Genomic DNA, 115343 nt, shown 5'->3' on the forward strand with positions numbered 1-115343 from the left:
TACCGGAGATTCCCCCATCCATCCGGCAGGAAATTACGCAACAATATGAGCAAGAAGGCATTGCCTGGTTGCGGGAAGCCATCCAAAACAGCGATCCGCTGTTTGCCACAGCGGGTGAAATGCAGAATCCCCGAAGGATGATGCGGGCCCTGGAAGTGGTCCGTGCGACTGGCACTTCGATCATCAGCTACAGGAATACCGGTAAAGCCACCCGACCATTCCGAATCCTTCGGATCGCACTGGAACTGCCCCGACTCCAACTCTATGAAAGGATCAACCTTCGGGTGGTACAAATGGTGGACGCCGGCCTCGAAGCTGAAGTACGGCGTCTGGAGCCACTCCGAAACCTCCATCCCCTTCAAACTGTGGGCTACCAGGAATTCTTTACCTATTTTGACGGTGGTTGCAGCCGCGAAGAGGCGATCGCAGCGATTCAGCAAAATACCCGCCACTATGCCAAAAGACAGCTGACCTGGTTTAAGAAACAGGAGGGATTCGACTGGTTGGATGCCGGTGACCCTGATGGGGCGCTGGACCAGATCCTGCGGCGCCTGCCCCGGTAACTTTTTTTGCAATCGGCCAGGAAATGAAATGGCAGTTGCTTTCCGGATTCGAAGGGAATAGCAGTATATTTGCAGTTTCATATGCAGCAGGAACAAGAGCAGAAGGAGTCCCGGATCTTTCATCCCCCCGATCCCCAAGATCTCACAATCATACAGATAAGCAGATGGGTTAAACTCATTGCCAGCATCGGATTCGCCCTGGGTGGTATCGTCGTTTTTACGATGCTTTTTCAGGGCGCAGCGATATTACAGCAGACAGCGGGCATTCTGCCAGTGCAGATCAGTGGGATTTACAGTATTCTGGTTATTACTTTTTTTATCATTTTTTTTATTACTGCGCTATTATTATTTTATCTCCACCGCAGTGCGACCCTGCTGATTCAGGGCATCCGGGAAAAAAACAAGACCCTGCAGGCAGAAGGCTTTAATTATCTGAAAAAATTCTTTACCCTTACGGCGGTTATCAGCATACTGCAGTTGATTGCCAATATTTCTACCTTATGGAACTAAACCCCCTACCCGAAGACCGGCCCGAGGAAACCGGTGCATCACTGCTGCGGCAGCGCATTGGGGCCACCGCAAAAACAGCGGGCATTGCCGCCTGCATTTCCCTGGCCGGGACGCTTTGCGGTGTGGTAGCTTTTTTTCTGAAATCCGGACAGCAATTACCAGAAATTCCCAAAGAGGGGTTCACCGCTTCGGAAACCGAAATGAACGCCTTTGGAAATCTTATAATGATCGGAGGCTCACTGATTGTCAGCCTGATTGCCTTTTATTATCTTTTTGGCTTCTCCAGAAAGGCCCGGGCTGCGGAGCGTCAGCAACACCCGGGGTTGCTGACCGGCGCTTTGCAGCGGCTGGAAGGTTATTTTAAGTTATGGGCTGTACTACTGATTATTTTTATTGCATTTATGATCCTGTCCCTGATCAGCGGGATCCTGTTTTCGGGCGCCGGTGCTTAATAAGTGCTGATGCTTATTCGATGGTTAGCGGGAGGACAGATAATTATAGTCTTTCAGCAGTTGATCCAGAAAGGCTTCATCTGAGAGCGGCGTTTCAATCTTCAGGTATTGTCTGACTTTTGCGGCCGCCATGGCACGCGTTGCCCGATTATTGGAACCGCGTCCATCCAGCAAGCTTTTGATAACATTCAGGTCTTTATCACTAATACGCATTACCTGGGGAAACATGGGCCGGTAATCGGCTTCTACCTCCCTGAAAATTGTACTGCTCAGGTTCTCGACTTTCCCGGTCCGGATCAGAATGGTTTGTGCCAGCATATCGCCGATACGTTGTGCTTTTGACGTTGCTGCCACCAATATAATATCCGTTAGCAGGAATCCCATACCAAAAAAGATCAGCAGCAATGCATCATTTACCTCAACGCCTGCCATCACATAAATGATAATTAGCAATAATAAAAAGACCCAGAGATCCGATACCCGCAACAGCCAGCGAATCAGCAACTGACTCAGTGAAGGGCGACCGCCGTTGGTACTGACGACCCGGATTCCCATGATCTTTTTGCCGGTACTCTGGCCATTGGTCGCGACTTCCAACACAATATGATAAAGAAACACCGGTACCAAAATGATCAGGCCCCAGGCCCAGTCGTTGAACCCCGAATCTGCATCAAATCGCAATCCTTTCAAAGAATTCAAAATTCTGGAAGCCAGCAGGAAATAAATAAACTGAACCGTCATATCAATAGCCAGGGCCACCAGTCTTCTTCCGAATCCGGGCACTTCGAAATCCAGGCTGATATTAAAACTTGTGGGAATACTAACCGCAGGCATTTGTAATGTCTTTTGGTAAAGTTAGGTTTTTAGAAAAAATTGTATGCCGGACAGGGACGATTAAGGTTAAATAATATTGGTCCCGCTTAAAATGTTGTATTTTAGACGCAAACGATTAGCGGATTGAGAGAAGCACTGTTTATAAAGAAAAATAAAGATCGTTGGCTCAAATACCAGACCGAGCCACCTCAGACACCGGATGAAATGGCTAAAGCCTTTACCCAAACGGTGGATGATCTGGCTTATGCAAAAACTTTTTATGCCCATAGTAAAACGGAACAGTTCCTGAATAAGGAAGCGGCTAAAATGTATCTGGACATTTATAAGAACCGCAAAGAAGCCAGTAACCGTCTCTGGCAGTTTTGGAAGAAAGAGTTACCGTTGACCATCTACCGGCACCATCGGGTACTTTTGTTTTCCTTTGTCCTGTTTACGCTCTTTTTTCTGTTGGGGTATTTTATTTCGAAGCAGGATCCGCAAGTGGCCCGCGATTTTTTCGGCGATGCCTATGTAGATAAGACTATTGATAATATTCAAACGGATAATCCCTTCGGCATATATGAAACGGGCAATCCGGTGCTGAGCTGGCTGGGTATCATGATTAATAATATTAAAGTTGCTTTTTTATTTTTTGTTTCCGGACTGTTTTGTGGCATCCCTACGATGTACAAATTGGGGGAAACAGGGGTCATGCTGGGCATATTTGATGAACTCTTTTCCGCCTATGGTTACGGCCTGCAGTTTTGGCTGGTGGTATTTGTGCATGGCATGCTGGAAATCACGGCCATCATTGTGGCAGCCGCAGCAGGATTAGTGCTGGGCAAAAGTTTTTTATTCCCCGGGACCCGCAAACGTATCGACGCTTTGAGACAGGGGGCCCGCGATGGAATTAAAATGATGGTGGGAATCGTACCGGTCTTTGTATTGGCGGCCTTTTTTGAAGGACTGATCACCCGGCTTTATAATGATGCACTCTGGTTTACGACGCTGATCACTACAATATCCGCTGTTTTTGTAGTCTGGTATTTTATTATCTATCCAATTCGTATGGCGCAACGCATTAAGAAAAAAGCACTTAATGCGGTCCGGGATCAATGAAGAACCCGATCTTACATATAGTCAGGGGTCTGCAATTGATGACCGGCATCCTGTTGCTACAGAGTAGCTTCGGGCAATCCGATAACCCTGAATCTGAGCGGCTGATACCGCAGGAACCGACCGTCTACGAAGACGCAATCACTTACCAGGATGAGGCAACCACCCAGGAAACCGTGTATGAATTCGTTTTCGATAGCCTGCGTACCAACCCGCCGGCGGAAATGACACACCGTGCGCTGCCTGCCAAAAAAGTGAAGGCGCTTAAGGAAGATCCCCGATTTTTCTATGTTAAAGAAGGTGTACCCAAAGCGACCCGGTCGGAAGGTTTTCGCATCCATCGGTTTTGGCTCTATTTGATTTTTATCCTGTTTATTGGCCTGCTTTTATGGTACCTTAAAGTCAACGGGCTGGTAATTTTTCGGAAGAAATCCAGCCGTCTGGGTTCCGAAGATGGCGATCAGGCCCCGGAGGATCTTTTTTCAATTGACTATTCGTCGGCAGTACAGGAGGCTTTAAAATCGGGCAACTACCGGCAGGCCGTAAGACTGAAATACCTGGAATTGTTAAAGGAAATGACGCACCGAAATATTATTCAATACCAACCTGAAAAGACCAATTTCGACTACCTCCAGCAATTGCGGTCCGGCTCCTACTATGACGCTTTTTTTACGGTTACCAGAAATTACGAATACGCCTGGTATGGACTTTTTGATATTGATGCGCACCAATACCATCAGATAGAATCTGCCTTTACCCGAATGAAAAATTTATTCCATTGAAAACTTGAGAAAAACCATCCCCCATATTATCACTATCCTGATATGCACCGGCCTGTTGCTGTTGGTGGGCAGCTGCCGGAACTCCAGGCAGGTCAGCATTTTTATCAGCCTCAGCCGCTATGATAAAAATCCTTATGGTGCATTTGTATTTCACGAATACCTTACAAGTTTCTTTCCCGAAGCGCGGGTGCGCACCAATAACCTGCCGCCGGGCAGCAGCGAGGTATTGAACCGGCCGGACAGCAATATGCTCTATATCATTTTGACGCCCGATTTCAATCCAATGGCATATGAAATGGAAGAGCTGTTTTACCTGCTGGACCGGGGCAACACGATCTTTATCAGCAGTTTTCATTTTAATAAAACCGCTGAAGACTATCTGAAAACGGTAGTATCCAGTAATAGCAGTGTTTTCTATCCTTTACCGGCAGCTGCCGAAGACAGTATGCGGGTCAGCCTGAACCGCCGGCTTTATTCCGGGAATTCCCAATTCAGTTATCCGGGTAAGAGCGTGGAAGGCTATTTTCTTAAAACGGATCCGCATCACGCATTGACGCTGGGTTATGCTGCCAATGACAAACCCAACCTGATAGCAATCAGAAAAGGACCCGGCACCCTGCTGGTGCATACCGCACCGCTGGCGCTGAGTAATTATTTTCTGCTTTCCGATCGGAACGAAGCCTATTTTGAAAAGATATTCTCGCAGTTTTCCGACCAGACCCGGGTAATTATATGGGACCAATATTTCGGAAAACCCCACCGCAACCCGAAATCAGGCTGGTTCAGCGCCATTATGAAAAATAATTATTTCAGGACGGGCATCCTTACCGCACTATTTTTTTTAATACTCTTCGCCATCACCGAATTCAGGAGAAAGCAAAGACTGATTCCGGTGGTTGAACCACCAGTTAATGACTCGCTGGAATTTGTAAAAACAATGGGATTGCTGTATTATGAAAAAGGTGATCATCAGGACCTGGCCCGTAAAATGAGTACTTTTTTTCTGGAGCATGTGCGCAGTCGTTACCAGATATTTACTGCCGTATTGGATGACAAATTTGTGCAGGAGCTCAGCGATAAATCCGGTGTTACACAGCCCCTGGTGGCGGAAATTGTAGCATTGATCAAAGCGCCTGGTCCGGTCACCCAACCTGCTTTGATACGGCTGCAACAGAAAATGGAAGATTTTTATAACAACGAATAAAATACAAAAAAATGCAAGATCCTGTTTTTGAAAACAGAATGGACCTGAGTCGGTTCAGTGAGGCAGTACAGAATATTTCCGATGCCATTAAAAAGGTCATAGTAGGTCAGGAAGAAATGGTAAGGCTGATCATTACGGCTTTGCTGGCCGATGGTCATGTTTTGATTGAAGGGGTGCCCGGCGTGGCCAAGACTTTGACCGCCAAACTGGTCGCCCGTGCCGTAAGGGCAGATTTTACCCGTATCCAGTTCACACCCGATCTTATGCCCTCAGACGTCATCGGTACACCGGTATTCCATCCGACAGACGCCCGCTTTGAATTTCGTAAAGGGCCCGTATTCGGAAATATTGTACTGGTCGATGAGATCAACCGGGCACCAGCCAAGACCCAGGCTGCGTTATTGGAAGTCATGGAGGAAAGACAGATTTCAGTCGACGGCACCACCTACCAGATGGAACGCCCTTTTATAGTGCTGGCCACCCAGAACCCTGTTGAGCAGGAAGGCACTTATCGCTTGCCGGAAGCACAGCTGGATCGTTTCCTTTTCAAAATTCAGGTACCTTATCCGAGTCAGGAGGAAGAGTTGGAAATTCTGCGTCTTTTCCACCAAATGGGTAACCAGTCTGCTACCGATCAGATTACCGGGGTACTGAATGGTGAGGTCATCCGGGATCTGCAGCAACAGGTGAAAGGTATCCTCATCGAAGAAAAGTTACTGGCCTTTGTAGCGAACTTGGTGCATCAGACCCGAAACCATAAATCGATCTATCTGGGCGCTTCACCGCGGGCTTCCCTATCCATCATGAATGCGGCCAAAGCAACGGCCGCCATCCAGGGCCGCGATTTTGTAATCCCTGACGATATCCTCCTGATTGCGCCGTCAGTGCTGCGCCACCGGATCATACTGTCACCCGAAAAAGAAATGGAAGGTGTCAGTGAAAATGAAATTATCAAACAGCTGATCGATGGTCTTGAAATACCCCGTTAGTTTCGATGCCGGTGACCGGCAACCAGATTTATGAAATCTATATTTTTCCATAAAACAGTTTACTATACCGGTGGCGTCTGTGCGGCATTATTTATGGCGGGCTATTTTGTTCCGGTCCTTTTTCAGTTGGCGCAGATTGGGCTGTTCCTGTTACTGCTCAGTACCGGCATCGATCTGCTGCTATTGTATCGGATACGTCAGGGCATTGTGGCTTCCCGGCAGTTGCCTGACAAATTGAGTATTGGCGATGAGAATACCATTCGCTTGTTTATCAGCAACCGGTACCCTTATGCCCTTTCGGTGCAGGTCATTGATGAATTGCCCATCATCCTGCAGGTCCGGGACTGGCAACGCCGCCTTCGGTTACCAGCCAAAGCCTCAGATACCATTATCTATCAAATCCGGCCCCTGAGCCGAGGACTGTATTTTTTTGACCAGATCAATGTTATAGTCGACGGCCCCCTGCATCTGGTTAAAAGAAGATATATCATTAAAGCCAGGCAGGAAATCAAAGTCTATCCGTCTTTTCTGCAGATGCGCAAATTCCATCTCATGGCCATCAGTAACCGGCTGCAGGAGGCTGGTATCAAACGACTGCGTAAACTGGGTCATAGTTCTGAATTCGAACAAATCCGGGACTATGTGAGAGGCGATGATTACCGGATCATCAACTGGAAGGCCACCAGCCGCAAGGGCAGTCTGATGATCAACAATTATACGGATGAGAAAAGTCAGCAGGTTTATTCCGTGATCAATATAGGTAGGGTAATGAAAATGCCGTTCGAAGGAATGACACTGCTGGATTATGCCATCAATGCTTCCCTGGTACTTTCCAATGTGGCCCTTCTCAGACAGGACAAGGCCGGCCTGATCAGTTTTGCCGAAAAGGTCGGCAATTTCGTGACTGCCGATAAAAGACCCGGTCAAATGAATCGTCTGATGGAAACCCTGTACAACCAGAATACACGATTTCTGGAAGCCGATTATGAGCGGCTTTATGCGACGATCCGCAACCGGATGACCAGTCGGGGATTGATCGTGCTGTTCACTAATTTTGAATCCCTGGAAGCCCTGCAAAGGGAACTTCCGGCGCTTAAAAGAATCGCACATTATCACCTGCTCTTGGTCGTCTTTTTTGAAAATACGGCCATCAGCGGCCTCTTGGAAGACCCTGCCCGTGATCTGGAGCAGGTATATATTAAAACCATTGCAGAAAAATTTGCATTTGAAAAAAAACAAATGGTCAGGGAACTGCGCCAAAACGGGATCATGAGCGTACTGACCCGCCCCCAGGACCTGACCGTCCATACCATCAATAAATACCTGGAGCTCAAAAACAGAAATTTCATCTAAAATAGGGCCGTTGCGTGAACCGGCGGTGTTTGCCCAATTGCACAATTATACTAACTTGCTCTTATGTCTTTTTCAAAACAACAACAACAGGAATTTTTTGAAGCAATTTACAAGCAGCTGAATCCCAAACAGCAGGAAGCAGTTAATCAGCTGGAAGGACCTGTAATGGTGATTGCGGGACCCGGGACGGGCAAGACCCAGATTCTGGCGGCCCGGATCGGTAAAATACTGCTGGAGACCGACGCCGGCCCACAGAATATACTCTGCCTGACCTATACCGACGCGGGTGTTGTGGCCATGCGCAAACGGCTCCAACAATTTATTGGTGCAGACGCCTATAAAGTGGGCATCTACACTTTCCACGCTTTTTGTAATGAAGTCATACAGGACAATCTGTCATTTTTTGAGAAGCCGGCCCTGGATCCCATTTCAGATTTGGAAAAGGCTTCCTTTTTTAAAGAGCTGATCGATGGATTTGATAAACATCATCCATTGAAAAGATACAGTGGCGATGCTTATTATGAATCGGTCCGGCTGTCAGCACTGTTTTCCACCATGAAACGGGAGGGCTGGACACCTGCCTATCTGGATGAAATGATTCAAAATCATATCCGGGACATGGCAACTGACGATCAGTATCTCTATCAGAAAGCAATTAAGGGCAAAAAGAAAGGTGACCTGAAACCTGATTATTACACGGATCTCGATCGCATGGAAAAACTTCGGGCGGCCGTGGGTGAATTTGATCGCTACCAGCAACTCATGTATGCACATCACCGCTATGACTTTGATGACATGATCAACTGGGTCATCCGTGCATTTGAACAGCATCCGAACCTGCTGGCGGATTACCAGGAACGATATCAGTATATCCTGATAGATGAATTTCAGGATACCAGTGGTTCCCAGAACCAGATAATACAGCTCCTGATTAGTTACTGGGACCAGCCCAATGTATTTGTGGTGGGTGATGACGATCAGAGTATTTACCGTTTTCAGGGCGCCAATCTGGAGAATATGCTGGAGTTTGCCCAACAATATGTCAGCGACCTGAAGACGGTTGTACTCACCGACAATTACCGCAGTATACAACCCATACTGGATTATTCCAGGACCCTGATCAGCAAAAATGAGGAACGACTGATACGAAAAATCCCCGGGCTGAGCAAAGACCTTCGGTCCGCCAACAAGGAGATCAATACGCTGAAAATACCACCGCGACTACTGCGCTACAACAGCATGAAGGAAGAAATGATCGGCATCACCCTGCAGGTAGAAGCCCTTCTGGCCAGTGGCATTGCTCCCGGAAAGATTGCTGTTATCTACCGGGAAAACCGGTATGGAGAAGAATTGGCAGACTATTTCGGGATCCGGAAAATACCCTTTTTTAGTAAACGCAGTCTTAATCTGCTGGATCAACCCTTTATCAGAAAGATTCTCAAATTGATGGAATACCTGGATGCCGAACTGGATATCCCTTATAGCGGTGACGAACTCCTCTTTGAGATCCTTCATTTTGATTTCTATAAGAATCCACCCATCACCATCGCCAAACTCACAGTAGAAACGAATCAGCGCCGGTATAAAGACAAAACCGCCTCCCTGCGGCTGCTCCTCCAGGAAAAAGCCAATGGTCCCGCAGCCGACTTATTTGATCCCGGCCTTCCCGAAAGCATGAGGTACTGTGCCGCTATGCTGGAAGACCTGATCGCTGCAGTTCCCAATACTACCATTCAGCAACTAATGGACCTGCTGATTCGTAATGCCGGCATCCTGCCCTATATCATGAACAGTCCCCTGAAAGTGGAACTCATGCAGCAGCTGACAGGTTTCTATGATTTCATCAAGGAAGAGAACCGACGCAATCCCACTCTGGATCTTACCAGGCTGATGGAAATGCTGCGGCTGATGAAAAAGGAAAATATTGTCCTGCCCCTGATCCGTGTGAACGGTAGTGATACCGGCGTTAACCTGTTGACGGCTCACGGCAGCAAGGGCCTGGAATTTGACTATGTTTTTATGGCCGGCACCCATGCGAGTGTCTGGGAGAAAAAAAGAAAATACAATCCGGGCTATAAATTGCCACCCAATGTTTTCACCTCAGGCGCCCAGGCCAAAGACACCGAAGAGTTGCGTCGATTATTCTATGTGGCCATGACCCGTGCCGAGCGGTATTTAACGATGTCTTTTGCCCAGACAGATGGCGCTGGTAAACAGCTGGAAAATTCGATGTTCATTGCCGAAATACAGGAGCAGCATACCCTGGAAATTCAGAACGAACAATTGGACGACGAAACCATACTGGCATTTCAGGAATTGACATTTTCCGGCGAAAGACCGGTTATTGGCATGCTGGAAGCCGACTTTGTCGACAGTCTGCTCAGTCGTTTTGAAATGAATGTCACGGCATTAAACAATTACCTTGCCTGTCCGTTACAGTTTTACTACCAGAACCTGCTGCGGATTCCCTCGGCTAAAAATGAAGCGCTGGCTTTTGGTTCTGCTGTCCATTTTGCACTGGAAAAGCTCTTTACCCGTATGCAACAGGATCCGCAGCAGCAATTCCCGCCGGTGGATCTGGTCCTGGGAGACTTCAACTGGTCCATGCAACGGAACCGCGAATGTTTTACCCGGGAGTCCTATGAACGCCGGATGGAACAGGGAAGCATTATCATTCCCGATTATTATCGAAAATATGTCAGCAGCTGGCATAAGATTGTAAAAACTGAAATCATGGTCCACAGTGTAATTGACGGTGTGCCACTGAAAGGAAAGGTCGATAAATTGGAATTCCATGGGAAGGAAGTAAATGTGGTAGATTATAAAACAGGCAGCTATAAAAAAGCTTCTCCCAAACTGAAAGGGCCAGACCAAAAACAACCTGATGGCGGCGATTACTGGCGTCAGGCCGTCTTCTATAAATTATTGATCGATCATTTTGATCGCAAGGACTGGAAAGTAACCAGTGCAGCATTTGATTTTATCGAGCCGGATGAAAAAAATGAGTTTAAAAAAAGCAGTATCGTCATTGGCCCTGCAGACCTGACAACAGTAAAACAGCAGATTGTCACTGTCTGGAATAAAATACAGTCGAAGGATTTTTATACAGGCTGCGGAAAAGAGGATTGTGGCTGGTGCAATTTTGTAAAAAATAATTATTTGTATACAGGTCTGCTGGCCCCTGAGGAATCATTGGAATCCGATCTGTCCTAACGGGATTATTTCATAATAATCATAGAGACTACCGGCATGCCCGGGTACATTTGTCGAATGTCATCGAAGTATTAGCCCTTCTTTAAAATTCTTCGGGCAGCATCCGAAGCACAGATCAAACCAGCCGCCATCATGATGACATCTTTTATTACCAGGCGTCCCGCACCGGATAAATAAGGGAAGCCGAATCGCGGCGTAGGAAAGTCCCCGCCCAAATTCGGGACATACACCTCAGGTGTTGTGATCAAAAAAGTCAGGGTTACTAAAGACATACCGAATGTCAACAGTCCTCCGACCAGACCGATTTTAGCATACCAAATGCCAAGCAAGGTCACCACACCGATAAGGATAATCACCATACCCAGTCCGTAGGAGAAAATATAGGTTCCGTTTGCCTTATGCCAGTCTATATTCTTCTGAACCGTTTTGCCTTCCGGATTTTTATAGGCTTTATACTCCGGCGCTTCCTTATGGTGAACTACCCATTGGCTAAAGACCAATGGGCTTCGGACTTCATCGCCCTGTGCTCCTTTTCAGAAGTCTTATTTAAGGCTCTGCCCGTGTAATCGGAGAGTTCCGCCCCGATGATTCTTATTCCTTCTTCAAGGATATTTTTACTTGCATTGTAGTCCCTGTCCAAAATATGTCCATTCGGACAAGTCCACTGTCTTTCCGAAAGATGTAGGTTCTGATGGATATAGCCACATTCGTTACAGGTTTTTGAAGATGGATAGAAGCGGTTGATTTTAATTATTCGCTTATCGTTCCAACTTGCTTTATATTCAAGTAACCTGACGAATGATCCCCAACTTGCATCTGCTATATGTTTTGCAAGTTTATGATTTGTCATCATTCCTTTTACGTTCAAATCTTCCAGACATATGATATCGTACGCATTGATTATCTGTGTAGATACCTTATGTAACAGGTCAAGTCTGGTATTGGCAACTTTTTCGTGTATTGCCGCAACTTTAAGCCTTTGCCTGTTTCGGCTACTTGAGCCTTTTACCTTTCTTGAAAGGTGTTTTTGTGCTTTTGCTAACTGATTTTCATATCTCTTTAAATGACAGTTGTTTGTAAACCTTATGCCATCGGAAGTAACAGCAAAATCTTTAATTCCTAAGTCAATGCCCACCTGTTTTTTTGTTGGCTTCAATGGTTGATGCTGCACTTCACAAACTATGGATACAAAGTATTTACCTGTTGGTGTTTTAGATACAGTACAATGTTTCACTTCACCCTTTAATTCACGATGTTCAATTATTTTAATGCCCTCTTTAAATTTTGGGAAAAACAATTTCCCATTACTCACTTCAACAAATTGCGGAACTGTGAAACTGTTCTTTTTGCGTTTACTTTTAAATCGGGGGAACTTAGCATTACCTCTAAAAAAGTTCACAAAGGCGGTGTCTAAATTTCGCAAGGCGGTTTGTAATGTTTGACTGTTAACTTCCTTTAACCATTCAGTTTCTTCTTTCTTTTTTAACTGGGTCAAAGCACCGGCCTGTTTAAGATAATTATCTGATTTTTTATTCTCCTTATACTGCTCAATTCTTTCGTTCAAAAAATGATTGAACACAAAACGCACACACCCGAAATGCTTACTCAAAAGCAGTTCCTGTTGCTTTGCAGGCAACAATGCAAAACGGTATGTCTTATGTATTGTTTTCAATTATAGTCTTAATGTTAAGTAATATGTATTGAATATACTAACAATAAATATTATATATATAATCAAAAATAGATATTAATGCACAAAAACATTGTTAAAAGATCTTTAAAGACGTTATACTACCACAAATATTCAAAATCTATTCAAAATGCCATCTCATTTTCGTTTGTAAGTACCGTAAAAAGCTGCTTGTAGGAGATTTGGACAATGACATGAAGTCTATTATGCGGTCAATTATTGCCAAATACGATTTTCAAATTGAAGTATTTGAAAGCGATATTGACCACATCCATTTTCTTATTCGATACATTCCACATTTTTCGGTTACTTCCATTGCGGGCAAGTTAAAGCAGGAAAGCACTATTGCAATTTGGCAAAAGCACAAAAACATATTATCAAAGAACTTTTGGAAAGAACATGCTTTCTGGTCAGATGGTTACTTTGTTTGCTCTATTGGAGAAGCAAGTCCTGAAACTGTCCGTCAGTATATTCTTTCACAAGGCTAAATTTTTCTTGTGCCTTACATCCCAAAAGCTAAAGACTTTGGGTTTTGCGGCACGTTTTATAAATATCACGCAACAGGCGGCTAACAGGAAATTATCCGGCAGGGTAGGATAGGAGAGCTCCGGGGTCGTAAACGCTACGGCTACTATGGCAAGTACCAGAAAGTGCAGGAGCTGATCAACAATAAACAAATAGGCCTCCCTGAACCTTCCTCGATAGTAGAGTTTGCCAACATCAATAAGATAGTGTGTTATGCAGATTACAAGAACGCACCACCAATACTGTAGATCGAATCCGAGCAGCAGACATAATACAAGGGCATGTACCCCGATATGAAGATATAAGTATTTCGACCTTGCTTTTGAGTGGTTTTTATGCTGAACCCATTTTGTCGGCTGGAGTCATTAGTGTCCGGTTAAATTAGATTGATTTTCAACTGAGTATAATTTTGTTCTTTGACATCTTGGGATAAAGGGTTTTCAAAAAGCTGCCGCAAAGGCGTTTTGTCTAACAGAGATACATTTAATANTATCCATTTTCTTATCCGATACATTCCACATCTTTCGGTTACTTCCATTGCTGGCAAGTTGAAGCAGAAGCAGGAAACCATTATTGCCTTTGGCAAAAGCACAAAACATATTGTCAAAGAACTTTTGGAAAGAACATGCTTTCTGGTCAGATGGTTGCTTCGTTTGCTCTATTGGAGAAGCAAGCCCTGAAACTGTCCGTCAGTATATTCTTTCACAAGGCTAAATTTTTCTTGTGCCTTACATCCCAAAAGCTAAAGACTTTTGGGTTTTGCGGCACGTTTTATAAAAATTGAAATTCTTGCCAGGTTGATCAACTTGGGTTGACTGTTGGCCAGAATGGATATTAGGTTGTTCATAACGATAGTTTTTTGATTCAGCTCTTCAATCGTGTGGGATGACGTATAATGTATGCCAGTCCGGAGCGAAATTAAGTAAAATACAATCCCCTATATCCACGACCCACTAAAAACAGGCATTACATTGCCCGATTATCCTGTATTGTTATTCAGCCATTTAGCCAGGGTAGCGGCAACCCGCACCGGCTCAGATACCGTGCTGATCGATCAGATAAATTAAAGCAGCCATATTGACGGCGCCCAGTTCCAGCTCCCGTTTATTGACGATTTCGAATACATCATTGGTGCTGTGGTGCATGTCAAAATAACGTTGGGAATCCGGCAGCAATTCGCCCATCGGTGTCTTCAACAGACGATGAAGAGGTGTTATATCGGCACCGCCACCACCGGAACTGATTTCACCACCACCATAAGGTTGCAGCAGGGGCGCCCAGGATTGTAATTTGGCCAGTTGTGCATCCGTACCGGTACATCCAAACCCTCTGGGCGTGAATCCACCGGCATCAGACTCCAGGGCGAATATATGCTGTTCATTTCGGGACTGGGCCTGCTCCGCATAATGGGTACCGCCACGCAGGCCATTTTCTTCGTTGGCAAAAAAGACAAACCGTATCGTATGGCGTGGCCGATAGCCCAGGGCCCTGAATGCCCGCAGGATTTCTGCAGTTTGCACGATACCGGCCCCGTCATCATGGGCGCCTTCGCAATTATCCCAGCTGTCGAGGTGGCCGCCCACGGTAATATACTGTTCCGGATGTTCCGTTCCACGGAGTTCCCCGATAATATTATGTCCAGGTACTTCGGGCAGGAACGCTCCATAGCTTTTCATCTGGACCCGGATTGTCTTGCCATCGGTCAACTGCTCCGCCAGCCGGTCGGCATCTTGCAGACCCAATGCCAGCGCGGGTATTTTGGGGTAATTTTCGTCATAATACATGCCGCCGGTATGGGGCACATTGTCGGTGCTCCCGCTCATGCTTCTGATGAGTACGCCGACGGCGCCGTATTTGGCGGCACGGGAAGCGCCGCGGGTACGGTAGGTGACGGCATCTCCATAAGCCTCAAATACCCTTACCAGCCGGGGATTGAAATGATAATTATAAAATACAATCTTCCCTTTGAGCTGGTCCTTTTTTTGTTCTAGTTCTTCAAAACTACGGACCAGGACCAGCTGCCCGCTTACGCCTTCCGGGCCGGACCCGAGTGAATTTCCCAGGGCAATCACCTGGAGCGGACGGCTGTCTCCTCCGGGCAGCAGCACCTGCGCCTCATCTTTGCCACCACGTACCCAGTGCGGCACCAGGGTTTCCTGCTTAAAAGTGTGCTCACTGCCGTTGCTGTCCAGCAGGCGGTAGCCCCAGTCTTCGGCCTGATACATCTGCGGGGAACCGGCCAGCCGGCCGCCGATTTCCTTGGTCAGTACCCGGAGGTGCGCATAGGCCGTACTATGCTGCAGTATTTCATCCGCCAGTTTGCGGATGAAGAGGGTATCATTCTGCTGTCCGTAAACACTGGTTCCCAAAAACATTAAGAGCCCGACAAACAATTTGGAGTAAAGGGTGTTATTAATTGCCATACGGTAAAGATAGAAAGTCCGGCGGATGAAATGAAATACGAAGGAATAAGGACCCTCCCTTTCCGACACTGAAGAACGCAAAAACCATTAATTTTATTAGATGCGAATAGGAATAGTTTGTTACCCCACGTTCGGCGGCAGCGGTGTACTGGCGACAGAACTGGGTAAAGCCCTGGCCCAGAAAGGGCACCAGGTGCATTTCATCACGTACCAGCAACCCGTACGATTGAATGGATTTGTTCCTAATATTTATTATCACGAAGTTCAGGTTCCCACTTATCCTTTATTTGATTTTCCACCCTATGAGACCGCACTGGCCAGCACGATGGTCAATGTCATTAAAAACTATAACCTGGACCTGTTGCACGTGCATTATGCCATTCCGCACGCTTCGGCCGCCTATATGGCCAAAAAAATCCTGCAGGAAGAAGGGAGTAATATTCCGGTCATCACGACACTACACGGGACAGATATCACCCTGGTGGGTAAGGACAAAATGTATGCGCCCGTTGTAGCATTTTCGATTAACGAAAGCGATATCATCACTGCGGTGTCCCGTAACCTGAGGGAAGAAACCTATGCCAGCTTCCCGATTAAGAAAGAAATTGAAGTCGTTTATAATTTCATCGATGTCAATCGCTTTAACCGCAAGCCCCTGGATGCGTTTAAAAAAGTTCTGGCGCCCAACGGCGAGCGCATCCTGTTACATGCCTCTAATTTCCGGCAGGTGAAAAGGGTCACCGATGTGGTCAATATATTCAGCCAGGTGGAAAAAGAGTTGCCCGCCAAACTGCTTTTCGTAGGTGATGGTCCTGAGCGTCAGCCGGCAGAAGAACTGGGACACAAACTGGGCATTTTTGATAAAATGGTATTCGTAGGCAAGCAGGAACAGATTGAAGATATTTTTGCGGTGGCGGATCTGTTTTTACTGCCTTCCGAATATGAAAGTTTCGGGCTGGCAGCCCTGGAAGCCATGGCCTCCAAAGTGCCGGTAGTTTCCAGTAATGCGGGTGGTCTGGAGGAAATCAATATCAACGGAGTCACCGGTTATACCGCAGCGGTGGGTGATGTAGACACCATGAGTGCCAGAAGCCTGGAAATCCTGAAAGATGCTACAACACATGAGGCTTTCCGGGAGCGTGCTTTTTCACATGCACAGCAATACAATATCGATAATATCATTCCCCAGTATGAAGCCCTTTACCGTCAGTTCTGTAAAGACTGCTAATTTAATTCACAAAAAAACACCCCAAAATTGAGGTGCTTGAATATCGGGCTGCCTTCCTCTAAGGACAGGGCCTAACGAATATTGTAAATAAAATCGTTATTTCTGAACTGCTTAGCTATTTCACGCAGGTCATAGGCAATACTGGCGTCCACCATTTTATCGCCCATCACCAGCACAAATCCACCGATCAGATCCGGGTCAACTTTCTCCTCCAGTTCGATCTTCTCCACGCCCGCAGACTGCTTCACCTGATTCACAATATGATCCCTGACGGACGCGCTTACAGGTACCGCCGTTGTCAAATTAACCGTGTGGATATTATTCGTTTGTTTATACTGCTTTACGAAAGCAGGTAATACTTCCGGCAGGTTGGCTTCCCGACCCTTGTTGATCAGCAGTCTGATAAAAGACTGGCTGATTTCACCAATCTGATTCCGGGTAATAGCATCTACAATCTTCTGCTTCTTATCCGCTTTGATGATCGGACTGCGCAAGAGACTCACAAAATCCGGATTGCTTTTACAAACAGCCTGCAGCCAAAGCATATCGGCATAAACAGGATCCAGTTGCCCCTTTTCCGTGGCAATATCCACCAATGCTTTTGCGTATCTGGATGCTAAACGTGGGTTTTGCATTTTGTATGAATGATTAAAATGTCACAGTTGACGGGTAGGCATCCCTGCCCTGGTCAACCTATTAATTAAGTTTTACGCTGTCCACCAGACTGTTGATATGGGCTTCCTGACGGTTGTCGCCACTCAGTTCCTGCTTCAATACCTTTTCACTTACTTCAATCACCAGCTTACCCACTTCATTCTTCACTTCCGTAAGTGCGGCCATTTTCTGGGCATTAATGGCTTGTTGTGCATCGGCAACAATTTTAGCCGCTTCAGACTTGGCCTGTTCCTTCGCCTCATTGATCATGCGATCCCTGGTTTCACGGGCTTCTTTGAGTAACTGGGAACGTTCTTCCCGGGCTTTGTTCAGCAGTGCTTCGTTTTCGTTTTGCAACTGGGCCATTTCTGCCTTCACTTTCTCAGCAGCAGCAATGGCTCCCGCAATATTCTGTTCGCGTTCGGTCAGCGATTTGATAATAGGTTTCCAGGCAAATTTCTTCAACACCAGGTATACCACGATAAACGCGACCAGTGCCCAGACAAAATAACCCAGATCAGGAGTAAGTAATCCCATTTTTTTGCTTTTTTATTTTTCCGAAACAGCCCCTTCCGGGAGACTGTCGGGATAATTCTGATAATGAATGTTATCCTGTACCCTTAGTGGAGACAGCATAATAAATACTGCACCCGCCGCCCTTTGCTTGAGGTGCAGTAAATTTTCTACGGGCTATTACTTCAATACTGCCAGCAGGCCTGCGATTACCGCAAAAAGGGCCACACCTTCGATCAAGGCAGCAGATAAGATCATAGCACCACGAATGTCGTTAGCTGCTTCCGGCTGGCGGGCAATACCTTCTGTAGCGCCTTTACCAATCTGGCCGATACCGATACCGGCACCGATAGCTGCCAGGCCTGCGCCTACAGCACCACCAAAGTGAGACCAGCTTCCGCTTACTTCCAACAAAGTGTTCATTAAACTCATGACTCTGATTTTATGTGTATTAAAAAAAAACGTTATTAATGATGGGTCGGATGAATATCTTCTTCAAAGTGATGATCCCCAATCGCTTCCCCGATAAAGATAGCTGTCAGGTTGGCAAAAATATAAGCCTGTATGAATGCCACCAATATTTCTATCAGATAAATGAACACGGCAAAGGCTATAGAAATGGGTGAGAATGCCCAACCGGCCACCTGTGTCATTTCCCCAAAAATAAATATCAGACTGATAAAACTTAAAATTACGATATGGCCCGCCGTCATATTGGCGAAAAGACGCACAATCAGGGCGAAAGGCTTGGTAAACACGCCCATTAGTTCTACCGGAATCATCAGCAGTTTCACCGGCAGGGGAACACCGGGAAACCAGAGAATATGCTGCCAGTAATGCCAGTTGGTGCTGAACATAATCACCACAAACGCGATCACCCCGAGTACGGCAGTAAACGCAATATTGCCGGTAACATTGGCTGCACCGGGCAGCATACCCAGCAGGGCATTAATTAATATAAAAAAGAATATTGTTAGGATATAAGGCAGGTATTTCTGGTATTTTGGTCCCAGATTGGGTTTGGCTATATCATCTCTTACAAAGGTAATGACCGGCTCAATAGCATTCTGCAGTCCCTTGGGTGCGGAGCTTACCCCCTGCCCGGAACGGTATTTTTTCGCCATCGTCGTCATCAGCCAGATCAGAATCGCCAGGGAAAGCAGCATCTGAATGACATTCTTGGTCAGTGAAAAATCAAAAACTTTTACGGCGGGGTCCGGATTGCCGGCAACATCCACTGCTACAATTTTATCGTGCTCCAACCGGTATCCATTATAATCCTGGGTTCCATGATGAAATTTGGAGGACATAAAAACGCTGATGCCGCGGCCGGAACCGTATACCATTATCGGCAGCGGCAGTGTGGCGTGCATCTTGGAACCATCTGCTTTATTCAGGGAAAAGAAATGCCATTCATGGGAATCTGCAATATGATGGAGAATGGCTTCTCCGGGATTAAATTTTTCAGCAGTGGCTGCTTCACCGTGGCCTGCCGGCGCAGTGCCGGCAACGCCATGTTCCTCCTGGGCATTGCCCACCAGTGCAAAAGCTGTTAAAAAAAGGCTGAAAGCCGCCACCATAAAGGATTTGAAGCCGTTAGAACGCATAGTATCCTGAAATTTGCGGCAAAGATAAGGCTGAAACTGATAAAAAAGGAGATTTGCAGGTGGGTATTTAAAGTTTTTTGGCTGACCGAACCGCCTTTTTCACCCTATATCTATAATGAAACAAAGCCGCCTTCCTTTATTCAGAAGACGGCTCCTATCAACCCCTCAAACCTCCATCTTTGAATCAGGGAGCAGCACTGACCCGGCTTTTTACCACTACCGGCCATTTCGGGTAGGCGACAGACACGCCCTTATTGAGGCCCATAACCATATTATCCTGAACGTAGTAGTAAAGCGGCCAGCCATTATATGCCAGCTGTTTTTTCCCTGAAGGGTGGGTAATAACGGTGAATTTGGCTTTATCTAAATAAGAGGGAACCGCTATTTTTTCCGTTTCATAAACGGGCCAAACATCCGCACAACCTCCGGTACAATTACTGGTGTTCAATTTATCGTTGGTAAACGCATACAAAGTAATACCCCGCCCATCGGTCAGGTAACGGGTTTTACTGTTCCCGGTAATAACCTGAAGGCTGGAATCGTATTTTTTACCGTCGGCGCCCACCAGCTGGGCATTGGTAAGCATAATCGTATAATCGGGTTTGGCCACAAACCAGTTGTTGCCAAAACCATCACCCCCGATATCGCCTGCGGCTTCGGGCGTATTGGTACCCCCAACACTAGGGGCATAGTAATATAAAGGTCGCCCTTTATAGGCCAGCTGCATAGACCCGTCGCTGCTAATGGTATCGAAGTCGTTGATATCCAGATCATTACCGATAGTCTGTGGCGTAATTCCTACAAAAAATGCCGGCCAAAGCGCCTTACATCCGCCTGATACACAGGTGCTTATAGTGGCAGAGTCGTTGGCAAAAAAGTAGAGCGTTCTGCCATCCTTATCCACCAGGTAAGCGCCATGTTGGGCACTGGTGGCCAGTTTTACCTGCATTTCCGCGTCCGGGGGGGTATAGCTGTCATCGCTGGAGCAGCTTACTACAGCCAATAGTAAGGCCAAAGCGCCCATATAATGCAACAAAGGTTTTTGCAGATTCATTAACGCTGCGAATAAATACGGTGTCATAATTTTTAGTTTAAGCTTTTAAGAAAAAGAATACGGTTTTATCGAATCAGGAACCAGGCACTGTTTGGCTTTTTCTTTTGCCAATCGTAAAAACTCTTGAAAGATTGAAGCCAAAACGGATCTCCCCGCTACCCCAGCTGTCTGTGGTATTTGTTATAAAAGCCTTTTCATTCATACCGGTGGCATTGGAAAAATGGAGCTGAAATACGTGGCCGCCGGTCTCAATATCGAATCCAAGGGAAAGCGGATTTCTATAAATATCTTTATCTAGGCCGGAGACCACATAATGATAGTCTGCAACGAAGGCGACCCGTTTGGATAATTTTAACCGGCCGCCAATTCCCAGTGCGTAGGTGTCGTTATCGTCGGTCTGGTCCGGCACCAGGTTCCGGTGCACATAGGTGGGTGACAACTGCAGGCTGAAAGCCTCGTTAAATTTCCGGCCTACAATAATGGAGCTGTAATAAGCCAGGCGGTGTCTGGTGTCGGTAAATTTGGCATCGCTGGCAAACTTCGCCGTGGTAAGCGTACTGCCGCCCACCAATACTACCGTAACCGGTGAGGTTCCCGGGGCCCCGGAGGCCTGGCGGATCAGCCGGTATTTGATAAATCCGTCGAGCTCCTTGCCTTCGGTACTACGGCCGACGCCAATCGTAAGATCCTTCCCCAGGCCGTAATCAAAGCCCAGCCGCATGCTGGCCTGATCCAGCCCAAACAGTTCCCCCACACCATCGCTGACCCGGCCAAAACGATGTAGGATGCGCACGTCCAGTACGTTTTTGCCAATGAATTCGATAGATTGGCCGTTGATGACCCGGCTCGATTTAAAAGCGCCTGTCACATATTCTTTTTGTCCGGTTCCTGCCGGGTCGATCAGGTCCAGGAGGTCTTTTTCCTGCGCCCGGATAACCGGGACTATTAAAAAAAGAAAGATGGCTGTTACTAAATATTTCATATTGGGTTTGGTTTATGATTGATGGGTTATTTTAAAACGGCGTAGTTGCAACGTACATCCACTGTTGCGGTTGTTGATATCTTGTCCCGGACAACACCAGGTATGGAAATCTTATAATCACTGATCGTCACAACAAACCTGGCCCTGGCCTCCACAGTGGCACCCGATACTTTAATACTGCCTTCGGTCTGCATTTCCTTTTTTACGCCATGGATTTCCAAGGTTCCTTTTATCGTAACCGGATACGAGCCCGGCTTTTGGAAGGATACACTCCGGATATTAATAATCTTTCCTTTGAACGAGGCCCGGGGGTATTTGCTGCTTTCCATATAATTTTCGTTAAAATGCTCCTGCATAAGGGCCCGGCGGAATTCAAATCCTTTGATCAGGGCAGCAAATTCGATCTGACCGGTGGCTGCATCCAGCACGCTGGCAGCGGTTTTATTGGTAGCTACGATGTCTTCGAGGGCGGTACCTGCCTCAAACGAAATGGTTCCATTTTTGGTAAAGTATTTTTGTGCGGTCCCTGTTGATATATGCAAAAGAAAGAGACAAAGAATTACGAGGTTTTTTTTCATAATAATACGTTTAAGGAACAATGCTGCATTTGTTTAAAACCACATCCATTAGCTTACCGGTGCAGATTCCTTTGATGGTTACTTGCTGGCCGGCCGCCAGGTCCTTTGCTGCTCCTGCCTCGGTATCGTAAAAGCTGCAAATGACCGAAGCCATGGGATCACCGGTTTCCAGAACAACCGTCGCCTGCCCTGTCGGGTCAACCGTTATATCCGCTATCTTGCCGGTAACCGAAAGGATTTTATCCACGTACATTTTATTGGCTGCGGCCTCATCGCGGTTAAACGAGGCTGCCAGTTCCCCTGCATCCATATTTATTTCGGGTGCTGCCGCTTTTACATCAGGTGGCCGCCGGTTGTATTGAAAGTAGCCGTAGCCGGCACCCAGCAGGACCACAACCAGCAGGAGAAGCAGTATCTTTTTTCCTTTTGCCATAATATTAATTGTTTAAGGCGCCGCCATCGATCCAGCAACCCAGTGTTTTTTTCTCCGCTGCGGTAAGTGGTGGGCCGCCTTTGGGCATTCGGCTGTTGACAACCGCCTCGGCTTTTATTCCGCTTGCCCTGGCTTTTATCTGTTCGTAGGTTTCCAGCGCAAAAGGCGCGATACCACCGGTTTTATGACAGCCCTGACATCTGTTTTGGATTAGTGGTAGCACATTGGCTGCAAATTTTGCATTGACACCATCGCAGGCGTTTTGCGGCGGATCCGGTTTGTCGATGGCATTGTCTTTATCGCCGCCGCAGCGGATAAGGGCAAGGGAAATGAAGGCAAATAGAATCCCTGTAGAAAAAAATTTCATTTTTTTCATGATGACAGATTTAAGTTAATAAGAGGATTATATGTTAATAGGTCACTGCTGCATTACAAATCTTTTTTGATGGAGATCTGCGTGCCCACTCCACCCAGGTTCAGATTCCCATACCCGATCTCACCCATCGGGATCTTTACATACGGGGCTATCTGTACAGATATATGTTCCCATTTTTGCTCGTAGCCTATGGAAAGATTGGCAACGGCGTAAACATTTTTACCTTTTCCGGATACATCCCGGTTTATCAGCTCCGGACCATCGCCTGCATCATAATCGTAGACATAGCTTTGCTTTACGATCACCGTGGGCGAAACGCCGGTGCTTACAAAGGCTTTTTTCTTTTTAGATGCTAGGACATCATAACGGACATTTACCGGGACATCGATCATCGTACAGGCGCCCTCGATATTGGACACCCTTGACGACACCGGCTGTCCGTTGGGTGTAAAATCGGCATTGTTTACATCGTAGGTCATGGATTCATAAAGAACACCGGATTCTAGAGAGAAACGGGACAGCCCCAGTTTCTTTTGTACCAGCACGCCGGCATTCAGGCCCGGCTTTTTCGAAATATCACCACGAACCATTCCCAGGTTAGCACCTGCCAGTAATCCAACCTGCCAGCCGGACGAAGTTCCCCTGCGGGTCCTGGTTTCCGTCTGAGGAAACCGATAGTTATCCGGAATTGCCGGTTGTACAGGAGATGCTTCTGAGGCAGGTCTCCGGCGCAGCGAAAGATCGATTTTAGCATGTTCCGCTGTACTGTCTGCAGGAGTGGCCTTCAGCACCGGCTTTTGCGAAAGATCAAATACACCCGGCTTCGAAGGCCTTGCCGCAAGAACGGCAACCCTATTCTCAGCAAGAATATCTAATGAAGGCTGTTCTCCAGGATACCACCCGGCCTTGTTCTGGGTGTCGCCCGGGCTGTCGGCATCGGAAAATTCCTGACCACCTTCGGCGGCCACAGGGGGGGCATTATCGGTAGCAGGCTGTTGCCGCGCCAGTTCTTTGACCGGCAGTCTGTCAACATTCCCGGAGGGCGGATTTGTATGAAGTAACAGCCATCCGCCGATTAATGCCAGCACACAAGTGGTTGCAAACTGCCAGGAAAGTCTCGGCACAAAAAATTGCCCCATCATGGCTGCGATCCCCGCCCACCTGCTGCGCTTTACTACCTTATTGCTGCCAGGAAACATTTTTGTTTTATAAAACATATCCCATGCGTCATCCGGAGCGTCCGGCGGTTGAAAACGATTGGCTGCGTCACGAAAGAGTTTGTCTAACTCTTCATCATTAATATTTGATAACTTTTTATTCATTTAATTGCCCCAGCATTTTCCTGAGATTTTTGCGGGCTTTTACCAGGTTCGATTTGGACGCGCCCACGGATATACCTAATGTTTTTGCTATTTCTTCATGACTGAAACCGTCGATTGCAAACAGACTAAAGGTGTTTCTATATGCCGGGCTTAATTTTTGAACCAGTTTCACCAGCTCGGTATAGGCCATGTTATCAATCGGGCTATTTGCAGCGGTTTCCTCCGCCTGCCCGGCCGGCATACCCGATCGCTCCGCTGTCCTTTTAGCAGCTTTGTAATGGTTGATGCCCGTGTGGATCATTATTCTTTTAAGCCAGCTCATAAAAATCTTCGATAAGAGATCCGGATCATCCGGTTCCTGGAAATGGGCGATCCCTCTGAATACCCGAACAAACCCGTCATTCACCACTTCCGCTGCATCTTCCTTCGAAGAGGTGTACCTAAAGCAGACGGAAAGCGCAAAACCAAAATACCGTTCATACAACCGCTTCTGCCAAGAGGGTATGCCCATCTTACAGCCACCTACTATACTAGACAGGCTATACTCGGTCTTAAGAGGTACTGACAAACAATATGAATGAGGTTATGAAAAGGTTTATTTTTAAATACATACAGCAATTCTGAGGATCGGGTTGCCTGCCAATGAAAATATTTTCGCGGACAAGGAATCCTGGGAGGAAGCGGATGCTAAAATGGGGAAGGCAATGTTCAGTAAGGTGCTACACAATCTGCCGGCTGGGTTGCTGCTCAAATTGCATTTTATGCAGACGTGCATAAAACCCGTTCTCCTGCATCAGGTCCTCATGTGTACCCATTTCAACCAGAACGCCTTTATCCAGCACCATTATCTTATCTGCTTTGCGTATGGTACTTAAGCGATGAGCGATCACAATGGAAGTACGCCCCTTTACAAGTGTATCCGTTGCCTTTTGGATGCGCAGCTCACTTTCAGTATCTATGGAAGAAGTCGCTTCATCCAGCACCAGAATGGAAGGATTGTAGAGCAGCGCCCGGATAAAGGAGAGCAGCTGTCGCTGGCCCAGGGACAGGGTGGCACCCCGCTCCTTCACATCATAGTCATACCCCCCGGGCAGTCGCATGATAAAATCATGCATATCAATCATTTTTGCCGCTTCTATGACCTGCTCGCGGCTGATCGCCGGGTTGCGGAGGGTTATATTATCCATTACGGAGCCTGAAAACAGAAAAACATCCTGCAACACCACACCGATCTGACCGCGGATATAATCCGCAGACAGTTGGCGTATATCAGTTCCATCCATTTTAATACTGCCTTTCTGGATATCATAAAATCGATTCAAAAGGCTGATAATAGTCGTTTTACCGCTACCGGTATGACCTACAATGGCGACAGTTTCGCCGGGCGCAATGGTAAAACTCAGGTCCCGGATGACCCACTGGTCCGGGACATAGCCAAACCAGACCTGCTCGAAGCTTACCGCCCCCGCCAGTTTTCTTTCATCAGGTAATCCATTGCTGATCGGGCCGGATTCCTCCACCGCAGGGTCGTCCAGGATGGTAAATACCCGTTGTGCCGCAATCACACCCATCTGTACCGTATTGAATTTGTCTGCGATCATCCGCAGGGGTCGGAATAACAGGTTCAGGCAGAGAATGAAGGCAACGATAACGCCCTGCTGGCTCTGATGGAGCTGGAGGGCTTCCCGCGCTGTATACCATACAACCAGACCAATCGACAGGGCCAAAACGATTTCAATGACCGGAAAAAATACAGAATAGGCAAAAATCGCTTTGATATTGGCATTCCGGTGTTGCTTGTTAATGGTTCGGAATTTTCCGAATTCCCGATTCTGCGCGTCAAAAGCCTGGACGATGCCCATACCGGTAATATGTTCCTGAACAAAGGCATTCAGGGCAGCTACCGCATTCCTGACCTTGAAAAAAGACTTGTTGATGGTTTCCTTAAAGTAATAGGTAGCGACCAGCATAATCGGAAAAGGAGTCAGCGAAATCAGGGTGAGGCGCCAGTCCACCCAGAACATATAGCCCAGTATACAAAGGATGGAAAGCAGATCCGCTATGATAGGAATCAGACCGTCGGAGAAAATTTCATTGATAGATTCAATATCATTGATCGTTCGGGTGGTCAGGGTACCAATCGGTGTCTGATCGAATTTCCTCAACCGGAACCGGAGAATTTTCTCATATACCCGCATCCGTATATCCCGAACGACTGCCTGCCCCAGCCAGGCTGTGGTAAAACTGAACAGAAAACGCAGGAAAGTTTCTATCAGAATCAATCCTATCTGGATCAGGGTAATATTGATGACCATCCGTGGGAGGGAGCCTGTAATATACTTATCAACCGTAAGCTGAATAAGCATGGGTCTGACGGGCGTAAAGACGGCCAGCAGGACCGCCAGCACCACCGAACCCCAGAAACGGGTCCGATAGGGTGCAGCAAAGGAAAAGACCCGTCGGAGTCCCGAAACATGAAAATTTCCTTTTGAATCCTGCATAACTGAACTGCTAAAAATGAGGGGGTGGCCCGCACCGAAGTTCTATGAAACCTCGCCCGTCGCTGTCGCAATATAATGGAAAATGTCCAGCCCGCCCGCAATCCAGGACATCTCCCGCTTATCCCAATTTAAATATTTTCCTCGCCGGTTTCCTTCTTATAGGCCTTGATGAACAGGGCGCCCAGATTCTTATAAGGCGGTATATAATCCTCCATACCGGTGACATGGGCAGCTTCCCGGAACTTCTGCCAGAAAGGAATCCAGTCTACGTCATGATGTTCCCGCAGGTTCTCGAGAAAAATCCGGATAAATGGCAGGTTGATATCCCGGTACCCTGTTTGTTTGGAAGAAATAATATGGGCATCACTGGATTTTTTAAGGATCGAATCAATGAGAAAAAAGCCGCCACAGGAGCCCATAAAGACCACTTTAGAAGTCGGCGTAAGATAACTTACACTGGTGGGGGCATGATAACTATGGCCCCGGTGAAACGTCACCGTCGGTGACAGGTTATTGTCCTGCAGATAAGCCTCCATGGCATTCTGGGCTACATAGTCTTCATCATTGGTATTGGGCAGCGGCCGGTTGGCATACACATAGACTGGTACACCGGTCGTGCTTTTGGCCACCACGAACTTGGAATTACTTTGGTCCACTTTCCACTTGGGATCATTATTGAAGGTCCGCACGAAAATGTCGAAATCCATCATGCCGTCCTCGTCTCCGTAAAAGAACATCTGGGTAATGATTTCGCCTTTCTCGTTGGTGAAACTGTTAAAAGGAATCTGATAGACCGGAGGGATGCCCAGTTCCCGGGTCAGGTCAATATTATTTGACGGGTCTGCAGAACGGAATAATTTGTCCAGAATATTGTAAATAGCCATGCCCCGCGCATTGCGGTTCTTGACACTGCGTTCATAATTTGACCGGATGTTCCGGAGCATCTGTTCCGCCAGATCGGGCAGGCTTTCATAAACGCTGGCATAAGAATCCGCCACGTCTACCCCGTCTTCCAGTCCCTTGGATTTTTCCAGACCACTAACGAAAGTGGTCATCAGATTTGTGGCATCCTGTTTATTAGGAAAAGTGGTGAAAAAATCCCTTAATTTATTATAACCGGCTGCCATACTGATAAACTTCCGATAGTGGTCAAAATAGACACTCAGTAATAGGGAATCTCCGCGGTTATTGATCTTCTGCATCATCAGCGGATATACACCTGAAACATAACTACTGGTATAAATCAAGCCATCCGTCATGACCGCGAGGTAATAAAGTTCCTGGGCATTCAGGTCCTGAAGGCAACGGAATCGGACCGCATTCGGCGATTCATGCAGGGCATTGATCTCATTGACGAAATCATCACTGGCCTTTTTCTTCAGTCGGGAAGTCAATTCTGCAAAACCCACTGCCGTATCTCCGTTGATCGCACGGTGACTGTAATCGATCTGGGTATTGACCAGCAACCGGAAATATTTGTACCGGTCATCTTTGGCCGCATCCAGGTCGGCAATGCTGATCTTACCTTTTACCAGATTGTCCAGAAAAGGAAAATAGATCTGACCGCTTTTCATTTCCGAAAGCGACACTACGGTCTTTACAAAATGATCATCCTTGATGCTTCGAATCTTGTATCCCAGTTTGTTACCGGCCTGAGCATAGGAATAAAGCTGTTCCGGAAAACGCTTGCCATATTCTTTGATCATGGCATCCGACTGGGCAGATTCCGGAAACTTACTCAGGGCAAAAAAGGTCTTCTCTGGATAGAGCGCACAATATTTCGACAGCAGGAGCTCTTTCAGGTTACCCGCTCCGGGATTTTCCTCAAATATCCGGGGTAAGGTTGCGGTATAGGCGATATCATAGGGGAACTGCTCCACATAGGGAATAATGGACTCCCCGGCGGTATGCACGTCAATCAGTTTTTTATACAGGGAGAATATCTGGGCAAAATGAGCCGGAGAAACTTCCTTTTTCAACCAGCCCGTCCGCATGTGCTTGAGGATATTGGAAAGACCGAGCAGGTATCCGGATTTCAGACGCTGATCCGTTTTGGCATCTGCTTCAATAGCAAACCGGATGGCGTCCACCTGACGGTTGATGGCATCCGTAGCGATCTTGGCCGCATCCGGCTTGTCATCCATGGTAAAAACATCGTCCATTTTACCATCACTACCCAATAGCTGTTTCTTGTCTTTGACAATATTGTCATGGAATAATTGCCGGCGAATGGGAATGGACACGCCGGTGTCTGTCTGAGCCTGCAGATTTGCAGAGAAAATTAAAGCTGCCAATCCCGGTAACAAAGCCTTTCCTGTCATATCTTTCAATTATGCTGATGCTGCGAAATTAAACTCAATTCGCTGATATAGTTAAACGAAAAACGTTAAAAGAAGTTCGGTCAGAACTTTTCTGAACGACTGTCTGAAACTAGACAGACAGCCCAACCAGCGTAATGGTTGCAAAAAAGCGGCCAGGAGCCGCTTCTGAAGTAATCCCGTTATGTTCTTAAGCCTTAGAGTAGCGCAAAGCAGGTAACTGCTTTTGGGCTATGGCGAATATACCGAATAAAATGCTTGAATAAAACAAATCACCTAAAAATGTCCCCAGGAATAACTGTGTACTCATGGTATTATAAAAAGGCAGGGCCCTGATATAGGTCGCGGCCAAAGTCAGGCCGGGTTCATGAGTGAGGGTGCCGGCAGCAAAATAGTTTCCCACCCAGACACCCAGGTTCGAAAGGATCCAGAAAATGGTCGAACCACCAAGCGAAAAGCCCAGGATGCGCCGCGCAGATCCGCCATTGAGGCGGGTGCCCATCAGGGTCACGAGTATCATCGACAAATAGACAAATGCCTGGGAGATCAGTACAAAAGGCTGGCTAAAATGATAGCCGCCCATCAGTCCGCTCCATTGCAGGATGATGTCTGAAACCAGATACGCTGCCAGCGGCACTAAAAATGCCAACCATTTTTGCTGCAATTTTGCCCCGCCAAACAGCGCCATGGCAACCAGGGGGGAGAAATTATAGGGATGCGGCAATACCCTGCTCAGCGCCGCCAGTAGAATCATAATTATTACAACACGTAATCGAATGGTCATTTTTTGCATAACACCGTAGTTTAACTGCAAAAATATATACTTTTACAAAAACCGGGATCCGCTGGGTTATTTGGCGGCATATATCCCGAAAAAATAAATCCATAAACGGAACGGAATCGGGCATCCGATCTGAAAACATAAAAAAATCTAACATGAGACTTTTTCTTTGTATTTCATTTATATTATTGACAACCAGTCTGATACAGGCACAGCCACCTGTAGGACCGGCAGATCCAGGTGATCAGTACGGTGCCGCTACTACTGCGGCCGGCACCCTGAGTACACCCCAGCTCCTCAAAGAATTGAAGCAAAAGGACAGTATTACGGCCAAAATTGAAGGCCGGGTCCTTTCCTCCTGCCCAAAAAAGGGCTGCTGGATGGAGATGGAACTGGCAGATAAGTCAAAAATGTTCGTCCGTTTCAAGGATTATGGCTTTTTTGTACCCAAGGCGATTGCCGGCAAGACGGTGGTCGTTGACGGAATAGCCTTTACAAAGACCACCAGTGTACAGGAATTGAAGCACTATGCCCAGGATGCCAAAAAATCCCAGGCAGAGATCGACGCCATTACCCAACCCAGGAAAGAAACCCGTTTTTTGGCAGACGGCGTCCTGGTAATTAAATAATCCCCTGCAGGACCCTGCATTCCTACGATCGTAAACTTTTAGACATTTTTTGTTATAAAAGGGGGATGTCCTACTTTTGCAGCCTGAAAAACAGGGCTGCTTAAAATCAGCCCCCATAAAACCCAATTTTAAAAATATTTTGATATGCCAGAAATTAAACCCGACGAAATCAGTGCCATACTGCGGGAACAATTAAGCAACTTTAACGCACAAGCGGATTTAGAGGAAATAGGTACCGTATTACAGGTAGGTGATGGTATCGCCCGGGTGTACGGTCTGGGCAATGTACGTTACGGGGAACTGGTAGAATTTGAAAACGGCGTCAGGGCAATTGCACTTAACCTGGAAGAAGACAATGTAGGTGTGGTTCTGATGGGTGAGGGCACCGAAATCAAGGAAGGTTCCAAGGTACGACGGACCGGCCAGATTGCCTCTATCAAAGTAGGTGACGGCATGGTTGGTCGTGTGGTCAATACCCTGGGACATCCCATTGATGGTAAAGGTCCCATTGCCGGCGAATTATATGAAATGCCGCTGGAGCGCAAAGCACCCGGGGTAATTTTCCGGGAACCAGTGAAAGAACCGCTGCAAACTGGTATTAAGGCCATCGATGCCATGATTCCGATTGGCCGTGGTCAGCGGGAGCTGATCATCGGAGACCGTCAAACAGGTAAAACCGCCATTGCGGTGGATACCATTATCAATCAGAAAGAATTTTTCGAAGCCGGCAAACCGGTATATTGTATTTATGTAGCCATCGGACAGAAAGCCTCCACTATTGCCGGTGTTATGAAAACACTGGAAGATAATGGCGCAATGGCCTTTACGACTATTGTTGCAGCTTCTGCCTCAGATCCGGCGCCGCTGCAGTTCTATGCTCCCTTTGCCGGTGCCGCCATCGGAGAGTTTTTCCGGGATACCGGAAGACCTGCGCTGATCATCTATGATGATCTTTCCAAACAGGCTGTTGCCTATCGGGAAGTATCGCTGCTGTTACGTCGTCCGCCGGGCCGTGAAGCTTATCCGGGTGATGTATTCTACCTGCACAGCCGTCTGCTGGAAAGAGCTGCCAAAGTTATTTCCAATGATGAAATCGTTAAAAACATGAACGACCTGCCGGATTCCATCAAACACCTGGTGAAAGGCGGTGGTTCGCTCACAGCACTGCCCATCATTGAAACCCAGGCCGGCGACGTATCTGCTTATATCCCGACCAACGTGATCTCGATTACTGATGGTCAGATATTTCTGGAATCCAGTCTCTTCCTTTCCGGTATCCGGCCTGCGATTAACGTAGGTATCTCGGTAAGCCGTGTAGGAGGTAACGCCCAGATCAAGTCCATGAAAAAAGTAGCCGGTACCCTGAAACTGGATCAGGCACTTTATCGCGAATTGGAGGCTTTCTCTAAATTCGGGGGTGACCTGGATGCTGCTACCAAAAATGTAATCGACAAAGGTGCCCGTAACGTTGAAATTCTGAAACAGCCCCAGTATTCACCCATGCCGGTGGAAAAGCAAGTGGCGATTATTTATTTGGGTACCAATGGTTTAATCAAGGATGTTCCGGTCAGCAAAGTCAAAGAGTTCGAAGAACAATTCCTGCTGGAAATGGAAAACCAGTTACCCGATATACTGGCAGAATTTAAAAAAGGCGCTTTACCGGAAGAAGGTTTGAAAAAGATGGTCGAGCTGGCCAATGGGTTGATTCCGCAATTTAAAACCGCGTAAGTGAATCCATCTGATATTTGAAAAAGCCCCGCCGAAACGCGGGGCTTTTCGTCGGGATTTAGGCAGTTATGCTTATATTAGCTATATATTTTATTTTAGTGTATGGAGCATCCGTTTACTTGCCTGATTGTTGATGATAACAAAGTTGCCCGTCTGCTGTTACGACAGATTCTGGAGAAACTCAATGGTGTTACGGTTGCCGGTGAATGTGAAAATGCGGTGGCAGCCAAACAGTTTATTGAGGCCCATGAAGTAGACATCCTTTTTCTCGATATAGAAATGCCGGGCATGAATGGCCTGGAATTATTACGCATGTTACCGCAAAGACCGCTGACCATTTTGACCACCGGCAAACAGGGCTATGCGGTGGAGGCTTTTGAACTCAATGTGGTAGACTACATCGTAAAACCTTTTTCACTTGCCAGGGTAATGCTTTCGATTGAAAGGGCCAAGGAACTGATCAGTGCGAAAAATGTGCAGATGGCACCCGATATCACCAGTGATTTTCTTTTTGTCAAAGACAATAAGGTCATTCGCAAACTGGACATAAACAGTCTCCTTTGGATGGAAGCCAAAGGAGACTATGTGAAGATTCATATTCCGGAGAAAAGTTATGTAGTCCATGGCAGTTTAAAAGCCATTGAAGATAAATTCCCTTCTCAAAAATTTATCCGGGTGCACCGGAGTTATATTATCGCGATCAATAAAATCGATTATATTGAAGACAGAGTCGTCTATATCCATAATCAGGCGATTCCCATATCCGAATCCTATAAAGATGCGCTTTTAAAAAGCCTGCAGTTGTTTTAGACGACGGTTACCGAGATTATGAAGCAGAAAGGTATAGCATTTCTTTCGATGGTCATTCTGTCATTGGCATTAATGGCACTGATCGTGGTTACGCAATTCTTTACCAATAAATCTACCCGGGCGCTGAATAATGGGAACAAACAGGCGGTACAGACTTTCCGAACCAATTACAGCATTCAGGAGCTGGTCAACCTTTCCTTCGACCTGCAGTCGAAACTGCGGGACCGCTACAGCAGTTTTGACAGTACCCGTATGCGTCAGCTAACGGATTCCCTGATCATGCTCGGCTATAATACCAATATCCTGGCAGCGGCCACTTTTGACAGCACCCGCCTGCATCAGCTCACGGATTCTTTAATCATGCTGGGTTATAATACCAATGTCCTGGCATCCGCCAACAAGGTGGAAAGTGACTCGCTGGCCAGCAAAATTGACAGCCTGGTCATCCGGCAGGTCAGTCTTTCTGAGTCCATATTAAAGGCCCACCAGGAAGGTCGGACCGGCCTGAAAAACCGGCTGATTGATTCCCTGGAGTCCCTGAAACCCGGGGATCAGGTATATGCCAACTGTATTGCCATGCAGGCCCTGTTGAAGACCAATTTGCAGGAAACCCTGGTTACCAATAATGAACAGTCGGCCAAACTGTCGCGTTACAACCGGGCCCTTGCATTGCTGGCTATCGTGGCGATCCTGATCATGGCCACCATCATTATACGCAGGCAGGCCCAGCAAATGCGGCTGATAGAAGAATTAAAGGCTGCTGAAGCTGCCGCACTGAAAAGCCGGAATGCCAAAGATGAATTCCTGGCCAATATGAGTCATGAACTCCGGACACCACTGAATGCGCTGATCGGATTCGGTAACCTGCTGAGTGAAACGACGCTGGACAGCAAACAGAAAGAATACGTGGAGATTGTCCGCTCCAGCAGCCATAACCTGCTCAATATCGTCAACGACGTACTGGACCTCTCCAAAATTGAAGCAGGTAAGTTGAAAATCAACAACAAACCTTTTAACCTCTACGAACTGTTCCGCGGCCTGGAAAAAATGTTCTCCAGGGCCGTTACAGAGAAAGACCTGCTGTACAGCTACCGGATTGACGAAAATATCCCCCGCTATGTCGTCGGTGATCCTGAAAGACTCAAGCAGATTTTCGTGAACCTGATCGGCAATGCCATTAAATTCACCAATGCAGGCGGTATCCATGTCAGTGCGAATATTGTCTGGATAGACGATAATTATTATAAACTGGGATTCACGGTCAAAGACACCGGAAGTGGTATTCCCCGGGAAAAAATTGAAACCATTTTTGAGCGTTTTGAACAATTGGAGCACGGCAGTCAGCGCCAACATGGAGGTACCGGCCTGGGCCTTACGATCGTGAAGAATCTGGTGGAGCGTATGGGTGGTTCCATTTCCGTATTCAGCGAACTGGGCCAGGGTTCTGAGTTTAATTTTACCTGCATACTGGAAAATGCCGGTCCGGTCGAAATGGAAAACGATGCGGTTCAGACGCCGGCGCTGGTTTTCAATGCTTCCAATGTCCTGATTGTCGAAGATAATAAGGCCAACCAGACACTCCTCTTACATGTATTGCATAAATACGGGCTGCAGCCCAGGATCGCCGACAACGGGCAGGATGCGGTGCGGATGCTGAACCAGGAAATGTACGACCTCTGCTTTATGGACATCCAAATGCCCAATATGGATGGCTATACCGCTATTGAACTGATACGCAATAAGTTAAATTTAAAACTCCCTGTTATAGCCATGACCGCCTATGTTTCCAGGGAAGAAATTGAAAAATGCTACCAGATGGGATTCGACGATTACCTGGCAAAACCACTGGATGAAAAATTATTGGTGGAAAAAACCTCGAAATATCTGCAATGTGAGATGGTGGAGCAAGCCGGGACTACGCAGAAACTCAGCTTCCTGGAGCATTTGGTAGGCGGGGACGCCCGTATGGTTGAAGAAATTCTGCTGGAGATGAAACAACAATGGCAAACCGATAAGGCAGATTTATTAAATGCGGGCAAAGCGGCCGATATAAACAAAATGAATAGTATCTTGCATCGTATAAAGTCAACATTTTCGCCCCTGGGCCCCAACCATGAAGTCTATAGGATCGTCCAGCATCAGGCTACCATGCTCAACCAGATGCCGGAAAAAGTATCCCCATTAAATTGCGAAGGGTTCATAAAACAGATTGAAAATGCCCTAACGGAAGTTTTTTAGACATGAATCGTGCCGCCGTTACATATCGTAAAACCACCAGGATTTCGCTGCTATTGCTATGGACAGGCGCCCTGCTGGCCCTGGCTTTTATGCTGTCCACCTGGCGTTCTGATGCAGAGCAATCGGGTTTTTTGTCCAAAAGTATTCTTGTGGACCAGCTCTTGTTGTCTTCCCAGGACATGGATCTGGGCAAATCAAATGCCCTGATCAATATCGGTTTGAACCGTGTTATGGCCGCCGCTGCGGCAGATACCGATACACATTCCAGTGTTGCTGAAGAGAAACTGGCGAAAAAAGAAGTTTACCGAAGAATTTTACAGCAAAAAATTAACACCTTACCAAATAACGCCGAGGAATCGGAAAACGAGGGTTTTATAATAAAACCATTGCCTCAGTAATAGACTATGTTGAAACAACCTATATCCTTCACACTGCTGGCTTTGTTACTACTGACCGGCTCCTGTGGGCTGCAAAAACGTCTGACGGCAGCTAAAGCGACTACCGCAACCGCAAAATCCCTGTTGGCCGGGGAAAATGCCAGCCTGGACAAGGTCAGCGCAACAGCGATGTCCAAACTTGACAGCGCCCATCTGGATAGTAATATTGCCGGCAATATGAAAAGGGTAATCAACGTTTTACACCGGGATCTCAATCAGATCAGCCAGGTCGTAGAAGCAGTGGAGCTTTTCGCTAAGGACAAATCTAATTTTAATGAAAAGAACTACTACCCTACGACCCGTAATTATATCGCCCGGCTGGATTCCTTTAATGCTACCGTAAAGACCCGGGAACGAATTTACCAACTGATTAAAGAGGCTGTTCATATCGATGCTTTTAAACGTAATGAACTGGGCACCTTCTTTGAGCCCGGTGCATACAGAATCCCTATAAAAGCGATGGGGACTTTTGAAGACGCTTTCCAGCCAACCATCGATACCATTACGCTGATAGCCAACCAATTCAGTGATATTCCGCGCAGTATCTATCTGGTGCTGGTCGGCTATGCTGACGAAACGCCTTTTAATAAAGAGGGCCCCCTATACCGCGAACTCCGGTCCTATCTTCCTGACAATCAACATCCGGACCGCCAGCAATTGAATCTACTGCTTTCCAATCTGCGGGCCAGGGAACTGGAACGTTCCATGCTAATGGCCCTGACCAATAATGCCGAAAAATTTACTGATTTCAACAAATTGCGGGTACACCATATGGGCTATGGCAGGGGCGAAGAGTATCCTTTCAGCTATATCAGGAATTACAACGCACAGGATGAAAGACGCCGTGTTGTCGTTTTCTATTGGTCCATTTTGCCGGATATTCATTAGGTCTTTTTGGATTATCCTGAAAATCCGGGCACTCATCTTAAAAATCGAGTACTTCATCGAATATGGATTGCAGTTGCTGCAAATCCGACTTACTTTTACAGTGGTTTAGAGGGCTTAAGAGTGGGCTGCGGCGTCTTTCCAGGCAATACGTGAGCCCCTCTTTTTTTAATATATATCTGAATGTACGTGACTTCGGAGCCCGTTAAAACTAAAAAACTTTGGAGCTGCGATGGATTTAAAACATTATATTCAATTTCAGTTGAACGGAACCGGCAATTTCTCTGATTCCGCAGCCCGCTTTTATAAAGAAGACCGTACAAAAATCGACATAGCCACCGACCTGATTATTGATCATACCATCAATGCGATGAGCTTCCAATGTTACCAGAATAACAAAACAGAAGAACTTATTAAAATGGCCAGGGACTGTGCGGGACTGAACCTGAATGCCTTTTTCATGTCAGGACACGAAAAAATCCTTGCCAAAGGTAAAAGTGTCATTTCTGAGATCTTTGGTGTCAAACATGTTAACATTGTAGATTCAATCGCTTCAAGAAGCCTGCTGAAAAACAAAACCGTTAATGCACTTACTGCCCTGGTAACACCTGTGGCCCTGGCAACCCTCAATCAGATCAATCATCAGAAAGACTACGGCGCGGATGATATGTGCCGGTATCTGAAAAAAGAGGTAGTGGCGGAAACAGAGACCCTAAAACAGCTCATGCCGCCGGAATCCACACCCCATCGTCGTCCGGGATACCGGCTGTTATCGAATGCGAAGCCCTTTAATTTGTTGTTTCAGTTGCAGGCATTATTTAAAAGGGCCGTCTGACACCCTTATCGGGCTCCACCACAACGCCGCCGCATTTCCGCGCACAGGACTGCTTATTCATCGATTTTTTCGTCCGCAAGTCTGGCAGTTACTTCCGGCATCCGTTTTTTCATGGGATTGGAACGGGCCTCATCATATTCGAACCTGTGACCAATAATATCGATACATAAATACAGGGAAGTCATAAAGGAATGATGGTCTGCCCTGCCCCGGCCGGAAATATCAAAAGCCGTCCCATGATCCGGAGAAGTCCTTACAATATTGAGTCCTGCGGTGTAATTGACCCCCTCACCCTGAGCCAGGGACTTAAAAGGTATCAGTCCCTGATCATGGTACATCGCCAGCACTGCATCAAAACTTCCGTACTGGGCTCTGGCAAAAAAAGCGTCAGCGCTATATGGGCCATAGGCCATGATATTATTGTCTTTGGCCTGCCGGATGGCAGGTTTGATGATTTCAAGTTCTTCGCGGCCAACCAGCCCTTCATCACCCGCGTGCGGATTCAGGCCCAAAACGGCTATTCTGGGCTTGTCAATGCCAAAATCACGCTGTAAACTGGCTTGCATGACCTGGAGCTTCCGGAAAATAAGGTCCTGACTGATATGGGAAGCCACTTCGCTGACAGGCAGGTGTTCGGTCACCAGGGCCACCCGCATATTGGTAGCACACATCATCATAACTGCGTCAGCGCCTTCAAATTGCTGTCTCAGATAAGGCGTATGTCCGGTATAGGTAAATTCCGCAGACTGCACATTGCTTTTATGAAATGGAGCCGTCACCAAGCCTTGGATCTGATCGGCTTTCAACGCGGCCACAGCAGCCTCCAGTGAACGAACGGCATAGAGACCGCCGGATTCATTCAGGGTTCCGGGAGTGATATTTACGTCCTCTTCCCAGACATTGAAAATATTCACCTGTTTGGGATTGATCCGTTCGAATTCCCTGGTATAGAAAAAATTAAAATTGATGTCCGGAATCGTCTTGCGATAAAAATTGATGACTTTATTATTGGCAAAAATCACCGGCGTACACATTTCAACGATACGGGCATCCGCAAAAGTCTTTATGATCAGCTCAGGACCGATACCATTCAGATCGCCACAGGTAATACCGATGACTGGTTTTTGTTTACTACTCATAATTTGTCAAATGGCTGTAAAAATAAAGATAAATGCGCGAAGGAAAACAGATTACCCGGCCACTGCAATGGCGATCGCCCACCAGCCAGCAGTCCGTACAACAGCCTCCCGGCTATTTTTTTACCAGCGCCAACAGCTTCTTAAGTATAGTCACCAGCAAAACAGCCAGTATGCCGCCGGCAATGCCATAAATAAATTCCCGCAGCATAGAAGGCCAGTTGCTCAGGTAATGGTGCAGGGGCTCAATATTATGGGCAAAGATGCCTCCTGAAACCAGAACCAGGGCCAGGGTTCCAACGACTGCGAGCAATTTAATTATCAGGGGCAGGGCCTTCACCAGCCCATGACCCAGTCCGGCAAGAAAACCCCGATCTCCTGCACGTTTGATCAGTTTAAAACCGGCATCATCCATGCGAACAATCAGTGCCACGATCCCATAAACCCCGATCGTCGCCAAAATAGCAACGACGGATACCGTCAGTATTTGCGTGGTCAGCGATTGGTGCATGACTGTAGAAAGGGCAATAATTACGATTTCGATGGAAAGTATAAAATCCGTGGATATCGCAGATTTAACCTTAGTCCGCTCTGCATCGGAATCGTTTTGGGTCTCTTCCTCGATAACTTCATGACCTTTTTTAGACCGGTGAAAAAGAAATTCAATGATTTTTTCCATTCCTTCGTAGGCCAGATAAAATCCCCCGAAAATCAGAATGATGGTAATCGCCGCCGGTAAATAGACCTGCAACAAAAAAACGACTGGAATAATCACCAGCTTATTCAGTAAGGACCCTTTAGTGATTTTCCACAGAACAGGCAGTTCCCGTGAAGATAAAAATCCCGTGGCCTTTTCCGCATTTACCGCAAGGTCATCCCCCAGAATCCCTGCAGTTTTCTGTGTAGCAATCTTGCTTGCCACTGCTACGTCGTCCATCAGCGCTGCTATATCATCCAGAATTGCAAATATGCCCGAAGCCATTCTTAAAGTTTTGTTGAGGGCGTAAAATTATTGATTTGAAACCAAGCATTGTCAAAAAGATGCCATTTGCGCTAAAATCCGGCCACAGGGCGCCGAGCGATACCTTTCCTAATCCCTGCCGTTACCGGATTTGCTAAAAAACCACAAAAAGTTTAAACAGCTTTTAAGTACCTTTCAGACAATTAAATTTGCCATATATTATAATACTTCAGCCCATGCGCATCCAACAATTGCTGACGCTCCTTCTGCCCCTTCTATTTCATCAGATCGGGTTTTCCCAAACCGCAAATACCGAACAGCGGCTGCAGGAATTGATGCAGACGACTCCGGTAATGGGACTGAGTGTAGCGGTCGTCAAAGACGGGCGCCTGATATATACGCATGCATTCGGCCTGAAAGACCAGGCATCCGGCCAGCCGCTTCAGACCACGGATCTGTTCCGGATTGCGTCAATTTCCAAATCTTTTTCGGCAACCTCAATCATGCAACTGGTACAGCAAAAGAAACTTCATCTATCCGATGATGTCAGCCGTCTGATGGGCTTTAAAATACGCAATCCGCGATTCCCTGAAACTGTGATCACCCTCAAAATGCTGCTCAGCCATACTTCCAGTCTCAACGACAGCCAGGGATATTTTACGCTGGACGTCGCCAATCCGGATAAAAATCCGGACTGGGCCAAGGCTTATAACGCATACGAACCGGGACGGGGTTATGAGTATTGTAACCTGAATTTCAATATGGTAGGCACCATCATAGAAAAATATTCGGGGCAGCGTTTTGACCACTATGTAAAAACGCATATCCTGGATCCCCTGGGACTCTATGGCGGTTATAATGTCAATGAACTGGATAGCACCCGGTTTGCCACCCTCTATGAATATAATCCGGAACAAAAATCTTTTAGCCCCTCCCCTGCCGCCTACGCGCCCCGGAAAGCAGAAATCGCCGCCTATACGATGGGTTACAGCACTCCGGTATTCTCACCGACCGGCGGGATGAAAATATCGGCCCCCGATCTGGCCCGATATATGGTAATGCACATGAATTTTGGCAAATCCGGAAGCCGCCGTATCATCAAAAAGAAATATGCCCGCCTCATGCAAACGCCCTTAGATCAAAAAGCCCGTTACGGACTGGCACTAAGGCGTACCGACCGGCTGATTCCGGGCGAAGCGCTGGTGGGCCACACCGGCTCGGCCTATGGACTTTATAGTGCCATGTTTTTCGAACCGCAAAAGAAATTTGGCATTGTGGCCATTACCAACGGCTGTCCCGCCGATGAGACCGATGGCTATATCGCGACTTTAAAAACAGCGATTAATATTCTGTATGAAGAACTGGTGAAAAAATAACAACGGCTTGCCCGGGATGGCCTAATATTGCAGTCCTTAACAGCAATATATGCAGTCTTCCGCAATTTCACATATTCAGGCACTGACGGTGCATAGAGTCGGCAATAAAAATGAAGGCGAACCGCTGACCATCGGTCAGTCGCCGGTTAAAATCGATGAAAGTATTGGTGCCCTGCTTTCCACTTATTTTCTTTCGGCGTTCAAATCGGAAGAATATTATCAGTTCTGGCACCATGACGGATTACACCTGCACGAAGTGCATACCTATGTAAGTGCCATTTTCGCCGATCCCGATTCCCTCCAGCAACAATCGGTTCGACTGGCGGAACAATTGTATGCCCAGAGCACCCATCCCAGAATTAAAGGCGGTGAATTTTATGTCGTCTATTTTAAAGGCATTATGGCCGCAGGTGAACCACTGGATGGCGTCGGATTATTCAAATCAGAAAATAAGGATACATTTCTAAATGTCTACCCGGCCGATGATCATTTTGAAATTGAAAGCCGGCAGGGCATCAATATCAACAAACTGGACAAAGGCTGCCTCATATTCAATACCGAGAAAGAATCGGGCTATCTGGTTTCGGTAGTGGACAATACCAACAAAGGGGCGGAAGCCCGTTATTGGATCGATGATTTCCTGCAATTAAGGCAGCGGGCAGATAAATATTTTAATACCGAAGCCACCCTGACTATATACAAGGATTATATTACCCAACAGCTTCCGGAATCTTATGATATATCCCGGGCGGACCAGGCCGATATGCTGAACAGGAGTCTGCATTTTTTCAAGGACCGTGACAGTTTCGAACTGGAAACATTCAATCAGGAAGTGTTGCATTATCCGGAGTATATAAACGGCTTCAATGATTATAAAAAACAATATGAGTCACAAAGAGAGCTGCAAATCGCGAATAGTTTCGATATTTCTGATGCAGCGGTAAAGCGTCAGCAACGTCATTATAAGTCAGTTATCAAGCTGGATAAAAACTTTCATATTTATATCCACGGCGACCGCAGTCAGATCGAAGAGGGTCAGGACGAACGCGGCCGCTATTATAAATTGTATTTCACCAATGAAACATAACAGCAGCGCGTCGGTATTACAATTCAATCCCCCTGGTCGTCTTGTATAGTTTCAGGGCGTAAACATCCGTCATCCCCGAAATAAAATCCAGTACATGCATTACTTTTTCGTAGGCTGATTCCTGGGGATCAAACATAAACTGCCGCGGAATCAGTTTCAGAATCTTTCGATCTTCGGTTTGTCGCTTTTCATCGGGAATTAATGCCACTGTCACAAAATCTTCTACCAGCCCGCTCATAATCCGGAAGCCGGCTATTTCCAGTTCAATTACCTGACGGGCATTGTATATTCTTTCAACCGACACTTTTTTAATCGTACCGAGCACGCCCTGCATTTCGGGAATCGCATCCAACAGGCTGCTGTTGAAATCACCCGCCAGAATAGCGGCACTGTTCTCCTGAAAAACCCGGGCGCATTTGGCAATCAGCACCCCTATGGCCTTAGTGCGCAAATAAGCAATGGATTCATTGGCGTCTGCGCTCAGACCGGCGGCAATATTTTTCACTCTTTCAAGATCCCTGGTATGATACTGTATGATACTGAGAAAATGATGCTTTACTTCCTCGTAACTCAGAAGATGCAGCCGATGCGCATCTTCCAGATCAATAATATTATAACAAATATCATCGGCGGCTTCCACAATATATACAAATGGGTGCCGACGGTAAACCGGTTGGAGCGCATCCTGGTCTGCCACCATATGCAATTCTTCAGCAATATCCTGAAATACCGATTCGTCGATGTTAAAATAGCCGTATTTCTTCCGGTGGACATTCCCTTTCGCCGTCGCCGTGGAAGGGCAGGGATATTTGATAAACGAACCCAGGGTACTATAGGTCAATCTGAAACCGCCCTTCACCCGTCCTTTCTGTTGCATGGTCAGAATCCGCAATGCGTTGGCATTTCCTTCAAACCGAATCAGATCTTCCCATTCCTTTTTACTGAACAGCGCTTTAAACGCCCTGTCTTCCGCGGTATCCGTATCCCTGTTTTTGAAATACTTGGAAATCGCCTCTTCCCCCGAATGGCCGAAGGCGGGATTGCCGAGATCATGCGCCAGACAGGCGGCGGCAACCACGTATTTGAGATCATTGTTATAAAATCGCAACGCAGCAGGATCTGCCTGTACCTTTGGCAGGGTCGCTATCTGTTCGCCGATCAGACCGCCTAAAGAACGGCCGACACTGGCCACTTCCAGCGAATGGGTCAGTCGGTTATGCACGAAAACTTCTTCCGGTAAGGGAAATACCTGGGTTTTATTTTGCAGACGGCGAAACGGACTGGAAAACACGATCCGGTCCCAGTCCCGTTCAAAATCACTACGCTCATCCATGGATGTCGCTTCAATGCCATATCTTTTGGAGGAAAAACAGTTTTCCCAGGTCATCGCCATAAATAGTCCTTTTATCTGCCGGCAAATATCGGTTTTAACCCGTCATTTCATTTTCTAAGACAGGAAAATCTGTCGTGAAAGGTAACTGACCTGCCGGTAATATCAGGGTAAAAGTAGTGCCCTGCCCCTCTTCACTGATAAAGCTCAGCCGGCCGCCCATCAGATCTGTAAAATCCCGACAGAGGCGAAGACCCAGCCCGGCACCCTTTTCAGCAGCCGTACCCCATCTGGTGGAACTGGCAGTAAGGGAAAACAAGCCGCGTTGTAATTCCCGGGGAATCCCGATCCCATTGTCTTTGACAGTGATAACTGACTGTCCTCTTTCGGTAACCGCCTTGAGTTCGATCGCACCGCCTCTGGAAGTAAATTTCAGCGCATTCATTAACAGATTGCGGACAACAAGTTCGAACATATGCCGGTCGGCGTGAACTACCGCGTCGGCTTCGAGGGCATTGAGTATACTGATCTGCTTTCTGGTGGCGATACCACCAGCAACCTCGAGCAGATTGGCCAGCGCTGGTGCCACCTGAAAATCAGTCTGCTGCACTTGAAATCGGTTGCCCTGCGTCGTTGTCCATGCAAGGATATTGGATAACATCGCCGAAGTATTGCGGGTCATGGACAACAGGATGCCGTTCATTTCCTTTCTTTCGGTTTCATTCAGGTCTTCGCTTTGCAGGAGTTCCAGATAACTCTGAAGTGAAGCCAGGGGACCATTCAGGTCATGACTGACAACAGATAATAATTTATTCTTTGTCTCGATAGCGGCTTCCAGTGCTGATTTCTGTGCGGTGAGGTCATTCCGCTTTTTATTGTAAGCTTTTCTGACGAAAAGGGCAATTATAAAAACAAAAGCGGCCATGACCAGGTAAGAAGTAATCAAATCCAGATAACGGGCCGGATTGGATTTATAGGTTATGGGTATAGCGTTCAAATAGAATCGTTCATAAGTCAGCAAGCCGATGATCAGTACCAGGTTCAGTACCAACCACAAATAATGCTGTTTTCGGGGGGTCATAACGACTGACAGGAGCAGATTTAAAAGGAACAGCGTGTAGGTGGGTCCCTCCGATCCTGAATTATAATAATAATTCATCACCAGTGAAGCATTCACGTAGATCTGGAACACCAATACGCTGATATGGTATAACCCCTTGAACCGGGAAATATAAAACAGGATAAATCCAAGGCAGGTAACTGCCAGAAAGAGCAGGTACAGCGGCCCGTCACTCAGCAGGTAATTAATGGGTACGCAAATGGTGCCGGATAAGGTTAAGATAATGGCTACAAGATGATACACCCTGGCCTCCAGCTCAAACTTTTTTGAACTGCCAATTAACCATTTGAAGTAAGCACGAATACGAGACATGACTGAGGAACAGATGACTCCTTTTTTTTCGGTGCAGGGGAGTCGGACTGGTCTTTATTTAGCTAACAAAAAACGAATGCATAAAGATAAAGAATTTGTCGTACTCCGACTGGCATGCCTTTCAATTTTAAAAATCAGGCAACTCAAGGCGATCCACTTTGCAACGACCGTTTGTAATTATTTAAAAATCAATAATTTTACCGTTATGAAATCTATGATATTTCTTGTTCCTGCGGTCAGTTTACTGTTCATTTCCGGATGTATGGAGGCACAAACCCAGACCAGTTACCTGCTGGATGTAGCAGCATTTTCAGTAAAGCTAGAGCAGCTCCCTGATGGCGTGATTCTGGATGTCCGTACACCGGAGGAATATGCCGGAGAACATCTTGATAAGGCGGTCAATTTTAACTGGCAGGACCCGGCTTTCGCCGACAATGTGGCAAAAATGGACAAAAAGGCGCCGGTTTTTGTTTATTGTCTGAGTGGTGGTCGAAGTGCGGCTGCCGCCAAAAAATTACGGGAAAAAGGATTTCAGGAGGTCTATGAAATGCAGGGGGGTATGCTGAAATGGAAAGCATCGGAGCTGCCACTTGTTCAAGGCAGTCCCTCCGATACTACCCGTGAAGGGATGAACCGGGCAGATTTCAAAGCTGCATTACAAACGGACAAACTGGTCCTGGTGGATTTCTATGCGCCCTGGTGTGCTCCCTGTAAAAAAATGAAACCTTTTTTAGAGGAAATTGCGAAAACCCGTGCGGAAACACTCCAACTGATCCGAATTGATATTGATGCCAACCCCCAACTGGCCGAAGCCTTACATATTCAGGAATTACCCCTGTTGCATCTGTACAAAAAACAGGAGCGGGTCTGGGTACAAAAAGGCTATATCGATAAAAAAGGGCTGCTGGAAAAATTGCCCCAATGACGGAATGTCTATAAATGTTGCTGCTCTTTCAATAGTCGGGCGGCACCAATAATTTCCACTTCCGCAGTGACTTGCAGGCCATATCGGAGCATCAGTCGGGCAAGCCGGTCCACGGCTAAAGGCGCCATGTTTTTGAATAAGCCCAGCCTGTTGAGAAATTTCAGCACCCCTTCAATTCTTTTTTCCATGATGCGGTCGGTACCGGGCCTGGAAAGCATCCCTGGTCGGAAAATGATCAGGTGTTTAAATGACAGAGCCCGGATACCAAGCTCCAGCTCGCCTTTAATCCGGGAGTAAAATACCGGAGATTGGGGACTGGCAGCGGCGGCGGACACGAGTACAAAACGGGGGATCGAAGCTGCAGCAGCCGCCTGAGCAAAGGCATATTGGTATTCATAATCCACCTTATACTGGCCCTCTTTACTACCTGCAGCCTTTAGCGTCGTACCCATACAGGAGAATGCCAGATCACCCTGCACCAGAGGTGCCCATTGTTCCGGATGATCGAAATCTACCAGGATTGATTCCAGTTTCCGATGGATCAGCTCCGGATTCCGTCGTACCAGGGCCGTTACAGTGGTAATCGCCGGGTCCTGAATTAATTGCTCCAGCAATGCCTTGCCGGTGGCGCCGGTGGCGCCTATAATTACCGCTCTCATTTTCCTGAATTTAAATATCCGTCCCGAAGCCGGCCCTGCCACAGTAAAATCAGTGCAAACCATTGCACAGCTTCGGGATTTAAAGTTTTACTATTTTGTCTCAAATTTATCGTCAAAAAATTAATAATGAAGTTTTTCATCAGCCGTCATTGCTTTCTGATCCTACTGCTTCTGCTAATTATGCCCGCCCTTCAGGCACAGCGCAGTCCGGTAATTCCCCAACCCTTGCATTACAGCGAAAAAGGTGGCCATTTTCTGCTGGACCGGACCACTACCATTTTTGCAAATTCGGATGTGATCAACGAAGCCCGGATACTGGCCCGGCTGATTCGGACCGCTACCGGGTATCCGGTTAAAATCCGGGCAGCCGGAACAACCCCTACAAAAAAAGGCATTCACCTGTTGACAGAAAAAGGTTTTAGGCCAGCCACCAAAGGCGCTTACCGGCTGGAAGTTGCTGAACGCACCATAACGGCGCGGGCCGCCGATGCCACCGGAGTATTCTATGCGATACAATCCCTGCGGCAATTGCTCGATGTGGCTATCGAAAGCCCGGTAGCAGTAAAAAAAGCGAACTGGCCGGTACCTGCCGTACTTATCGAAGATGCGCCCCGTTTTCAGTGGCGGGGCTATATGCAGGACGTGAGCCGCACATTCTATTCCGTGGAAGTGATCAAGAAGTACCTGGATCTGATGGCACTTTATAAGATGAATACCTTTCATTTCCACCTTACGGATGATCAGGGCTGGCGGGTAGAAATCAAAAAATACCCCGAACTGACTTCAAAGAAAACCACGGTATTCGGTGAAAGCAGCCGCCAACCTGATTACAGAAACGGCTATTATACCCAGGAACAGATTAAAGATATTGTCGCCTATGCGAGCGCGCGGCATATTACCGTAGTGCCGGAAATCGATGTTCCCGGCCATTGCTGGCCCATCGTCATCACTCATCCGGAACTGGCCACCAATACCAACCTGCATCCCGACTATGTCATCTCCTTTATGGATTCTTATCATTACTGGGGATTTCAATATACGCCCAATCCGCTGGATCCTACCAAGGAAGCCGTTTACGGTTTTCTGGACGATGTTTTTACGGAGCTGGCGCAATTGTTCCCGGGTAAATACATACATTTTGGAGGGGATGAAGTCCGACATGAATTCTGGGAAAAACCCGCCGCTATCCGGGAATTTATGAAAGAACAGAACATGAACAGCGTTACTGATCTTCAGAACTATTTTGTCAGCCGTGTCAGCAAGATCATTGAAGAAAAGGGCAAAACCCCCATCGGCTGGAATGATATCCTGGCGCATAAGGCAGAAAAGCTTCCCAAGAATACCGTTATCATGTCCTGGATCGGCAGTGAAGCGGTTCGTGAGGCAGCCCGCTATGGTTTCCCGGTAATTGCGACACCCGCCGGCCCTTTGTATTTTGATATTTCCCAGGACGATGTCAACGACGGAACAATGGTTGATTGGAATTATGGGGGTGGTGACGGCAAAAACGGCAAAGGCAATACCCTGCGAAAAGTATATGCGTATGACCCTGGAGCGGGCCTCACGCCTTCCCAGCAACAGTTACTGCTGGGCGTCCAGGCCAATATGTGGACAGCGGTGCCGCAGGAAGTCAAGGACATGAATGTACAGAACTTCCCCAGATTGCTGGCGGTTGCAGAAATAGGCTGGACGATGCCGGGCCGGAAAAATTATGAAGACTTTTTGGGGCGACTGGACCGACACTATCCACGACTGGACCGGCTAAAAGTGGATTACTTTAAAAAAGGTGGTTATATCGTCAATACCTGGACGCCGTCCGGACTCAGTACGGATTTCAAGACACGAAGCTGGGATGTAACGGATCAGGTCTATGCTTCTGGCAGCGCGCAGGCAGGTTTCCTCTATACATCGGGCAGCTCCTTCCTAAAGGTTAAAAACGTCAAATTACTGGAAAATGGCCGCCCTGTTGCCGAGGACCTGCACGAATCGCTGGCCGATAAATTCAGGGGCACGCCTTTTAAGAAAAATATGTTTTTCTATATCCTGGAACTCAAAACCTATCGTCCGGAAGCTCGTTATGAACTGCAGGCGGAGATTGCCGGCATGGAAAGTACTGATTCCTACGGAAATATTACGTTTAGCCTGAGTCCATACCGGCCATTCAGTGCTGTTCCCACAGATAAATAGAGATCAACATTCTCTGCCAATGGCAGTCTGTGTAAAACAGTCCATCAGTCGAAGTGTTTCCACGCCCAGGTCCGCACTGCAGGGATTCGGTGCCCTGTCCAGAAAATAATCCACGACCTGGCGGATCATTGGTTCCTGGACATGGCGGGGCATTTCAAAGCTGAAATCCTCGCTGGAACCCATTTGGTTCAGCGACAGCCGGTCGCCAAAAAAACCGAATGACAGGGAACCTCTTTCGCCGTAGATCGTACAATGATCTGTCGTGTTCGAGGGGTCCACATGGAAAGCCCAGAGGCCATTAAAGACGATGCCGTTTTCAAAAACCAGACGGCCGCTTACCAGGTCATCAGCGTCATGAATCTGCGCCTGATTGGCACTAAAGCCATTGCAGGATGCCACAGGACCAAACAGATACAACATCATATCCAGCTGGTGGGGGGCCAGATCATGAAACAAGCCACCTCCCGAAATCTGGGGCTGGGTGCGCCAGTTTTCTACATTGGAAGCCACCAATTCTGCTGCAGGACTTTGCATTAATTTCAAGTCCACCAAACGAATGCGACCAATCACCCCGTTATCGATCAAGTCCTTTATTTTTAAAAACAAAGGCAGTTGCCTTCTGTAGTGTGCGATGGTCATTTTCAAGCCGGTACGCATGGCCGCAGCTTCCAGTTGCCGGGCTTCAGCAGCATTCAGGGCCATGGGCTTCTCCATATAAACCTGTTTACCTGCTTCGAGGGCGGCCAAGCCGTAACTGAGATGGTAAGCCGGTGGCGTAGCAATATAAATAGCATTGATCGCTGGATCAGCCAACAGATCCTCCGCCCGCTCATACCACCTGGGTACATTATGACGACGGGCATAGTCTGCTGCTTTAACACCGTTGCGACGCATGACCGCTGCAAGCTTTGACTGCGGTATCCGGTTGAATGCCGGCCCGCTTTTCAGTTCGGTTACGTCTCCGCATCCAATGATGCCCCAGTTAATCTCTTTCATCTGCCTGATATTTGATTACCCAATATAATATTTTTAGACTGCCAACCTGCAAAATAAACCGAATTGTAACATTTTAGGATTTCAGGCGATTCTAGGATATATGAGATTCGGAAACCTGCCCCTGCCAGTATTTCTAAAATTTTTACTTATCAGCGTCAGCCTGTCTGCGACGCTTGTGGTCTCCGGTCAGGGGGCTGCAACTGGCCGGCTGCAGAACAGCGAAACGGGCGAGCCGCTGTATATGGCCACGGTAACTTTATTTAAAGCAGCAGACACATCAATGGTCAATTACCGGCTGAGCGGACAGGACGGCCGTTTCCGGATTCCCGGAATAGAAGCGGGGATTGCCTACCGGCTGATTGTATCCTATGCCGGTTACAGTGTCATTAGAAAATCCTTTACACTCTCTGCCGACAGCCTCCAATATGATTTCGGAACGCTTACCCTGAGACCCGATACCAATTCGCTTGACGAAGTGCTGGTGCTGGCTGAAAGACCGCCCATGATCGTCCGGAATGATACGGTAGAATTTAATGCCAGCTCCTTTAAGACCCTGCCCAATGCCCTGGTAGAAGACCTGTTGAAAAAATTGCCGGGTGTACAGGTGGACCGACAGGGTAATATCAGGGTCAACGGTAAAAGGGTAAACCGGATCCAGGTCGACGGAAAGAATTTTTTCGGAAGTGACCCCAAGATGGCCTCCCGGAACCTGCCTTCCAATGTGATCGACAAAATACAGGTCACCGACGATAAGGAAGAAATGCTGGAGCGGGGTGAAGACAACCTCAACAATGTCGGCAAAGTGATCAACCTCAGTTTTAAAAAAGGTGTAAAAAAGGGCCTGTTTGGCAAAGCTTACGCCGGTGGCGGGAGCGGTGCAAATGATGGTCGTTTCGAAGCGGGTGCCATTGCAAATATTTTCAGAGATACACTGCAGTTAAGCCTGCTTGGATACAGTAATAACCTGAACCGCCCTGGATTCAGCCGGACCGACCTGATGCAAACCGGTGGTATGGAACGTAGCCGTGAAGTCACAGGGGAAGGCAATAACAATACCAGTAGCGGAAATTTCGGCTCCAGTATGACACTCAATGGTATCAATTTTGGGGGGTTGTCCCAACTGGGTGGTGTAACAACCAGCAGTGGACTGGGTATCAACCTCAACCATGCACCGAATGACAAAAAAGCCTTTTTTGCGCAGTACTATTTTGGGCGGGTGCATACCGACGTACGGACAGATAACAGAACGGAGATTTTCAATGCCGATACCGTCATCACCAATAAGTCCATAAAGAATACGCTGCTAAAAGGCGGCACCCATACATTTGGTGCCGGCGTGAACCTCAAACCCGATACACTGACTTCCATCAAGGCTTACGCAAATTATATTATAGCAGATCAGGACGATAACAGTCATAATTTTCAGGAAGGTTTCAATAACCTTACGGGACCTTTAAATACAGGCAATGTGCAGATCAATACCGGAACAGGCAACCATATCCTGCGGGAAAATTTCTCCCTGGTCAAACGATCTAAAGCCAAACCCGGACGGCAATTTACTTTCACACAGGGTCTGGCCTGGAATAAAAAGCAGACCGATGCATTTACCGATGCCAGCATCAGTTATTATTATCCACAGCTCCTGGATAGTATCATGCGCCAACTCCGTCAGGAGACCGTTCCCAACTGGTATCTCTTTACGGGTGCAGGCTACCGCGAACCGTTAAGTAAAATATTTTTTCTTCGTACCGGCATGCGGTATGAATTCGAACGGCTGGAAAACAGCGTAGCCACCTTTGATCGATCCCAGAACACCGGCGACCTGCAGGATGCAGACCTGAGCCGCAGTTTCAAACGGAACAGCAGTCGATATCTGACGAACGCCGGCATTGAACTGAAAATCCACGGTCTGAGCATTACGCCCGGGCTGAAATACCAATACCTGCGATTTGAAAATCTGTTATCGGATCATCCAAATCCGGTAAAGCAGGAATTTAATAAACTGCTGCCCTATCTGGAACTGAATTATAAAAAGCTTTCAGTCACCTATAGCCGTGATTTGCTGCTACCTGATTATGCGTATATGAATCCGGTCATTAACAATACCGACCCCTACGCCATCCGGATGGGCAACACCAATCTGCTACCTTCTACGCGCGACCGGATATATGTCAGTCTGAATACCTTCAATCCTAAAAACAACCTGAATGTCTGGAGTTGGTTTGACGCCTGGACCGCAGATAACGATGTCGTATATAATATCCAGATGGACGAAGCGGGTGTGCAAACGCTGACGCCGGTAAACGTACCGAAAAGTAAAAGAATCGCGACCAACTTTGGTTTAAACCAGGATATTAAATACCAGAACCAGTTCACCTTTTCATGGAATTTCGGGACCTGGTCTGAATATCGAGAGATTCCATTCCTATACAATGAAAACCAAAGCACCCAGAAACGGCTATTCAGCAATGTCTGGGGTTTTCTGGGATTCAACTGGGACGATAAACTGGAATTGATTCCCAGCTATGCGTTATCCTATATCAATGTCAGCAATACCAATCCGCTGTTTGCTTCCAACAGCAGTTTTGAGCAGACCCTGGCTTTGGAAGGCGTATTACGCAAAATCAAACATGTCATCTTCGAAACTGATATCCGATATATCAATAATAATGCTTTTACCGATCCGGCCTACAAAAGGATGATCATGTGGAATGCAGGGGTGAATTTCACATTTTTTCCGGATGAACGCGCGGTACTCCGCCTGTTTGCCAACGATATCCTGAAACAAACCCGCAACACAGAAATAGTTCCCAATCAAAACACCCTGCAGACCAACTACAGCAATGTACTGGGCCGGTATTTTATGGCAACATTTACTTATAACCTACGCCCTTCCGGCGCTAAATCCAAGGTTGGCGGCTGGTCACTCTGGTAATTCGGAAAACAAATCTGCCAGTGAGCTGTTCTATTAGTGAAAATTCTTATTTTCACCTGAACCATTCAGACGTGAAATTCTATGTGAAAAATATGGTATGTGACCGGTGTAAACTGGTAGTGCGGGACACCCTTCTGGATTTGGGTATCCGTCCGGTCTCCCTGGAACTGGGTGCAATTGAGATCGAAGGCCACCTGACACCGACAACATCCCGACAACTTGCAGATAAGCTGGAGCCGCTGGGTTTTGCTATACTGGACGATCAGCAGCAACAGCTGATTGAAAAAATTAAGACCTTGCTGATTCAAGAGGTTCAAAGCGGGAATTTGCAGGAACATTTCAGTCTGAGCCAGTTTCTGGGCAAATCACTCCACCGGGATTATGCAGCCCTGTCCAGGTTGTTTTCCCAGGTAGAAGGCATCACCATCGAACAGTTTTTCATTCTGCAAAAGCTGGAAAAAGTAAAAGAATGGCTGTCCTATGGGGAACTGACCCTGTCTGAAATTGCTTGGAAGCTTGGTTACAGTAGTGTGTCCCATCTCTCCGCGCAGTTTAAAAAATATACCGGTATGACGCCCACCGCCATGAAATCTATGACCGAAATCCACCGCAGGTCATTGGATAAAACAATTAAACACAAACTTTAACCAACAGGATATAACAACGGTCCAGCGATTTGGCCGGAACTTTGTGCCTAAATCTTACAGGCATGAAGCATATATACCAAATCGCAGGCATGAGTTGCCAGGGCTGTCGCAGCCGGGTGGAAACCGCTCTTAACCAAGTGCCTGGCGTAGACGCGACGGTCAGCCTGGAACCACCTCAGGCGACTATCGTCATGTCAGAACATATACCCACAGCCACCCTGCAGGCAGCCATCAGTCCGTTGGGGCACTATAGCATCCACCCACAGGAGGAAAACCACAACCATCCGCATCAAGATAATCAGCCTACGGTATTGCAACATGCTGCCGGTACACATGGGCATGCCCATCCAACCCCCGCTGCAGAACCGCATCGTCCGGGGGATATCTACTACTGTCCCATGCACTGTGAGGGCGAAAAAACCTATGACCAACCCGGTAATTGTCCGGTTTGCGGAATGAACCTCGTTAAGGCACCCTCGCTGCGTCCAACACAAACAGCAGGAGGTTATACCTGCCCCATGCACCCCGAAGTATTCAGCCAGACACCCGGAACCTGTCCCCGTTGTGGTATGGATCTGGTGGCCATTGAACCGGAGGATGGGGAAGACCAGCAATACCTTGCGCTTAAAAGAAAATTCATCCTTTCAGTCCTATTCACCCTACCGGTCTTTGTCCTTGCCATGGCGCCAATGCTCGCCCCCGAGCTGTTCCAAAATCTATTGACTAACCGCAGTTCCAACTGGATCCAGTTATTCCTGACCCTTCCTGTTGTTTTTTATAGCGGCTGGATGTTCTTTCAGCGGGCCTGGTCTTCGGTAAAGTCACGGCACCTGAATATGTTTACACTGATCGGCTTAGGGACAGCAGCGGCATTTTTGTTCAGCATAGCAGGTATTTTGTTTCCAGGATTATTCCCGCAGCAATTTAAGGCCGGCGACGGATCGGTACATCTGTATTTTGAAGCCGTTGCCGTCATTCTGACCCTCGCGCTGCTCGGCCAGCTGATGGAGGCCCGGGCCCATGCCCGGACCAGTAAAGCCATCAGCCAACTGCTGGAGCTCGCACCTGCCACGACTATCAGGATTACAGGTAACAGGGAGGAGGAAGTGCGCCTGGAAGACATTCATCCCGGCGATATTCTGAAAATAAAACCAGGTGCAAAAATCCCGGTTGACGGCATCATCACAGAAGGTTACAGTGTCGTTGATGAGAGTATGATTACCGGCGAACCGATTCCTGTAGAAAAATCCCTGCGGGATCAGGTCAGCTCAGGAACGATAAACGGTAACCACAGTTTTCTGATGAAAGCGGTGAAAGTGGGTGCCGATACCCTATTGGCTCGAATTATCGATATGGTCCATCAGGCCAGTCGTAGCAAGGCACCTATTCAGAAACTGGCGGATAAGATTTCAGGCTGGTTCGTTCCGGTAGTAATTCTTATTGCTATCGCCACTGCGATCATCTGGACCGTCTGGGGCGGCCCCCAAGGCTATGTGTATGCCCTGGTGAATGCCGTCGCGGTACTGATCGTCGCCTGCCCCTGTGCGCTGGGTCTGGCGACGCCCATGTCGGTGATGGTCGGGGTGGGCAAAGGCGCCCAGTTAGGGGTATTGATTAAAAATGCTGCGGCCCTGGAAACAATGAACCGGGTAGATCTGCTAATCACGGACAAGACCGGTACGTTAACAGAAGGCCAACCGTCTTTGCAGGAGATTATCAGTGTGGGACAATATGATCCACAGCAATTACTGGGTTGGGCGGCTTCTGTCAACCAGGAAAGTGAGCACCCGCTCGCTGCTGCTATCACCCGGACCGCCCATCAGCAAAATCTGCCGGCGGAAACCGTCACCGCATTTGAAAATCTTCCTGGAAAGGGTGTCCGTGGCCGAGTCGGTGACCGCAATATCTATATTGGCAATGCAGCATTGATGGAATCGCTGAATATACTGCCCGCATCTTCGGTGCAAGCACAGGTAACCAGCTACCAGCGGCAAGGCAGTACCGTTTCATATATTGCTGTTGATCAGCGCCTGGAAGGACTTTTGCTCATCACCGATGCGATTAAAGAGAGCAGCATTCAGGCGATCCGCAGCTTGCAGGCTGCAGGTCTGGAACTCATGATGGTTACCGGTGACCACGCAAATACTGCCGCTCATATCGCTGCTAAACTGGGTATTCAAAAATACCAGGCACAGGCACTCCCCCAGGACAAACTGGAAGCGGTCAGGAATTTGCAGGCATCGGGTCGAATTGTAGCCATGGCGGGAGACGGCATCAACGATGCACCGGCGCTGGCCCAAAGTGATGTGGGGATCGCTATGGGCACAGGAACCGATATAGCCATAGAAAGTGCGGGTATTACCCTGGTCAAAGGGAACCTGAATGGCATTGTCAAAGCCCGGAAATTGAGTCATGCCGTGATGCGCAACATCCGGCAAAATCTGTTTTTTGCCTTTTTTTATAATGCCCTAGGCGTGCCGATCGCAGCCGGTATTCTCTATCCCGCATTCAATATTCTGATGTCGCCGATGATCGCCGCCGCCGCCATGAGCTTCAGTTCAGTTTCAGTGATCTTTAATGCACTTCGGCTTCGTCATAAAAAAATCTAAATTCCGGCAGGGCAACTAAAAGGCCTCCTCCACCATAATCTGCAATGAAAAAGAAGAATAAAATACTGATCCTGCTTTTGTTCAGTTTCTCATTGACGGTATTGAAAGCACAACAATATCCGGTTGATTCCAGCCTCATTTATACCTGTCCCATGCATCCCGAAATCCGGAATATGCATCCGGGGAACTGTCCCAAATGCGACATGAAGCTAGTAGCCGATACGAAAGTAACCACTACCAGCAGCAGCTCCGACACCATAGATTTCGAACGGGGACATAATGACAGTTACCAACCCTTCACCCGGTTCCTGCTACCTGTTGCCCAACCCACACCCGGCGACAGTCTAATACCCGTACACCGGCTGTCCAATCTGCAAAAGGATATTGCCGCCGCGTCTGTAGAAGCCGCCCGGGCCGGTATTCATTTCACTGCCAAAACAGCCGGGGCGAAGACCTTGCGGTATGATCTGAATATCTCCGACTCTCAGGTAAACTATACGGGTAAGCAACGGCGCGCCATTGCTGTTAACGGTCGTTTACCTGCACCTACCCTGGTTTTTACTGTAGGCGATACGGCACTGATCTACGTACATAACAATACCCATCATCCAACAGCGGTACATTGGCATGGCGTGCAATTACCCAATCGTATGGATGGCGTACCTTATCTGACCCAGGAACCGATCCCGGCCCACACCACCTATATATATAAATTTCCTGTGGTGCAAACCGGGACCTATTGGTACCATAGTCATTTTCACCTACAGGAACAGATAGGCCTTTATGGTGCACTGATTTTCAACAAGCGTACAGAACCGGATATCCCTACGATTCCCGTAGTGCTCAGCGATTGGTCCGACCTCAATCCCCGTACGATCAATCGGTACCTGCACAATGCCAATGATTGGTTTGCTGTTAAGAAGAATGCGGTACAGAGTTATGGTCAAGCCATCCGTAAAAAAGCCCTGGGGACCAAACTGAAGAATGAATGGCTCCGTATGCATGCTATGGATATCAGTGATGTATACTATGAGAAAATGTTGCTGAATGGTAAAATCAGCAGCCGAATAGAGCAATTGAAGGCCGGAGACCGGGTGCGACTACGTGTCGTCAATGGAAGTTCCTCTACCTATTTCTGGCTCCGCTATAGTGGTGGCCCCATGACCGTCATTGCCAATGACGGCAATGAGGTGACGGCAGTCAGTACCGACCGTTTGATTATCGGCGTATCGGAAACCTATGACATTCTGGTCACCCTTCCGGAGAACAAAACCTATGAATTTCAGGCAACGGCAGAAGACCGTTCCGCTAGCAGCTCGCTCTGGCTGGGGCAGGGTCCGCAGGTTCGTGCACCCGCACTCGGTCCCCTTCAGTATTTTAAGGGTATGAAAATGATGAATGACATGATGAAAATGTCGGGCGACATGAAACCCATGGGCCATGGCATGTCACTGCAACAGATGGACATGAATGCTGTCATGTATCCCGAACTGGATTCCGGTAAATCTTTGCAACAGCAAGGGCATAACCATCCCAGCGACATGAAATCTGATCAATCAAAAGTAATTTACAGTTGTCCCATGCATCCGGAAGTCCAGTCCACCCAGGCTGGTCGTTGCCCTAAATGCAACATGGATCTGGTACGATCCCATCCAACAGTTACCAGTAATACCCCAGGTTCAGCCATCCGGACATTGAACTATAACCAGCTCCAGGCGACAGAAAGAACCACCCTTCCCGAAGCGCACTGGCGGGAACTAAAATTTACACTGGAAGGAAATATGAACCGCTATGTATGGAGTCTGAACAACCGGACCGTTTCTGAATCCGATAAAATTCACATCCGTCAGGGAGAGAACCTGCGAATCATCCTCCACAACAATTCCATGATGCGGCATCCCATGCATTTACATGGACATGATTTTCGGCTCCTCAATCAATACGGTGATCGCGCCCCGATGAAAAATGTCGTGGACATACTGCCCATGGAAACTGACACCCTGGAATTTCATGCCAGTGAATCCGGTGACTGGTTCTTCCACTGCCATATACTTTATCACATGATGAGTGGTATGGGCCGCATATTTAATTATTCGGATAGTCCTGCCAATCCTGAAAACCCACAGGCAGTAAAAGCTTACCGGCTCTTGAAAAGGGACGACCGCCGTTTTTACTTTATGGCGCAGAATGATTTTTCCACCAACGGCAATGACGGGCAGTTCAGTCTGTCCAATACCAGATGGGCCCTGCAGACCGAATGGCGGCTGGGTTATCAGGCGCGTCACGGCTATGAACTGGAAACCCATTTCGGGAGGTACCTGGGTAAAATGCAATGGGCCTTTCCCTATATCGGCCTTGACCTGCGGTACCGGAACCATGGTCCTGCCCCTTCCAATATTTTTGGACAGCGGCTGACCAAAGATCAGCGATTTGTGGTACATGCCGGTCTTCAGTACACATTGCCCTGGCTGATCCTTGCCGACGCTTCCTTGGACCATACCGGTAATTTCCGATTGCAGTTCAGCCGGGAAGATATTGCGCTCACCCGTCGGGCGCGGGCCCGGTTTATGGTCAACTCTGACCGGGAGTTTATGGTAGGCACCAGTTATATTGTCACCCGCCATCTGGCGCCTTCCCTGCATTATGACAGTGATATGGGATGGGGTCTGGGACTGATCCTTCGTTATTAGATCAATGGCTATATTTACTGAAAATATTGTATGATCGCACCCGGGCATTTTCTAAAAAGCAATAGTCAGGATCCGTCAGATTATTTCCGGGAGGCCCTGGTGTATATCACGGAATCCGGGCAGGATGGTTGTATCGGATATATTTTTAACCGGTCTTTCCCCAGGAATTTTAACGAACTCCAAGAATTCTCTGACAGTCCGCCATTCCCGCTTTTTGAAGGCGGGCCGATGGAACAGGAAAAGCTTTTCTTTATACACCGGCGACCTGATCTCATTGAAGAAGGTCGCTTCATTGGAAATGAAACCTGGCTGAATGGCGATTTCAAAGCAGTGGTTGCCTATCTGAATATCGGCATGCTGGATCAGACTGACATGAAATTTTTCATCGGCTATTGTGGTTGGGATTCCGGACAACTCGAAGCGGAGATCCAATCTGGAGAATGGACGGTCATTGATGACCCCGGACTTTTTGAAGTCGGGTAAGTTGCAGGGGCGGAACTGTCTTCTCCTGTTGCGCCCGGGATGCTTGCCGCGTCCTACTTTAAACAAGCCAATGAATATCAATGTCCGTCACTTTGCCATCTTTATAATCTGTCTTTCGCTGGTATACTTATCCTGTAGTAAACAGCATGATGATCGTGCCTATGAAAAAAGCTATAGAAGCTGGCTGGCATTTAAGGACAGTTCAGACAATCATTACCAGTATACCAAAACTTACAGTTCGTGGACGGGATATTCCAGCACATATACCATCGAAGTGAAGAACGACAGGATCATAAAACAGGTATATCAGGCCTATCGGATCAATGACACCACGCACCAGCGGGAATTAATTGACGCCTGGACTGAAGCGTCAGGAGCCATTGATAGTCACAGTTCTTATAATCCGGCACAAACGCTGGACGAAATCTATGCCATCGCTAAAAATGAATGGCTGAAAGCAGATCCGAAGAAAAACACCGTCATATTCGAAACCCGGAATCGGGGGATGATTTCCCAGTGTGGTTATATACCCAACGACTGCGCCGACGACTGCCTGAACGGTATCACCATCAGCGAGATCCGCGGCCTACCTTAAAGTGGAACTGGTTTCCGAAAGCATTGCTTACTTTCGCAGTGGCACTAAGAAACTTTAGCAATGGAAATGATTATTTATCTTTTGACAGGAGCTGTCCTGGGAGGCCTTATCAGCTGGCTGATGGCGCATAACAGGCAACGTGGCCAAAACGAACAAATACGAACTGCCCTTAGGGAAGAAAAACAAGAACTAGAGCGGCAATATGTACAGAAACAGGCGGTTGCAGAAGCACAATTACAAAACGCCAGGGATACCATCAGCCTTAAACAAAACGATTTCAACGAGCTAAAACAGGAACGGGACCGCATCGTAGCAGATATGGATGAACTGCGCGGACAATATGCTACTGTAAAAGCACAGTTTGATACGGCCCGCTTAAACCTGATTGAGAAGAACAATGATTACCTGAGAACCCGTTCCCAGTTGGAACAGTTGCAACAAACAGCACAAGCCACCCACCGGGAACTGTCCGCGGCAAGGGCCCAACATCAGGCGGCAGAAGAAAAACTGCAAGTACAGAAAGAAGAAATAGCCGCCCTGGGTCAGAAATTCAATACCGAATTTGAAAATATTGCCAACAAAATTCTGGAGACAAAAACCGGGCATTTCACCGAGCTGAATAAAACCAACCTGAAGCAGATTCTGGAACCATTGGGAGAAAATATCCGGGAGTTTAAAAAACAGGTTCAGGAAAGTTATGGAAAGGAAAGCAATGAAAGATTCGCGTTGCAAAATGAAGTAAAAAACCTGATCATCCTCAACCAACAGCTCAGTCGCGAAGCACAGAGCCTCACCAGAGCACTTAAATCAGAATCCAAAACGCAGGGACGCTGGGGAGAAATAATATTGGAAAAGATCCTGGACAAATCGGGGCTTCGGAAAAATGAAGAATTTTTTATGGAGCATCAGCTTTTTGATGCGGATGGCAGACCCCTTTTAAATGCAGTCACTGGCAGGAAACTACGGCCGGATGCCCTTGTGGTTTATCCAGATAACCGACATCTGATTATTGACGCCAAAGTCTCGCTGACGGCTTTTATCCGTTACGCGGACGCCGAGGAAGAATCCCTGCAGGAGGCAGAGTTGATGGGTCATGTGCGTTCGGTAAAAAATCATATCAATGAATTGCATGCGAAAGCTTATGAAGATTACGACAAAGCCATGGATTTTGTGATGATGTTCATTCCAAATGAAGCGGCCTATTTTGCGGCCCTGAAGGGCGACCCCCAGTTATGGGAATATGCTTATGAAAGGCGTATCCTCCTGATTAGTCCTACCAACCTGATTGCAGCCCTTAAACTCATGGCAGATCTCTGGAAAAGAGAACGCAATGACCGCAACAGTATGGAAATTGCGGGCAGGGCCCTGAAAATGTATGAAAAACTGGTGGGCTTTGTTGAAAATCTGGATGCAGTAGGAAAGCACCTGGATACCGCCCGGGATAAATACGAAGACGCGATAAAACAGCTGCATACCGGAAGAGATAATTTCTTTTCGCAAGCGGGAAAAATGAAAAATCTGATTCATTACGATAAACCCAGGGATTTCTCTGCGGCCCGGCTGGACCTGGGCGCTGATAATGACGCAAAGGAATATACCAATCCTTAAGTCTTATTTCAAGGCAGCCTCGAGACCCTGACGATAAGCCGGAAAATCGGAAAGGTTATTATGGTCGCCTCCCGGAATTGTTACCAGTTTTTTAGGTGGGTTGGCTAGCCCGTATAGTTTTTTACCCAATGCATAGGGAACCACGCTATCTGCCGTACCGTGAAAAATTATAACAGGACAGGATACCCTGGAAATCTGACGGGTATTGTCCAGCGGAAACCGCAGCAGCATTTTCACCGGTACCAGAGGCAAATATCCGCTGGCGACTTCGGTAATACTGGTAAACGGTGTTTCCAGTATCAACATCCGGGGATGATACTCGCTGGCAATAAGGCTGGCAAAATGCGTACCGAGGGATCGGCCATAAACAATTATCTGATCCTCAGGAACTTTACGGATCAGGTCCCGATAACAATGACGCGCATCCTGTTCCAGGGTTTGTTGACTTCGCTCGCCAGTAGATTTACCGTAACCACGATAATCCATTACCAACACATTGTAGCCATAATGCCTCAGCGTAGCAGCAATGGCGCCCCATCGATCCAGGCTCCCCGCGTTGCCATGAAAATAGAGAATGGTCCCTTTGGCAGCTGAGGCGGGAAAATACAGAAGATTCAGCCGGGCACCGTCCGCCGTCTCAAGCCACCTTTCTTCAAAGGGTTCGGAAAAAGAAAACGAATATGTTTCCGGCAGTTTTTCGGGATGAAAAATAAACCGCTGTTGCAACAACCCGACGGCTGTCAGGATGATCAGATAACCGATGATCAGCCATACAACCGCTCTGCCTAAGCGTCGGAAGCCAAAAGTTTTACTCATGGCGGTCCGCCTCCTGCACGACACCATCAGTGTTAAAATGAATAATTTCCGATAAAATCTGATGATAGGTCGGAAAAGCATTCAGATTTTTATGGCCGCCGCCAATGACGGTATAAAGTCTGGTCTTGTCGGGATTAATTTTGGACAACTTCACGGCGCTGCTATAGGGTATCAACCGATCCTGATTGCCGTGAATGATAAAAATGGGACACTGTACATAACGGATCCACTTAAAAGTAGGCAGGGGGAAGCGCAGGGCCAGCGACAAAGGCATAAACGGTACAAATCGGGCAGCAACCTGTTTGAGGCTGTAATAAGGCGATTCAAGTATCAACATACGGGGCCGGTTTACGGAAGCCAGCTTGGTGGCAAAACCTGAACCAAGCGACCGGCCATATAACAGAATATACTTTTCCTTTACTCTTTCCCGGAGCCGGTCGTAAATCATCTGTAAATCCTGTTGTATGCCCTTTTGGGTTCGACGTCCGGTACTCTTGCCAAATCCACGGTAGTCAAACATCAGTACATCATATCCATATCGGGTAAAATCCACCGCAAATTTACCCCAGCCTTTTATACTCTTGGAATTCCCTTTCAGGTACAGCACCACGCCCTTCGGCTGGTCAGTTTTGAAATGCAGGCCATTGATTACCGCGCCGTCATGAGTGGGGAGATTGTATTCATCTACCTGTTGCTGTTCATAATAAAACTGAAAATCCTTAGGCAGTTTTTCGGCTTTAAAAATAAAGAACTCCTGCAAATAATAAATGGCCACGCTGACAATCAGATAAACAGCCAACAGGATTAATATAATAGTGACCCAGACAGGCATTGCTACATTGTTCTTACAATATACAATTTTTTTCCGGCTTTGCATACCGGACCCGGAGAAGGAGTGATCCATGATTGGCTTTTCTCCTTTTATTCGGCGTCCCGGCGCGAAATTTTACTGATTCCGGATGAAAAAATTCTAAGAATGGATTTTTCGAATTCAGGATTTCTTAAATTTGAAAGAGCAGAATTACCCATATATGTCAGAACAATTAATCGATAAAGAAGAAATCAGCAATTATCATATTATTCCTGCTGAATTGGACAAAACCGAATACTGGAACGATAAATTAAAATATTATGTGCGGCTAGGCAATGCCTATAAAGGCAAAACAACACTGACTTTTAATACCACGGAAGGTGAAAGAACCGTATATACTACCGTCTGGTCACTTACCGATAATTATCTGGAATTAAAGGCCGGCATTGTCATCCCGTTGAACAGTCTGACGGATGTGCACCTGTGAAGACTTTAACCCGAAAGGATTGCTTTAGAACCAGGACTTTTTCTTGCGGCTACCAGTTCCGATCCCTATAGCACCCAACAGTGATCGGACGATCGTATTACCGGCTGTCCGGGCGACACTTTTAACAATAGGATTGTCAAAAAAACCTTTTTCTTCCTTCTTTGACCTGGAAGTTGCTTTTTCCCTGGCTGCCTCTTCCTGCGCCTCAGCCGCAGCTTCGAGTTTTTTGGCAAGCAATTCATAAGCGCTTTCATTATCGATCACTTCATTGTAATGACCGGCTATATCGGAGCCACTGACTATCTGATTAATCTCGGATTCGGAAAGTATATCCATCCGGCTTTGGGGCGCCCGCAACATACAATGAACCAATGGCGTGGGGATCCCCTTTTCATTCAACAGCGATACCAGGGCTTCTCCGATCCCAACCTGGGTCAGTAGTTCATCGGTTTCATAAAAATCGGATTCCGGATAGTTCTCAGCTGTTTTCTTGATAACTTTCCGGTCAGCAGCCGTAAATGCCCGCAGCGCATGCTGGATCTTGAGACCCAGCTGGGATAAAACTGATGCCGGTACATCCATGGGATTCTGGGTACAGAAATAGATGCCGATTCCCTTGGATCGAATCAGCTTAACTATTGTTTCTATCTGACTGAGCAGCGCCTCGCTGGCTTCTTTAAAAATCAGATGCGCTTCGTCAATAAACATGACCAGTTTGGGCTTTTCTGAATCACCCAGTTCGGGGCTGGAAGCATAGAGTTCGGCCAGAAGCTGCAACATAAACGTGGAAAAAAGTTTCGGACGATCCTGCAAATCCGTAACCCGAACTATCGATACCATACCCTGTCCCGCCCCGGTAGTACGCATCAGGTCTTCCACATCAAAGCTCCGTTCACCAAAGAACAAATCTGCTCCCTGTTGCTGAAGTTCTATTACTTTTCTCAGTATGGTACCTGTGGAACTCGTGGATACTTTGCCATAATCTTTTTCCAGTTCCGATTTGCCCTCATCACTGACGAACTGTAAGACCTTGATAAAATCTTTTAGATCTACCAGTGGTAATTTAGTATCGTCACAATACTTAAATATCATAGCCACCAATCCACCCTGGGTATCATTCAGATCCAGAATCTTCGACAGTAAAATCGGACCGAACTCCGTTACGGTAGCCCGCATCCTCGTACCCTTTTCTTCACTCAGGGTCAGCAATTCAATGGGATAGGCTTTAGGCTGAAAATTGATTCCCAGCAACTGACTCCGATCCGCAATTTTATCATTGGGTACTGCCGCAGCACCGAGGCCACTCAAGTCACCCTTGATATCCATGACGACCACTGGTATGCCGGCATCACTCAGACCTTCTGCCAGTAACTGCAGGGTCTTCGTTTTTCCTGTTCCGGTAGCCCCGGCAATCAATCCGTGGCGGTTCAGGGTCTTGAAGGGCAGGAATACATCGGCTCCTTCCACCACCTTACCATCGAGCATCGCCCTGCCCAACTGATAAGCATCACCCTTAAAACTATAGCCTGCCTTGACAGTCTCCAAAAATTTTGCTGCATCTCCCATTGAACAATAAATTTTGACTAAGTTAAGTTTTCACCGGTAATATTCTGCATTTTTCAAAACCGCCAGCCCACGGATCCTGCCGGCAGTTCCTGAACTTTCGGTAAACTATATCCTTACAAAGTACTTCCAGGAATTCAATGTGATAAAGCATCCGGACACGATACCGGATTTTACCTCAGCGACGGATATTATTCCGTCGCCGGTCTTGTTAACCTTGTAGTAAGGGTACTGTAAACGAACCATTTAGAGTCGAAGCGCTACCGCCCGGACGATTGCTTCTGTGTAATGCCATGTGGTCCGCTACGGATATTTCATTGAGACACTATTCTTCTTTCATTTAATTATCCGGACTTTTAACAAAAAATTGCTTTCCAATTGCCAGACTATTAAAATGCTTTATCTTTATTTGTATACAGTGTATTGACAAATAACAGTTTAAAACATGGAAAATAAGAAACCACGAATATTATTATGTGAAGACGATCCCAATCTGGGTAATGTGCTGAAGAATTATCTGGAATTGAATGATTATGATGTCACCCTGGAAAGAGACGGCCGTCTGGGGCTGGCGGCTTTCCAAAGGGAAAAATTTGATCTCTGTTTGCTGGATGTGATGATGCCGCATATGGATGGATTTACGCTCGCCGAGGAAATCAGGGATATTGACGCCGATGTTCCTTTGTTCTTTCTGAGTGCCAAAACCATGAAAGAAGATATTATACAGGGGTATAAGCTGGGAGCGGATGATTATATCACTAAACCTTTTGACAGTGAAGTATTGCTGTTAAAAATAAAAGCGATACTGAAGCGCAACGAAGAGCTGAACAAGGAGACAGAAAATAAAGAATATCAGTTATCCAGTTACCATTTCAATCCCAAACTGCGCCAGTTAACCCATAGCGGTAATACCCAGACCCTGTCACCCAAGGAAAATGAACTGCTGAAAATGCTGGCCGAACATTTGAACGACCTGCTGCCAAGGGAACAGGCCCTGAAGAAAATATGGGGCAGCGATACCTACTTTAACGGCCGCAGTATGGACGTCTATATTGCCAAGCTCCGGAAATATTTAAAAGATGATGAAAAAATTGAAATCGTCAACATACACGGCAACGGCTTCCGGCTGGTAGTGCAGGATTAAAATATTTGCAAAAGATATCCGGCCTCTTTTATTGTGAAAATAAAAGGGGCCTTTTAATTTATTCACCAATCAATCTGTTATTATGAAAAAAATAGTTTGCATTCCTTTTCTACTGCTTTTAATTGCGGCTTGCAATAACGCTACCCATACCAGTTCTCCGGCTGGAGAAACTGATACAGGCCGTAGTGAAAAAGCGATCGGTGGACAAAAGGATGCCCATGGATGTCTGACAGCAGCCGGGGAAACCTGGAGCGAATTACAACAGGGCTGCATCCAGGTATTTAACAGTGGTACAAGGTTGAATCCGGTAACCAAGACCCGTGATGGCGCCATATTAAGCGCCTTTATCCTAGCAAGTAACGATGGCTCCAGGCTGGAATTGTTCCTGCCGGACAGCAGCAGCACCGTCCTGTTGGAAAAATCTGCAGAAGATATTTTTCAGAACGGTCGGTATAGTTTCCATACTGTCGATTCCGCCTTATATATCGACAAAGTAAAACAGTACCAGTCTAAGACAGACTAATTTTTAAACTACCACTTATCACTTTTTAGACCTGGACTTACCGCCGGACCAGAATGCAATAATCCTGACAGGACCGGGTCTTGTCAGGATTATTAATATTAACTCATTTTCCCGAAACTAATAGCAGCTACACTTGATCTGCTGCTAAGCCGGATCAGGAGACATGATAATTGGTCTTACCGGGAATGGCGATCGGATAAGTACCATCCGCATTGGGTACCACCGGTGGTGTAGCATCAAAACTATAGGTCTCGGGCATAATACTGATGCCACTGTTCAATGCCTTTTCAAAATCAATCACCTGGCCACTATAAGTCGCCATCCGGCCTATGATACCTGTCAACGTGCTTTTCGCACCGTGCTCAGTGTCTGCAAATTTATATTCCCCTTTGGCAATGGCGGCAAATAAGGCATCATGTTCGGCTTGATAGGGGTTGTTATCAGCATTCTTGTCATAAGCATAAAGGGTATTGCCCGCATGGTCTTTGATCACTGCAGTGTCACCATATATTACGCCTTTGGTACCGACCAGTAATTCGTCTACTTTCGTTTTGGTACCGCGGATATGGCGACACTGGCTGTTCATAATGCTGCCGTCAGCATAGTGAAATTCCACAAAATGATGATCAAAAATCTCTCCGTACTTTTTATCCGTTCTGACCTGCCGGCCTCCCATGCCCTGCGCTTTGACAGGATAGCCGCCCTTGAACCAGTTGACGACGTCAATATTATGTACATGCTGCTCTACTATATGATCTCCGCAAAGCCAGTTGAAATAGTACCAATTACGCATCTGGTATTCCATTTCAGTCTGTTGGGGTTGCCTTTCCCGCACCCATACGCCATCACTGTTCCACCATGCCTGCGCTGATGTAATATCCCCGATCAGGTCTTTCTTCTTGTACAATTCCGTATAGGAGTTCTGGTAACGTCTTTGCAGTCCGACAACGACATTCAGCTTTTTCTGTTTGGCAATTTCGCCGATTTCCAAAACTTTTTTGATACCAGCCGGGTCTGTCGCGACCGGCTTTTCCATAAACACATGCTTGTTCAGTTTTACGGCTTCTTCAAAATGAATGGGCCGGAATCCCGGAGACGTGGTCAATATGACGACATCTGCCAGAGGAATAGCTTGTTTGTAAGCATCGAAGCCGACAAATTTCCTGTCTTCAGGCACATTGACCCGATTTTTGTCGATACCGGACTCCGCAAGAGTATCGGTGATGGCTTTATAACAGCCGTCCAAGCGGTCTTTGAACGCATCCGCCATGGCCACTAATTGCACATTGTCTTTGGTGCTCAGGGCCTGGATCGCCGCGCCAGTTCCCCGGCCGCCGCAACCGATCAGGGCGACTTTAATCACCCCCGCCGATCCGGAGAAAAAATTTGTTGCATTACCCAGGAATGGCGCCGCCACAATGCCGCCCGCCAGTAACGAAGTTTGTTGTACAAACTTTCTACGTGTTGTTTTATGATCCATTTTTTGACAATTAAACAGTAAGTGAATATTTACAATGGTTAAAATCAGTATTTATCAATGCCATCTGCTTCTGCTTGAATCCGGCACGATCGGCTTAAAGTCCCAGATAAGTTTCAAAGAATTTTCGGGCCTCTGCTTCGGACGGCTGCTTCAATGGCCTGACAATCCTGAATCCCACAAATGGCGCATCTGCATTCCACCATTTACTTTTGGGGATCTGGGGATCCCTGCGATTCCAGATCAATTCTGAGACCTGCCTGTTGGCGGATCGGAGGGCCACTGCATCGTCGTTATAATTACCACCACGAAGCACCAACGGATGTTTGGTGCTGGGCGTGTTTACGGGATCAGCGGACTGTTTGGCCGATTTTGAATAATAATCTTCCTGGTACTGGTCCAGCACCCACTCCTGCAGATTGCCCAACATGTCGTATAGCCCCCATTCATTCGGTTTCTTTTGGCCGACTTTGTGATATTTTTGATCGCTGTTGGCACTGTACCACGCATATTCGGTCAGGTTGGCACTATCCTTTCCAAAAGGATAAACTGTATTGGAGCCGGCCCTGCAGGCATACTCCCATTCCGCCTCCGTGGGGAGCCTGTAAAAGACGCCGGTTTTTTCGAACAGCCATTTACAATACATTATGGCTGCGTGCTGCTTCATACTATTGGCGGGAAAGCCACCTTCTTTTCCCATACCCAGCGTTAAATCTATATAAGGGCGGGAAGGGCGTGTGATGGCATCTACCTGGTTATTCTCGGAAAAATTCTCATCATTCAGGAAAAGCGCATAGGCGTCATAAGTCAGTTCGGTCGCGCCCATCCAAAAGGCACCAATATGGACTTCATGCGCCGGACGTTCATCGGCTTCAGCTCCTTTATTATCGCCCATGAGGAATTGTCCGGCTTTTATGGGTACCATTTGTTGTTTTACCGTTCCTCCTGGAATGGTGAGTTCATATTTCTTAAAGGACGTATCCTGGGCATTCAGCCCGACAACAGCAGCCATACTCAGGGCCAGCAGCATGCACTTAACCATAGCGCTAAAGATATAAAACAATTATTAAAATAGGTTTCAAAAAACCTATTGCAAATATTTTTCCAACCTTTGACCAAGATTTACTATTTTCCATCTCATTTATTGCTCATACTGAAAAAAATACAGATGTATCGTCGTTCCTTTTTAAAAAATACCCTTCTGGCCACCGGCACGATGGCAATCAGTTCGCGGGCCTTCGGTCAAAATCCGTCCGTCAAAGACCAGCCTTTTCAACTGGATTACGCACCCCATGACGGCATGTTTACCAATCTGGCAGGAAAGGATTTTATTGACCAGATAAAATATATGTATGATCGGGGATTCCGTTCAATTGAAGATAACGGCATGACGGGAAGAACTCCGGAAATGCAATCCAGGATTGGGGAGACGCTCGCTAAACTGGGGATGCGCATGGGGGTTTTTGTCGTTCCTAAGGGTGGTAACGGCGCCAATACCCTGGCTGCTGGCAAAAAAGAACATATTGATATATTTCTGGATGGATGTCGCAAATCCGTCGAAGTAGCCAAGCGTTGTAATGCCAAATGGGTGACGGTGGTTCCCGGCGATTATGCGCGGCATCTGCCCCTGCCGGTGCAGACAGCCCATGTAATTGAAGCGCTGCGACGGGGCGCGGAAATTCTGGAACCGCATGGCTTGATCATGGTGCTGGAACCGCTGAGTGACAGCCCCGATCTGTTTTTGAGGTATGCTACACAGACATATGAGATTTGTAAGGCCGTGGACAGCCCCAGCTGTAAAATTCTTTATGACATCTATCATATGCAGAAGAATGAAGGCAACCTTATAAAAAATATGGAACTCTGCTGGGAGGAAATTCCTTATATCCAGGTCGGAGATAATCCCGGACGAAAGGAACCTGGCACGGGAGAAATCAATTACAGGAATGTTTTCAAATTCCTCCACGAGAAAGGTTATAAAGGCGTAGTCGGCATGGAACATGGCCTCTCTGAAACCGGCAAGGCAGGGGAAGAAAAACTTATCCGTGCTTATCGGGACGCAGATTCCTTTTAGAACCTGAAACCAATCCCCAAATAGGGATACGGAAATACATCATTGGGGGTACTGGGACCCAGAAAGAAATCAGCACCGGCTTTTAGAAAAAGTTTTTCATTTTTAGTATAATACCGGTATCCGATATTGGGCACCGGTATCAACCCCTCCGAATCCACCCATTCTTCCTTATCCGTCACATAAGCGACATTCATACCCGCTTCAAGCGCATGTCTTTTGAGGAAGTACAGATAACTCAGACCACCGTGAAATCCGGTTGCTTCACGCCAGATCATTCCTCCTCCGTTGATTACCAGTCCATGCTTCCCCTGTGCCATCAGTGCCCGCTCGTAACCCAGTGAATAGATTATTGTTGGACCCATCAGGTGAACAAACCCCGCGTTTTTTCGATGTAACAGGGGATTTTCATCCTGCTGGGCTGCCGCCGGTCCTGTGAAGATGACGACAAATAGTATCCAAATGCAAATGGCTTTCATATGCTTTTGTTTATCACAAAAAAACAAATAATTAACCGGCTTGGCAATCCCGAAAATGGGGATTTTTAAAAATCATTATAATTGGGTATGCCGCCTCATTTACTGTCGCGTGAGACAGGAACTCAGGCGGGAAGCCGAACACTTGTGATTATTTAATATTACCCATCCATCGCCGGATCAGGGGTGAGATACCCAGAATCAACAGCCCGGTCAATGCAGAAGCCATGGCAATCTGTTTCAGGATCGTAGCATAATAGGGCAGGGAGGCGATGGCATTTTGCTGTACTGCTTCGGGTACGCTCATCATTTTACCAATCTTGCCCGCCAGAAATTCTCCCCCCGCACTGGCAAAAAACCAGATGCCCATGATGACGGCAACCATTCGTGCCGGTGAGAGCTTGGTTACCATGGAAAGGCCGATCGGAGACAAACAAAGCTCCCCGGCAATGATAAACATGTAGCCCATTGCGAAGGGCAGCAAACTGATTCTGCCCTGATCAGCATTCAGACAGGCGATATAAAAGACGAAAAAGCCCAGCGCAATAAACAAAAACGAAAATCCGAATTTGACCGGCGTATTTGGCTCGGCATTGCGTTTGGCCAGCCAGGTCCAGAGCCAGGCAAAGAAAAAACTAAGTATGACGACCCATCCGGGTGGCAGGAAATTATTTACCGCTAATGCCGGAAGTTCTGTTCCCATCACATTCATGTCGACATTGCGCATTGCAAATAAATTCAGGGAGCCGGCATTTTGCTCATAAAAGGCCCAGAAAAGAATAGAAAAAATGATCATAAACAGGGCCGCCAGCAATTTATTGCGACCGGCTCTTTCCATTCGAAATGCTTCCCAGAGTACATATACAATGGCAATAATACCCAGTATGCCCATCAAATAATCCATAATCTCATGGCGATTGAATAAAGCAACGACCAGGGGAATAATGACCAGGGCACCCAGGTATATCAAATACTCTGAAGAGATACCCATGGTTTTCCTTTTCAACAGCTCGGTTTGGGGTGGCAGTCCCCGGTGCCCCAGGGATTTCTGCCCAATTGCGAATACGACCAGACCCAGGATCATAAAGATGCCCGCCAGCCCGAATCCATAATGCCAGTTGATTCGTTGCCCCACGTAACCGCAAAGCAACCCGCCCAGCGCGGCGCCAATATTAATCCCCATATAAAACAGCGAAAAACCACTGTCACGACGCGGATCATTTTCAGTATACAATGTTCCCACCAGACTCGATATATTGGGCTTGAAAAAGCCATTTCCGCAAATGATAAAAGCCATCCCATAGAAAAAACTCCAATCCTGCGGCAGGGCCAGTACCAGATGGCCGATACTCATCAATATTCCGCCATAAATTACCGCTTTTCGGTATCCAAGTATCCGGTCGGCCAGCATTCCGCCCAGCATGGGCACCGTATAGACCAATGCTGAATAAGCGCCCAGAATACCATAAGACCTGGGTTCATCAAATTTCAGTTCGGTAACCATATAAGCAATCAGCAGGGCCTTCATCCCATAAAAGGAAAAACGCTCCCACATTTCGGCGAAAAACAGGAGATAAAGTTGCCGCGGTTGTTTGGTCGAAATAGACTGTTCCATAAGCTCTTTTAATATTAAAAGCCCTAATCCTTCAGATCCAGGGCTTTTAGAATTGTTGTTCCCATTTTACCGAACACCATGCATCAGTTTTCGGATGACAGGCGTTAAGAGTATAATCAGCACACCCAGCGCAGCCGGGATGATCGTGAAAATCAGGAAAAAGGTCTGCATATCGTACCTGGCTGTAATCTTATCGATTTCCCCGCCGATACTGCCCGCCAGTTTATTACCGATAGCAATGGCCAGATACCAGATCCCGAACATAATGCCGATCATTCTTCCCGGCACCAGTTTACTTACATAGGATAGACCTACCGGAGAAATAAACAGTTCTCCAAGGGTATGGAACAGATAGGCCAGTACCAGCCAGATCAGGCTTACCTGAGCAACTTTTGCTCCCTGGGGAATCGAAGAAGCGCCGATAGCCAAAGCAGCAAACCCGATGCCCAACAGGATCATACCAATCCCGTTTTTTACCGTTGCCGGCGGATTGAATTTACTTTCCCAGATTTTGGAAATCAGGGGCGCCAGACTGATGATAAACAATGAGTTCAGCATCCCGAACCAGGAAGCAGGAATCTCGGATTTATCTTCGATATATTGCTGAGAGAGCATGTAGATAACCAGCCCCCAGATCAATAAAAAGCCCAGGGCCAGAATAATATTACCCAGGGCGTGATTCTTAAAAGTCTGTCCGAATAATTTGAGCAGCACAAAGGAAATGATCACCATAGGTACCACGGTAATCAGGGTATTCACAATATTGAAAGCAATTTTACCACTACCCTCCAGTATTCTGTCAGTATAGTCATTGGCAAAAATGGTCATGGAGCCTCCGGCCTGCTCAAAAGAAGCCCAGAAGAAAATAGTGATAAAGGCCAGAACGACGATAGCAATCATCCGGTCCCTTAAAATAGGACCGTAGCCTGCAATTCTTTTAATCAGTAATAACAGAAACAGTCCCAGTGCGATGAGGATTACGGCATTACTTCCATCCATACCACCCAGGGTAAAATTAAACAGGTTGAAAGACGATATCTTAGAAACCGGATCATTGATAATCCAGGTAAGCCCCATAATTGAAACCACCCCTATGATGGCCAGATCGAATACCGAAAATGGATTTTTAGGTGCATTATCTATATCATTCAGAACATCCTGACGATCCGCCACTTTTCCGTCGGTGGATTCCGCCACTTCTGTTAAAGCCAGATCTGCTACAGGCTTTTTCCCGATATTACCGAAAATTCCCTGTGTAAAATAAAATTGCAACATGCCTACCAGCATAAACACACCCGCCAGTCCAAAACCCCAGCTCCATCCTACCCTTTCCCCCAGGTAGCCGCAAAGCAGCATGCCCAGAAAAGCACCGGAGTTGACACCCATATAAAAAATAGTATACGCGCCGTCTTTCTTCTCGGGGTGTTTTTTATACATCTCGGACAGAATAGAAGTCATATTCGGTTTAAAAAAGCCATTGCCCAGGACCAGTAGGGCCAAACCGATATACAGGTAAATATGATTTGACTCCATGGCCATAGAAGCATGCCCCAGGGTCATCAAACTGGCGCCAATGACCACAGCCCATCGATAACCCAGAATTTTATCCGCAAAATAACCGCCCATAATCGGGGTCAGATAAGCGAGTGAAGTATAAGTTCCATATAAGGCCAGCGCATGCGCCCGGGGCCATTCCCAACCCGGGTTTGGATCTATCAGAGAGGTAGTCAGGAACAAAACCAGGAGGGCACGCATTCCATAGTAGGAAAACCGTTCCCACATCTCCGTAAAAAATAACACAAATAAACCGGATGGATGGCCCAATACACGGCTCTTAAAAAAGTCGTTTTCGGTTGCAGACATATTAAATTATTTTATGACAAGATTCGTAAAATTATGGATAAGTTGCTCCCATCGGCCAGAAATAACAAAATTTGATTATATAAGAACAATTTTTGACGCCCAAATACATCGCTAATAGCTTGACTTCCCTGTAGTTTTTACTAACTTCACCGCCCATTAAAAAAATTTAAGGATGAAGATACTCCTTCTTGGTAGTGGCGGTAGAGAGCATGCACTCGCCTGGAATATCAAACTGCGTGGTAATGATGCGCATGAGTTATTTATTGCCCCCGGCAATCCAGGTACAGCCCAATGCGGCACTAATATAGCGCTGGCAATTACTGATTTTGAGGCGATTGGAGATTTTTGTCTGAAAAATGGAATAGAAATGGTAATCGCCGGACCGGAAGAGCCATTGGTGAAAGGCGCCTGGGACCATTTTCAACAGGATAGCCTGAAGCATATCCACTTTATCGGTCCCTCGCAATACGGCGCCCAGCTGGAAGGCAGTAAATCATTTGCCAAAGCTTTTATGCAGCGCCATCAGATCCCCACGGCCGCTTACCGGGAATTTACCAGTGAGCAGTTCGAAGAAGGACTTCAATACCTGCAACAACACAGCCTGCCGATCGTCCTGAAAGCAGACGGACTGGCCGCAGGCAAAGGAGTGGTCATCTGCAATTCGGCCGACGAAGCCATTATTGAATTTGAAGAAATGCTGGTAAATGCCAAATTCGGAGAAGCCAGTAAGACTGTAGTCGTGGAGCAATTTCTTTCTGGTATTGAACTCAGTGTTTTCGTGCTGACAGACGGGAGAGATTATCTCATCCTTCCGGAAGCCAAAGATTATAAACGTATCGGCGAAAAAGATACCGGTTTGAATACCGGTGGTATGGGTGCGGTGAGCCCGGTACCTTTTGCAGACAGTACTTTTATGCAGCAGGTGGAAGAACAGATCATTCAACCGACTGTAAATGGATTGAACACCGAAGGAATAGATTATACAGGGTTCATATTTATCGGCCTGATTAAAGTCAATGACGCGCCCTATGTCATTGAGTACAATTGCCGTATGGGCGATCCTGAAACTGAAGTAGTCATGCCCCGACTTCTGAATAATATTGCAGACCTCTGTCTGGCAGCGGCAAAAAATGATTTGAAAAGCCAGCAAATCGCAACCGATCCGCTTGCGGCGGCTACAGTCGTTGCAGTAAGTGGCGGTTATCCAGGCGCTTTTGAAAAAGGATTTAAAATCCTGCTGCCCGAGCCCGCCCCCGACGAAAAATCTACCATCATCTTTCAGGCCGGTACACGCCAGGACGGCGCGGCACTTTTAACGAATGGCGGGCGGGTCCTCTGTGTCAGTTCCTACGGCACTAGTATTCAGCAGGCTGTAACCCAGTCCAGGTCCATTCTGAATTCGATCCAATTTGATGAAATGTATTACAGGAAGGATATCGGCTGGGAATTTCCGGATTAACTCAGGATCTCCGATAGCGTAACTTTTTCTTCCGACAGGCCGATTGCTGTATGCCTTCACCGCAGGTTTCGGGAAACGATTCGTAAATTTAGGCTTAAATACACGTTTATGAAGCCTCCATTTATAGTTTGCTGTACGTTGTTTTTGTGCCTACCGCTGTTAATCCTCGCCCAGGCCCGGGAACCCGACCAGGCGGCAAAGGAAAAACTGGCCGCAGGGCCCGACGTTACCGTTCAGACGACGGTGGGCCCACTGACACTGCCGCCTCCATATAAAACCACTGTAGCCCGTAAAAATAGCCGGGTTATTGGCTGGCCGGACACAAAGGCGCCAAAAGCTCCCGAGGGATTTACCGTCAGCAGTTTCGCAGAAGGTCTCAGTAATCCGCGTTGGACTTATATTGGCAATAACGGCGATTATTTCGTAGCCGAGTCGGGGACCCGAAAATCTGCCAATCAAATCAAATTACTAAGAGACCGGAATGGCGACGGCATCATTGATGAGCAACATATTTTTATCAAAGACCTGAATCGTCCTTTTGGAATGCTGATATTAGATGGCTATTTTTTTATCGGCAATACCGACGGCATCTACCGCTATCCCTATAAAAAAGGCATGACAGCATTGGAAGGTAGCGGTGAGAAAATTATTACCCTGTATGCAGGCGGCTATAACAATCACTGGACCCGCAATATCATCAGCAGTGAAAAAGGGGATAAAATATACGTCACAGTAGGCTCCGCCAGTAATGCAGGGGAGCACGACATGGAAGCAGAAAAAGGCAGGGCATTAATTTTTGAAGCCAACCCGGACGGCAGCGATCTGAAGATTTATGCCAGCGGCCTGCGAAATCCCGTGGGACTGGCATTCAACCCGGTCACCCATGAGTTGTGGACTGCCGTGAACGAAAGAGATAATATTGGCGACGAACTGGTCCCCGACTACGCGACCAGCGTCAAAAGAGACGGATGGTATGGCTGGCCATTCAGCTATTATGGCGCAAATAAAGATCCCAGGTGGCAAGCCGATCCCCATGAAGACCTGGTTAAAAAAGCGATCGTACCTGATGTACCGCTGGGACCGCACACCGCCTCCCTGGGGCTTTGCTTCTATACCGGAGATCATTTTGGTTCCGAATATAAGAATGGGGCTTTCGTCGGGCAGCACGGTTCCTGGAACCGGTCAGAACTATCCGGCTATAAAGTGGTTTTTATCCCTTTTAAGAATGGCCGGCCCCAGGCTGCCAGAGATTTTCTAACCGGATTTATTGCTGATGAGCCTGCAGCAGAAGTATACGGTAGACCTGTAGGAGTAACGGTAACGACCGATGGCGCCTTACTGGTCAATGATGACGCTGGAGGAATTATCTGGAAAGTGACAGCTGATCGATAAAAGTTATTAAGTGTTTAAATTTCTGACTTTGGAAGTCAGCAAAAAACATCCTTCATAAGAGAAGAATAATCCGAAATACGGGTAATGTTAACGCCCGGTAAATGGATTGCGTTCTCCTTCTTCAATAGCAATGAATTAAAACAAAAAGAGTCCCTCAGGACTCAATAAAATTCGGGATGTAGTAAAACTCTGGAATTTGTAAGTTTCGAAATTGATACTCTTAGGCCTTAATCAATTTCCAGTAAGCTGTGATGATTCGCCTGATGAGGCCTACCGAATGAAAGGACTATTCCGCAGCATTTACATTGACAGCGGCCAGGCCTTTGGGGCCTTTTTGCACATCGAAGGTGACTTTTAAGTTTTCCTGAAGGGCAACAGCTGCATCACTGAAATGCACGAATATACTTTCTTGTGTATTAACGTCCTTAATGAATCCATAGCCTTTATTGCCATCAAAAAATGTAACCACTCCCTTACGGACCTGTTCTTCTGACTGTTGATCACGGCTATTGCCCACGACAGGAGGAATATCGTCAATGGACGTAGGTTTTTTCACAGGTGGGGTATCTGACAGGTTGCCAAACTCATCAACATAGGCAATCATATCATCGAGACTTTTCGCTTTGGAGGGGTTCTCCTTACGTTCCTGCCTTTTTTCTTCTTTTCTTTTTTTAGCGTTTCTTTTTTTCTGTTCTCTTTCTCTTTTATTCCAGGTTTCTCCCATTAAATAAATTTAGATTTTAAATTGATAAATAGTACTCCGGGCTACTGTGCCGCGTGACTAAGTCGCGTAAATGCCGCACCATTGAACAGGCGCGAGACATTTACATCTTTCGACTTTTCCCAGGATGGCAGGTTTCTGATATTGACCACCCTCCAAAAATTTTTCGCCCTGAGTTCATCATAATCATTCATCACAATAAAGACACCCGTCACAGTAGAACGGTCTTTAAAATGTATGTTCACTGCGGGACTTTTTTTATTGTTGGAGCTTATAAATCTTTCTATCGAAGCTGCATCCATGAGTTCTAATTTTGTGGCTTTAAAGCCGGTTGATTACCATCTGTTTGAATAGCTGCCCTTTTCTTCTCTCGGGCGTGCTTCCATTACTTTAATGGAACGGCCGTCCTGCATGGTTCCGTTCAGTTCACGGATTGCTTTGAGTGCCGCATCTTCATCAGACATTTCCACAAATCCAAAGCCTTTGCTTTGACGGGTGAATTTATCGGTGATTACCCTTGCTGTATCAACGGTACCGTAAGTGGAAAATAAATCTGTAAGATCCTCAGTAGTAAAACTGTACCCAAGATTGGACACGTAAATGTTCATTTTAATGTATTTAAAATTTTGTAAAACGATTTGAGAAAGGCAAACTGTAATACTAACAGGTAAAGCGTATGTGCTTACAATAGAGCGGTTACTCAAACTAACGCTGCAAAGATAGGCTAATTCCGCCAAATTACTGCTTTTTCGGTCTTCTGATCGGAACAGGTTAACAAAATTATTTATGTGAACTCGCCCAAAATTCCTACATTAGTGTACTTACATGAGCAAAAACCCCGCTTTTCTCCTGCGATTATTGCCGGTATCGGAAGGGAATAAACAACTTAAATTATGAAAGTATTAGATCATTTAACGGACCCCGTATATAACAATCAATACAAAAAAGGATGGTATGATAAGTTATGGATGCGTTTTATGAAAGATGAGCGGGACCTGCCTTTTATTCATTTGCTAACACTAATACATCTCACTATCGTTCCCGTAGCGATCCTGTTATTTACATCGGTACTGACCGGATGGATCTGGTGGGTTGTAGCCATTGTCTATTTTTATTTTGCCCAGTTCTATTTCAAGGGGAGATTTGGACTGATGTTTCATTGTTTCTGCCACCGCAAAACCTTAAAAGCTGCCTATCAACAAAAATTCCATTCTTATGTCACCTGGATACTCTGTCCCCTCTTTGGCCATGCACCGGAAGGGTATTTCAGTCACCATATGGGCATGCACCATGTGGAAAATAATACAGAGGAAGATTCCAGTTCAACGATGTACTATCAGCGGGACAGTTTCCAGAGTTTCCTGGCATACTTTTTCAACTTTATTCTGCTGGGTTTTAAAGAAACTTTTGAATATCTGTATAAACGAAAAAGGAAAAAACTCTATACCAACCTGACATTGGGAGAATGGATATATATATTTTTCTGTATTGGCATGTGTTTCGTCAACCTCAAAGCCACGCTGGTCGTCTTTGCCATTCCACTGGTATTTGCGCGCTTTGTGATGATGTTGGGTAATTGGACACAGCACTCCTTTATTGACAGGAGCAACCCCGATAATATCTATACCAACTCCATCAACTGTATTAATACCAAATACAATCATGTTTGCTGGAATGATGGTTATCATATCATCCATCACCTGAGACCCGGTATGCATTACACTGAGATGCCTGGCGAATTCTGGAAAAGAAAAGACGAGTTTGCGGAGAAGAAAGCCATCGTTTTTGACGGCATTCATTATCTCCATGTCTTTTTTTTCCTAATGACCAAGCAGTACGACAAGCTGGCGGATAATCTGGTGAATATTAACAACATGTTTAATAGCCGCGAGGAAGCGATTGTACTGATGCAGGAACGAACCCGCAGATGCGCGCGCCCCTAATCTGTCTGGTGTTCGCTGCCATGTCGGTCAGGTAATATATTCCAATATATCTCCGGGTTGACAATCCAATGCCTTACAAATTGCGTTCAGGGTTTCAATGCGGATGGCCCTGGCCTTACCGTTTTTCAGAATAGACAGGTTAGAAAGCGTGATACCTACCTTATCACTCAACTCATTGAGGGACATTTTACGCTTCGCCATCATTACATCCAAATTTACTATGATCGCCATACTATACGGTTAATTCGCTTTCAGCCTGAAGTTCCATACCTCTTTTAAACACCTGTGCTATCACAAACAGAATAACAGCCATGAAAATCCATACATGTGCCCCGTCCAGTTCTAAGGCGGCCGGATCCGGAATCGGGATTTTTTTATCCGTTAACCAACGGGCATAATCGACACCGTACTTTGAAAAAAGTCCGATTAAAAGTGCCAGCACGGCACCCAGTAAGGTAAAACGCTGCACCTGTTTGCTGAAAGGGCGGCTTAAACTGAGTTGTTTGTCGCTAATCAGCCGAATAATCAGGTAGAACAGGCAGGCCTTTAAAACGGTGACAATACTGATGATGGCGACCAATGCGGTAAAATGACCATGATCATAATTAAAAAGGACGGTCAGGTCATTCCATTTATAGAGTCGATCCACTGACTCCGGCATCACCAGCCAAACTATACTGCTTACGATAATGGCGCCCGCCTGAACACATAAGGCGACAAAAAGGATCCAGGCAAGGATATTCAGCAGGAGCAAAATAGTCTTTGTTTTCATCTCTTCAATTTTAGTTGGACAAACAGGACCGGACAGCGTTCTGGTCAACCTATGTGCGCCGCGAGGTCAGGAAAACAAAGTAAATAAGAAATTATTAAATAACAAAATATATTTATCGAATTACAATAAATATATTTTGTAAAATAGCAAATATCAGTCTCGGGTTTCTTATTCGATCTCCAACAGCCAGCCTTTCCCCGGCAACACCGGGATCCTCTCACCGGGCTGAAAAATCCTGGCTTCCTGAAAATTCCGGATAGCAGGTGCTGTAATTTTCGCTTGCGCCGGATCGATACCCAGCGCCTTCCAGTCGATTTTCAACTCGATGTCGGTGACGCCGGGTGCCCAGCTGGCCAGTGCCACCATCGTTTTCGCTTTCTTCTTGTACACAGTGGCCAATACGCCAGGATCGCTGGTCGTTACAGGGCAACGCGAACTCCAGTAACCGATCATTTCAGCACCCTGTATGCCAAATGTATCCCAGGCCTTCCATAAGGGGCGCGGGTCGGCATTGTCGCTCCAGGGCATCCGGTTGGTCATGCCGTAGATCATGCCCCGCCAGGCATTCCCGCCGTCCTGAAGCATCTCTCCCATGAGGCCGAACGGAATCCCGCTGACTTCCGTCAGGAAAAAATCGGGACCATTCTTTTCATAATCAAAATATTCTCCGAACCATAACCGGTTCAGATAGGGAAAATGCTCCATATAGAGGTTGGCGCTATTATTGAAACCATCGCGTTCATTGTACTGGTTGGCCGAGTGCAGGTCGATAATTCCAGGATGGCCATTGCGGGTCAATACCCGCTTAATTCTCTTCATCGTTACCCGGTCGAAAGCCACATCGTCCAGATAAATGCCATCGATACCGACATGCTCCACCAGCCAGTTCATGCCTTCGACATAGTAGTTGTGCCACCGATTCATGCCACTGTTAACAATAGCGGCATCCTTAATTCCTGGTACAAACCAGGCGGCAATATAATCATTGCCGAGATGTTCCTGCAGCCAGCTGAAGCCTCCCCCCGGCCCCGGAGAGTAGACCTCATGGCCCAGGCTTCTCAGAGGAAAAGTCTCATAGGCACGGTTCGAGAGTTCCCGAACGGTATTATATATTTTTACCTTAAGTCCCAAACTGTGGGCTGAATCAATATAGGCTTTCATTTTTTTGTACTCGATAAAAGGATAATTGATCCAGGGGTTGATGGGGGTGGCATGATGAATATTGACCAGTGTGGCACCTGTTTTCCTGATGGTTTCGGGTCTGTCATATTTATGATAAAAGCGATTCGCCCACTGGAAGTCCGTATCGATCGGATGGAAGGGCGTGATCAACAGATTGAAATTATAATAAAGTGTATCGCCTTTTTTCATTTCCCTGCTACCGCTGTAGCTATTCACAAGAATCGCCGTTCCCTTCTGAAAAATATCAATTCCACCCTTATGGTCATTGCCCCAGGAAGCGGGCAACAACAAAGGCTTCTGCAGATAAAAATTGGTATTCAGTGGTCTGACATATTTTTCATCCCGCAGTGAAAACTGCATGCCTCCGTTGACGGCTCCGATCCAGGCTCCATCCTGATTCTTATGTGCTACATCCCATTTCCAGTGTACGGTGTCGGGACGGATGCCCCCCTTGGCGCCGAGGCCCATCATATAAGTCGCCGCCGCTGGTTGAAAAGGGATATGCATGCGGATATCCTGAATGGCGATATCCTGAAGCGCTGTCAGCATAACATTATAATGCATAAATCCATCAAACTCCAATGTCCCGAGCACTTCCATCCGCAGACTTTCTGACTGGTTAATCGCCTTCCATTGCACAGTACCTGGTTCCTGTCTGATAAACTCGGGTCGACCCTGTTGCCAGGAAAGGTCCTTACCGTCAATTGCAGCACTGACATGAAAATGAATAGGTTCCGTCAGCAAATCTTTGGGCTGCTCAGTGTAACCTGTCATTTCCTGCGTAAAAAAAGTCTGCACCTGGGAAGGAAACCCACCATCTGCCAAGATAAGCTTTCGGCCCAAAAGTTTGATATTGTTGCCATCAACCTTCAATGGCGTATAGGGTGCAATCACTTCATTTTTCTGTGCCATTGTCGAATTCAACCAGTGCAACCGGGTCTGAAGCTCCGGATGGCTGATACCACCGTCCTGTAGCCTTCGATTATCAACCCTTAGTTTCACAGAGACGGTGACCGGTCGCTGCCCCTTCGCCCTCACGGTAGCCGTACCGGTATAGTCGCCTGTCGTTGCTGTTTCCGGAATGCGCAGGCTGCACCAGAGGGCTTGTACATTGCCAGCGGGTACTTTGAGGCGCTGGTGAAACGACTTCCCATCATAAGTAATGCCCTCCGTATTGATACAACTGATCGCATCAGCTGATATGATCTTTTCTCCCAGGACAAGATCGGAAAACTGCACCTCAACATCGGTAAGGTCTTTCAGGGCATAGACACCCAACTGAAATGTATAGAATTCTCCCTTTGAAGCGTTGCCCTCAAAAAATCCGGATCGCTGGTACATCCAACGTTGGGGCAAATCGGCTTTCATAATAATGGGCCGGGACCGGTCTTCAGGAAAAACGATGAATCCGGCATCAGCAAATTGCTTTTCCAACTCCCTGCGTTCCGCCTGGGTAGCAATCACTTCCATCGGATAAAAACTATTGAAGCTGTCAATAACTTCGAAAGCAGTTACCCGGGCATTGACAGGTGCGCTGGTGTTCAGCGTACGTATCCAGTCAGGAGCGGCAGTGGTATCAGGCCGCAGATAGACGCCCTTGGGGTAATTGCTGCGCCCTTCGTTCTTGTACAATAAATAATACACATAGTAAGTACCCCTGCCTGAAACCGGCTCAAAGAAGATGTGCGCCTGTTCCCGGTTGATTTCAGTTACGCTACAGTTGAGCACCCGCTTCCCGGTCTGACCATCTATTACCACTACCCGCTTTTGATCTACATGCGCATCGGGTCTTCTCCAGGGAAGCAATACATGTGCCATTTTATCCTTACCATCGAACTGAAGAACAGCCCGGTGATTGCCCAATTGATCAGGCTCCCAGCAACGCTCACAGGTTTTATATGGTATCATTTGAGCCTGTAAGAAGTTGCTAAATGTCAATAGCAGCAAAAGCGGCAGTATTTTCATACTTATGTTTTTTAAATATCAGCGACAGATGTCACAGAAAAGGAAGGTCACCATCCCCTGCAACACCTGTTGAAAAAATATTCATCCTGGCAGCAAGGAACTTTCGGTCGCTCACAGCCATTGCGGATCCGGACTAAAATTAAGTGAAGCGAACTGAGTTTTTCCGCGCAAACGGTTGCGCCTTTCCTCCTGTGGAATACAACCCTCCCATCAAAAACCAGAAAAGCCGGAATAAATCCGGCTTTTCCCATTTTGAAATAAACTATTATTATGCCGCATCTTTAATCGGAGCATCCGGTGCGTTATTTTTCACCGATGCAATTCCATTGTCTCGCGAAGCTTCGGTTTCATACATTTCGCTGGTGCCGATAATCTGACCATTTGCCGCTTTCAGATTAAAATAAAATTTGCCGTTTTTGGCGGTCAACTTTTCATATCGACTATCATCTGCTGCGTTCGTTTTTACAGAAGCAATGCCGTTTTCGCAGGCGGCCCGACTGCTGTATCCTTCACTACTGAGGATAATTTCGCCATTACCTGCTTTGAGGTTAAATTGTGTTTCCCCATTTTTTCTGGTTGAAATTACAAATGTTCCCATATTATTTAAATTTTCCTAAAGATGGGGAAAAACAGGTAAAAACGAAAACTTTCCAGTGAAAAATGTGGTTAAAGCCCCAATACCTCTTTTAATTTACCATAACCACTGCGGCTTACATTTATTTTGGTTCCATTTTTTAAAATGGCAACATGACCATCCTTCTCGTAGGGATCAATTCGGGTAATTTCCTGAATATTTACGATAAAAGATCGGTGACTGCGAACAAACATATCGGCTGGCAGAAAGGATTCAAAAAAAGACATGGTCTTATTTTTCAGAAAATAGCCTTCTTTGGTAAAGATCTTTACAAAGTCATCTGCCGCCTCCAGATAAAGTACTTCCTGTACCGGTATAATCTTGATCTTACTACCATTTTTAACAACAATGCGGTTATTACTGCCCTGCAACTTTGTATCATTTAGAAGTTCCTTTGTGGGGGAACTCGTTTCGGGGTTCCTGGCAACAAATTTGGCAACCGCTTTGTCGAATCGATCCTGATCAAAAGGTTTCAGCAGATAGTCAACGGCATGGGCTTCAAATGCTTTTATGGCATACTCATCAAAAGCAGTGGCGAAGATGACTGACGGTGGGTCTTCCACCAGTTCCAACATTTCAAAACCGCTGATTTTAGGCATCTGAATATCCAGAAATATAAGATCCGGCTGGAACTCCTGTATCGCTTTCAGACCCTCAAAACCATCGTTGCATTCGGCGACTACTTCCAGTTGCGGGTGTTTCCTGAGGTACTCCTTTACCATGGATCTGGCCAGGAATTCGTCATCAATAATTATTACTTTGCTCATTGAGGTATCTTTATGATGGTTTCAAAAATTCTGTTTTCTGCATGAATGGCTAAGAGGTCATTCCGGGCAAAAAGCAAATATAAACGCCTTTTTATGGAAGACAAGCCAAAACCAGTTCCGGTTTTCGGCATGGAAGTCTCCGGATCGAACGGATTCTTCACACGAATCAGTAATTGTTGTTGCTGCAGTTCACAATCTATGGAAATCAAAGTAGATCCGGTGGTATCATATAAGCCAAACTTGATGGCATTCTCGACCACAGGCTGCAGCAAAAGTGTCGGAAGCATTGCCTGTTCGGCACCCTGCGCAATTGTGATACGGGTTTGCAAACGGTTACCGAATCGCACTTTCTCAATTTCGAGATAAAGGTTCAGATAACTGAGTTCCTCATCCAGGGTCACCATCTGAGATTCTTCTTTCTTCAGGGTCCCCCTTAAGAAATCAGACAACTGCTGAACCATTTTTCGCGCCTGCGCCGGATCCAGACCGATCAGGGCATTGATGGAGTTCAGGCTATTGAAAAGAAAATGAGGCTGTAGCTGTTGCCGTAACTTAAAGAGTTCCGCCTCCCGGGATAGGGCTTCCACATCCTTATTTCTTTGTAGTTCCTTCTGACGTTGCTGCCAATTGCTCCACAGAATTGCTGCGGTCGTTATGATAGTCAGTAACAGGACCGCGAAAGAAAACCGGATTACCAGCGAGTTCTTCAGAAAATATAAATAGGCTTGATTGTCACCGTAAATAATTTTCAAAAAAGTATTGGATACAAAAAGCCAGAGCGCCGCAAGTACCAGTGAAGACATAATAATCCCCACGAACAGATAGGACGTTGGCAGGTAATACCGGGAAATCGTCAACACCAGCAGGCCTGCCAGTAGTAACAGGGTGATGCTAATCAGGCTGTCACCAGCAACAATCGTGGCAGGAAAGCTCAGCCAGTTCAGCACATAGACCTCTACACCGACCAGAACAACCCATCCGATGATCAGGGAAATAATAAATCTTTTCGCGGATAATGGTGACGCCATGCAGTCGTTAAATAATACCAGGGTTTAGATTGAAAACTGATCTTCGACGCGAACTCAACAAACAGCCGGGATCTTCGATATCCTATCCCGGTCACTATCAGATTAGAAACTTTTAATATCGATGCCTCCGAAAACTACGGTACCTTTTATCATCAGCACTTTATCATTTTCAGGGTTGTTCCGCAATACACGTTTGTCTTTTACTTCCCCGAGTATGGCTACTGCTTCAGAAATAACGTTCCAGTGAGATGGGACAATTAGCGTCGATCCGCCAAAAAGGGCGGTTACGTCCAGTACCGCAGTACCCTGGATATCGGCCTGGGTCAGATCAATCGAACTGCCTCCAAATATATTGGTCATATCCCCCCCTTTAAAGTTCTTCGAATACACTTTCTTTTTGGTACCACCGAAAATTGAGGTGGTATCAATATAATCCTGGCCGGAAGCGCCGCCTTCATCAAATTGAATAATATGTCGGGAGCCCTTGGGCCGAAAAATAAAAAACAAACCAGAGCCAATCAGGATGATGGGTACGACAAATCTTCTCAGCTGCCCGAATACAAAATATTCGTTGATCATGGGAATAGCGCCCACAAGAATCAGAATCATCCATCCTACTCCTTCAAAACTCTTCCGGATCCCGACGAAAATTCCCAGTGCGATTAATAGCATCTGCCAGGAAAATATAAAATCAGGCAGATCTACGCCCATTTTTCTGAGCAGGTACACAATGCCTACGACCAGTAAAAATCCGCCGATCCACACATGACTCTGAGAAGACCGAGGCCGGAAGTTCTGGTCGGGTTCCGGCTGGTTGTACATTTCCGTTTTATAGGGATTGTTTTCAGTCATTTTTCCAAAATTTTAGTAAAAATAGGAAGCCCAAATTGGTATTACAACAGATTTATTGCATATAAACTTAATATATCGGTAAACAGCGGACTTGACTCGGTCAATAACCACAGCCCAAATACCGGAATCCCGCTTTCGGGCCGTTTAATCTGTCAATCCGTTGGTACAAATGCGAATTTTATGCCATCAAAAAGACCTTTATCGCTCATTTTCAACGCCGGTATTACCAGCAGGGCCATAAAAGACAGTGTCATAAACGGCGATGGCAGGGAGGAACCCATTTCCCGCGCCATTTGGTCTATTTCCGTATATAAGGCCGCCGTTTGATATCCATCCGCATTGGTCATTATGCCTCCCACAGGAAGCGGCAGAATTAGTTGAGCACGGTTATTTACAGCACTGATGCCCCCTTTTTCACGAATGATCAGGTTGGCGGCCGCAGCCATCGACTGGTCGTCAGCACCCACCACCACGATATTATGACTGTCGTGTGCCACCGAGGAAGCCAGCGCCCCGGAGGACAGGCCCATATTCCGGATAAAACCACAGGCCACCGGGGCATTCTGATACCGGTTGATAACAGCAATTTTCAGGATATCCTGATCTGTATCTGCGACAATTTCATTATTCGACACCCTGGGAGGGCAATCCAGTCGATTGGTAATCAATTGTCCTTCAAGGGCTTCAATGACCGGGATGGTCACCTGACCCTTAAAAGGCACTGCAAAATCGATGGCCTGCTTTGGGTTTGTCTTGAAATGATTGATCAGATTTGCAGGAGTCGTATCGATCAAAGACCGGCCCGATACAGCGACTTGCCGACCATCGATATAAGTCGCTTCCACCTCAAAGTCCCTGAGATCCTTTACCTGAATAAAATCCGCCGGGTCCCCGGGTTGCAATAAACCGACATCCAGCTTATAATGGAGGACCGGATTAATACAGGCCGCCTGAAGTACTTTATACACATCAATCCCCCGGGCAACGGCCCGTGCACAAAGCTGGTTGATATGGCCCACCATGAGGCTGTCGGGGTGCTTATCATCACTGCAGAACATCATCCGCGGAGCATGGTCCGGAAGCAAATCGATCAGCGCTTCAAAATTCTTGGCGGCACTACCTTCCCGGATCAAAATCTTCATGCCTGCGTCCAGTTTATCTATGGCCTCCTGGCGGGTAAAACATTCATGATCGGTGGCCTGAGGTTCTCCCAAAGCCGGATTCAAAGCGGCGGCATATTTTTGGGCATCTGCTCCCCGGAGTCCTGGCGCATGGCCGTCCACAGGCTTACCCAGATCATGGGCCGCCTTAATTTTCGCCATTACTTCTTTATCACCGCTGAGCACACCCGGGAAATTCATCATTTCAGCCAGGTACCTGATCTCATCCCGGGCCAGCAATTGTTTGATATCATCCACCGTAATGCGACCGCCAGCTGTCTCAAACGCCGTAGCCGGTACACAGCTTGGGGCGCCGAAATTAAATTTGAAAGGTACTGAACGGCCATTTTCAATCATATACTCCACGCCGGCCACCCCACATACATTGGCAATTTCATGAGGGTCACTGATGGTAGCGACCGTGCCATGAACAACGGCCAGCCTAGCGAATTCTGAGGGAACCAGCATACTGCTTTCGATATGGACATGACTGTCCACAAAACCCGGCAGGATATAACTTTCATATTGTTGATGTGTCATCGGGACCAGTTCCACGATTCTGCCTGCTTCGACCCGAATTTTACCCGGATAGATTTTCCGGGCCTGAATGTCAACAATATTACCTTCGATCTCCATGGGATAAACTTACAGGTTTTTTCCCGTGCCGGGAAATTAAAACCGGGGATGGCTATTTGTTAAAAAATAGAATCTTAACCTATATTAATGGTGGCAGTGGAACTTTGACTGAACTTTGTACTATCAATTAAAAATAAAAAAATAAATATGGCACAAACCTGGAATCTCGACCTTGCGCATAGTGAACTTTTGTTCTCAGTAAGGCATTTAATGATCAGTAACGTCAAAGGACAATTTGTAGATTTTAATGCGACCATTACAGCTGCCGCAGATGGATTTGAAAATGCTACGGTGCAAGCCACCATTGCAACCAACTCCGTCAATACCAAGAGCGCTGACAGGGATACGCATTTAAAAAGCGCAGATTTCTTCGATGCAGAACAGTTTCCCGAGATCAGCTTTACCGGCACCAAATTTACACCGGTTGGTGAAGGCAACTATGAGTTAACGGGAGATTTAACCATTAAAGGCAACACCCTTCCTCTTACGCTAAACGTGGAATACGGTGGAACCGTCAAGGATCCCTGGGGAAATGAAAAAGCAGGATTCTCCTTTTCGGGAAAATTAAACCGCAAGGATTTCGGACTGAACTGGAATGCCGCCCTGGAAACCGGTGGTGTTATGGTTAGTGATGATGTTAAATTGAGTGGAGAAGTACAATTCGCCAAACAAGCCTAAGTTACGATACAAATTCTCAGAGAACTCCTGCGATGGCAGGAGTTCTCTCAATCCTTCAATAAGTCAGGCCGACGTTGGCGGGTCCGCTCCAAAGCCTGTTCATAGCGCCAATCTTCAATTTTCTGGTGGTCCCCGCTCATCAGGACGTCCGGCACTTTCATACCCTTCCAGTCCACCGGTCGAGTATAGACGGGCGGCGCCAGTAAATTATCCTGAAAGGAATCTGTCAGCGCAGATGTTTCATTGCCCAGCACGCCGGGAATCAGTCTCCCGATCGCATCGACCAGTACGGCCGCAGCCAGTTCTCCGCCACTGAGGACATAATCACCCACAGAAATTTCCATCGTAACATATTGCTGGCGAATACGTTCATCGATGCCCTTGTAATGCCCGCAGATGATCAACAGGTTTTCTTTTAAGGAAAGCAGGTTCGCCGATTGCTGATTGAGGGCATTTCCGTCGGGTGTCATGTAAATAATGGCATCATAGCTGCGCTGCTGTTGCAGGGATTCGATGGCATTGGCCAAAGGTTCGCACATCATCACCATACCCGCGCCTCCCCCATATTGATAATCATCCACCTGTCCGTATTCATTCACCGCCCACTGTCTGAGCTGGTGTACAGCAATATGCAGCAGGCCCTTTTCCTGAGCCCTTTTCATGATACTATGTGAAAAAGGACTGATCAAAAGGTCGGGTTGTACACTCAGAATATCTATATGCATGTGACAAAATTAAGCAGCTGGGGAATCTGAATTTCAAAACCCCTCGGGATTAATCCGCTCCGTCCGTAAAATCTTCCAGGTCCCGACGTTGTTTCTTTGTGGGACGGCCTATTTTGCTGAGGCGTTTTCCTGTATGAAATGTCGCCGCCTGGTAGTCCAGCCGTTCCAGTTCTTCGGCCGGCGTGAGGTCCGCGTAATAATTTACTGCTTCGGAATATTTGAGTCGATTGTGTAACAGTCCGGTGACTTTTATGACCCATTTGCGCCCTTCGGTACGTACTTCATATACATCGCCTAAATGCACATTTTTACCAGGTTTAGCCGATTCTTCCTGATATTTCACCTTGTTATTATTACAGGCATCGGTAGCCAGCCGGCGTGTTTTAAACAGCCGGATTGACCATAAATACTTATCCAGTCTTAGCTTTTCCTTATCGCTCATCTTTTATTATTCAACAATTAAACCTTCTTCAGCGTTTCAGTTTCAAAGTTACAAAAGATCTGAAAGCGGGAAAACCCTTGTAAATAAATGGGTTTTAGGCGATTAAAAAATTCCCGAATTCGTAAACAGCTCAGCAGTTTCCAAGAGTACCTTTGTGCGTTCAAAATGAACAAAACTATCGCTAAATATTTTTATATCTGGCTGTTCTACACCTGTTGTACGTTATCTGCTAATGCTCAGGATAACAATATTTTAAGAGGTGTTGTTGAAGACGCGGAGGGTATAGGCTTGCATTTCGCCACAGTAAGACTCATTGTCGAAGGAGCCGAAGTGGCATCCAGAACGACTGATACCGAAGGACGGTTTGAATTCAACACGAATTTAGAAGAATATGATAGTATTCAGCTGGAGGCAACTTTTGTTAACAAGGCTCCGCAATCGGTCCTTATTCACAGGTCCGAATATTCCCATATTCATAATATCACCTTGCTGCCACTCAGTCTCACCTTAAGTGATGTCGTAGTATCAGGTGTAGTAAAAAATCAAAACTCAGCATCCTCTATTGTTTTTGATGAGGAAGCCATCCGGCAATTACAGGCTTTTTCTCTAATGGACGTACTCAATGCACTTCCTGGAAGAAAAACTACTGCCCCGGACTTACAAACTCCCCAAACCATCAGTTTACGTACGGGTGCCTCCGGAGTAGATGCAATGAACAATTCATTTGGCGTCGCCATCTTTATTGACGGCGTACGCATTAGCAATGAAACAAATATGCAATCGCGAGGCATTTCTTCAAGAGGATTGGGAGGGTCGTTATTAAATGGATTTGGCGAATCAACCGCAGACGTCACTTATAATGGCTTCGACCTGCGGGATATACCTATGTCCAATATAGCCAGTATTGAAATTATCCAGGGAGTAGGCAGTGCGAAGTATGGCGATTTCAACAACGGCGCAATTCTTATTACTACGAAGGCCGGTCGGACGCCCTATAATTTCAATTCCAATTTCAACGGAGGCAGTACTAGTTTTTCCCTGGCAAAAGGCTACGACCTCGGGCCAAATGTGGGGGCTTTAAACTTCGGAATTGGGTATACAAACAGTAACAAAGATCCCAGAGATAAAGTTAAAAGTTATAATAATGTCAACGCCAGTCTCAAGTGGACAAAAGATTTTTCAAAAATCATCAGGAACTCACTGAATATTAGTGCAGAAAGCAATCTGGACGATAAAAAAGCCGATCCAGATGATGATGCCGATCGTATGAGTTATTCCAAAAGGAGGAACTTACGTCTGAGTAATAATACCACATTTACTTTTAACAAACGGTTTCTGGACAATGCCGCTGTGTTACTAAGTTACTCCACAGGAAGACAAGACTCCTATACCCAATGGCTATTGAACGGAATGCCGAAAGGAATCGCATCAAAAGACACTACTGGTGTTTACGAAGGATATTTCGTGCCTGGCAATTATCTGGCAGTAGAACAAATCGAAGGAAGGCCCGTTTCCTATAGCGCTCAATTAGATCTACAGTCAAAGCTAATCCCTACCTTGTCACTGCAACACCAATTTTCCGCTGGCCTGAATCTGAGCGGTGCGGGAAATACAGGCCGAGGCAATATTGTTGATCCCGATCATCCCAGATGGGTAGATCAGTCGGATCAAAATGAAAGATCCTTTAGTTATGCAGATAGCGTAAAATTTGAAACCAATTTTGGCCTCTATTTCCAAGATAATATACGTGGTAAACTTTTTAGAAAACGCTTTAATTTTGGTATAGGTTTCAGACTAAATGTCCAAAACCAGAACCTGAACCCCCAACCCCGGATCTCCTTCAACTACGCGCTTAATAAAAACTGGAGTATCAGCAGTTCCTACGGCATTTCATTCAAATCCCCATCCTTGGCACACCTGTATCCCGCCCCCACTTATTTTGACCTGCCGTTGTTAAATCTATATACAGGATATACCAATACCAGTTTGTATCTGGTATATACTAAGATGATCCCCGCAGAAAACAGAGCCCTCAAAAATGCCGCCACCTACCAGTTTGAACAGGGCATTACATTCCGATCATCTAAAATTGGCAGCGGCTCCATGTTCGCTTATTATAAGAAAAACAAAAACGGATTCAATACCTTCACCGAATATATCCCTACTGAAGTTCCGCTGTACAACTACACACTCAACCCGGATAGTACAATTTCTTATTTCCCGACAGGAGAAACAGCCACCGCCTGGGATCTTCGACGGTCCCGGATGAATAACGGCTTAAACTCTGAAGACTGGGGTCTGCAGTTCTCATTTCAGAGTAAATATATTCCTGTGATACTTACCTCTCTGGCAATAAGAGCTGGATATGCCGTTTCCAGATATACCGGTGGTAATCTTAGCGAAATCGTAATCCCTTCAGAATCGGCTCTAGCGAAGGGAGTTCGATATGTCGAATATCCCTCCAGACAAAGAGTTTCCCGGGAATCTGTATTAAATTTTACTACTAGCACGCATATACCTACGATCGGTTTTATCATTAGTGTAGTAGCAGATTATCAGCCTCTGCTTCAACAGCGCTGGGAAGCTGAAAATATCTACCCTTTATCCTATACGATGTACACCGGTGAACAAATACAGCTCAGTCGGCAGGAAGCAGAAAGTGAAGAACTAGCCTACTTAAGGAAAGGTATAGATGAGGACACGGGAGAAAGATTGACAATACCTTCCAGAGGATTCTGGACTTTCAATATGCGCGTCGCCAAGGAAATAGGGAAACGTATCCGGCTCTCCGTAAGCGCTTTTAATGTTTTGAATATAAAACCTAAAGCCTACACAATATCGAATAAAGATGGAAACCAGACTGTGGGCATCTATAATTATAACCCATTAAGCATTACTATGGGGGCAAGTTTACAACTATAATTTTTCAACAAACAGATATATCATGAACAAACAATTGCTCTTTTTTATTATTACACTGATTACGACAATTACTGCCTGCAGAAAATCTGATATTGATACGATTCAACCTATCTCATTGAGTGTGCAGGTAAGTTACACACAGGAAGATAGTGCGCTGGGACTATCAAAGGAAAATATTCCGGTAAAAATCACCAATCTGATCAGCGGCCAGGAATTAACGGCTAATACTAATGAAGACGGTATTGCTATATTCGCAAGTATACCACCCGGCAACTATACTATTAGTGCTTCGAGAAACTATACGGCAGAAGAATTCTATAACAAAACGGAAATTTTTGTTGGAACCAACGTTGCCTATAATGGAACTGAATCAGAAGCGATCAACCAAAATGCCAATATTAAAATTACCTTACAAAGTGGCAAAATTGGGGACCTTGTTTTTAAGCAAATTTATTACGCAGGTTCAAATACAAAGACAGGTGCAATGTTTCGGGATCAGTTTATCGAAATTTACAATAACTCTAATCAGACGATATATCTGGACAGCTTATTTATAGGAAGTTCCTTTAGCGAAAATGGAAGCATTGCATCCGGCAATTCGAGCTTTGACTGGGCACAAGCCATTGGAATGCCAGGAGGTATCGGTAACGCCAACAACGACTATCTGTATTTCAGGTACCTGTTTATGATCCCCGGAAGCGGCAAGGATCATCCGCTGGAACCAGGACAAAGCATTATCATTGCACAAACCGCTTTAAATCATACACAACCGTTCAATGGAAATGACGGAAAAGTAATCAGCGTCACCGACCCAACCCTGACTGTTGATTTGAGTACGGCCGAATTTGAAGTGAATGCAGTTGCCTATGATGAAGCTCAAACAGATAGCAATACTGTTTTCAAGCCCTATAAATCAGACGTTGATAATCCTCAGGTACCCAACCTGAATATCATTTATATGAATACAACAAATGACTGGGTTATGGACAGCCCCGGCAGAGAAGATTTTATTATGTTCAAATCCAACTCCTCTTTCAATACCTGGTTGAAATACCCCGATCCTACAGCTACCGAAATCAAAGCTTCAACCAGCTACGGAATTCAGGTGCCGGTTAAGGTGGCTGCACCAAATGAAACGATCAGTGATATTCTCGATGCCGTGGAAGTCATCCGACCCGTTGAATCGCAAAGAGCACCTAAGCGTCTGTGGAATACACTGGATGCGACCGGTACATTTGTGGCGGGAGGACAATATTCTTCACAATCATTAATCAGAAAGACAGTTAAGGTGATTGAAGGTAGGCGTATCCTGCAGGATACCAATAATTCGCAAAATGATTTTCAGACGAAAACCAAAGCAGATCCATCAAAATCAGTGGCCTCATTTGAGATTTAATTTGGATGTTACACTCTTGTAAAATATGGTTGGCGATAAGTTGTATTCTGTGCACGATAGCTGTTCGTGCACAGGTGCCAACTTTAGCTGATACGCTGTCTGAATTTAGACCGGAATTTTACGACAGGCTCAAATCGACAGCACAGCGCCGGTTCGAAACAGATAGTCTGTATCTTATGAGCTTCGCCAGACTGCAGCTCGCGTTTACACAAAAAGACATTACGCAACTCATCGCAGATTCCATAAAACGTGCTGGTTTATTGGAACTGACGTATACTGCAGATAGAAAATCAATCCGACTACCGGTCGAAGCGTACCACACGCAGTCAGGCAATTTATACACAGAGGGATTTACGACACTGGGTAAAGCCCGAATCATGGGCAAACTAAGATTTAAAAAAATCTGGGAGGACAGCCTGGCCAATAATTTAAATTCACCGCAGGAAAGCTTTGCACCTTTTACCTACTTTGCCCGCAAAGCTGGCCGGTACGAAAGGCAGAATATTGATTTTCAGGCAGGATTCAGCTATCCGATTTTTAAATCCCTTTATCTGACATCAGATCTGAACTACAAATATCATTGGTCCACAGGGTCTGTCGATCCACGCCCTGATATTAAAGTATTTACCATTAACTACGCACCCGGGCTCACCATGAAAATTGGCAAAACTTCCTTGGGGGCACATTATAGTTTCGGAAAATCAGAGGGTTTGTATGATATCGTTTACAAAAACACAATGTTCTCTCAGAGCCAGTTGTATCCCGAAAGAAAATTGTATATGAATAATGGCTACGGATATACTGCACAGTACACTTCTGAGATCTATTCTGATTCCAAAGCTATTTTGGACGGCTGGCAAGTAAGTATGGCAACTGGAGTTTCCAACTGGCTCATTAAAGCTATTTATGCAAATAAGTTTGCTGCCAGAACCAATTTTAATCTGATTAATCCGACTGATGAAGATGTCAATGACCCGGTACCCGACAAAGAGGCTGGAGATTTAATTCGAAAATCTGTACATAGCCGGTATGATTTGGCAACACAAACATTGGAATCCCTGATCTACAATGTTAATTCCTCAAGGGTTCACCAATTTTTTATCGATGGCAGCATCAACGAAGGAACAGGGTTATTGATGTCTTCACCAACTGGCGCCAATTATCTTTTTGACGAACACCGGGCAAAACTGCAATATCTTTTAAGTGTAAAAACGGAAAAGAAACTTCGCTACGAACTCGGGTTCAGCGGAGAAGTTTATCATCTCAGTAAAAAAGACTTCCTGGCATCGCATTTTTACGAAAATACCACTGCGGAACTGGCACTGTCTGGAGGAAAATACATTTATACCCCTAAATCGCTTATTAAAATCAATATCCGACCTGCGGTTGTGAAGCCCGTAAAAAATGAATTAACTGTCCCACCCACGCAGATAAATGTTTTTACAAGGACTATCGCGTACCCTGAATTTGACTTCAGAGGCTCAACTTTTTTCAGCGGAGAGATATCTCTATTGTATTATACGCAGGCCCTTCTGAAAAGAATGGGGTCGGCTTTTTCACTTAACGCCGGCCTCATGCACCGGTTACAGGGCAGCCATATCGATGAACAATTATACATACCGCCAACTGGAAGTAAAAAGCAAATCAGTATTTCAATCGGATTTCAAATATTTTTGTAATCTATGCGCAAAATCTATCTGGTTACGGCAATTATAGTTCTCCTGGGTCTGGGATCACTTTCTTTTACCCGTTACGGACAACAGCGGCATAACAGTTACAGCGACTCATTAAGAAGCCTATACAGCCGTCCTATTGCAGAATGGCCCCGGCCGACGATTGATTCCGGTGCCATCTGGAGTGAAATGGCCGTCATACCCAAAGACGATACCTCCTGGTACAAGACCACCGCCGATCCTTTGACACGTTTGGGCATGTTTCTGTTTTTCGATCCCCGGCTTTCCGGTTCCAATCAGATTTCCTGCAGCAGCTGCCATGAACCCGACTTGAGTTGGCAGGATGGCCGCGTCGTGGCCCTTGGCAATGATCACCTCCAGGGAAACCGGAATACCTTGAGCCTGTTGAATGTTTATATTTACCCCAGGTTATTCTGGGACGGCAGGGCCAATAGTTTTGAAACCCAATTAGTAGAACCGCTGAGCGCCCATCATGAAATGAATGTAGATGTACCCACTTTGGCCGCCAAACTGGAGGGCATTCGCGGATACGACACCCTTTTCGAGAAGGCTTTTGGCAACCGGGAGCGGGATTTTGACCGGATTGCCGGAGCGCTTACCGCTTTTCAGCAGGTAATCAAAAGTCGCAGTACCCGTTATGATAAATTTCTGGCGGGAGATTATGATGAATTCAATGATGATGAACTGGCGGGCCTGCACCTTTTTCGTACCAAAGCCCGTTGCATGAACTGTCACAGCGGGACCTACCTCACGGATACCTCCTTCCACAATATCGGACTCACCTATTATAAGAGAAAATATGAAGACTTGGGACGATACAATGTTACCAAGGATGCTGCAGATGTAGGAAAGTTCCGGACGCCTTCATTACGGGAGCTGGACCGTACCCGTCCCTGGATGCACAACGGATTGTTCAGTAATCTCCGGGGCATCGTAAATATGTATAACAGCGGCATGCCACAGCCACCGAAAACAGAAGAACAAAAAGCAGATCCCTTATTTCCAAAAACCGACCGGCTTCTTAAAAAGCTGAATTTAACTGCGCAGGAAAGGGATCAGCTGGTAGCTTTTCTGAATACATTAAATGGTACGCCTTACCGGATGCAGCGCCCGCGGCTGCCGCAATAACTGAAGTGCGTATCAGAGTACGCGCGACATTTTGATATTGCATCGCTCGTATTCGGAATGAAATGCCCCAACTTCCTTGAACCCAAATTTCCGGTAGAGTCCAATGGCGGGTGCCAGCAGCGTATTGGAATAAAGGACCAGTTCCCTGGCGCCCCTGGTCTTGGCGGCATCAATCGCAGCCTGCATCAGATAATTGCCAAAACCCCGGCCTCTTGCTGCATTGGATACGGCCATTTTAGTGAGTTCGAGTTCCCCTTGCTGGTTGTACATGATGGCGACCGTACCCAATGGCCGATCGGATTCTACCACAAAGAAAATGGCACCACCGGAATCCAGAATATACTGCTCCGGATGGGAAAGCACTTCCTGATCAAAAGGTTCGGGTTGAAAATATTGTTCCAGCCAGGCCATATTGAGGGCCTTGAAATCAGCCGCCCATTCGGGCCTGAAATTTTCAATAGTTGCCATGATTTCAGATATTCGGTACCCCGGATATTAACGGCCGCACAGTGAAACAACCTTATTCTGCAAAAAATTTATGAAAATAGGGTATGGTTTCAATGCCTTTGTAAAAGTTTTCAATATTATATTTTTCATTCGGGCTGTGCAGGCCGTCGTTATCCAGTCCAAATCCCATAAAAACGATATCCACGCCCAACTCCTGCTTGAGCAGCGAACATATGGGAATACTGCCCCCGCCTTTGACCGGAATCGGCCTTTTTCCCAAAGTCGTTTCTACCGCTTTAGATGCTGCCTGATACCCCTTGCTGTCAATTGGTGTCCCGTAGGCTTCGCCTCCATGATGTTCGAATGCGTTTACGGTAACAGATGGCGGCGCTATTTTGCGGAAATAATCCAGGAGCAGCCGGGTAATTTTTTCACTGGACTGATTGGGTACCAGTCGGGCAGAAATTTTAGCACTGGCTTTCGCCGGCAACACCGTTTTGGCGCCTTCACCCTGATAGCCGCCCCAGATACCGTTCAATTCCAGCGTGGGCCGTATACCAGTTCGTTCAAATGTCGTATATCCTTTCTCGCCCCAAAGTGCCTGGATGCCGATTTCGGATTTATATGCAGCTTCATCGAAGGGCGCTTCGTTAATCATTTTTCTTTCTTCCGCCGAATATTGCTGTACCGCATCATAAAAACCCGGAATCGTGATATGGTTGTCCTGGTCATGACAGCTGGCGATCATTTTGGACAAAACAACAATCGGGTTGGCGACGGCACCGCCATAAGTACCGCTATGCAAGTCCCTGGCAGCAGCCGTTACTTCCACTTCAATATAACTCAACCCGCGTACACCCGTGTCCAGCGTAGGCGTTTCCAGGCTGAGCATGGCGCTGTCACTGATCAGAATGGTATCCGCTTTCAACAATTCCCGGTGTTCTGCCACAAAGGGACCCAGGTTGGGTGAACCGATCTCTTCTTCACCTTCAATCAAAAACTTGATATTGGTGGTCAGTGTTTCAGTCTTATTCATGATTTCCAGCGCCTTCACATGCATATAAAACTGACCTTTGTCATCGGCGCTGCCCCGTGCAAATACTTTCCCGTCTATTATCGTAGGCTCAAAAGGTTCCGTTTTCCACTCTTCCAGTGGTTCCACCGGCTGCACATCATAATGTCCGTATACCAGGACCGTTGGCAGGACGGGATCAATGATTTTCTCACCATAAACCACGGGAAAGCCGGCGGTGTCCATCAGTGCTGCTTTATCACAGCCACTGGACAGCAGCGCTGCTTTTACTGCTTCTGCACAGCGGGTCATATCGGCCTGGTGTTCTGATTTCGCGCTAACTGAAGGGATGCGCAATAAATCCATCATTTCGGCTAAAAAACGCTCCTGGTGTTGTTGCTGATAGTCCTTCCAAAGCTGACTCATATCGTAATTTTTTTTCAGACGAAGGTAAAAGAAAATTACTAGTTAGGTCTTCGCTGCTACCGCAGGGTGCAAAAACAGATATTGCTTTATCGAGGGGAGCCCATCAACCCTGATACCGATGGCTTCGCAACGCAGCAACGGTTTCGGTAATCCATTCCAGGGCAGTGCGAATTTCAGTTGTTGTAGTCCAGCGGCCGATGCTGAAGCGGAGCGCCGCTTTGGCCAGGGCCGGTTCCAAGCCCATAGCGGTCAGTACATAAGAAGGGTCCAGACTACCAGTGGTACAGGCAGAACCGGCAGAAATAGCGAGTTTGCCGGTAAGCGCACGCAATAACTGCGCGCTGTTAAGGTCCTCAAAAGAGAAATTCAGCACATGTCCCAGTTTAAGATCAGGATGACCATTCAACCGGGTACCGGGTATTTGGTGTATGCCTGCCTGCAATTCACGGGCAAGACCAGTGAGTCTTGTAATCTCTTTGTCCATGTCAGAACCGCAAATTGCGCAAGCCTTGCCCAGTCCTACAATTCCGGGCACATTCTGTGTCCCGCTTCTGATCCCATCCTGCTGGCCGCCGCCAGTTATTTGCGGGCGGATTTTAACCCGGGGATTACGGCTTCGGATATAGAGCGCTCCTACTCCTTTGGGGCCATAGATTTTATGTGCACTCAGGCAGAGCAGGTCGGCCTGAATAGTTTCCACGTCTATGGGGATTTTACCTGCTGCCTGGGTGGCATCACAGAAAAAAAGTACCTGCTTCTGTTTACAGATCGCTCCGATTTCCTCTACGGGTTGCAGGACGCCTGTCTCGTTATTGGCCATCATTATCGCTACCAATACGGTATCCGGCCGGATGGCCGCCGCAAGTTGCTCAGGATCCACCCTGCCCCCGGCATCAACAGGCAGCAGGGTCAGTTCTGCACCTTGCTTTTCCAAAGCCTGACAGGTGTCGAGCACTGCCTTATGTTCCGTCCGGCAACTAATAATATGTCGTCCCTTGATGGCATACATTTCAACAATGCCCCTGATGGCCAGATTGCAGGCTTCTGTGGCACCCGACGTAAAGAAAATCTCCCGCGGTTGGGCATGCAGTAACGCCGCAACTCGGGCTGTAGCCTGTTCCACTGCTGCCGCAGCCTGCCAGCCATAACTGTAAATACGGCTGGCGGCATTGCCAAAAAATTCGGTAAAGTAAGGTAACATCTCTTCTACCACTGCCGGGTCGCAGGCGGTAGTAGCACAATAATCCATATAAATGGGAACTTGCTTCATGAGCCTCGTATGATTTGATGACAGGCCGGAACCGATGCAAGTGCGACCTGGTATCGGTCTAGGAATCAGGAGGCTTCAGCATCAGGAGCTTCCTGGGGTTCCAGATGTTCCATCGCCAGATTGGCGGCTACCTGAGAAGCATCTTTCTTATTGAAGGCACTGCCGCGGGATACTTCCTCACCATCTACCAGCGCCGCCACCGTGAAAAGCCGACGTCCGTTCTCCTGCTTTTCGCTCAGGGTCCTGAATTCGAGCCGTTTGCCGTTTCTGCCAGCCCAGCCATAAAGTTTGTTTTTATGGTTGATTTCGAGTGTTTCGAGTTCATCCATAAACATATGGGGCGCTACCACAAAATCCAGCACCCATTTACTGGTCCTTTTATAGCCATAATCCAGATAGATGGCACCTACGAGTGCTTCCAGTGCATTGCCGAAAATATGGCTGGTTTTCAGACAATGATCCTGTTTATTGTAACGGGTGATTTTTTTGAGCCCCATCCGGACGGCTACTTCATTCAACTGCTGCCGGTTGACCATTTTACTTCGCATCTCCGTCAGAAAACCTTCTCCCTGGAATGGATATCTTCTGAATAGATAATCGGCTGTAATGGCACTTAAAATGGCATCGCCGAGGTACTCCAGCCGCTCATTATTCTCATCAACACTTTCGCTGAGGGAGCGATGGGTTAAAGCGGTTTTATAGAGCGAGAAATTATCAGGTGAAAAACCTAAAATGTTTTTCAGCTCTTTTTTCAGCGTAGCATCTGATTTTTTTTTAAAAAAGTCCCTGATAAAGTTCACAAACGATTACTCCTGATATTTTTTTACGATCACACAGGCATTATGGCCGCCAAAACCGAATGTATTACTCAGTGCGTAATTTACGGTTCGGTGCTGTGCTTTATTAAAGGTAAAATTCAACCGGGGATCCAATTGCGGATCATCGGTGAAATGATTGATGGTCGGTGGTACAATATCATGTATGACCGATTGAATACAGGCAATTGCTTCTATCACGCCGGCAGCGCCCAGGGTATGCCCGGTCATGCTCTTGGTCGAGCTGATATTCATATTATAGGAATGCTCACCGAAGACGTCCAGTATGGCTTTAGTCTCCGCAATATCCCCCAGCGGTGTTGAGGTACCATGGGTATTGATATAATCAATATCGGAAGTCTGTATGCCGGCATCCTTTAAAGCGACCTGCATGACATTTTTAGCGCCCAGTCCTTCCGGATGGGGTGCGGTTATATGGTGGGCATCCGCTGTGGCACCGCCACCAACAACCTCACAATAGATTTTTGCGCCACGGGCTTTTGCATGTTCCAATTCTTCAAAAATCAGTATACCGGCCGCTTCCCCCATAACAAAACCGTCACGGTCCTTATCATAGGGCCTGCTGGCGGTGGCGGGATCATCATTCCTTTCACTCATCGCCTTCATGGCATTAAATCCGCCCACCCCTGCTTCACTGATCACCGCTTCACTTCCTCCGGTCACTATGATATCTGCCTTGCCCAGCCGCAGCAGGTTCAGGGCATCGATCATCGCATTCGTGCTGCTGGCACAGGCACTGGTGACCGCATAGTTGGGTCCCCGCAGATTGTGCCGCATACTGACCTGACCGGCTGCGATATCCAGAATCATCTTGGGGATAAAAAACGGGTTGAACCTGGGCGTACCATCTCCCTTGGCAAACTCCATTACTTCATGCTGAAAAGTAATAAGTCCGCCAATACCGCTACCCAATACAACGCCGGTACGATCCGGATTCACATTCTCCCTGTTGAGGCCCGCATCCTTCATCGCCTGGTCACTAACGACCAGCGCAAATTGTGTGAAGCGGTCCAGTTTTCTGGATTCCTTCTTATCTAAAAAATCGGTAGGCTCAAATCCCTTTACCTCACAGGCAAATCTGGTCCTGAATTTTGACGCATCGAACAACGCAATAGGCGCTGCTCCGGAAACGCCGTTGATCAGACCTTCCCAATAAGCTTCGACCGAATTACCCAGCGGGGTTAAGGCCCCCATACCTGTTATTACTACCCTTTTTAACTCCATAAGCCCTGCAATACATTAAGAAAAACCGCCTTTGCCATGGGTGAACCATATTCAAAGGCGGATATAAAGTTCGCTAATTATTACCAATTTATGATCGGCACACCAAAGCGCTCAATGTTTAAAAAAATGGTTACTTGGCGTGTTCTTCTAAATATGAAACGGCCTGGCCTACTGTTGTGATGGTTTCGGCTTGTTCATCAGGAATAGAGATATTGAATTCCTTTTCAAATTCCATAATTAATTCCACTGTATCCAAAGAATCAGCCCCCAAGTCGTTGGTAAAAGATGCTTCGTTGGTTACCTCAGCTTCGTCAACTCCTAACTTGTCAACGATGATTTTTTTAACTCTTGATGCAATGTCTGACATATCTGATTGTTTTTATTTGTTGAGTGCAAAAATAGAGCTTTTGGTTAAAAATGCACCAATATCAAAAAAAAATGTAAAAATGCCGGCAGTGCCCCAAAAATGACGTATTTTAGGCTACAGCGGGTAACCCGAAACCCCGGCTAAAAATTCAGTTCATGGCCCTGAAGATTATCGATTACGGATCTCCACAGTACGAACAAATGGTCCGGCTTCGTAATGAAATTCTGCGGCATCCGCTCGGAATGGAGTTAGAAGAGGATGATATCGTCGCGGACCGCGACTATATTCTGATCGGGGCTTTTGAAGATGATAAAATGCTGGGTTGCTGCCTGCTGGCGCCCGAGGATGAAATTAAGGTGGTACTGCGACAAATGGCCGTCAGACCTCAGTTGCAGGGCAAAGGCATCGGAAAGGCCTTAATGGACTTCGCAGAAGCCATTGCAAGGGACAGCGGATACCGGGAGATTTTAATGCACGCCCGTAGTACGGCTACCGGGTTTTACGAACGAATGGGCTATATGACCTCCGGAGACATTTTTGTCAAACTTTCCATTCCCCATATTTTAATGAGTAAAAAAATCTGAAAAACCGGCCGTCTGAAGCCGTTCATTTTTTAGTAATCTTCTCTTTCAACAGTTGGCGGAAAGTCCGCATTGTTTCCAAATCCTCAAAGGCGGATTTGGGTACCAGCAGGAAAGAACGCGGGTCATAGTACAAATGAAAAAAATGAGGCGTTTCCTTATAGGTCTGGAGTGCCGAATAAGGCCAGCTGCGCTGGCCCTGCTCGTGAATAAGCCGGAATTCATCGGTAAGAAACTGCATCCGGAATCCGTGTCTGAAGGTTTCACTTCTTCGGTAGACCACGCCGGGCAATACAAACCAGAGGCTTAGCATCAATGATATCCAAAGAAAAGCATAGACCAGAAAAGCGGTAGGCGTAATACGTCCCGTCAGGTAGAGTCCCAGTGAAATAAGCGCAAAGACATTGACCAGTATGATCATGATCCGCATTTCAATTTTGGACACAAAATGATACCGGAGGGCCTGTAAAACCTGTCTTTTATTATAATCAAAGGCAATTTCCATACGGGATACTTTTCTGTGCTTCCTGGATCAAAAATAAAAGCGAAGCGCTTGAGGGTGCTTCGCTTTGGTATCATTTACCGGCCGGAACCGCTATTTGTTCATCATAGATTTGGCTTCGATACTCAGTGTCGCATGGGGCACGGCACGCAGGCGGGCCTTTTCGATCAGATTGCCGGTTACCCGGCAAATGCCATAAGTTTTATTCTCCACCCGCATTAATGCTTTCTCCAGGTGGTCGATAAACTGTATCTGACGGCTGGCCAACTGGCTCAGCTGTTCTCTTTCCATACTTACACTGCCATCCTCCATGGTCATATAACGGCCTTCATCCATATCACCGCCTTCATCCCTGCGGGTGATCAGACCCTGTAAATAGGTCAGTTCCTTTTTTGCGGCATCCAGCTTGCGCAGAATAATTTCTTTGAACTCCTGCAACTCATTATCTGAATATCTGATTACTGATTTCACTTTATCTCTTTTAGGTGTATCAAGAATACTTTTAGTAAAATCCGGCTGATACTTTACCGAACTTTTTGTGGACAATTTGGGCACTACAGGCGGCTTTTTGGCTTTCACCGGCTTGGCCGGAGCTTTGGCAGCTGCCTTCGGCGCTGTTACTTTCTTCACCGGAGCGGGCTTTGCCGCTTTTTTCGCCGGAGCCGCTTTCACGGGCGCTTTTACCGGCGCTTTAGCTGCGGGCTTCACCGTCTTTTTAGGGGCGGCCTTCGCTACTGTTTTCTTCGCCGCCGGTTTGACGGCCGGTTTAGCAGCCTTTTTTGCCGGCGCCGCCTTTTTGGGCGCTGCCTTCGCCACTGCCTTGGCGGCAGGTTTCGCAGCCGGCTTTACAGCTTTTTTGACCGGAGTTGCTTTTTTTACGGGTGCTTTTGCTGCCGATTTTCCGCCGGAGGGACGAGTAGTCTTAGAAGACGCTTTTCCTACTACTTTTTTCTTTGTAGCCATAGAGTTTACCCTTTTTTTGTAACAATCGTTTTTAATCTGATGTCGTTCACGTCAATTTCAATGCCATCACCGTTCGAAATCGGCTGAAAATCCAGATTCTCTGCCAAAATTTCCGCGCAAATATACTCTTTATACGTGTTGAACGAACTTTTTAATGTCTCATTTGTGTCAATAACTACATTTATTTTGTCCGTTAGTTCAAAACCACTATCCTTTCGTATTTTCTGAATGCGGTTGACAAACTCCCGGGCCGCTCCTTCCTGTTGTAATTCAGGCGTTAAGGTGATATCCAGCGCCAGTGTCAGGGCGCCTTTGGAAGCTACGGTCCAGCCGGGAATATCCTCACTGCTGATTTCCACTTCATTGAGTGCAATTTCCAGCGGTGCCCCATCCATGTCCAGGCTTATCTTGCCTTCCCGTTCCAGCCGGGAAATCTCATCCTGACTGAATTGAGCCAGCCGGCCGGCAACCGCCTTCATCTGCGGGCCCAGTTTTTTACCCAGGGCCACGAAATTCGGCTTGATTTTCTTGCTGATAAATGTATTGTCGGCGCTCAGGTACTCAATTTCCTTGACATTGACTTCAGACTTGATCAGGTCCTCCACATGCTGCAGATTTTGCTGCATCCGGGGGTCCAGCACGGGTATCAGTACTTTTTGCAGTGGCTGGCGTACTTTGATATTCACTTTTTTACGTAAAGAAAGCACCAGGGAACTGGCATCCTGTGCCAATTGCATCTGTTCTTCTAACTGTTTATCAATCAGCAACTTGTTCGCCACCGGAAAATCAACATGGTGGACACTGGCGGCCTCAAAACGGCCGGTTACCTGATTGAGCTGACAGAAGAGGGCATCACTGAAAAAAGGCGCAACCGGCGCCATCAGCCGCAGCAGGGTTTCCAGACACTCATACAGGGTCTGATAAGCGGCGATTTTGTCGGTTTCATATTCCCCTTTCCAAAACCGGCGGCGGCAAAGCCGTACATACCAGTTACTCAACTGCTCGTCCAGAAAATCTTCAATAAGCCGACCGGCCTGGGTGGGTTCATAATCGTCCATAGCTGTCGTCACCTGGGCAACCAGGCTGTGCAGGGCAGAAATGATCCAACGGTCGATTTCAGGGCGCTGGTCGACGGGAATGGACGCCTCCTTAAAGCTAAAACCATCGACATTGGCATAAAGTGCAAAAAACTGATAGGTATTATACAGGGTGCCGAAGAATTTCCGCTGCACTTCCCTGATACCTTCGATATTGAATTTCAGGTTATCCCAGGGTGAAGCATTGGTAATCAGGTACCAGCGGGTAGCGTCTGCGCCAAAGGATTCAATGGTTGCAAAAGGATCGACTACATTGCCCAGTCTTTTGCTCATCTTATTGCCATTCTTATCCAGGACCAGTCCGTTGCTGACTACGGTTTTATAGGCAACATTGTCATAGAGCAGGGAGGCTATAGCATGCAGGGTATAGAACCAGCCCCGGGTCTGATCCACGCCTTCACAGATAAAATCTGCAGGAAAATTCTGATCGAAGGGTTGTTTGAATGGTTGCGGATCTCCGGCTTTCAATTTCTCATAGTCCAGTCCCCACTGGGCATAAGGCATCGCACCACTATCGAACCAGACATCAATCAGGTCCGGTACCCGATGCATCGGGCGACCATCATCACTCACCAGAACTACTTGATCCACATAGGGTTTATGCAGATCCAGAATGCCTTCATGCAGATAATTCCTGTTCACCTCACCGCCCAATACTTCATTGGCTTTTTTAACGCCGGCATTCAGTTCTTCTACCGAGCCGATACATCTGACAACTGAGCCATCTTCGGTTTTCCAGATGGGCAGGGGTGTACCCCAGAATCGGCTGCGGCTCAGGTTCCAGTCTACCATATTCTCCAGCCAGTTACCAAACCGGCCATCCCCGGTAGACTGCGGCTTCCAGCGGATGGTCTTATTGAGTGCCACCATCCGATCACGCAGGGCGGTAGTACGGATGAACCAGGCATCCAGCGGATAATATAAGACGGGTTTATCTGTCCGCCAGCAATGCGGATAATTGTGCTCATATTTTTCAATCTTAAAAGCCAGCCCCTTTAATTTCAAGTCCACGGAGATGTCTACATTCACATCCACATATCCGGGCTCATCCTTGTAGTCCTTGACAAAGCGCCCGCTATAGGGGCCGACACCTTCCACAAACTTTCCTTCACGATCTACCAATGTGACAATACCGAGTTTGTTTTTAAGACCTACTTTATAGTCATCAGCGCCGAAAGCAGGCGCTGTGTGAACGATACCGGTACCATCTTCAGTCGTGACAAAATCTCCGGTCACCACCCGGAAAGGACTGGCATCGGGTGTAGTTTCCCGAATGGCTTCAAGACTATTGGCTTCAAAGGGCATCAGTTGTTCATACCGGAGCCCTTCCAGTTCAGCGCCGGTAAATGATTTCTTTTCTGACCATGGAATGGGCGCTTTCGGGTTTTCCGGCGCGGCAGATATTCCACTGATATCCTCTAATCGGGCTTCGGGGTGAAAATATTTATGCAGCAGTGATTTTGCCAGCACCAGGTTCACCGGCGCTTTGGTGTAGGGGTTAAAACTCTGAACCAGTACGTATTCAATGCCTGCTCCCACCGTCAGTCCCAGATTAGAAGGCAGGGTCCAGGGAGTGGTGGTCCAGGCCATCAGGTAAACCGGCTCGCCACTTACAGCTTCCAGTAGAAAACGGCTTTTTTTACTGTCCTCCAGTTTAAAAAGTACAGTGGCACTGGTATCTTTTACGTCTTTATAAGTTCCGGGCTGGTTCAGCTCATGGGAACTCAGACCGGTACCGGCTGCCGGAGAATAGGGCTGAATACTGACACTCTGATACAGATAGCCCTTATTAAAGAGTTGCTGCAGTAACCACCACAGGGTTTCGATGTACTCATTCTTGAAAGTCACATAGGGATCATCCAGGTCCACCCAGTACCCCATTTTACGGGTCAACTCATCCCATTTATCCTTAAATCGCAGGACCGCTTCCCGACAATGCTGGTTGTATTCTTCCACCGATATTTTCTTGCCAATATCCTCTTTGGTAATACCCAGCTCTTTCTCTACGCCCAGTTCGACGGGCAGACCATGGGTATCCCAGCCCCCCTTACGATGAACCCGGTAGCCCTGCATGGTTTTGTAGCGGCAGACAAGATCTTTTAGGGTTCGGGAAATAACATGATGGATGCCCGGCATGCCATTGGCACTGGGCGGTCCTTCATAAAATACAAAGGGCTTCGCCCCTGCTCTTAAGGAGACGCTTTTTTCAAAAGCTGCTTCATTTTGCCATTGCGCTAATACTTCCGATTCTATTTTGGGAAGATTCAACCCTGTAAACTCTCTGTACTTCATCTGTATATAACCCTGTTTTAAGGAATGGAATTCCATCTGCCGGCATCGTCCGCCACTGTATCAACCTGTCTGCCGGCCCGCTAAAAAGAGGGCAAAGTTACAGGAAAATACGGGTTTCAACGCCGTCTGGTGACTGAAATACAGCCGTTGACACGGATCATCTGGGACCAAACCGGAGGGCAGCCCGCACTGAAAAAAGCTGCGCTGACCGAAGCGGCTTTGATTCCTGTTTGACGGGCTGCAAAAGCCTCCCAACCGGTTAATTCATTATTTGACATGGGTGGCCAGCAGGGCTGCCAGTGTGGTATGTACATTTGCCTCAGTGAGTTTACCGGCTTTCCAATCATCTGCCAAAGCAAAGAGTCTACCCATAAAATCCTGATCACCAACTTTTTCGGTAAGAGTAACGCTGGATTTAGCGTCCAGTAATTTGTCCCATTCTTCCTGCAGGGCTACCCAGTAACCTTTGTGTGCTTCCCAATATTTACGGCCATCTTCACAATCAGCCGGATCCAGTTTTTCGTAACCATTCAGGCCTTTCTCCTCCACCAGCAGCTCATCTTTACCGTCTTTCCTGATAATTTTACGGTTGTCCTGGATATGATCATAGCCCTTGTCATGGAGTTGAATCCGGTTGGTTCTACCCAGGATATTATAATCACTCCGCTGGGTATATTCCCGCCGCGGCAGGGGCGCATCGGCCGAACTCTCCCAAATGCTATGACCATTGACCTGTAACCACGCAGAAGCGCCCTGGTAACGGGGTGCATCCGTTACCTCCCAAACGGACTGCGACCATTTCCCTTTCACATCCGAAGCATTTAGCTGCAGTTTTTCCCAGACCTTATCGCCCTTATACACCCAACGCACCGGATTTTCATAGGTCCAGTCTTCCCGCCAGTGTTTGATAACCATACCATTGCTCATTACCAACAGGTGCTGGATCACCACTCTGTTATCTGTATTCACGATGGGCAGGGCGAGTTCGGTCACCCCCAGAATGGATTCCCGTTCATGAAATTTGTATTCTTTGTTGGGCGCAAAAGTCTCGGCATACTTAAAACTGACTTCAAAACAACCGCAGAGCTTGTCTACATTTTCCTTACCGTTCTGGGCCATTGCCGGCAGTACCAGGCCGAGGCCAAAAACCAGCTGCATCATCTTTCTCATTGTATATATTTTTAAACTTTAAATTTAATCAATTAATGTATAAGTCAACTGCGGTTTGCCCCGGGTGCCACCATCCTCGGCAATAAAGGAAATGAACTTGAGTTTGTATACATTTCCAACCGCATCCTTCACCAGATAAAACCGGTCTTTGCGTACGCCTTTGGTTCCGGTAGTCGCCCGCCAGTTTCCAGCTATTACCAGCCGGTTGTCTTTGAAACTGTATTTGGCGACACTGTCTTTGTTAAACTGGTTATAAGCTGCTTCGGCTGCGGCCTGATCGGCATAAATCCGTTCCAATGCGGTAACACCTGCGAGGTTGTTGATCACGATAAAATCCGAATATATGTAGGGTATCGTCGGACCCGCGGTATAAGTATTAACGCCCCAGGCAATTTCCCAGGCATCCTGTTCAGGTTCTGCCATGACAACCGTTCCGCTCACCAAGGACACATAACCGAAATTAAAATTATCGGTCTTGCTTATTTCGAGCGTCTGGAAACTGGTGGCAGTTAAAGGAGCATATTGCAAACTGTAGCCATTGCCCGATCTGAGTATCCGGATCTTATACAGTTCGGCTGCCGGCAGGGTGGCACCGGTGCCGCCGACTCTGTTTAAGATATAGACTTTATTCTCCCCCTCGGTAGCCGATACTTCCTGAATCACGGTTTTGCTGAGGATGCTGCTTTCACGGGGATCATCAATTACCGAAAAGCTGCCCATGCCATGGCCAAGTGCCAGGGTATCGGGATTAAAATCAGCTTCGGTGACTGCATTGATATCTGTTTTGTCTACCGCAACAGCGCTGGCACCCATGGTGGAGTTGATAATTACTTTAAAGGAAGCTCCATTGTAAAATCCCAGATCCCAACCGGACCGCTTTACTGCAGTTTGCTGGTCGGCACTGAAATCTACAAATACGGTGTTTGCAGCACTGGCCGGGTCTTCATTGCCTTCCAGGCCGTTAAGGGTCAGGGTGGCACCGGATGAAGGTGGCACGACAATGATCGGATCAGCGTCTTTACTACAAGAGCAGATAGCCATTACCACTACGGCCATCGGGATTATTCTTCTCATATTCTGGATTTTTTATTTTTTAAAAAAATGATAGCTAATATTTAGAAAATAGGAGCGACCGTAACTTATGGGCAGGGGTCCGCTGCTGCTATGTGCCCCTCCACTCATCGCCGTACTGTTGATATTGTTGATATCGAAAATATTTTTGACGCCCGCCTGTAACATCAGTCGATGCCACAGGTTTTTGGTGGCTGTCAGGTCAGCCCAATGATAGGCATCCACTTTAGTCAACACCACCGGGGCACCTTCCGTTCCGGACAATTGATAACCATTACAGGCACCGGTAAATTTGTACATCAATGCGAAACTGGTACTGATTTTATCCAGTTTATAATAGATGCTGGCATTGATCTCCGGAGACCAGTTAAACACCGGAACATCACTGTCCAGATCTTTGTCTTCGTGTAATTTATTATACCGGCCGACGTAGAGCAGACCCGCCTGTACCTGCCAGTTCTGGTAAAGCAGCTGCTGCTCCCACCGGATGCCGGTGGTTTTAAACCGCGAGACATTGAATAGCCTTGTTATGGTGGGTTCGGCGGGATCAGTTGCATAATCAATCAGATCCTCAAAGACATTATAAAATCCGGAGAGATTACTGACTACTTTCCAGGCGCCACTACGATACTGCCAGTTAAGGGCGGCATCCAGACTCCGGGAGTTTTCGGCTTTCAGGTCCCTGTTACCCAGTATGGCGTGATTGGCATCGATAAAATCAAAATAGAGCTCTCTGAGCGCAGGTGCGCGGTAGCCCCGGGCATAGGCCAACCGCAGATCCAGCCGGTCCGTCAAACCTACCTTGGCATTAAAAGCGGGAATCACCGGCGGGGCATCATAAAGCGCATTTTTAATCAGCCGCATTCCGGGACGCAGGACGATGCTGGAGAAAGGTTTCCATTCGGCGGAGGCAAAGAAGGCAAAATCATTGATTTCAGGACGCCCGGTAATCCGGGCACCGGAAGCGCTGTTATGATTGACCTCAATACCCGGTTGAAAGGACCAATTTTCGTTGGGTTGGTAAAAAGCCTGGGTTCGGAAAAGCAGGGTGTTGAAACGGGCGGTGTCCTGTTCGCCGGCGCCTGTTGAAAGCTGGTCTTCACCCGTGGTGAAATCATGCCTTGTTGTCCGGGTGTGACGGTTATAATCCGTAAATGCAGCAGCTGAATTCAGGTGCCAGCGTTTACCTAAATGACGGTCATCCTGCAGTTGGTGCATCCAGCGGCGGGTTATATAACGCTGATCATAGGCCTTATAATTATCCCAATTGATCGGACCGCGGGAAAGAATGGTTTCATCCAGACCGTCCAGCCGGTAATATGTGGTATGCGTTGGTGTTCGCCATCCCAGCATTAAATGGCCCATATACTGTTCCTTGGGTTTCCAGGCCTTTGCCCTTCCATAAAGATCGCCACCATAACCCCGGTGATCAACCCGGCTTAGTCCCCCGTTAACAAAGAAAGCCTGCCTGCCAAAGGAAGCATTCACAGACTGCAGGTGTACCCCCTTATTTCCAAAGGCGCTGTACTCATTACCTGCGGTCTCTTCCTGCAAACGCAGCCCCGCACGTAAATGGGATCCGGTGGTTTTGCGGGTAATAATATTAATTACGCCTGCCAGTGCATCCGCACCGTAGACAACGCTCATCGGTCCTTCCACAATCTCAATCTGCTGAATTCGGTCCAGATCAATCTGATTGAGGCTTTCCCGGGTATCATTCCGATCGGTAAGCGGTATGCCGTCCAGCAGGATTTTCACGCCTCTTCCGCTCATACCCATCAATTCAATATCGGCCACACCCAGGGTATTATCATTACTGAACCGGATACCCAGCTGGGTATTCAACAGTTGGCTCAGGTTTACAGCAGCTTTAGCCTGAATTTCCGCCGCTGTAATCACCCGGATATTAAAAACGGATTTTTTCAGGGATTGCGGACGGTACTGCCCGGTTACTACCGTAACCTCCTGAAGCATCTGACTGCTGTCCTGAACATGCTGTCCTGCAGCTGGACCAGCAATCAGTAGAAAACTGAGCAGGGATGCGAAAAAACCTGTAGTATTTTTTTTCTGTATCAAAGGAGTGCGAAGTTGCAGCCGACTTCGCGGAACCATTTCCGATTTCAGGAAAAACGGTTTTCGAATTCAGGAAAATAATATAGCTACGTTGATTCTTTAGGACTTCCGAAGCTTCCGCTCCAACTGATCCAGCCTTTTTTTGATAAGGGTAAGTTCCCGCGTCAGTGTGGCCGGCAGGGGTTCGTCTACGGCCAGATAGGTGCCGATAATCCGGTGGACGCTTTTAATGGTGTCCCGGGCAATCTTATGGGTTCCCAACAGGACCCAGTCTTCAGTCAGTGTTTTTTCGGAGGCCAGATAGAGCCCCTGGGTAGTATAGATCAGTTGCGGTCTTTGGGAATCCGGCTGATCGGGTTGGGTTAATAATATTTGCTTTTCCCGGAAATTATCGTCAATAATAATAGCATTGTCTACGCTCATCCAGTTAGCATCTGCCGGAAACAGGGAATGAATCGGCTCTTTGACCGGCGCTTTCCATTCTATTTCGGGGAGTTTGAAATTCGCCAGTTCATTGACCGTCAGTTTTCTGTTCACCAAATCATCCATGCTGACTTCAAAAATCTGTGAAGCACGGGTAAGCGTCTCAATTTTAGGCTCTGCGCGACCTTCTTCATAGGAACTAACCGCCGCCCTGGTCAGACCCAGAATCTCCGCCAGATGCTGCTGGGTATAATTTTTAAGACTCCTGATTTTTTTGATATTGGCTCCAAAATTCGACATATCCTTGCTTTGCGGCAAATATACGTTAGTATTCTGCAAATAAAAATATCAAAATTTTTAAATAAATGCTAATTATATTTGCATATATCAACCGGACTTTGTAAATTTGGTCTCGGTTCAACCATCCAACAGCAAACTATTAGACAAACAATATGGAAAATCTCTTCAACAAAGTAAAAGACTACGTAACGGAGCTTGACTATGAAATTCTCTACGAAAATGAAACGGACGGGATCCTGGTCATAGACAAGCAGGAGTACGGTATTCAGAATATGGTATTGGGCGTTGCTAACCCCATTTTAATCGTGGAACAGTACCTGTTCACCTGTAGCAGTGATGAAGTGTACAAGGCATTGCTTATAAAAAACAGGGATATTGTTCACGGCGCGTTCGTCCTGGACGACACCGGCAAAAAGGTAATTTTCAGAAATACCCTGCAGGTGGAGTCCCTGGACCGAACCGAACTGGAAAGCACCATTAATTCATTGTCGCTTTTACTTTCAGAGTATTCCAACGAAATTTTAAAATTCAGCAAATAATATTATTCAATTTTTAATGCAATTACCATGAACATCTTCAAACGTCTTTTTAAAATAGGCCAGGCAGAAACCCACTCGGCAATCGACAAACTGGAAGATCCCATCAAAATGATCGAACAGGGACTGCGGGACCTTCACGGTGAACTGGACCAAGCCAATCGTGCCATGGCTGAAGTAAAAGCCATGCATATACGCCGCACGAACGAACTTAAGAACTTCCGGGAAGATCAGGAGACCACTCATAACAAATCGGTACTGCTGCTCAAGAAAGCCCAGGAAGGATCCGTTGACAATCAGGAAGCCGACAGCCTCGTTAAGGAAAATCTGCGGAAGAAAGCAGAAATTGGCAAAAAAATCACTGCTTCAGAACAGGATGTCCAGGCCTTACAGCAGCAAGTGACTGCTCTGGAAGGTAATGTGTCCAAAATTAAAGCCAGCATTCTGCAATGGGAAAGTGAGCTTAAGACCCTGCGTGCACGGGTGAAAGTAAGCAATGCCACACAGAAAATCAATAAACAACTCCTGCAAATGGATTCCAATAGTGTTGCCGGCATGCTGGAAAGAATGAAAGACAAAGTGCTGGATGAGGAAGCGCTGGCGCATGCCTATGGCGAAATGAGCCGTCAGGAAGAAAGCAATGATGAAAAAATTGATAAAATCATCGATGACTTATCTTTGGAACAAGAGCTGGCTCAGTTAAAAAGTCAGCTGGGCATTGGCACAAATGAAAACAACAATACTGAATCCTGAAACAACTGCCTATGAGTGAGTTCATACAACTGGCCTTTTCGAAAGTGAATTTTATAGCCACGGTGCTGGCCATACTCTTCGCCATCTATTGGGTCGTTACGATATTCACGGGTCTGGATTTTGACACCGCTGACAGTGATCTGGCACTTCACCATGACGGTGACCTCCATCATGACGCAGGTCCGCACAAGGACTTTCATCATGGCGAGTCCCAGGCGGATGGTCATTACTGGCATTCGGTACTGAAATTTTTCCACATCGGTGAACTGCCAATACTTTTTATTTTCTCCTTTGTCAGCATTTTCATGTGGCTGATTATGATCAATACCAGTGCCTGGCTGGGATGGCAGGACAAATGGATTGGCCTGGTGCTTTATATTCCGGCTTTTATCCTGGCAATGCTGGTCAGCAAAGTCGCCATTATCCCTTTCCTGAAACTCTATCGGGTGTTTAACCACAA

Annotated in this window: 104 protein-coding genes and 1 pseudogene (2 of these 105 running past the window's edge); 46 read left to right on the forward strand and 59 right to left on the reverse strand. The window is 46.9% G+C overall.

Features of this window, described 5'->3' with window-relative positions; translation table 11 throughout:
• The 3 genes from miaA to ACYVI9_RS00775 all read left to right on the forward strand — a co-directional run.
• A protein-coding gene (gene miaA / locus ACYVI9_RS00765) for a tRNA (adenosine(37)-N6)-dimethylallyltransferase MiaA (protein WP_460759322.1) crosses the window boundary here: on the forward strand, positions 1 to 563 show its 3' portion. 343 nt of this gene lie to the left of the window's left edge; 563 of the gene's 906 nt are visible here — the last part of the coding sequence; its start codon lies beyond the left edge, outside the window; it ends in the stop codon at positions 561 to 563.
• Positions 564 to 644: 81 nt separating this feature from the next.
• Entirely contained in the window at positions 645 to 1073 is a 429-nt protein-coding gene (locus ACYVI9_RS00770; RefSeq protein ID WP_460759325.1) for a hypothetical protein, read from the forward strand.
• Positions 1064 to 1525 (forward strand): hypothetical protein, encoded by a 462-nt coding sequence (locus ACYVI9_RS00775; RefSeq protein ID WP_460759327.1) that lies wholly within the window; start codon positions 1064 to 1066, stop codon positions 1523 to 1525. Before ACYVI9_RS00770 ends, ACYVI9_RS00775 begins: the two co-directional genes overlap by 10 nt.
• Positions 1526 to 1549: 24 nt before the next feature.
• Here ACYVI9_RS00775 and ACYVI9_RS00780 read toward each other — a convergent pair whose 3' ends face one another.
• Positions 1550 to 2359: an RDD family protein gene (locus ACYVI9_RS00780; RefSeq protein ID WP_460759330.1), complete on the reverse strand. Its 810-nt coding sequence runs from the start codon at positions 2357 to 2359 to the stop codon at positions 1550 to 1552.
• A 123-nt stretch (positions 2360 to 2482) separates the two neighbouring features.
• Here ACYVI9_RS00780 and ACYVI9_RS00785 point away from each other — a divergent pair, with 123 nt between their 5' ends.
• The 6 genes from ACYVI9_RS00785 (at position 2483) to ACYVI9_RS00810 (ending at position 10995) form a co-directional block, all read left to right on the forward strand.
• Positions 2483 to 3457: a stage II sporulation protein M gene (locus ACYVI9_RS00785; RefSeq protein ID WP_460759332.1), complete on the forward strand. Its 975-nt coding sequence runs from the start codon at positions 2483 to 2485 to the stop codon at positions 3455 to 3457.
• On the forward strand, positions 3454 to 4236 hold the full coding sequence (locus tag ACYVI9_RS00790) for a DUF4129 domain-containing protein (RefSeq protein WP_460759335.1): 783 nt from the start codon (positions 3454 to 3456) through the stop codon (positions 4234 to 4236). Before ACYVI9_RS00785 ends, ACYVI9_RS00790 begins: the two co-directional genes overlap by 4 nt.
• A 4-nt stretch (positions 4237 to 4240) precedes the next feature.
• Positions 4241 to 5440: a DUF4350 domain-containing protein gene (locus ACYVI9_RS00795; protein ID WP_460759337.1), complete on the forward strand. Its 1200-nt coding sequence runs from the start codon at positions 4241 to 4243 to the stop codon at positions 5438 to 5440.
• A gap of 11 nt (positions 5441 to 5451) precedes the next feature.
• Positions 5452 to 6429, forward strand: a complete 978-nt coding sequence (locus ACYVI9_RS00800; protein ID WP_460759340.1) for an AAA family ATPase — start codon at positions 5452 to 5454, stop codon at positions 6427 to 6429.
• A gap of 30 nt (positions 6430 to 6459) precedes the next feature.
• Positions 6460 to 7782, forward strand: coding sequence for a DUF58 domain-containing protein (locus tag ACYVI9_RS00805; RefSeq protein ID WP_460759343.1), 1323 nt, complete (start codon positions 6460 to 6462; stop codon positions 7780 to 7782).
• A 63-nt stretch (positions 7783 to 7845) separates the two neighbouring features.
• A complete protein-coding gene (locus ACYVI9_RS00810; RefSeq protein WP_460759345.1) occupies positions 7846 to 10995 on the forward strand; it encodes an ATP-dependent helicase in 3150 nt (1049 codons plus the stop codon).
• A gap of 71 nt (positions 10996 to 11066) precedes the next feature.
• On the opposite strand, the gene ACYVI9_RS00815 is transcribed toward ACYVI9_RS00810, so the two are convergent.
• Entirely contained in the window at positions 11067 to 11495 is a 429-nt protein-coding gene (locus ACYVI9_RS00815) for a YkgB family protein (protein ID WP_460759348.1), read from the reverse strand.
• Positions 11474 to 12667, reverse strand: coding sequence for an IS200/IS605 family element RNA-guided endonuclease TnpB (tnpB, locus tag ACYVI9_RS00820; protein ID WP_460759351.1), 1194 nt, complete (start codon positions 12665 to 12667; stop codon positions 11474 to 11476). Before tnpB ends, ACYVI9_RS00815 begins: the two co-directional genes overlap by 22 nt.
• Before the next feature lie 137 nt (positions 12668 to 12804).
• Here tnpB and tnpA point away from each other — a divergent pair, with 137 nt between their 5' ends.
• A complete protein-coding gene (gene tnpA / locus ACYVI9_RS00825) occupies positions 12805 to 13173 on the forward strand; it encodes an IS200/IS605 family transposase (RefSeq protein WP_460760315.1) in 369 nt (122 codons plus the stop codon).
• On the opposite strand, the pseudogene ACYVI9_RS00830 reads toward tnpA, so the two are convergent.
• Positions 13162 to 13560, reverse strand: a pseudogene (locus ACYVI9_RS00830) (DUF3307 domain-containing protein); the annotation flags it as partial. The gene tnpA and the pseudogene ACYVI9_RS00830 sit on opposite strands and share 12 nt — an antisense overlap.
• 229 nt (positions 13561 to 13789) lie before the next feature.
• On the opposite strand from ACYVI9_RS00830, the gene ACYVI9_RS00835 reads away from it, so the two are divergent.
• The gene (locus tag ACYVI9_RS00835) at positions 13790 to 13924 is read left to right on the forward strand and encodes a transposase (RefSeq protein WP_460759353.1); all 135 of its coding nucleotides are present in this window, start codon (positions 13790 to 13792) and stop codon (positions 13922 to 13924) included.
• 320 nt (positions 13925 to 14244) lie between these two features.
• Here the strand turns inward: ACYVI9_RS00835 and ACYVI9_RS00840 are convergent, their stop codons facing one another.
• A complete protein-coding gene (locus tag ACYVI9_RS00840; RefSeq protein ID WP_460759356.1) occupies positions 14245 to 15633 on the reverse strand; it encodes a M20/M25/M40 family metallo-hydrolase in 1389 nt (462 codons plus the stop codon).
• Positions 15634 to 15733: 100 nt separating this feature from the next.
• Between ACYVI9_RS00840 and bshA the strand changes: the two genes are divergently transcribed.
• Positions 15734 to 16861, forward strand: a complete 1128-nt coding sequence (gene bshA, locus ACYVI9_RS00845) for an N-acetyl-alpha-D-glucosaminyl L-malate synthase BshA (protein ID WP_460759358.1) — start codon at positions 15734 to 15736, stop codon at positions 16859 to 16861.
• A 71-nt stretch (positions 16862 to 16932) separates the two neighbouring features.
• On the opposite strand, the gene atpH is transcribed toward bshA, so the two are convergent.
• From atpH to ACYVI9_RS00915, 14 genes are all read right to left on the reverse strand, one after another.
• Positions 16933 to 17496, reverse strand: coding sequence for an ATP synthase F1 subunit delta (atpH, locus tag ACYVI9_RS00850; protein ID WP_460759361.1), 564 nt, complete (start codon positions 17494 to 17496; stop codon positions 16933 to 16935).
• A 61-nt stretch (positions 17497 to 17557) separates the two neighbouring features.
• Positions 17558 to 18052, reverse strand: a complete 495-nt coding sequence (atpF, locus tag ACYVI9_RS00855; RefSeq protein ID WP_460759363.1) for a F0F1 ATP synthase subunit B — start codon at positions 18050 to 18052, stop codon at positions 17558 to 17560.
• A gap of 156 nt (positions 18053 to 18208) precedes the next feature.
• The gene (atpE, locus tag ACYVI9_RS00860; RefSeq protein ID WP_008586479.1) at positions 18209 to 18460 is read right to left on the reverse strand and encodes an ATP synthase F0 subunit C; all 252 of its coding nucleotides are present in this window, start codon (positions 18458 to 18460) and stop codon (positions 18209 to 18211) included.
• Between the two features lie 35 nt (positions 18461 to 18495).
• Positions 18496 to 19635, reverse strand: a complete 1140-nt coding sequence (atpB, locus tag ACYVI9_RS00865) for a F0F1 ATP synthase subunit A (RefSeq protein ID WP_460759366.1) — start codon at positions 19633 to 19635, stop codon at positions 18496 to 18498.
• 184 nt (positions 19636 to 19819) lie between these two features.
• Positions 19820 to 20716, reverse strand: a complete 897-nt coding sequence (locus ACYVI9_RS00870) for a COG4315 family predicted lipoprotein (RefSeq protein ID WP_460759369.1) — start codon at positions 20714 to 20716, stop codon at positions 19820 to 19822.
• 46 nt (positions 20717 to 20762) lie between these two features.
• The gene (locus ACYVI9_RS00875; protein WP_460759371.1) at positions 20763 to 21671 is read right to left on the reverse strand and encodes a DUF5777 family beta-barrel protein; all 909 of its coding nucleotides are present in this window, start codon (positions 21669 to 21671) and stop codon (positions 20763 to 20765) included.
• A 26-nt stretch (positions 21672 to 21697) separates the two neighbouring features.
• Entirely contained in the window at positions 21698 to 22249 is a 552-nt protein-coding gene (locus tag ACYVI9_RS00880; protein ID WP_460759374.1) for a YceI family protein, read from the reverse strand.
• A 10-nt stretch (positions 22250 to 22259) separates the two neighbouring features.
• Positions 22260 to 22682, reverse strand: coding sequence for an OB-fold protein (locus ACYVI9_RS00885; protein WP_460759376.1), 423 nt, complete (start codon positions 22680 to 22682; stop codon positions 22260 to 22262).
• 4 nt (positions 22683 to 22686) lie between these two features.
• Positions 22687 to 23058, reverse strand: a complete 372-nt coding sequence (locus ACYVI9_RS00890; RefSeq protein ID WP_460759379.1) for a hypothetical protein — start codon at positions 23056 to 23058, stop codon at positions 22687 to 22689.
• A 53-nt stretch (positions 23059 to 23111) separates the two neighbouring features.
• Entirely contained in the window at positions 23112 to 24380 is a 1269-nt protein-coding gene (locus ACYVI9_RS00895) for a porin family protein (protein WP_460759381.1), read from the reverse strand.
• Positions 24373 to 24948 carry an RNA polymerase sigma factor gene (locus tag ACYVI9_RS00900; protein ID WP_460759384.1) on the reverse strand — a complete coding sequence of 192 codons (576 nt, stop codon included), beginning with the start codon at positions 24946 to 24948 and terminating at the stop codon, positions 24373 to 24375. The genes ACYVI9_RS00895 and ACYVI9_RS00900 overlap by 8 nt, the downstream gene beginning before the upstream one ends.
• A 151-nt stretch (positions 24949 to 25099) precedes the next feature.
• Positions 25100 to 26881 (reverse strand): ABC transporter ATP-binding protein, encoded by a 1782-nt coding sequence (locus ACYVI9_RS00905; RefSeq protein ID WP_460759386.1) that lies wholly within the window; start codon positions 26879 to 26881, stop codon positions 25100 to 25102.
• Between the two features lie 128 nt (positions 26882 to 27009).
• Positions 27010 to 29202 (reverse strand): hypothetical protein, encoded by a 2193-nt coding sequence (locus ACYVI9_RS00910; protein WP_460759389.1) that lies wholly within the window; start codon positions 29200 to 29202, stop codon positions 27010 to 27012.
• Between the two features lie 187 nt (positions 29203 to 29389).
• Positions 29390 to 29992 carry a DUF6580 family putative transport protein gene (locus tag ACYVI9_RS00915; RefSeq protein WP_460759391.1) on the reverse strand — a complete coding sequence of 201 codons (603 nt, stop codon included), beginning with the start codon at positions 29990 to 29992 and terminating at the stop codon, positions 29390 to 29392.
• Between the two features lie 143 nt (positions 29993 to 30135).
• On the opposite strand from ACYVI9_RS00915, the gene ACYVI9_RS00920 reads away from it, so the two are divergent.
• The 7 genes from ACYVI9_RS00920 to ACYVI9_RS00950 all read left to right on the forward strand — a co-directional run bounded on the left by ACYVI9_RS00920 (position 30136) and on the right by ACYVI9_RS00950 (position 37542).
• A complete protein-coding gene (locus ACYVI9_RS00920) occupies positions 30136 to 30609 on the forward strand; it encodes a DUF4920 domain-containing protein (protein WP_460759394.1) in 474 nt (157 codons plus the stop codon).
• A 144-nt stretch (positions 30610 to 30753) separates the two neighbouring features.
• Positions 30754 to 32337, forward strand: coding sequence for a F0F1 ATP synthase subunit alpha (gene atpA, locus ACYVI9_RS00925; RefSeq protein ID WP_460759396.1), 1584 nt, complete (start codon positions 30754 to 30756; stop codon positions 32335 to 32337).
• 102 nt (positions 32338 to 32439) lie between these two features.
• Entirely contained in the window at positions 32440 to 33147 is a 708-nt protein-coding gene (locus ACYVI9_RS00930; RefSeq protein WP_460759399.1) for a LytR/AlgR family response regulator transcription factor, read from the forward strand.
• Between the two features lie 18 nt (positions 33148 to 33165).
• Positions 33166 to 35385 (forward strand): ATP-binding protein, encoded by a 2220-nt coding sequence (locus tag ACYVI9_RS00935; protein WP_460759401.1) that lies wholly within the window; start codon positions 33166 to 33168, stop codon positions 35383 to 35385.
• Between the two features lie 2 nt (positions 35386 to 35387).
• Positions 35388 to 35783, forward strand: coding sequence for a hypothetical protein (locus ACYVI9_RS00940; RefSeq protein WP_460759404.1), 396 nt, complete (start codon positions 35388 to 35390; stop codon positions 35781 to 35783).
• Between the two features lie 9 nt (positions 35784 to 35792).
• Positions 35793 to 36710, forward strand: coding sequence for a hypothetical protein (locus ACYVI9_RS00945; RefSeq protein WP_460759406.1), 918 nt, complete (start codon positions 35793 to 35795; stop codon positions 36708 to 36710).
• 229 nt (positions 36711 to 36939) lie between these two features.
• Positions 36940 to 37542 (forward strand): DUF937 domain-containing protein, encoded by a 603-nt coding sequence (locus ACYVI9_RS00950; RefSeq protein WP_460759409.1) that lies wholly within the window; start codon positions 36940 to 36942, stop codon positions 37540 to 37542.
• A 53-nt stretch (positions 37543 to 37595) separates the two neighbouring features.
• On the opposite strand, the gene pdxA is transcribed toward ACYVI9_RS00950, so the two are convergent.
• Both pdxA and ACYVI9_RS00960 read right to left on the reverse strand, forming a co-directional pair.
• Positions 37596 to 38681 carry a 4-hydroxythreonine-4-phosphate dehydrogenase PdxA gene (gene pdxA, locus ACYVI9_RS00955; RefSeq protein ID WP_460759412.1) on the reverse strand — a complete coding sequence of 362 codons (1086 nt, stop codon included), beginning with the start codon at positions 38679 to 38681 and terminating at the stop codon, positions 37596 to 37598.
• Between the two features lie 112 nt (positions 38682 to 38793).
• A complete protein-coding gene (locus ACYVI9_RS00960) occupies positions 38794 to 39660 on the reverse strand; it encodes a DUF808 domain-containing protein (RefSeq protein WP_460759414.1) in 867 nt (288 codons plus the stop codon).
• 215 nt (positions 39661 to 39875) lie between these two features.
• On the opposite strand from ACYVI9_RS00960, the gene ACYVI9_RS00965 reads away from it, so the two are divergent.
• The gene (locus tag ACYVI9_RS00965) at positions 39876 to 41015 is read left to right on the forward strand and encodes a serine hydrolase domain-containing protein (RefSeq protein ID WP_460759417.1); all 1140 of its coding nucleotides are present in this window, start codon (positions 39876 to 39878) and stop codon (positions 41013 to 41015) included.
• 49 nt (positions 41016 to 41064) lie between these two features.
• Positions 41065 to 42102, forward strand: a complete 1038-nt coding sequence (locus tag ACYVI9_RS00970; protein ID WP_460759420.1) for a nucleoid-associated protein — start codon at positions 41065 to 41067, stop codon at positions 42100 to 42102.
• Positions 42103 to 42118: 16 nt separating this feature from the next.
• Here the strand turns inward: ACYVI9_RS00970 and dgt are convergent, their stop codons facing one another.
• Together dgt and ACYVI9_RS00980 are read right to left on the reverse strand one after the other, a co-directional pair.
• Positions 42119 to 43495 (reverse strand): dGTP triphosphohydrolase, encoded by a 1377-nt coding sequence (dgt, locus tag ACYVI9_RS00975; RefSeq protein WP_460759423.1) that lies wholly within the window; start codon positions 43493 to 43495, stop codon positions 42119 to 42121.
• A gap of 34 nt (positions 43496 to 43529) precedes the next feature.
• Positions 43530 to 44864 (reverse strand): sensor histidine kinase, encoded by a 1335-nt coding sequence (locus ACYVI9_RS00980; protein ID WP_460759425.1) that lies wholly within the window; start codon positions 44862 to 44864, stop codon positions 43530 to 43532.
• Positions 44865 to 45069: 205 nt separating this feature from the next.
• Here ACYVI9_RS00980 and ACYVI9_RS00985 point away from each other — a divergent pair, with 205 nt between their 5' ends.
• Positions 45070 to 45789, forward strand: a complete 720-nt coding sequence (locus ACYVI9_RS00985) for a thioredoxin domain-containing protein (RefSeq protein WP_460759427.1) — start codon at positions 45070 to 45072, stop codon at positions 45787 to 45789.
• 8 nt (positions 45790 to 45797) lie between these two features.
• On the opposite strand, the gene ACYVI9_RS00990 is transcribed toward ACYVI9_RS00985, so the two are convergent.
• Positions 45798 to 46448 carry an NAD(P)H-binding protein gene (locus ACYVI9_RS00990; RefSeq protein WP_460759430.1) on the reverse strand — a complete coding sequence of 217 codons (651 nt, stop codon included), beginning with the start codon at positions 46446 to 46448 and terminating at the stop codon, positions 45798 to 45800.
• Positions 46449 to 46574: 126 nt separating this feature from the next.
• Here ACYVI9_RS00990 and ACYVI9_RS00995 point away from each other — a divergent pair, with 126 nt between their 5' ends.
• Positions 46575 to 48635 carry a beta-N-acetylhexosaminidase gene (locus ACYVI9_RS00995; RefSeq protein ID WP_460759432.1) on the forward strand — a complete coding sequence of 687 codons (2061 nt, stop codon included), beginning with the start codon at positions 46575 to 46577 and terminating at the stop codon, positions 48633 to 48635.
• A gap of 3 nt (positions 48636 to 48638) precedes the next feature.
• Here ACYVI9_RS00995 and ACYVI9_RS01000 read toward each other — a convergent pair whose 3' ends face one another.
• Complete coding sequence (locus tag ACYVI9_RS01000) at positions 48639 to 49631, reverse strand: Gfo/Idh/MocA family protein (RefSeq protein ID WP_460759435.1); 993 nt, start codon at positions 49629 to 49631, stop codon at positions 48639 to 48641.
• A 100-nt stretch (positions 49632 to 49731) separates the two neighbouring features.
• Between ACYVI9_RS01000 and ACYVI9_RS01005 the strand changes: the two genes are divergently transcribed.
• The 7 genes from ACYVI9_RS01005 (at position 49732) to ACYVI9_RS01035 (ending at position 61198) form a co-directional block, all read left to right on the forward strand.
• Positions 49732 to 52566, forward strand: coding sequence for an outer membrane beta-barrel protein (locus ACYVI9_RS01005; RefSeq protein ID WP_460759437.1), 2835 nt, complete (start codon positions 49732 to 49734; stop codon positions 52564 to 52566).
• 20 nt (positions 52567 to 52586) lie between these two features.
• A complete protein-coding gene (locus ACYVI9_RS01010; RefSeq protein ID WP_460759440.1) occupies positions 52587 to 53213 on the forward strand; it encodes a helix-turn-helix domain-containing protein in 627 nt (208 codons plus the stop codon).
• 62 nt (positions 53214 to 53275) lie between these two features.
• The gene (locus tag ACYVI9_RS01015; RefSeq protein ID WP_460759442.1) at positions 53276 to 55822 is read left to right on the forward strand and encodes a heavy metal translocating P-type ATPase; all 2547 of its coding nucleotides are present in this window, start codon (positions 53276 to 53278) and stop codon (positions 55820 to 55822) included.
• A 44-nt stretch (positions 55823 to 55866) separates the two neighbouring features.
• Entirely contained in the window at positions 55867 to 58512 is a 2646-nt protein-coding gene (locus ACYVI9_RS01020) for a multicopper oxidase domain-containing protein (protein ID WP_460759445.1), read from the forward strand.
• A 30-nt stretch (positions 58513 to 58542) separates the two neighbouring features.
• Positions 58543 to 58995 (forward strand): YqgE/AlgH family protein, encoded by a 453-nt coding sequence (locus ACYVI9_RS01025; protein WP_460759448.1) that lies wholly within the window; start codon positions 58543 to 58545, stop codon positions 58993 to 58995.
• A gap of 70 nt (positions 58996 to 59065) precedes the next feature.
• A complete protein-coding gene (locus tag ACYVI9_RS01030; RefSeq protein WP_460759450.1) occupies positions 59066 to 59590 on the forward strand; it encodes a hypothetical protein in 525 nt (174 codons plus the stop codon).
• A gap of 60 nt (positions 59591 to 59650) precedes the next feature.
• Positions 59651 to 61198 carry a DNA recombination protein RmuC gene (locus tag ACYVI9_RS01035; protein WP_460759453.1) on the forward strand — a complete coding sequence of 516 codons (1548 nt, stop codon included), beginning with the start codon at positions 59651 to 59653 and terminating at the stop codon, positions 61196 to 61198.
• A 3-nt stretch (positions 61199 to 61201) separates the two neighbouring features.
• Here the strand turns inward: ACYVI9_RS01035 and ACYVI9_RS01040 are convergent, their stop codons facing one another.
• Positions 61202 to 62014 (reverse strand): alpha/beta hydrolase, encoded by an 813-nt coding sequence (locus tag ACYVI9_RS01040; RefSeq protein WP_460759456.1) that lies wholly within the window; start codon positions 62012 to 62014, stop codon positions 61202 to 61204.
• Entirely contained in the window at positions 62007 to 62918 is a 912-nt protein-coding gene (locus ACYVI9_RS01045) for an alpha/beta hydrolase (protein WP_460759459.1), read from the reverse strand. The genes ACYVI9_RS01040 and ACYVI9_RS01045 overlap by 8 nt, the downstream gene beginning before the upstream one ends.
• 127 nt (positions 62919 to 63045) lie before the next feature.
• On the opposite strand from ACYVI9_RS01045, the gene ACYVI9_RS01050 reads away from it, so the two are divergent.
• The gene (locus ACYVI9_RS01050) at positions 63046 to 63312 is read left to right on the forward strand and encodes a hypothetical protein (protein WP_460759461.1); all 267 of its coding nucleotides are present in this window, start codon (positions 63046 to 63048) and stop codon (positions 63310 to 63312) included.
• A gap of 24 nt (positions 63313 to 63336) precedes the next feature.
• Here the strand turns inward: ACYVI9_RS01050 and ACYVI9_RS01055 are convergent, their stop codons facing one another.
• Positions 63337 to 64878, reverse strand: coding sequence for a helicase HerA-like domain-containing protein (locus ACYVI9_RS01055; protein WP_460759464.1), 1542 nt, complete (start codon positions 64876 to 64878; stop codon positions 63337 to 63339).
• A gap of 442 nt (positions 64879 to 65320) precedes the next feature.
• Between ACYVI9_RS01055 and ACYVI9_RS01060 the strand changes: the two genes are divergently transcribed.
• Both ACYVI9_RS01060 and ACYVI9_RS01065 read left to right on the forward strand, forming a co-directional pair.
• Entirely contained in the window at positions 65321 to 66019 is a 699-nt protein-coding gene (locus ACYVI9_RS01060; protein WP_460759466.1) for a response regulator transcription factor, read from the forward strand.
• An 82-nt stretch (positions 66020 to 66101) separates the two neighbouring features.
• Positions 66102 to 66542 (forward strand): hypothetical protein, encoded by a 441-nt coding sequence (locus ACYVI9_RS01065; RefSeq protein ID WP_460759469.1) that lies wholly within the window; start codon positions 66102 to 66104, stop codon positions 66540 to 66542.
• A gap of 154 nt (positions 66543 to 66696) precedes the next feature.
• On the opposite strand, the gene ACYVI9_RS01070 is transcribed toward ACYVI9_RS01065, so the two are convergent.
• A complete protein-coding gene (locus ACYVI9_RS01070) occupies positions 66697 to 68022 on the reverse strand; it encodes a Gfo/Idh/MocA family protein (RefSeq protein ID WP_460759471.1) in 1326 nt (441 codons plus the stop codon).
• A 94-nt stretch (positions 68023 to 68116) separates the two neighbouring features.
• A complete protein-coding gene (locus ACYVI9_RS01075) occupies positions 68117 to 69061 on the reverse strand; it encodes a formylglycine-generating enzyme family protein (RefSeq protein ID WP_460759474.1) in 945 nt (314 codons plus the stop codon).
• 69 nt (positions 69062 to 69130) lie between these two features.
• Between ACYVI9_RS01075 and ACYVI9_RS01080 the strand changes: the two genes are divergently transcribed.
• On the forward strand, positions 69131 to 70093 hold the full coding sequence (locus ACYVI9_RS01080) for a hydroxypyruvate isomerase family protein (protein ID WP_460759478.1): 963 nt from the start codon (positions 69131 to 69133) through the stop codon (positions 70091 to 70093).
• On the opposite strand, the gene ACYVI9_RS01085 is transcribed toward ACYVI9_RS01080, so the two are convergent.
• The 3 genes from ACYVI9_RS01085 to ACYVI9_RS01095 all read right to left on the reverse strand — a co-directional run bounded on the left by ACYVI9_RS01085 (position 70090) and on the right by ACYVI9_RS01095 (position 74044).
• Positions 70090 to 70569: a hypothetical protein gene (locus tag ACYVI9_RS01085; RefSeq protein ID WP_460759481.1), complete on the reverse strand. Its 480-nt coding sequence runs from the start codon at positions 70567 to 70569 to the stop codon at positions 70090 to 70092. The genes ACYVI9_RS01080 and ACYVI9_RS01085 overlap by 4 nt on opposite strands.
• A gap of 148 nt (positions 70570 to 70717) precedes the next feature.
• Positions 70718 to 72181 carry a peptide MFS transporter gene (locus ACYVI9_RS01090; RefSeq protein WP_460759483.1) on the reverse strand — a complete coding sequence of 488 codons (1464 nt, stop codon included), beginning with the start codon at positions 72179 to 72181 and terminating at the stop codon, positions 70718 to 70720.
• Between the two features lie 66 nt (positions 72182 to 72247).
• Positions 72248 to 74044: a peptide MFS transporter gene (locus tag ACYVI9_RS01095; RefSeq protein WP_460759486.1), complete on the reverse strand. Its 1797-nt coding sequence runs from the start codon at positions 74042 to 74044 to the stop codon at positions 72248 to 72250.
• A 172-nt stretch (positions 74045 to 74216) separates the two neighbouring features.
• Between ACYVI9_RS01095 and purD the strand changes: the two genes are divergently transcribed.
• Together purD and ACYVI9_RS01105 are read left to right on the forward strand one after the other, a co-directional pair.
• Positions 74217 to 75503, forward strand: coding sequence for a phosphoribosylamine--glycine ligase (purD, locus tag ACYVI9_RS01100; RefSeq protein WP_460759488.1), 1287 nt, complete (start codon positions 74217 to 74219; stop codon positions 75501 to 75503).
• Between the two features lie 108 nt (positions 75504 to 75611).
• Positions 75612 to 76895, forward strand: a complete 1284-nt coding sequence (locus ACYVI9_RS01105; protein ID WP_460759491.1) for a PQQ-dependent sugar dehydrogenase — start codon at positions 75612 to 75614, stop codon at positions 76893 to 76895.
• A gap of 286 nt (positions 76896 to 77181) precedes the next feature.
• Here ACYVI9_RS01105 and ACYVI9_RS01110 read toward each other — a convergent pair whose 3' ends face one another.
• The 3 genes from ACYVI9_RS01110 to ACYVI9_RS01120 form a co-directional block, all read right to left on the reverse strand.
• Positions 77182 to 77619 (reverse strand): cold-shock protein, encoded by a 438-nt coding sequence (locus ACYVI9_RS01110; RefSeq protein WP_460759494.1) that lies wholly within the window; start codon positions 77617 to 77619, stop codon positions 77182 to 77184.
• A gap of 41 nt (positions 77620 to 77660) precedes the next feature.
• Positions 77661 to 77861: a short-chain dehydrogenase gene (locus tag ACYVI9_RS01115; RefSeq protein WP_460759496.1), complete on the reverse strand. Its 201-nt coding sequence runs from the start codon at positions 77859 to 77861 to the stop codon at positions 77661 to 77663.
• A gap of 90 nt (positions 77862 to 77951) precedes the next feature.
• Positions 77952 to 78224, reverse strand: coding sequence for an RNA recognition motif domain-containing protein (locus ACYVI9_RS01120; RefSeq protein WP_460759499.1), 273 nt, complete (start codon positions 78222 to 78224; stop codon positions 77952 to 77954).
• A gap of 285 nt (positions 78225 to 78509) precedes the next feature.
• Between ACYVI9_RS01120 and ACYVI9_RS01125 the strand changes: the two genes are divergently transcribed.
• Entirely contained in the window at positions 78510 to 79559 is a 1050-nt protein-coding gene (locus tag ACYVI9_RS01125) for a fatty acid desaturase family protein (RefSeq protein ID WP_460759502.1), read from the forward strand.
• Between the two features lie 27 nt (positions 79560 to 79586).
• On the opposite strand, the gene ACYVI9_RS01130 is transcribed toward ACYVI9_RS01125, so the two are convergent.
• The 8 genes from ACYVI9_RS01130 to ade all read right to left on the reverse strand — a co-directional run bounded on the left by ACYVI9_RS01130 (position 79587) and on the right by ade (position 88555).
• Positions 79587 to 79763, reverse strand: a complete 177-nt coding sequence (locus ACYVI9_RS01130; RefSeq protein ID WP_460759505.1) for a helix-turn-helix domain-containing protein — start codon at positions 79761 to 79763, stop codon at positions 79587 to 79589.
• Positions 79764 to 79791: 28 nt separating this feature from the next.
• Complete coding sequence (locus ACYVI9_RS01135; protein ID WP_460759508.1) at positions 79792 to 80331, reverse strand: hypothetical protein; 540 nt, start codon at positions 80329 to 80331, stop codon at positions 79792 to 79794.
• 168 nt (positions 80332 to 80499) lie between these two features.
• Positions 80500 to 83478 carry a glycoside hydrolase domain-containing protein gene (locus tag ACYVI9_RS01140; RefSeq protein WP_460759510.1) on the reverse strand — a complete coding sequence of 993 codons (2979 nt, stop codon included), beginning with the start codon at positions 83476 to 83478 and terminating at the stop codon, positions 80500 to 80502.
• A 268-nt stretch (positions 83479 to 83746) separates the two neighbouring features.
• Complete coding sequence (locus tag ACYVI9_RS01145) at positions 83747 to 84076, reverse strand: YegP family protein (RefSeq protein ID WP_460759513.1); 330 nt, start codon at positions 84074 to 84076, stop codon at positions 83747 to 83749.
• Between the two features lie 68 nt (positions 84077 to 84144).
• The gene (locus ACYVI9_RS01150; RefSeq protein ID WP_460759515.1) at positions 84145 to 84879 is read right to left on the reverse strand and encodes a LytR/AlgR family response regulator transcription factor; all 735 of its coding nucleotides are present in this window, start codon (positions 84877 to 84879) and stop codon (positions 84145 to 84147) included.
• Positions 84876 to 85907 (reverse strand): sensor histidine kinase, encoded by a 1032-nt coding sequence (locus ACYVI9_RS01155; RefSeq protein ID WP_460759518.1) that lies wholly within the window; start codon positions 85905 to 85907, stop codon positions 84876 to 84878. Before ACYVI9_RS01155 ends, ACYVI9_RS01150 begins: the two co-directional genes overlap by 4 nt.
• Positions 85908 to 86009: 102 nt before the next feature.
• Entirely contained in the window at positions 86010 to 86759 is a 750-nt protein-coding gene (locus ACYVI9_RS01160) for a LiaF transmembrane domain-containing protein (protein WP_460759521.1), read from the reverse strand.
• A gap of 152 nt (positions 86760 to 86911) precedes the next feature.
• Positions 86912 to 88555 (reverse strand): adenine deaminase, encoded by a 1644-nt coding sequence (ade, locus tag ACYVI9_RS01165; RefSeq protein ID WP_460759524.1) that lies wholly within the window; start codon positions 88553 to 88555, stop codon positions 86912 to 86914.
• A 147-nt stretch (positions 88556 to 88702) separates the two neighbouring features.
• On the opposite strand from ade, the gene ACYVI9_RS01170 reads away from it, so the two are divergent.
• Positions 88703 to 89233: a YceI family protein gene (locus ACYVI9_RS01170; protein ID WP_460759527.1), complete on the forward strand. Its 531-nt coding sequence runs from the start codon at positions 88703 to 88705 to the stop codon at positions 89231 to 89233.
• 47 nt (positions 89234 to 89280) lie between these two features.
• Here the strand turns inward: ACYVI9_RS01170 and trmD are convergent, their stop codons facing one another.
• Together trmD and ACYVI9_RS01180 are read right to left on the reverse strand one after the other, a co-directional pair.
• Positions 89281 to 89958, reverse strand: a complete 678-nt coding sequence (gene trmD, locus ACYVI9_RS01175) for a tRNA (guanosine(37)-N1)-methyltransferase TrmD (RefSeq protein ID WP_460759530.1) — start codon at positions 89956 to 89958, stop codon at positions 89281 to 89283.
• A gap of 49 nt (positions 89959 to 90007) precedes the next feature.
• Entirely contained in the window at positions 90008 to 90400 is a 393-nt protein-coding gene (locus ACYVI9_RS01180) for an RNA-binding S4 domain-containing protein (RefSeq protein WP_460759533.1), read from the reverse strand.
• A 165-nt stretch (positions 90401 to 90565) separates the two neighbouring features.
• Here ACYVI9_RS01180 and ACYVI9_RS01185 point away from each other — a divergent pair, with 165 nt between their 5' ends.
• From ACYVI9_RS01185 to ACYVI9_RS01200, 4 genes are all read left to right on the forward strand, one after another.
• Positions 90566 to 93322 (forward strand): TonB-dependent receptor plug domain-containing protein, encoded by a 2757-nt coding sequence (locus ACYVI9_RS01185; protein ID WP_460759535.1) that lies wholly within the window; start codon positions 90566 to 90568, stop codon positions 93320 to 93322.
• A gap of 22 nt (positions 93323 to 93344) precedes the next feature.
• A complete protein-coding gene (locus ACYVI9_RS01190; protein WP_460759538.1) occupies positions 93345 to 94718 on the forward strand; it encodes a DUF4876 domain-containing protein in 1374 nt (457 codons plus the stop codon).
• A 176-nt stretch (positions 94719 to 94894) separates the two neighbouring features.
• The gene (locus ACYVI9_RS01195) at positions 94895 to 96397 is read left to right on the forward strand and encodes a DUF6850 family outer membrane beta-barrel protein (RefSeq protein WP_460759540.1); all 1503 of its coding nucleotides are present in this window, start codon (positions 94895 to 94897) and stop codon (positions 96395 to 96397) included.
• 3 nt (positions 96398 to 96400) lie between these two features.
• Positions 96401 to 97540, forward strand: a complete 1140-nt coding sequence (locus tag ACYVI9_RS01200; RefSeq protein ID WP_460759543.1) for a cytochrome-c peroxidase — start codon at positions 96401 to 96403, stop codon at positions 97538 to 97540.
• A gap of 12 nt (positions 97541 to 97552) precedes the next feature.
• Here ACYVI9_RS01200 and ACYVI9_RS01205 read toward each other — a convergent pair whose 3' ends face one another.
• The 6 genes from ACYVI9_RS01205 to ACYVI9_RS01230 all read right to left on the reverse strand — a co-directional run bounded on the left by ACYVI9_RS01205 (position 97553) and on the right by ACYVI9_RS01230 (position 103122).
• Positions 97553 to 98008: a GNAT family N-acetyltransferase gene (locus ACYVI9_RS01205; RefSeq protein WP_460759545.1), complete on the reverse strand. Its 456-nt coding sequence runs from the start codon at positions 98006 to 98008 to the stop codon at positions 97553 to 97555.
• Between the two features lie 52 nt (positions 98009 to 98060).
• Complete coding sequence (locus tag ACYVI9_RS01210; protein ID WP_460759548.1) at positions 98061 to 99425, reverse strand: dipeptidase; 1365 nt, start codon at positions 99423 to 99425, stop codon at positions 98061 to 98063.
• A 103-nt stretch (positions 99426 to 99528) separates the two neighbouring features.
• Complete coding sequence (locus tag ACYVI9_RS01215; RefSeq protein ID WP_460759551.1) at positions 99529 to 100695, reverse strand: cysteine desulfurase family protein; 1167 nt, start codon at positions 100693 to 100695, stop codon at positions 99529 to 99531.
• Between the two features lie 65 nt (positions 100696 to 100760).
• Positions 100761 to 101495 (reverse strand): ribonuclease III, encoded by a 735-nt coding sequence (rnc, locus tag ACYVI9_RS01220; RefSeq protein ID WP_460759553.1) that lies wholly within the window; start codon positions 101493 to 101495, stop codon positions 100761 to 100763.
• A 6-nt stretch (positions 101496 to 101501) separates the two neighbouring features.
• Positions 101502 to 102755: a beta-ketoacyl-ACP synthase II gene (gene fabF, locus ACYVI9_RS01225; RefSeq protein WP_460759556.1), complete on the reverse strand. Its 1254-nt coding sequence runs from the start codon at positions 102753 to 102755 to the stop codon at positions 101502 to 101504.
• Positions 102756 to 102885: 130 nt separating this feature from the next.
• Positions 102886 to 103122, reverse strand: coding sequence for an acyl carrier protein (locus tag ACYVI9_RS01230; RefSeq protein ID WP_008587437.1), 237 nt, complete (start codon positions 103120 to 103122; stop codon positions 102886 to 102888).
• 155 nt (positions 103123 to 103277) lie between these two features.
• On the opposite strand from ACYVI9_RS01230, the gene ACYVI9_RS01235 reads away from it, so the two are divergent.
• Entirely contained in the window at positions 103278 to 103706 is a 429-nt protein-coding gene (locus tag ACYVI9_RS01235) for a GNAT family N-acetyltransferase (protein ID WP_460759558.1), read from the forward strand.
• A gap of 22 nt (positions 103707 to 103728) precedes the next feature.
• Here the strand turns inward: ACYVI9_RS01235 and ACYVI9_RS01240 are convergent, their stop codons facing one another.
• The 7 genes from ACYVI9_RS01240 to ACYVI9_RS01270 all read right to left on the reverse strand — a co-directional run bounded on the left by ACYVI9_RS01240 (position 103729) and on the right by ACYVI9_RS01270 (position 113594).
• A complete protein-coding gene (locus ACYVI9_RS01240; protein ID WP_460759561.1) occupies positions 103729 to 104208 on the reverse strand; it encodes a YcxB family protein in 480 nt (159 codons plus the stop codon).
• Positions 104209 to 104298: 90 nt separating this feature from the next.
• Positions 104299 to 105168: a TraR/DksA family transcriptional regulator gene (locus ACYVI9_RS01245; RefSeq protein ID WP_460759563.1), complete on the reverse strand. Its 870-nt coding sequence runs from the start codon at positions 105166 to 105168 to the stop codon at positions 104299 to 104301.
• Positions 105169 to 105173: 5 nt separating this feature from the next.
• Entirely contained in the window at positions 105174 to 108563 is a 3390-nt protein-coding gene (gene ileS / locus ACYVI9_RS01250) for an isoleucine--tRNA ligase (RefSeq protein WP_460760318.1), read from the reverse strand.
• Between the two features lie 261 nt (positions 108564 to 108824).
• Complete coding sequence (locus ACYVI9_RS01255) at positions 108825 to 109727, reverse strand: DUF6607 family protein (protein WP_460759566.1); 903 nt, start codon at positions 109725 to 109727, stop codon at positions 108825 to 108827.
• Positions 109728 to 109751: 24 nt separating this feature from the next.
• Entirely contained in the window at positions 109752 to 110801 is a 1050-nt protein-coding gene (locus ACYVI9_RS01260; protein WP_460759570.1) for an HmuY family protein, read from the reverse strand.
• A 12-nt stretch (positions 110802 to 110813) separates the two neighbouring features.
• On the reverse strand, positions 110814 to 112874 hold the full coding sequence (locus ACYVI9_RS01265; RefSeq protein ID WP_460759573.1) for a TonB-dependent receptor plug domain-containing protein: 2061 nt from the start codon (positions 112872 to 112874) through the stop codon (positions 110814 to 110816).
• Positions 112875 to 112970: 96 nt separating this feature from the next.
• A complete protein-coding gene (locus ACYVI9_RS01270; RefSeq protein WP_460759575.1) occupies positions 112971 to 113594 on the reverse strand; it encodes a helix-turn-helix domain-containing protein in 624 nt (207 codons plus the stop codon).
• Positions 113595 to 113746: 152 nt separating this feature from the next.
• Here ACYVI9_RS01270 and ACYVI9_RS01275 point away from each other — a divergent pair, with 152 nt between their 5' ends.
• The 3 genes in view from ACYVI9_RS01275 to ACYVI9_RS01285 are tightly spaced (at most 27 nt apart) and all read left to right on the forward strand, a layout consistent with a single transcriptional unit that may run on beyond the window.
• A complete protein-coding gene (locus tag ACYVI9_RS01275; RefSeq protein ID WP_460759578.1) occupies positions 113747 to 114133 on the forward strand; it encodes a YbjN domain-containing protein in 387 nt (128 codons plus the stop codon).
• Between the two features lie 27 nt (positions 114134 to 114160).
• Positions 114161 to 114883 carry a PspA/IM30 family protein gene (locus tag ACYVI9_RS01280; protein WP_460759581.1) on the forward strand — a complete coding sequence of 241 codons (723 nt, stop codon included), beginning with the start codon at positions 114161 to 114163 and terminating at the stop codon, positions 114881 to 114883.
• A gap of 11 nt (positions 114884 to 114894) precedes the next feature.
• Positions 114895 to 115343 carry the 5' portion of a hypothetical protein gene (locus ACYVI9_RS01285; RefSeq protein ID WP_460759583.1) on the forward strand. It continues 220 nt past the right edge of the window, so 449 of the gene's 669 nt are visible here — the first part of the coding sequence; it begins with the start codon at positions 114895 to 114897; its stop codon lies off the right edge, out of view.

It is taken from the genome of Niabella terrae (assembly GCF_054783135.1).

Coding starts and splice junctions, on each gene's coding strand:
- ACYVI9_RS00940 (WP_460759404.1), top strand. CDS start 35,388: ATGAATCGTGCCGCCGTTACATATCGTAAAACCACCAGGATTTCGCTG.
- ACYVI9_RS00905 (WP_460759386.1), bottom strand. CDS start 26,881: ATGCAGGATTCAAAAGGAAATTTTCATGTTTCGGGACTCCGACGGGTC.
- ACYVI9_RS00800 (WP_460759340.1), top strand. CDS start 5,452: ATGCAAGATCCTGTTTTTGAAAACAGAATGGACCTGAGTCGGTTCAGT.
- ACYVI9_RS01135 (WP_460759508.1), bottom strand. CDS start 80,331: ATGAAAACAAAGACTATTTTGCTCCTGCTGAATATCCTTGCCTGGATC.
- ACYVI9_RS01145 (WP_460759513.1), bottom strand. CDS start 84,076: ATGGGAACATTTGTAATTTCAACCAGAAAAAATGGGGAAACACAATTT.
- atpB (WP_460759366.1), bottom strand. CDS start 19,635: ATGCGTTCTAACGGCTTCAAATCCTTTATGGTGGCGGCTTTCAGCCTT.
- ACYVI9_RS01130 (WP_460759505.1), bottom strand. CDS start 79,763: ATGATGGCGAAGCGTAAAATGTCCCTCAATGAGTTGAGTGATAAGGTA.
- ACYVI9_RS01280 (WP_460759581.1), top strand. CDS start 114,161: ATGAACATCTTCAAACGTCTTTTTAAAATAGGCCAGGCAGAAACCCAC.
- atpF (WP_460759363.1), bottom strand. CDS start 18,052: ATGGGATTACTTACTCCTGATCTGGGTTATTTTGTCTGGGCACTGGTC.
- ACYVI9_RS01210 (WP_460759548.1), bottom strand. CDS start 99,425: ATGAGTCAGCTTTGGAAGGACTATCAGCAACAACACCAGGAGCGTTTT.
- ACYVI9_RS01160 (WP_460759521.1), bottom strand. CDS start 86,759: ATGACTGAAAACAATCCCTATAAAACGGAAATGTACAACCAGCCGGAA.
- ACYVI9_RS00960 (WP_460759414.1), bottom strand. CDS start 39,660: ATGGCTTCGGGCATATTTGCAATTCTGGATGATATAGCAGCGCTGATG.
- ACYVI9_RS01275 (WP_460759578.1), top strand. CDS start 113,747: ATGGAAAATCTCTTCAACAAAGTAAAAGACTACGTAACGGAGCTTGAC.
- atpH (WP_460759361.1), bottom strand. CDS start 17,496: ATGCAAAACCCACGTTTAGCATCCAGATACGCAAAAGCATTGGTGGAT.
- ACYVI9_RS01270 (WP_460759575.1), bottom strand. CDS start 113,594: ATGTCGAATTTTGGAGCCAATATCAAAAAAATCAGGAGTCTTAAAAAT.
- ACYVI9_RS01025 (WP_460759448.1), top strand. CDS start 58,543: ATGATCGCACCCGGGCATTTTCTAAAAAGCAATAGTCAGGATCCGTCA.
- ACYVI9_RS01035 (WP_460759453.1), top strand. CDS start 59,651: ATGGAAATGATTATTTATCTTTTGACAGGAGCTGTCCTGGGAGGCCTT.
- ACYVI9_RS00915 (WP_460759391.1), bottom strand. CDS start 29,992: ATGCAAAAAATGACCATTCGATTACGTGTTGTAATAATTATGATTCTA.
- ACYVI9_RS01240 (WP_460759561.1), bottom strand. CDS start 104,208: ATGGAAATTGCCTTTGATTATAATAAAAGACAGGTTTTACAGGCCCTC.
- atpA (WP_460759396.1), top strand. CDS start 30,754: ATGCCAGAAATTAAACCCGACGAAATCAGTGCCATACTGCGGGAACAA.
- trmD (WP_460759530.1), bottom strand. CDS start 89,958: ATGCATATAGATATTCTGAGTGTACAACCCGACCTTTTGATCAGTCCT.
- ACYVI9_RS00910 (WP_460759389.1), bottom strand. CDS start 29,202: ATGACAGGAAAGGCTTTGTTACCGGGATTGGCAGCTTTAATTTTCTCT.
- ACYVI9_RS00895 (WP_460759381.1), bottom strand. CDS start 24,380: ATGAATAAAAAGTTATCAAATATTAATGATGAAGAGTTAGACAAACTC.
- ACYVI9_RS01110 (WP_460759494.1), bottom strand. CDS start 77,619: ATGGGAGAAACCTGGAATAAAAGAGAAAGAGAACAGAAAAAAAGAAAC.
- ACYVI9_RS00880 (WP_460759374.1), bottom strand. CDS start 22,249: ATGAAAAAAAACCTCGTAATTCTTTGTCTCTTTCTTTTGCATATATCA.
- ACYVI9_RS01180 (WP_460759533.1), bottom strand. CDS start 90,400: ATGAGCGATAAGGAAAAGCTAAGACTGGATAAGTATTTATGGTCAATC.
- ACYVI9_RS01105 (WP_460759491.1), top strand. CDS start 75,612: ATGAAGCCTCCATTTATAGTTTGCTGTACGTTGTTTTTGTGCCTACCG.
- ACYVI9_RS00990 (WP_460759430.1), bottom strand. CDS start 46,448: ATGAGAGCGGTAATTATAGGCGCCACCGGCGCCACCGGCAAGGCATTG.
- ACYVI9_RS01245 (WP_460759563.1), bottom strand. CDS start 105,168: ATGGCTACAAAGAAAAAAGTAGTAGGAAAAGCGTCTTCTAAGACTACT.
- ACYVI9_RS00965 (WP_460759417.1), top strand. CDS start 39,876: ATGCGCATCCAACAATTGCTGACGCTCCTTCTGCCCCTTCTATTTCAT.
- ACYVI9_RS01000 (WP_460759435.1), bottom strand. CDS start 49,631: ATGAAAGAGATTAACTGGGGCATCATTGGATGCGGAGACGTAACCGAA.
- ACYVI9_RS00805 (WP_460759343.1), top strand. CDS start 6,460: ATGAAATCTATATTTTTCCATAAAACAGTTTACTATACCGGTGGCGTC.
- ACYVI9_RS00935 (WP_460759401.1), top strand. CDS start 33,166: ATGAAGCAGAAAGGTATAGCATTTCTTTCGATGGTCATTCTGTCATTG.
- dgt (WP_460759423.1), bottom strand. CDS start 43,495: ATGGCGATGACCTGGGAAAACTGTTTTTCCTCCAAAAGATATGGCATT.
- purD (WP_460759488.1), top strand. CDS start 74,217: ATGAAGATACTCCTTCTTGGTAGTGGCGGTAGAGAGCATGCACTCGCC.
- ACYVI9_RS00890 (WP_460759379.1), bottom strand. CDS start 23,058: ATGAAAAAAATGAAATTTTTTTCTACAGGGATTCTATTTGCCTTCATT.
- ACYVI9_RS00840 (WP_460759356.1), bottom strand. CDS start 15,633: ATGGCAATTAATAACACCCTTTACTCCAAATTGTTTGTCGGGCTCTTA.
- ACYVI9_RS01260 (WP_460759570.1), bottom strand. CDS start 110,801: ATGAGAAGAATAATCCCGATGGCCGTAGTGGTAATGGCTATCTGCTCT.
- ACYVI9_RS00930 (WP_460759399.1), top strand. CDS start 32,440: ATGGAGCATCCGTTTACTTGCCTGATTGTTGATGATAACAAAGTTGCC.
- ACYVI9_RS01125 (WP_460759502.1), top strand. CDS start 78,510: ATGAAAGTATTAGATCATTTAACGGACCCCGTATATAACAATCAATAC.
- ACYVI9_RS01190 (WP_460759538.1), top strand. CDS start 93,345: ATGAACAAACAATTGCTCTTTTTTATTATTACACTGATTACGACAATT.
- ade (WP_460759524.1), bottom strand. CDS start 88,555: ATGGAGATCGAAGGTAATATTGTTGACATTCAGGCCCGGAAAATCTAT.
- ACYVI9_RS01050 (WP_460759461.1), top strand. CDS start 63,046: ATGTCAGAACAATTAATCGATAAAGAAGAAATCAGCAATTATCATATT.
- ACYVI9_RS00790 (WP_460759335.1), top strand. CDS start 3,454: ATGAAGAACCCGATCTTACATATAGTCAGGGGTCTGCAATTGATGACC.
- ACYVI9_RS00780 (WP_460759330.1), bottom strand. CDS start 2,359: ATGCCTGCGGTTAGTATTCCCACAAGTTTTAATATCAGCCTGGATTTC.
- ACYVI9_RS00885 (WP_460759376.1), bottom strand. CDS start 22,682: ATGGCAAAAGGAAAAAAGATACTGCTTCTCCTGCTGGTTGTGGTCCTG.
- ACYVI9_RS00980 (WP_460759425.1), bottom strand. CDS start 44,864: ATGTCTCGTATTCGTGCTTACTTCAAATGGTTAATTGGCAGTTCAAAA.
- fabF (WP_460759556.1), bottom strand. CDS start 102,755: ATGGAGTTAAAAAGGGTAGTAATAACAGGTATGGGGGCCTTAACCCCG.
- ACYVI9_RS01185 (WP_460759535.1), top strand. CDS start 90,566: ATGAACAAAACTATCGCTAAATATTTTTATATCTGGCTGTTCTACACC.
- ACYVI9_RS01215 (WP_460759551.1), bottom strand. CDS start 100,695: ATGAAGCAAGTTCCCATTTATATGGATTATTGTGCTACTACCGCCTGC.
- ACYVI9_RS00775 (WP_460759327.1), top strand. CDS start 1,064: ATGGAACTAAACCCCCTACCCGAAGACCGGCCCGAGGAAACCGGTGCA.
- ACYVI9_RS00875 (WP_460759371.1), bottom strand. CDS start 21,671: ATGAAATATTTAGTAACAGCCATCTTTCTTTTTTTAATAGTCCCGGTT.
- ACYVI9_RS01120 (WP_460759499.1), bottom strand. CDS start 78,224: ATGAACATTTACGTGTCCAATCTTGGGTACAGTTTTACTACTGAGGAT.
- ACYVI9_RS01040 (WP_460759456.1), bottom strand. CDS start 62,014: ATGAGTAAAACTTTTGGCTTCCGACGCTTAGGCAGAGCGGTTGTATGG.
- ACYVI9_RS01030 (WP_460759450.1), top strand. CDS start 59,066: ATGAATATCAATGTCCGTCACTTTGCCATCTTTATAATCTGTCTTTCG.
- ACYVI9_RS01045 (WP_460759459.1), bottom strand. CDS start 62,918: ATGGATCACTCCTTCTCCGGGTCCGGTATGCAAAGCCGGAAAAAAATT.
- atpE (WP_008586479.1), bottom strand. CDS start 18,460: ATGAGTTTAATGAACACTTTGTTGGAAGTAAGCGGAAGCTGGTCTCAC.
- ACYVI9_RS00985 (WP_460759427.1), top strand. CDS start 45,070: ATGAAATCTATGATATTTCTTGTTCCTGCGGTCAGTTTACTGTTCATT.
- ACYVI9_RS00995 (WP_460759432.1), top strand. CDS start 46,575: ATGAAGTTTTTCATCAGCCGTCATTGCTTTCTGATCCTACTGCTTCTG.
- bshA (WP_460759358.1), top strand. CDS start 15,734: ATGCGAATAGGAATAGTTTGTTACCCCACGTTCGGCGGCAGCGGTGTA.
- ACYVI9_RS00810 (WP_460759345.1), top strand. CDS start 7,846: ATGTCTTTTTCAAAACAACAACAACAGGAATTTTTTGAAGCAATTTAC.
- ACYVI9_RS01140 (WP_460759510.1), bottom strand. CDS start 83,478: ATGAAAATACTGCCGCTTTTGCTGCTATTGACATTTAGCAACTTCTTA.
- ACYVI9_RS01060 (WP_460759466.1), top strand. CDS start 65,321: ATGGAAAATAAGAAACCACGAATATTATTATGTGAAGACGATCCCAAT.
- ACYVI9_RS01055 (WP_460759464.1), bottom strand. CDS start 64,878: ATGGGAGATGCAGCAAAATTTTTGGAGACTGTCAAGGCAGGCTATAGT.
- ACYVI9_RS00970 (WP_460759420.1), top strand. CDS start 41,065: ATGCAGTCTTCCGCAATTTCACATATTCAGGCACTGACGGTGCATAGA.
- ACYVI9_RS01255 (WP_460759566.1), bottom strand. CDS start 109,727: ATGAGAAAGATGATGCAGCTGGTTTTTGGCCTCGGCCTGGTACTGCCG.
- ACYVI9_RS00870 (WP_460759369.1), bottom strand. CDS start 20,716: ATGACACCGTATTTATTCGCAGCGTTAATGAATCTGCAAAAACCTTTG.
- ACYVI9_RS01085 (WP_460759481.1), bottom strand. CDS start 70,569: ATGAAAGCCATTTGCATTTGGATACTATTTGTCGTCATCTTCACAGGA.
- ACYVI9_RS01070 (WP_460759471.1), bottom strand. CDS start 68,022: ATGGATCATAAAACAACACGTAGAAAGTTTGTACAACAAACTTCGTTA.
- ACYVI9_RS01095 (WP_460759486.1), bottom strand. CDS start 74,044: ATGTCTGCAACCGAAAACGACTTTTTTAAGAGCCGTGTATTGGGCCAT.
- ACYVI9_RS01090 (WP_460759483.1), bottom strand. CDS start 72,181: ATGGAACAGTCTATTTCGACCAAACAACCGCGGCAACTTTATCTCCTG.
- pdxA (WP_460759412.1), bottom strand. CDS start 38,681: ATGAGTAGTAAACAAAAACCAGTCATCGGTATTACCTGTGGCGATCTG.
- ACYVI9_RS00950 (WP_460759409.1), top strand. CDS start 36,940: ATGGATTTAAAACATTATATTCAATTTCAGTTGAACGGAACCGGCAAT.
- ACYVI9_RS01065 (WP_460759469.1), top strand. CDS start 66,102: ATGAAAAAAATAGTTTGCATTCCTTTTCTACTGCTTTTAATTGCGGCT.
- ACYVI9_RS01015 (WP_460759442.1), top strand. CDS start 53,276: ATGAAGCATATATACCAAATCGCAGGCATGAGTTGCCAGGGCTGTCGC.
- ACYVI9_RS01195 (WP_460759540.1), top strand. CDS start 94,895: ATGAGCTTCGCCAGACTGCAGCTCGCGTTTACACAAAAAGACATTACG.
- ACYVI9_RS01205 (WP_460759545.1), bottom strand. CDS start 98,008: ATGGCAACTATTGAAAATTTCAGGCCCGAATGGGCGGCTGATTTCAAG.
- ACYVI9_RS01020 (WP_460759445.1), top strand. CDS start 55,867: ATGAAAAAGAAGAATAAAATACTGATCCTGCTTTTGTTCAGTTTCTCA.
- ACYVI9_RS01150 (WP_460759515.1), bottom strand. CDS start 84,879: ATGAGCAAAGTAATAATTATTGATGACGAATTCCTGGCCAGATCCATG.
- ACYVI9_RS00920 (WP_460759394.1), top strand. CDS start 30,136: ATGAGACTTTTTCTTTGTATTTCATTTATATTATTGACAACCAGTCTG.
- ACYVI9_RS01235 (WP_460759558.1), top strand. CDS start 103,278: ATGGCCCTGAAGATTATCGATTACGGATCTCCACAGTACGAACAAATG.
- ACYVI9_RS01155 (WP_460759518.1), bottom strand. CDS start 85,907: ATGGCGTCACCATTATCCGCGAAAAGATTTATTATTTCCCTGATCATC.
- ACYVI9_RS01170 (WP_460759527.1), top strand. CDS start 88,703: ATGGCACAAACCTGGAATCTCGACCTTGCGCATAGTGAACTTTTGTTC.
- ACYVI9_RS01005 (WP_460759437.1), top strand. CDS start 49,732: ATGAGATTCGGAAACCTGCCCCTGCCAGTATTTCTAAAATTTTTACTT.
- ACYVI9_RS01230 (WP_008587437.1), bottom strand. CDS start 103,122: ATGTCAGACATTGCATCAAGAGTTAAAAAAATCATCGTTGACAAGTTA.
- ACYVI9_RS01075 (WP_460759474.1), bottom strand. CDS start 69,061: ATGGTTAAGTGCATGCTGCTGGCCCTGAGTATGGCTGCTGTTGTCGGG.
- ACYVI9_RS00770 (WP_460759325.1), top strand. CDS start 645: ATGCAGCAGGAACAAGAGCAGAAGGAGTCCCGGATCTTTCATCCCCCC.
- ACYVI9_RS01200 (WP_460759543.1), top strand. CDS start 96,401: ATGCGCAAAATCTATCTGGTTACGGCAATTATAGTTCTCCTGGGTCTG.